This is a genomic window from Acetatifactor muris (genome assembly GCF_024623325.1).
Taxonomy (GTDB): domain Bacteria; phylum Bacillota; class Clostridia; order Lachnospirales; family Lachnospiraceae; genus Acetatifactor; species Acetatifactor muris.
The window spans coordinates 115,343-230,685 of record NZ_JANJZD010000006.1 but is presented as its reverse complement, the minus strand read 5'-3'; the positions used below and the strand labels follow the sequence as shown (position 1 = coordinate 230,685).

At 47.8% G+C, this 115,343-nt stretch carries 104 protein-coding genes and 3 tRNA genes (2 of these 107 running past the window's edge); 62 read left to right on the top strand and 45 right to left on the bottom strand.

Annotated features, from left to right (window positions below):
• From essC to NSB25_RS07890, 15 genes are all read left to right on the top strand, one after another.
• Window positions 1-4,583 carry the 3' portion of a type VII secretion protein EssC gene (essC, locus tag NSB25_RS07960; RefSeq protein ID WP_103238884.1) on the top strand. It extends 19 nt beyond the left edge of the window, so 4,583 of the gene's 4,602 nt are visible here — the last part of the coding sequence; its start codon lies beyond the left edge, outside the window; its stop codon occupies window positions 4,581-4,583.
• Between the two features lies 1 nt (window position 4,584).
• Window positions 4,585-4,881 carry a WXG100 family type VII secretion target gene (locus NSB25_RS07955; protein WP_103238883.1) on the top strand — a complete coding sequence of 99 codons (297 nt, stop codon included), beginning with the start codon at window positions 4,585-4,587 and terminating at the stop codon, window positions 4,879-4,881.
• 16 nt (window positions 4,882-4,897) lie between these two features.
• Window positions 4,898-5,413, top strand: coding sequence for a hypothetical protein (locus tag NSB25_RS07950; RefSeq protein ID WP_103238882.1), 516 nt, complete (start codon window positions 4,898-4,900; stop codon window positions 5,411-5,413).
• A gap of 90 nt (window positions 5,414-5,503) precedes the next feature.
• A complete protein-coding gene (locus NSB25_RS07945) occupies window positions 5,504-7,201 on the top strand; it encodes a hypothetical protein (RefSeq protein WP_146039996.1) in 1,698 nt (565 codons plus the stop codon).
• Complete coding sequence (locus NSB25_RS07940; protein ID WP_103238880.1) at window positions 7,191-7,697, top strand: hypothetical protein; 507 nt, start codon at window positions 7,191-7,193, stop codon at window positions 7,695-7,697. Before NSB25_RS07945 ends, NSB25_RS07940 begins: the two co-directional genes overlap by 11 nt.
• Window positions 7,698-7,845: 148 nt before the next feature.
• Window positions 7,846-9,180: a tetratricopeptide repeat protein gene (locus NSB25_RS07935; RefSeq protein ID WP_103238879.1), complete on the top strand. Its 1,335-nt coding sequence runs from the start codon at window positions 7,846-7,848 to the stop codon at window positions 9,178-9,180.
• A 16-nt stretch (window positions 9,181-9,196) separates the two neighbouring features.
• On the top strand, window positions 9,197-9,493 hold the full coding sequence (locus NSB25_RS07930) for a WXG100 family type VII secretion target (RefSeq protein WP_172455013.1): 297 nt from the start codon (window positions 9,197-9,199) through the stop codon (window positions 9,491-9,493).
• A gap of 35 nt (window positions 9,494-9,528) precedes the next feature.
• Window positions 9,529-9,828, top strand: a complete 300-nt coding sequence (locus tag NSB25_RS07925; protein WP_103238877.1) for a WXG100 family type VII secretion target — start codon at window positions 9,529-9,531, stop codon at window positions 9,826-9,828.
• 22 nt (window positions 9,829-9,850) lie between these two features.
• Complete coding sequence (locus tag NSB25_RS07920) at window positions 9,851-11,581, top strand: FHA domain-containing protein (RefSeq protein WP_172455012.1); 1,731 nt, start codon at window positions 9,851-9,853, stop codon at window positions 11,579-11,581.
• A gap of 169 nt (window positions 11,582-11,750) precedes the next feature.
• Window positions 11,751-13,964, top strand: a complete 2,214-nt coding sequence (locus NSB25_RS07915; protein WP_172455011.1) for a serine/threonine-protein kinase — start codon at window positions 11,751-11,753, stop codon at window positions 13,962-13,964.
• A 17-nt stretch (window positions 13,965-13,981) separates the two neighbouring features.
• Window positions 13,982-14,146: a hypothetical protein gene (locus NSB25_RS07910; protein WP_172455010.1), complete on the top strand. Its 165-nt coding sequence runs from the start codon at window positions 13,982-13,984 to the stop codon at window positions 14,144-14,146.
• 71 nt (window positions 14,147-14,217) lie between these two features.
• Entirely contained in the window at window positions 14,218-15,063 is an 846-nt protein-coding gene (locus tag NSB25_RS07905; protein ID WP_103238874.1) for a leucine-rich repeat domain-containing protein, read from the top strand.
• Between the two features lie 80 nt (window positions 15,064-15,143).
• Window positions 15,144-19,034: a VWA domain-containing protein gene (locus NSB25_RS07900; protein ID WP_146039995.1), complete on the top strand. Its 3,891-nt coding sequence runs from the start codon at window positions 15,144-15,146 to the stop codon at window positions 19,032-19,034.
• Window positions 19,031-20,527 carry an Ig-like domain-containing protein gene (locus tag NSB25_RS07895; protein WP_103238872.1) on the top strand — a complete coding sequence of 499 codons (1,497 nt, stop codon included), beginning with the start codon at window positions 19,031-19,033 and terminating at the stop codon, window positions 20,525-20,527. Before NSB25_RS07900 ends, NSB25_RS07895 begins: the two co-directional genes overlap by 4 nt.
• Window positions 20,524-21,198, top strand: a complete 675-nt coding sequence (locus NSB25_RS07890) for a zinc-ribbon domain-containing protein (protein ID WP_103238871.1) — start codon at window positions 20,524-20,526, stop codon at window positions 21,196-21,198. Before NSB25_RS07895 ends, NSB25_RS07890 begins: the two co-directional genes overlap by 4 nt.
• A gap of 241 nt (window positions 21,199-21,439) precedes the next feature.
• On the opposite strand, the gene NSB25_RS07885 is transcribed toward NSB25_RS07890, so the two are convergent.
• The 4 genes from NSB25_RS07885 to NSB25_RS07870 form a co-directional block, all read right to left on the bottom strand.
• Window positions 21,440-21,586 carry a hypothetical protein gene (locus NSB25_RS07885; protein ID WP_242982351.1) on the bottom strand — a complete coding sequence of 49 codons (147 nt, stop codon included), beginning with the start codon at window positions 21,584-21,586 and terminating at the stop codon, window positions 21,440-21,442.
• A gap of 732 nt (window positions 21,587-22,318) precedes the next feature.
• Window positions 22,319-22,777, bottom strand: a complete 459-nt coding sequence (locus tag NSB25_RS07880; protein ID WP_103238870.1) for a hypothetical protein — start codon at window positions 22,775-22,777, stop codon at window positions 22,319-22,321.
• Window positions 22,778-22,917: 140 nt separating this feature from the next.
• Window positions 22,918-22,990, bottom strand: a tRNA-Ala gene (locus tag NSB25_RS07875).
• Window positions 22,991-23,086: 96 nt separating this feature from the next.
• The gene (locus NSB25_RS07870; RefSeq protein WP_103238869.1) at window positions 23,087-23,578 is read right to left on the bottom strand and encodes an MmcQ/YjbR family DNA-binding protein; all 492 of its coding nucleotides are present in this window, start codon (window positions 23,576-23,578) and stop codon (window positions 23,087-23,089) included.
• A 358-nt stretch (window positions 23,579-23,936) separates the two neighbouring features.
• Here NSB25_RS07870 and NSB25_RS07865 point away from each other — a divergent pair, with 358 nt between their 5' ends.
• The gene (locus NSB25_RS07865) at window positions 23,937-25,130 is read left to right on the top strand and encodes a DUF3048 domain-containing protein (protein ID WP_103238868.1); all 1,194 of its coding nucleotides are present in this window, start codon (window positions 23,937-23,939) and stop codon (window positions 25,128-25,130) included.
• 84 nt (window positions 25,131-25,214) lie between these two features.
• Window positions 25,215-26,474: a DUF3810 domain-containing protein gene (locus NSB25_RS07860; protein ID WP_103238867.1), complete on the top strand. Its 1,260-nt coding sequence runs from the start codon at window positions 25,215-25,217 to the stop codon at window positions 26,472-26,474.
• A gap of 67 nt (window positions 26,475-26,541) precedes the next feature.
• On the opposite strand, the gene NSB25_RS07855 is transcribed toward NSB25_RS07860, so the two are convergent.
• Window positions 26,542-26,612, bottom strand: a tRNA-Gly gene (locus NSB25_RS07855).
• Window positions 26,613-27,270: 658 nt separating this feature from the next.
• Between NSB25_RS07855 and NSB25_RS07850 the strand changes: the two genes are divergently transcribed.
• Together NSB25_RS07850 and NSB25_RS07845 are read left to right on the top strand one after the other, a co-directional pair.
• Entirely contained in the window at window positions 27,271-27,831 is a 561-nt protein-coding gene (locus tag NSB25_RS07850) for a hypothetical protein (RefSeq protein WP_103238866.1), read from the top strand.
• A 55-nt stretch (window positions 27,832-27,886) separates the two neighbouring features.
• Window positions 27,887-27,959 (top strand) — tRNA-Gly (locus tag NSB25_RS07845).
• Between the two features lie 105 nt (window positions 27,960-28,064).
• Here the strand turns inward: NSB25_RS07845 and NSB25_RS07840 are convergent.
• The 4 genes from NSB25_RS07840 to NSB25_RS07825 form a co-directional block, all read right to left on the bottom strand.
• The gene (locus NSB25_RS07840; RefSeq protein WP_242982350.1) at window positions 28,065-29,195 is read right to left on the bottom strand and encodes a tyrosine-type recombinase/integrase; all 1,131 of its coding nucleotides are present in this window, start codon (window positions 29,193-29,195) and stop codon (window positions 28,065-28,067) included.
• Between the two features lie 316 nt (window positions 29,196-29,511).
• On the bottom strand, window positions 29,512-30,192 hold the full coding sequence (locus NSB25_RS07835) for a hypothetical protein (protein ID WP_103238865.1): 681 nt from the start codon (window positions 30,190-30,192) through the stop codon (window positions 29,512-29,514).
• 17 nt (window positions 30,193-30,209) lie between these two features.
• Entirely contained in the window at window positions 30,210-30,521 is a 312-nt protein-coding gene (locus NSB25_RS07830; protein ID WP_103238864.1) for a hypothetical protein, read from the bottom strand.
• A gap of 1 nt (window position 30,522) precedes the next feature.
• Complete coding sequence (locus NSB25_RS07825; protein WP_103238863.1) at window positions 30,523-32,466, bottom strand: hypothetical protein; 1,944 nt, start codon at window positions 32,464-32,466, stop codon at window positions 30,523-30,525.
• A gap of 211 nt (window positions 32,467-32,677) precedes the next feature.
• On the opposite strand from NSB25_RS07825, the gene NSB25_RS07820 reads away from it, so the two are divergent.
• Together NSB25_RS07820 and NSB25_RS07815 are read left to right on the top strand one after the other, a co-directional pair.
• Window positions 32,678-33,418 carry a hypothetical protein gene (locus NSB25_RS07820; RefSeq protein WP_103238862.1) on the top strand — a complete coding sequence of 247 codons (741 nt, stop codon included), beginning with the start codon at window positions 32,678-32,680 and terminating at the stop codon, window positions 33,416-33,418.
• A gap of 664 nt (window positions 33,419-34,082) precedes the next feature.
• Window positions 34,083-35,270, top strand: coding sequence for a hypothetical protein (locus NSB25_RS07815; RefSeq protein WP_103238861.1), 1,188 nt, complete (start codon window positions 34,083-34,085; stop codon window positions 35,268-35,270).
• Window positions 35,271-35,524: 254 nt separating this feature from the next.
• Here the strand turns inward: NSB25_RS07815 and NSB25_RS07810 are convergent, their stop codons facing one another.
• The 20 genes from NSB25_RS07810 to NSB25_RS07715 all read right to left on the bottom strand — a co-directional run bounded on the left by NSB25_RS07810 (window position 35,525) and on the right by NSB25_RS07715 (window position 48,325).
• Window positions 35,525-36,211 (bottom strand): recombinase family protein, encoded by a 687-nt coding sequence (locus NSB25_RS07810; protein ID WP_103238860.1) that lies wholly within the window; start codon window positions 36,209-36,211, stop codon window positions 35,525-35,527.
• Complete coding sequence (locus NSB25_RS07805) at window positions 36,208-36,552, bottom strand: LPD28 domain-containing protein (RefSeq protein WP_103238859.1); 345 nt, start codon at window positions 36,550-36,552, stop codon at window positions 36,208-36,210. The genes NSB25_RS07810 and NSB25_RS07805 overlap by 4 nt, the downstream gene beginning before the upstream one ends.
• Before the next feature lie 14 nt (window positions 36,553-36,566).
• Window positions 36,567-37,247 (bottom strand): hypothetical protein, encoded by a 681-nt coding sequence (locus NSB25_RS07800; protein WP_146039994.1) that lies wholly within the window; start codon window positions 37,245-37,247, stop codon window positions 36,567-36,569.
• Between the two features lie 343 nt (window positions 37,248-37,590).
• The gene (locus NSB25_RS07795; RefSeq protein WP_103238857.1) at window positions 37,591-38,091 is read right to left on the bottom strand and encodes a JAB domain-containing protein; all 501 of its coding nucleotides are present in this window, start codon (window positions 38,089-38,091) and stop codon (window positions 37,591-37,593) included.
• Window positions 38,091-38,243 carry a hypothetical protein gene (locus NSB25_RS07790; RefSeq protein WP_172455009.1) on the bottom strand — a complete coding sequence of 51 codons (153 nt, stop codon included), beginning with the start codon at window positions 38,241-38,243 and terminating at the stop codon, window positions 38,091-38,093. Before NSB25_RS07790 ends, NSB25_RS07795 begins: the two co-directional genes overlap by 1 nt.
• Window positions 38,244-38,281: 38 nt before the next feature.
• Window positions 38,282-38,929, bottom strand: coding sequence for a single-stranded DNA-binding protein (locus tag NSB25_RS07785; RefSeq protein WP_103238855.1), 648 nt, complete (start codon window positions 38,927-38,929; stop codon window positions 38,282-38,284).
• 136 nt (window positions 38,930-39,065) lie between these two features.
• The gene (locus tag NSB25_RS07780) at window positions 39,066-39,212 is read right to left on the bottom strand and encodes a hypothetical protein (RefSeq protein ID WP_172455008.1); all 147 of its coding nucleotides are present in this window, start codon (window positions 39,210-39,212) and stop codon (window positions 39,066-39,068) included.
• Window positions 39,213-39,219: 7 nt separating this feature from the next.
• Window positions 39,220-40,125: a DUF5688 family protein gene (locus NSB25_RS07775; RefSeq protein WP_103238854.1), complete on the bottom strand. Its 906-nt coding sequence runs from the start codon at window positions 40,123-40,125 to the stop codon at window positions 39,220-39,222.
• A gap of 132 nt (window positions 40,126-40,257) precedes the next feature.
• Window positions 40,258-41,166, bottom strand: a complete 909-nt coding sequence (locus NSB25_RS07770; protein ID WP_242982349.1) for a hypothetical protein — start codon at window positions 41,164-41,166, stop codon at window positions 40,258-40,260.
• A complete protein-coding gene (locus tag NSB25_RS07765) occupies window positions 41,138-41,518 on the bottom strand; it encodes a DUF3848 domain-containing protein (protein WP_103238911.1) in 381 nt (126 codons plus the stop codon). Before NSB25_RS07765 ends, NSB25_RS07770 begins: the two co-directional genes overlap by 29 nt.
• 11 nt (window positions 41,519-41,529) lie before the next feature.
• Window positions 41,530-42,459, bottom strand: a complete 930-nt coding sequence (locus tag NSB25_RS07760; protein WP_103238853.1) for a YqaJ viral recombinase family nuclease — start codon at window positions 42,457-42,459, stop codon at window positions 41,530-41,532.
• Window positions 42,460-42,639: 180 nt separating this feature from the next.
• Window positions 42,640-43,572 carry a DUF932 domain-containing protein gene (locus NSB25_RS07755; protein WP_103238910.1) on the bottom strand — a complete coding sequence of 311 codons (933 nt, stop codon included), beginning with the start codon at window positions 43,570-43,572 and terminating at the stop codon, window positions 42,640-42,642.
• Window positions 43,573-43,668: 96 nt separating this feature from the next.
• Complete coding sequence (locus NSB25_RS07750) at window positions 43,669-43,794, bottom strand: hypothetical protein (RefSeq protein WP_257479240.1); 126 nt, start codon at window positions 43,792-43,794, stop codon at window positions 43,669-43,671.
• A gap of 123 nt (window positions 43,795-43,917) precedes the next feature.
• A complete protein-coding gene (locus tag NSB25_RS07745; RefSeq protein ID WP_172455007.1) occupies window positions 43,918-44,094 on the bottom strand; it encodes a hypothetical protein in 177 nt (58 codons plus the stop codon).
• Between the two features lie 449 nt (window positions 44,095-44,543).
• Window positions 44,544-44,981: a hypothetical protein gene (locus tag NSB25_RS07740; RefSeq protein ID WP_103238852.1), complete on the bottom strand. Its 438-nt coding sequence runs from the start codon at window positions 44,979-44,981 to the stop codon at window positions 44,544-44,546.
• Window positions 44,982-45,680: 699 nt separating this feature from the next.
• Window positions 45,681-46,010, bottom strand: coding sequence for a hypothetical protein (locus NSB25_RS07735; RefSeq protein ID WP_103238851.1), 330 nt, complete (start codon window positions 46,008-46,010; stop codon window positions 45,681-45,683).
• Between the two features lie 165 nt (window positions 46,011-46,175).
• Window positions 46,176-46,325, bottom strand: a complete 150-nt coding sequence (locus NSB25_RS07730) for a hypothetical protein (RefSeq protein WP_257479239.1) — start codon at window positions 46,323-46,325, stop codon at window positions 46,176-46,178.
• 151 nt (window positions 46,326-46,476) lie between these two features.
• Complete coding sequence (locus tag NSB25_RS07725; protein ID WP_103238850.1) at window positions 46,477-46,857, bottom strand: hypothetical protein; 381 nt, start codon at window positions 46,855-46,857, stop codon at window positions 46,477-46,479.
• Window positions 46,854-47,780 (bottom strand): ParM/StbA family protein, encoded by a 927-nt coding sequence (locus NSB25_RS07720; protein WP_103238849.1) that lies wholly within the window; start codon window positions 47,778-47,780, stop codon window positions 46,854-46,856. Before NSB25_RS07720 ends, NSB25_RS07725 begins: the two co-directional genes overlap by 4 nt.
• Window positions 47,777-48,325, bottom strand: a complete 549-nt coding sequence (locus NSB25_RS07715) for a hypothetical protein (RefSeq protein ID WP_103238848.1) — start codon at window positions 48,323-48,325, stop codon at window positions 47,777-47,779. Before NSB25_RS07715 ends, NSB25_RS07720 begins: the two co-directional genes overlap by 4 nt.
• A gap of 511 nt (window positions 48,326-48,836) precedes the next feature.
• Here NSB25_RS07715 and NSB25_RS07710 point away from each other — a divergent pair.
• Window positions 48,837-50,087, top strand: a complete 1,251-nt coding sequence (locus NSB25_RS07710) for an ankyrin repeat domain-containing protein (RefSeq protein ID WP_103238847.1) — start codon at window positions 48,837-48,839, stop codon at window positions 50,085-50,087.
• A 707-nt stretch (window positions 50,088-50,794) separates the two neighbouring features.
• A complete protein-coding gene (locus NSB25_RS07705) occupies window positions 50,795-52,114 on the top strand; it encodes an SH3 domain-containing protein (RefSeq protein ID WP_103238846.1) in 1,320 nt (439 codons plus the stop codon).
• A 114-nt stretch (window positions 52,115-52,228) separates the two neighbouring features.
• On the opposite strand, the gene NSB25_RS07700 is transcribed toward NSB25_RS07705, so the two are convergent.
• On the bottom strand, window positions 52,229-53,674 hold the full coding sequence (locus NSB25_RS07700) for a spore germination protein (RefSeq protein WP_103238845.1): 1,446 nt from the start codon (window positions 53,672-53,674) through the stop codon (window positions 52,229-52,231).
• Window positions 53,675-53,963: 289 nt separating this feature from the next.
• Here NSB25_RS07700 and NSB25_RS07695 point away from each other — a divergent pair, with 289 nt between their 5' ends.
• Both NSB25_RS07695 and NSB25_RS07690 read left to right on the top strand, forming a co-directional pair.
• Window positions 53,964-54,524: an RNA polymerase sigma factor gene (locus NSB25_RS07695; protein WP_103238844.1), complete on the top strand. Its 561-nt coding sequence runs from the start codon at window positions 53,964-53,966 to the stop codon at window positions 54,522-54,524.
• Between the two features lie 36 nt (window positions 54,525-54,560).
• Window positions 54,561-55,493, top strand: a complete 933-nt coding sequence (locus NSB25_RS07690) for an RsiV family protein (protein WP_103238909.1) — start codon at window positions 54,561-54,563, stop codon at window positions 55,491-55,493.
• A 162-nt stretch (window positions 55,494-55,655) separates the two neighbouring features.
• Here NSB25_RS07690 and NSB25_RS07685 read toward each other — a convergent pair whose 3' ends face one another.
• Window positions 55,656-56,261, bottom strand: coding sequence for a manganese efflux pump (locus NSB25_RS07685; RefSeq protein ID WP_172455006.1), 606 nt, complete (start codon window positions 56,259-56,261; stop codon window positions 55,656-55,658).
• 155 nt (window positions 56,262-56,416) lie between these two features.
• Here NSB25_RS07685 and NSB25_RS07680 point away from each other — a divergent pair, with 155 nt between their 5' ends.
• Window positions 56,417-56,992, top strand: coding sequence for a TIGR01440 family protein (locus tag NSB25_RS07680; RefSeq protein WP_103238842.1), 576 nt, complete (start codon window positions 56,417-56,419; stop codon window positions 56,990-56,992).
• Here the strand turns inward: NSB25_RS07680 and NSB25_RS07675 are convergent.
• Complete coding sequence (locus NSB25_RS07675; RefSeq protein ID WP_103238841.1) at window positions 56,989-58,464, bottom strand: DUF1846 domain-containing protein; 1,476 nt, start codon at window positions 58,462-58,464, stop codon at window positions 56,989-56,991. The genes NSB25_RS07680 and NSB25_RS07675 overlap by 4 nt on opposite strands.
• A gap of 292 nt (window positions 58,465-58,756) precedes the next feature.
• Between NSB25_RS07675 and ftsH the strand changes: the two genes are divergently transcribed.
• From ftsH to fba, 11 genes are all read left to right on the top strand, one after another.
• On the top strand, window positions 58,757-61,060 hold the full coding sequence (gene ftsH / locus NSB25_RS07670; protein ID WP_242982354.1) for an ATP-dependent zinc metalloprotease FtsH: 2,304 nt from the start codon (window positions 58,757-58,759) through the stop codon (window positions 61,058-61,060).
• Between the two features lie 58 nt (window positions 61,061-61,118).
• The gene (locus tag NSB25_RS07665) at window positions 61,119-62,150 is read left to right on the top strand and encodes an N-acetylmuramoyl-L-alanine amidase (RefSeq protein ID WP_242982348.1); all 1,032 of its coding nucleotides are present in this window, start codon (window positions 61,119-61,121) and stop codon (window positions 62,148-62,150) included.
• 83 nt (window positions 62,151-62,233) lie between these two features.
• Window positions 62,234-64,108 carry an excinuclease ABC subunit UvrC gene (uvrC, locus tag NSB25_RS07660; protein ID WP_103238839.1) on the top strand — a complete coding sequence of 625 codons (1,875 nt, stop codon included), beginning with the start codon at window positions 62,234-62,236 and terminating at the stop codon, window positions 64,106-64,108.
• A 148-nt stretch (window positions 64,109-64,256) separates the two neighbouring features.
• Window positions 64,257-65,189, top strand: a complete 933-nt coding sequence (gene hprK, locus NSB25_RS07655) for an HPr(Ser) kinase/phosphatase (RefSeq protein WP_103238838.1) — start codon at window positions 64,257-64,259, stop codon at window positions 65,187-65,189.
• Window positions 65,190-65,201: 12 nt separating this feature from the next.
• Window positions 65,202-66,140: an ROK family glucokinase gene (locus tag NSB25_RS07650; protein ID WP_103238837.1), complete on the top strand. Its 939-nt coding sequence runs from the start codon at window positions 65,202-65,204 to the stop codon at window positions 66,138-66,140.
• A 22-nt stretch (window positions 66,141-66,162) separates the two neighbouring features.
• Window positions 66,163-67,074 (top strand): UDP-N-acetylmuramate dehydrogenase, encoded by a 912-nt coding sequence (gene murB / locus NSB25_RS07645; protein ID WP_103238836.1) that lies wholly within the window; start codon window positions 66,163-66,165, stop codon window positions 67,072-67,074.
• An 11-nt stretch (window positions 67,075-67,085) separates the two neighbouring features.
• The gene (gene rapZ / locus NSB25_RS07640) at window positions 67,086-67,952 is read left to right on the top strand and encodes an RNase adapter RapZ (protein WP_103238835.1); all 867 of its coding nucleotides are present in this window, start codon (window positions 67,086-67,088) and stop codon (window positions 67,950-67,952) included.
• Between the two features lies 1 nt (window position 67,953).
• Window positions 67,954-68,838, top strand: a complete 885-nt coding sequence (gene whiA / locus NSB25_RS07635; protein WP_242982347.1) for a DNA-binding protein WhiA — start codon at window positions 67,954-67,956, stop codon at window positions 68,836-68,838.
• Between the two features lie 220 nt (window positions 68,839-69,058).
• Window positions 69,059-69,319, top strand: coding sequence for an HPr family phosphocarrier protein (locus NSB25_RS07630; protein WP_103238907.1), 261 nt, complete (start codon window positions 69,059-69,061; stop codon window positions 69,317-69,319).
• A gap of 9 nt (window positions 69,320-69,328) precedes the next feature.
• A complete protein-coding gene (locus NSB25_RS07625) occupies window positions 69,329-70,240 on the top strand; it encodes a diacylglycerol/lipid kinase family protein (protein WP_103238833.1) in 912 nt (303 codons plus the stop codon).
• 66 nt (window positions 70,241-70,306) lie between these two features.
• Window positions 70,307-71,170: a class II fructose-1,6-bisphosphate aldolase gene (gene fba, locus NSB25_RS07620; protein WP_103238832.1), complete on the top strand. Its 864-nt coding sequence runs from the start codon at window positions 70,307-70,309 to the stop codon at window positions 71,168-71,170.
• A 452-nt stretch (window positions 71,171-71,622) separates the two neighbouring features.
• Here the strand turns inward: fba and NSB25_RS07615 are convergent, their stop codons facing one another.
• A complete protein-coding gene (locus NSB25_RS07615; protein WP_103238831.1) occupies window positions 71,623-73,968 on the bottom strand; it encodes a helix-turn-helix transcriptional regulator in 2,346 nt (781 codons plus the stop codon).
• Window positions 73,969-74,094: 126 nt separating this feature from the next.
• Between NSB25_RS07615 and NSB25_RS07610 the strand changes: the two genes are divergently transcribed.
• The 8 genes from NSB25_RS07610 (at window position 74,095) to NSB25_RS07575 (ending at window position 87,704) form a co-directional block, all read left to right on the top strand.
• Window positions 74,095-75,564 carry an extracellular solute-binding protein gene (locus NSB25_RS07610; protein ID WP_172455005.1) on the top strand — a complete coding sequence of 490 codons (1,470 nt, stop codon included), beginning with the start codon at window positions 74,095-74,097 and terminating at the stop codon, window positions 75,562-75,564.
• A 431-nt stretch (window positions 75,565-75,995) separates the two neighbouring features.
• Entirely contained in the window at window positions 75,996-76,967 is a 972-nt protein-coding gene (locus NSB25_RS07605; protein WP_103238829.1) for an ABC transporter permease, read from the top strand.
• Complete coding sequence (locus tag NSB25_RS07600) at window positions 76,967-77,854, top strand: carbohydrate ABC transporter permease (RefSeq protein WP_103238828.1); 888 nt, start codon at window positions 76,967-76,969, stop codon at window positions 77,852-77,854. The genes NSB25_RS07605 and NSB25_RS07600 overlap by 1 nt, the downstream gene beginning before the upstream one ends.
• Window positions 77,855-77,902: 48 nt before the next feature.
• On the top strand, window positions 77,903-79,519 hold the full coding sequence (locus NSB25_RS07595; protein WP_103238827.1) for an extracellular solute-binding protein: 1,617 nt from the start codon (window positions 77,903-77,905) through the stop codon (window positions 79,517-79,519).
• A 127-nt stretch (window positions 79,520-79,646) separates the two neighbouring features.
• Entirely contained in the window at window positions 79,647-82,088 is a 2,442-nt protein-coding gene (locus NSB25_RS07590; RefSeq protein WP_103238826.1) for a glycosyl hydrolase family 28 protein, read from the top strand.
• A complete protein-coding gene (locus NSB25_RS07585; protein ID WP_242982346.1) occupies window positions 82,069-85,230 on the top strand; it encodes an alpha-mannosidase in 3,162 nt (1,053 codons plus the stop codon). Before NSB25_RS07590 ends, NSB25_RS07585 begins: the two co-directional genes overlap by 20 nt.
• A 134-nt stretch (window positions 85,231-85,364) precedes the next feature.
• Window positions 85,365-86,756, top strand: a complete 1,392-nt coding sequence (locus tag NSB25_RS07580) for an MATE family efflux transporter (RefSeq protein ID WP_103238825.1) — start codon at window positions 85,365-85,367, stop codon at window positions 86,754-86,756.
• Between the two features lie 9 nt (window positions 86,757-86,765).
• Entirely contained in the window at window positions 86,766-87,704 is a 939-nt protein-coding gene (locus NSB25_RS07575; RefSeq protein ID WP_103238824.1) for an AEC family transporter, read from the top strand.
• Between the two features lie 18 nt (window positions 87,705-87,722).
• On the opposite strand, the gene NSB25_RS07570 is transcribed toward NSB25_RS07575, so the two are convergent.
• Window positions 87,723-88,280: a Fic family protein gene (locus NSB25_RS07570; protein ID WP_103238823.1), complete on the bottom strand. Its 558-nt coding sequence runs from the start codon at window positions 88,278-88,280 to the stop codon at window positions 87,723-87,725.
• Window positions 88,277-88,972 carry a GTP pyrophosphokinase gene (locus NSB25_RS07565; RefSeq protein ID WP_103238822.1) on the bottom strand — a complete coding sequence of 232 codons (696 nt, stop codon included), beginning with the start codon at window positions 88,970-88,972 and terminating at the stop codon, window positions 88,277-88,279. Before NSB25_RS07565 ends, NSB25_RS07570 begins: the two co-directional genes overlap by 4 nt.
• Window positions 88,973-89,327: 355 nt before the next feature.
• Between NSB25_RS07565 and NSB25_RS07560 the strand changes: the two genes are divergently transcribed.
• The 6 genes from NSB25_RS07560 to NSB25_RS07535 all read left to right on the top strand — a co-directional run bounded on the left by NSB25_RS07560 (window position 89,328) and on the right by NSB25_RS07535 (window position 96,833).
• Window positions 89,328-89,924 carry an HD domain-containing protein gene (locus tag NSB25_RS07560; RefSeq protein WP_103238821.1) on the top strand — a complete coding sequence of 199 codons (597 nt, stop codon included), beginning with the start codon at window positions 89,328-89,330 and terminating at the stop codon, window positions 89,922-89,924.
• A gap of 34 nt (window positions 89,925-89,958) precedes the next feature.
• Window positions 89,959-90,222, top strand: coding sequence for a TfoX/Sxy family DNA transformation protein (locus NSB25_RS07555; RefSeq protein ID WP_103238820.1), 264 nt, complete (start codon window positions 89,959-89,961; stop codon window positions 90,220-90,222).
• 160 nt (window positions 90,223-90,382) lie between these two features.
• Window positions 90,383-92,095, top strand: coding sequence for an ABC transporter ATP-binding protein (locus NSB25_RS07550; protein WP_103238819.1), 1,713 nt, complete (start codon window positions 90,383-90,385; stop codon window positions 92,093-92,095).
• A gap of 44 nt (window positions 92,096-92,139) precedes the next feature.
• The gene (locus NSB25_RS07545; RefSeq protein ID WP_103238818.1) at window positions 92,140-93,072 is read left to right on the top strand and encodes an alpha/beta hydrolase; all 933 of its coding nucleotides are present in this window, start codon (window positions 92,140-92,142) and stop codon (window positions 93,070-93,072) included.
• 15 nt (window positions 93,073-93,087) lie between these two features.
• On the top strand, window positions 93,088-94,080 hold the full coding sequence (locus tag NSB25_RS07540) for a virulence RhuM family protein (protein WP_103238817.1): 993 nt from the start codon (window positions 93,088-93,090) through the stop codon (window positions 94,078-94,080).
• Between the two features lie 608 nt (window positions 94,081-94,688).
• The gene (locus tag NSB25_RS07535; RefSeq protein ID WP_242982345.1) at window positions 94,689-96,833 is read left to right on the top strand and encodes an endonuclease MutS2; all 2,145 of its coding nucleotides are present in this window, start codon (window positions 94,689-94,691) and stop codon (window positions 96,831-96,833) included.
• 116 nt (window positions 96,834-96,949) lie between these two features.
• Here the strand turns inward: NSB25_RS07535 and NSB25_RS07530 are convergent, their stop codons facing one another.
• Entirely contained in the window at window positions 96,950-97,282 is a 333-nt protein-coding gene (locus NSB25_RS07530) for a hypothetical protein (RefSeq protein ID WP_103238816.1), read from the bottom strand.
• Between the two features lie 492 nt (window positions 97,283-97,774).
• Between NSB25_RS07530 and NSB25_RS07525 the strand changes: the two genes are divergently transcribed.
• From NSB25_RS07525 to NSB25_RS07510, 4 genes are all read left to right on the top strand, one after another.
• A complete protein-coding gene (locus NSB25_RS07525) occupies window positions 97,775-98,347 on the top strand; it encodes a TetR/AcrR family transcriptional regulator (protein WP_103238815.1) in 573 nt (190 codons plus the stop codon).
• Complete coding sequence (locus NSB25_RS07520) at window positions 98,344-99,036, top strand: ABC transporter ATP-binding protein (protein ID WP_103238814.1); 693 nt, start codon at window positions 98,344-98,346, stop codon at window positions 99,034-99,036. Before NSB25_RS07525 ends, NSB25_RS07520 begins: the two co-directional genes overlap by 4 nt.
• Window positions 99,037-99,041: 5 nt before the next feature.
• Entirely contained in the window at window positions 99,042-99,737 is a 696-nt protein-coding gene (locus NSB25_RS07515; protein WP_103238813.1) for an FtsX-like permease family protein, read from the top strand.
• Window positions 99,738-99,895: 158 nt separating this feature from the next.
• A complete protein-coding gene (locus tag NSB25_RS07510) occupies window positions 99,896-100,309 on the top strand; it encodes an FtsX-like permease family protein (RefSeq protein WP_172455004.1) in 414 nt (137 codons plus the stop codon).
• A gap of 19 nt (window positions 100,310-100,328) precedes the next feature.
• Here the strand turns inward: NSB25_RS07510 and NSB25_RS07505 are convergent, their stop codons facing one another.
• The gene (locus NSB25_RS07505; protein WP_103238811.1) at window positions 100,329-100,853 is read right to left on the bottom strand and encodes a peptidylprolyl isomerase; all 525 of its coding nucleotides are present in this window, start codon (window positions 100,851-100,853) and stop codon (window positions 100,329-100,331) included.
• A gap of 17 nt (window positions 100,854-100,870) precedes the next feature.
• Between NSB25_RS07505 and NSB25_RS07500 the strand changes: the two genes are divergently transcribed.
• Window positions 100,871-101,713 carry a GNAT family N-acetyltransferase gene (locus tag NSB25_RS07500; protein ID WP_172455003.1) on the top strand — a complete coding sequence of 281 codons (843 nt, stop codon included), beginning with the start codon at window positions 100,871-100,873 and terminating at the stop codon, window positions 101,711-101,713.
• A gap of 75 nt (window positions 101,714-101,788) precedes the next feature.
• Here NSB25_RS07500 and hflC read toward each other — a convergent pair whose 3' ends face one another.
• Window positions 101,789-102,661 carry a protease modulator HflC gene (hflC, locus tag NSB25_RS07495; RefSeq protein ID WP_103238809.1) on the bottom strand — a complete coding sequence of 291 codons (873 nt, stop codon included), beginning with the start codon at window positions 102,659-102,661 and terminating at the stop codon, window positions 101,789-101,791.
• A gap of 65 nt (window positions 102,662-102,726) precedes the next feature.
• Window positions 102,727-103,785, bottom strand: a complete 1,059-nt coding sequence (gene hflK, locus NSB25_RS07490) for an FtsH protease activity modulator HflK (protein WP_242982344.1) — start codon at window positions 103,783-103,785, stop codon at window positions 102,727-102,729.
• A gap of 524 nt (window positions 103,786-104,309) precedes the next feature.
• Here hflK and NSB25_RS07485 point away from each other — a divergent pair.
• On the top strand, window positions 104,310-105,593 hold the full coding sequence (locus NSB25_RS07485; protein WP_103238808.1) for a lysophospholipid acyltransferase family protein: 1,284 nt from the start codon (window positions 104,310-104,312) through the stop codon (window positions 105,591-105,593).
• 89 nt (window positions 105,594-105,682) lie between these two features.
• Here NSB25_RS07485 and NSB25_RS07480 read toward each other — a convergent pair whose 3' ends face one another.
• From NSB25_RS07480 to tadA, 6 genes are all read right to left on the bottom strand, one after another.
• Window positions 105,683-106,666, bottom strand: a complete 984-nt coding sequence (locus NSB25_RS07480) for a hypothetical protein (protein ID WP_103238807.1) — start codon at window positions 106,664-106,666, stop codon at window positions 105,683-105,685.
• On the bottom strand, window positions 106,656-106,892 hold the full coding sequence (locus NSB25_RS07475) for a helix-turn-helix domain-containing protein (RefSeq protein ID WP_103238806.1): 237 nt from the start codon (window positions 106,890-106,892) through the stop codon (window positions 106,656-106,658). The genes NSB25_RS07480 and NSB25_RS07475 overlap by 11 nt, the downstream gene beginning before the upstream one ends.
• A 56-nt stretch (window positions 106,893-106,948) precedes the next feature.
• Complete coding sequence (locus NSB25_RS07470; protein ID WP_103238805.1) at window positions 106,949-107,827, bottom strand: hypothetical protein; 879 nt, start codon at window positions 107,825-107,827, stop codon at window positions 106,949-106,951.
• Window positions 107,828-108,473: 646 nt separating this feature from the next.
• Window positions 108,474-108,671, bottom strand: coding sequence for a type II toxin-antitoxin system antitoxin (locus NSB25_RS07465; RefSeq protein ID WP_103238804.1), 198 nt, complete (start codon window positions 108,669-108,671; stop codon window positions 108,474-108,476).
• A 2-nt stretch (window positions 108,672-108,673) separates the two neighbouring features.
• A complete protein-coding gene (locus tag NSB25_RS07460) occupies window positions 108,674-109,705 on the bottom strand; it encodes an SPFH domain-containing protein (protein WP_103238803.1) in 1,032 nt (343 codons plus the stop codon).
• Between the two features lie 87 nt (window positions 109,706-109,792).
• Entirely contained in the window at window positions 109,793-110,305 is a 513-nt protein-coding gene (gene tadA, locus NSB25_RS07455; protein ID WP_103238802.1) for a tRNA adenosine(34) deaminase TadA, read from the bottom strand.
• A gap of 377 nt (window positions 110,306-110,682) precedes the next feature.
• On the opposite strand from tadA, the gene NSB25_RS07450 reads away from it, so the two are divergent.
• The 5 genes from NSB25_RS07450 to NSB25_RS07430 all read left to right on the top strand — a co-directional run.
• On the top strand, window positions 110,683-111,291 hold the full coding sequence (locus NSB25_RS07450; RefSeq protein WP_103238801.1) for a GNAT family N-acetyltransferase: 609 nt from the start codon (window positions 110,683-110,685) through the stop codon (window positions 111,289-111,291).
• Between the two features lie 186 nt (window positions 111,292-111,477).
• Window positions 111,478-111,789: an L-rhamnose mutarotase gene (gene rhaM, locus NSB25_RS07445; protein WP_103238800.1), complete on the top strand. Its 312-nt coding sequence runs from the start codon at window positions 111,478-111,480 to the stop codon at window positions 111,787-111,789.
• Window positions 111,790-112,185: 396 nt separating this feature from the next.
• Complete coding sequence (locus NSB25_RS07440) at window positions 112,186-113,124, top strand: ABC transporter permease (RefSeq protein ID WP_103238799.1); 939 nt, start codon at window positions 112,186-112,188, stop codon at window positions 113,122-113,124.
• A 47-nt stretch (window positions 113,125-113,171) separates the two neighbouring features.
• Window positions 113,172-114,041 carry a carbohydrate ABC transporter permease gene (locus NSB25_RS07435; RefSeq protein WP_103238798.1) on the top strand — a complete coding sequence of 290 codons (870 nt, stop codon included), beginning with the start codon at window positions 113,172-113,174 and terminating at the stop codon, window positions 114,039-114,041.
• A gap of 90 nt (window positions 114,042-114,131) precedes the next feature.
• On the top strand, window positions 114,132-115,343 hold the 5' portion of the coding sequence (locus tag NSB25_RS07430; RefSeq protein WP_242982343.1) for a type 2 periplasmic-binding domain-containing protein. Its footprint extends 450 nt past the window's final position; the window shows 1,212 of its 1,662 coding nt (coding positions 1-1,212); it begins with the start codon at window positions 114,132-114,134; its stop codon lies beyond the right edge, outside the window.

Genomic DNA, 115,343 nt, shown 5'->3' with positions numbered 1-115,343 from the left:
TACTGACCATTCTAAACAGCAGTATTTTCAGAGAGGTGGATGTGTACCCGGACACCTCTCCTCTTAAAATTGGAACATTGCAGGACTGTGATGTGAGGCTGAAGCGGGAATTATTTGCAGAACCGGTATGTGTTACACTCCTGTATGGGGAGGGAGAGTGGCGCGCCGCCTGTGCGGAGGGACTGTGTATTCATTCTCCCAGTGTGAAGGACTCAAAGGAAACGGTAATCCGTCATGGAGATATCATTGAAATACACAGTGCCGGCAGCGGTGCAGTGCTGTTCAGCATGTCTTTTTCCTATGATTTTACTCTGAATTCTACAGACTTCGATACGATTGTTGATGTGCGTAACATCAGCCGTCTTGTCATCGGCAATTCGCCGGATGCTCAGATAAAACTTGAGAGTGCGTATATAGGCAGCGAATATATTACGCTGGACCGCAGGCCGGACGGCGGGTACGATGTGGATGCCGGCCATGCGCCTGCTAGCGCAACGCTGAACGGGATCCGTCTGTTCGGGAAAGCGCAGGCAGGAGAGTATGATTTTATCGGGATTGCCGACTATAGTTTTTACTTTAAGAATCAGGTTTTGTATACGGCGAAGCGTGAAGACATGCGCATGTCCGGAATTTCTTCTCAGCCTTTGCGGGAGGAGACGCCGGCCTTTGACTATCCGAAGCTGAACCGCAGTCCCCGTATGCTCTATGATTTTGACACGAGGCCGGTGGAGATTTTAAATCCGCCGCAGAAGCCGGACAAACCCCGGGATAATCTTGTGCTGCAGCTGTCTCCGGCGCTGCTGATGATGGCTGTGACGGTGCTGACCCGAAGCGGTCTCATCGGCGGAACGGCTTCCGGCAATCCGACCTTTCTGATTTTCAGTGTTGCCACTATGGCCGTGGGAATTGTCACTTCTGTGATCAGCTTTATCCATAACAGGAAGCGATATGAGAAGGACCTGGCGGAATGGAATCAGGATTATGCCGCTTATGTAAGTGCCAAACGGCAGGAGATCGAGGCCGGGCAGGACAGGGAGCGTTCCGCGCTGAACGATATCTATCCGGGGCCGGAGAAAGAGCGGGATTTCGTGAAAACGTTTTCCGGGCGGCTGTTTGAGCGCTCTTTGGGAGATGCCGATTTTCTCCATGTGAGAGCAGGTCTGGGGGCGGTTCCTGCGAAGCGTGAAATAACATATCAGCAGGAAGAGCATGTCAAGGTGGAAAATGAACTGATGTCAGTTCCCGTCCAGCTTCACGAAGAATATTCGATGATTAAGGACGCTCCTGTGCTGCTGCATCTGAGGGAAGCGGGAGCTGTGGGCGTAATCGGTTCGACCGGAGAGCAGTATGCTTTTTTCAAAAGTATGCTTCTGGATATCTGCGTCCTGCACAGTTATGAGGAGGTACAGATTATTGTCCTGCTGCCCCGGGAGGAGCAGAAAAGGTATGAATGGATAAAATGGTTTCCGCATATTAAGGAGTCCGGCGGCGGAATGCGGGGGATTGTCTGTGATGACGAGAGCCGGGATAATGTGTTCGAGTACCTCTATGCGCTGATGGCGGAACGGAAAGCGGCGGCCGAGGGAGCCGAGAGGTCTGTGCCTCTGCCGCATGTGGTGGTTTTTGTGCTGGAGGAATATGCCATAAAGACGCACCCGCTGTCAAAATATGCGGATCAGTCCGCAGAGTGTGGGGTAAGCTTTGTCTATTTTAAGGAATATAAGGAAAATCTGCCCCAGTACTGCGGTGAAATCGTGGAACTGACGCAGACAGGCGGAACGCTGCGCCTGAGAAATGACAAGGAATTCGCCTGTCCCTTTGTGCGGGAGGAGGTCAGTGACGACAGCATCCGTTTTGCGGCGGAGCGGCTGGCACCGGTATACTGTGAGAAGATTGCGCTTTCTTCCAGGCTGACATCCAATATCACACTGTTTGAGCTGCTCAACATTCTGTCGCCGGAGGATTTGAACCTGTCGGAACGCTGGAGCAGAGCCAATGTGCAGAAGTCCCTTGCCGCACCGCTGGGCGTGGATGTGAAAGGGAGCAGGATTTTCCTGGATCTTCATGAGAAGGCTCACGGTCCCCATGGTCTGGTGGCAGGTACCACAGGCTCAGGAAAAAGTGAGATCATGCAGTCCTACATACTTTCAGCGGCGGTGAATTTTCATCCCTATGAAGTATCCTTTGTCCTCATAGACTTTAAGGGCGGCGGCATGGCGAATCAGTTCGAGAACCTGCCCCATCTGATCGGGAAGATCACGGATATAGACAGCCATGAAATGAACCGCTCTCTGCTGTCCATTCGGGCGGAGCTGGAAAAGAGAAAGCGGTTATTTGCCGAGTATGAAGTAAATCATATCGATCAGTATATTGCGAAGTTCCGGTCGGGAGAAACCAAAACGGCGCTGCCGCATCTGATTCTGATTGTGGATGAGTTCGCGGAGCTGAAGGCGGAACAGCCGGAATTCATGAAAGAGCTGATCAGTACGGCCCGGGTGGGGCGCAGTCTGGGAATTCATCTTATATTGGCAACCCAGAAGCCGGCAGGCCAGGTAAATGAGCAGATATGGAGCAATTCGAAATTCAAGCTGTGTCTGAAGGTGGCCACGAAGGAAGACAGCAACGAAGTGCTGCGTTCCCCTCTTGCGGCGGAAATCAGAGAACCGGGCCGGGCCTATCTGCAGGTGGGCAATAATGAGATTTTTACATTGTTTCAGTCAGCTTACAGCGGTGCGTCCGCAATCAGTGACAAGAACGGTAATATGCGGGAATTCTCCGTCTCGGAAGTATCCTTTACCGGGAAACGGACGGTGGTCTATGAGCGGAAGGCACAGCAGTCCGGTGACGGAAGCCGGATTACCCAGCTGAAAGCAATGATCCAGTATATGGACCAGTACTGCAGGGATGCCTGCATTCCCAGGCTTCCCAGCATTTGTCTGCCGCCTTTGCCGGAGGTGATTGATTATCCGGAGGGCGGGGAGAATGCCTGTACAGGGATCTGTGTACCTGTGGGCGTGTACGACGATCCGGCCAATCAGATACAGCCTCCCGTAAGTCTCAATCTGTCTCAGGGGAATATCATGATTGTGGGCTCGGCGCAGACGGGCAAGACATTGCTGCTGCAGACCATATTGCGCGGGATTGCGGAAAATTACGACCCCGGTCAGGTGGCGGTATACGTTCTTGACTTTGCCTCCAAGGTGATGAAAATCTATGAGGGGCTGAACCATGTGGGCGGTGTGCTGACAGATGCCGACGACGAGAAACTGAAGAATTTCTTCAAAATGATACGGGAGGAAATCGCCGACCGCAAGGAGACATTTTCCCAGCTGGGCATCGGCTCCTATGAGACGTATCTGGAACAGACACCTTCGCCGGATAAGCCGCAGATAGTGATTATGATAGACAACCTGGCTGCCTTCAAGGAGCTTTTCCAGGAGTACGAGGATGCCATGCTGAATATCTGCCGGGAAGGGCTGGCCCTGGGCGTCACTGTCATTGCCACCGCGAAGCAGATGATGGGACTCAGCTATAAATATCTGAGTAATTTTGCCACAAGGCTTGCCTTTAACTGTACGGAAAGCAGTGAGTATAATAACATTTTTGACCGTTGTCCGATCCGGCCGGGGAATGTCCAGGGCCGGGGGCTGGTTTCCATTGAGAAGACAGTGTATGAATATCAGGTATACCTGCCTTTTGACGGCATTGTGGAGACAGGAGGCGAACAGAGGCGGACGGAAGGCCGGCGTATTGAGCAGGCGAAAGAATTTGTGAACAGGATATCGGCCAGATACGGCAAACGGCGGGCCAGAGCCATTCCGGCCATTCCGCCTGTGCTGACGGCAGAGTATTGGGAGGGAGAGGAATTTGCGCCTTATGTGATTCCTGTGGCTCTGACCTACAGCGAGATAGAGCCGGTGACGGTGGATCTGGCCCATGTGGGTACCCTTGGAATCTATGGAAGAGAGGGATTCGGCAAGAGCAATCTGCTGCGGTCTGTCCTGACTTATCTGCAGAGGCATGTGTTTGACCTGCCCTGCGAAGCTTATCTGATAGACGGATATGACAGACAGCTGGCGGAGTTCGAGACCTGTGGTTTTGTGGAGCAGTTTACTGTGGACTGCGCGGACTTTGAAGAGATTGTTCTGAGATTCGCTGACAGGGCGAAGGAGCGTATGGAGATTCTCCGCATGGGCGGAAGCCTGGAAGAAGAACCGCTGCTGCTCTGTGTGGTTCAGAATCCACAGATTTTCACGGCGGGGACAATTCCGAAGCCGGTGTGCGAGCAGTTCCGGAAGCTGCTGCCGGAAGCAAAACAGTTGAAGATATGTTTTATCTTCTCCAATGTGGATAACAACGGAGAATTTACGCCTCCGGATATGATGAAAATTGTCCGTGATTTCCAGCAGTTCTTCTTTTTGGACGATATGGCGAATGTCAAACTTTTCGGTGCAAATAAATTCTCGTCAACCGATCTGAAGCCATACAAAAAGCCCATTTCTCTGGGAGACGGGTACTGGTATGAAGCCCGGAACGGAATTGAGAAGGTTAAAATGGTAAAGTGTGAGGAAGGGAGTCTGTGACATGGCAGGAAATGTGACACATCTTGATACGGCCCATTTCAATGAGACAATGACCGCCTATGCCAATTATATCAGACAGTTCGAGGGAATTGTCCGGGATGTGAAGTCTGCCACGGATACCATGGCGGAGAACTGGAAGGGCAAAGGGCGCAATGCTTTTGTGAAGGACTGCAAACAGGTACAGCTGAATCTGAAGGATATTTCGGACATCATGTATGATCTGCGTGACGCGCTTGTGGACGCGGAGGCCACATATGTGAAGACAGATGCGGCGCTGTCGAAGAATTTTGAATCGTGAAGGCGGGTGAGGGAAAATGGCGAGTCTGGGAGCGCTCCGCAGTGAGCTTAACTATTGGAACAGTCAGGTAAATGAGCTGAATGGGAAGATCAGAAAGCTGAACAGAAGGAAGGCAGATGTAAATTCGGTAAAGACAGCGCTGAATTCCAATGTCAACAGGAATTCCAGCGATGTGAACGGCAAAATCCGTAACACGTCAAATAAGCTGGATAAAGGAATCGATTATTCAGGTAAAGACGGTCAGTTGAACGGTATTTTATCCGGGAAGAACGAGCAGTCCGTGGGAGGTGACGGGAGTCTGGCCTCTGCGGACAGTGAAATCCAGCGTGAGATCAATGAGGTGGAACGGCAGCTGAACGATGCCAGAGGAGACCTGTCCAGAGCCCAGGATAAAGTTCAAAGCACCAGGCAGGCCATCGCAGATGAAGAGAGACGACAGCGGGAAGAGGAAAGAAGACGCCGGGAAGAGGAAAGGCGGCAGCGGGAGGAGGAAGCCCGCAGGGCGGCGGAGGCCAGAGCCAATTCCCGGTAATGAGCCGGAAATCTGAGCAGTGATAAGAAGAGCCGCGCAGGAAATGAACGACGGTTTCCGGAAATGAGCTGTCCTGCAGGAGCGGGAAGCATGGAGCTGCGTCAAAGCTTTCAGGCGCGGTGGGGAAAGAGACAGGGATACATAGAAATTGCAACAGGGGGTAGAAAAGTGGTTCTCTCATTAAGATATGGGGACTTATCAGGTGCGGCAACCGAGGCGAATCGGCTGGCCGACGAACTGAATCAGTACTGTGAGGATCTGAGCCGGAAGGTTCAGCAGAAAATGTATTCGGTGGAAGGCGGAATGTCGTCCGCGCTGAGCAATGCGGATTACTATGTCAACCAGAAGATTACACAGCTGCGGAACCGGGAAGACAGTGCCCGCACCCTTTCCGGGAAGATACAGGAGCTGGTCGACACGGCGAAGCGGGTGGACGAAGATGTGGAAAGGATGATTCAGGACAATCAGGAATCCTTTTTCCAGAAGAATCCGGAGCTTAAGGCCCCCTGGTACAAGCAGGCCTGGACTACCTTTATCTGTGATATGAAGAATGTGCCGGTTCTGGGCTGGCTGATTCAGGGCGGAGAGGATGCGTTAAATGCAATCGATGCGCTGGGGAGAGAGATTAAGCACTGGTGGAAATGCGGCGGCGGGAAAGAGCTGATTATGAACTGCCTGGACATTGTGATTAAAATCGGCGCAGCTGTGGCGGCTGTGCTTACCGCAGTTGCTGCCGTTGTGGCCCTGGCCACAGCCACGGTGATTACGGGAGGGGCGATTCTATTTGCTGTGGCGGCCTGTGTCACTGCAGTGATTGCCGCGGTCAATGCGGTGACGAATATCGTTACCTCTGTACAGGCCATTACCGCCAGTCAGGGGGGTGACCCTGCAATGGCCAAAATATACGGGGAGCGGGATACCCTGGCCCAGGTGCTGCGGGAGCATAATTTCCATAACAGAGAGTTGAACAGGGCCTCCTATACCGCGGCAAGCGCCATTGAGATTACGGATACCATAGCGGGCGTCATTACCCTGGTACATTCCATCGGGAAGATTGCGGGAAGCTTCCTTAGCAAGAACGGGGTAGGATTTGCCTTCAAAGAGCTGGCCCGGGGTTCCGACGGTAAGCCGATCAAGAAAGTGACGCTGAAATCCATCTGGAAGGGGACGAAGGCTCTGGTGCTGAACCAGAAGCTGACCACCAGCACTTCCACAGGTCTGCGCACCACTTTATTTACCAATATCAAGCAGTCTTTCAACTATCAGGTGACATTGTTCAAGATGGCCGTGAGAGACCCGGGTAACTGGTTCCGGACCCGGCAGACGGGAGATATGGGCTTTTTCAGGAACATGATGGAAAAAATGCGCCATAGTTTTTCGCAGTTTAAGAATACCGCATTCCAGTTCAGGCAGGGAGATATGCAGTATAATCTGGACAAGATTTCCAATCTTGTATCTGTTGCAAACGACGGGCTGGAATTTACGAAGGATTTTCTTGAAGGCCTGGACCAGACAGATAATAAGGGACTGGCCAGAAGGGCGCTGGAGAAATTCTCTCAGGATAAGCTGTTTGGCAATGATTTCTTTGACCTGATGAATAAGACGGGTCTGGGCGGCGTGATTGTGGATTTTGACAAATCCGGCTTCCTGAAAGATTTTACCGGTATGGGAGACGGCATATATCAGAATATTCGGGATATCGGAAAGTCGGCGAAGCTTGCGGCACCGCCTTTCGAGGAGTTTTTTCCTTATTTCGAATATGTGAGAGGAGAGGAAGATGAACAGTGATTTTGTTGTTCTGCTGAGCATTCCTCTGTCGCTGGGTATCTCCGGAATTATTTTTCTGCTCATTGCTGTATTTCTCTGGCACAGGTTCAGCTATCATGGCGGTGTGCAGACGGTGGGGATTCTGACAGGTTTCCGGGGGAACGGCCCGGATTATGAGCTGGCGGCGAAAGACCGGATATTGGGCCAGGGGATGTACCCTGTCTATGACTACAATGCGGCTAACAGCAAACCGATTTTCCGATTTCGGGCAAATGGAAGAACGATGGAGCTGCCTTCCGAATGGTCTGTGGCTGATCTGGGACGGAAAGATATCGGGAGAGAGCTGCGCATCCGGTATTTTACCGCAAAGGACGGCAGCGCCTGCAGGGTGATTCCGGAGGGGCGGCAATATGAGAATCAGAGGGAGACTGGACGCAGGATTATGTTCTGGATATTTGCGGGCATGGGGATTCTGCTGTGTATTCTGGGGGGAGTGACGGCATTTCTGTTCTTCTGAGAGCCCGGAAAGAGGACTTTGGCGACGAAAGGTGCCGGCAGAGGAACAGGGAGCGACTTCCAGGAGAATGTAAAAAGGACAACAGATAAAATGCAATGATAAAGAGGTAACAGGAAAGAAAGAGCGGCGAAAGGCAGGAAGCCGGAACGTGCAGCGGAAAGGAACGGTCAGGAAAATGGATCATTTACAGGTACAGGAATATCTCACCCAGGGGGCAGTGCTGGCGGGACAGGGCAGACACCAGGAGGCGCTGGTCTATTATGACAGGGCCGAGAAGGAAAATCCCATGGATATCGACATCTATCTGTCGAAAGGCATCGCTTATGCGAATCTTGACAGACTGGATGAGGCGAAGACGCAGTTTGAGAAGGCATTGAAAATAAACCGTACATCCGGTCTGGCATATTTCCATCTGGGAAGTATTGCCCTGCTGCAGGGGGATGTGGCCCTTGGGTTTGAGAATTACAACAAAGCAGTGGCAAACGGCTATGATGATGCACAGCTGTACTACAGTATCGGCCTGCTTCACGAGGAAAAGGGAGAGGCGGATATGGCAATCCGCAATTATTCGAAGGCGATACAGCGGGACGCGCTGCGGCCGGATATCCGTATCCGCAAGGCCAGACTGCTTTTGCAGGGGAATCATTACCCTGAAGCGCTTCAGACGCTGGACGAGACGATTCTGACGAATCCGGATGTATTTGAAGGATATCATCTTAAGTTCTGCGTTTTAATGCAGCTGAAACAATACGCGAAGGCAGAGACGGTGCTGGCAGATGCCATCGCGATGTTCCCGAAGGATCCCGGGTTTGTGATGGACAGGGTGACGCTGCTCATCGAACAGAAGAAGGTGGACGAGGCCCTTGCCGTGTTGACCGATCTGGAGCAGGCGGAGGAAACAGACGACGGTATCCGCCGGAGAATCTGCAGGGAAAGAGCGCAGATTTATGCCGGGCAGGAAGAGATTGCCTCGGCCATAGCGTCGTTGAACGAGGCGAAGGCGCTGGCGGAGAAGGCGGGAGAGTTCGATGCGGATGTGATTTTCCTGCTGACCAACTGTTACCTGTCTGCGGGGGAATATGATAAAGTACTGGACTATTCCCGTCAGCTGCTGGAAAAGTCGCAGGATGTATACAGCAGAGAAACTGCCCGCTATTATATTCCGCTTGCCCTGAAACTGTCCGGCCGCATGGAGGAAGCGCTTCCCCTGTATAGAGATGCGGTCAATGAATTCCGCGGCCAGTCTCTGGCTTCCCCGGGGAATCTCGATGCATACCTGCTGAGAGTACTGTGCCTGCGGGATATGGAGCAGTATGAGAAAGCTTTGGAACTGCTGGACTATGTCATTACGCTTCAGCCGGAGAAGGCTGAACCCAGATTGGTGCGGGTGACGCTTCTGGAGGCGCTGGGACGTAACGAAGAGGCGCTGGAGGAGACGAAAACAGTGAATGCCATGTTGCCGGAGGAGTTGCGCAGGAAATAAAGACAGGGGTATCAGAATGGATTTCATGATTGACAGTGATGCGTTTGCCCAGGCCAGCAGTGCGCTGACGGCAAAATGCGAGGAGCTGGAGAATCTTCGCTCCAATATTGAGGCGTCCTTTGAACAGCTGAAAAAGGACTGGGATTCAGATGCCGGCAGGCAGTTTTTTGCCAGATTTGAAAATGACCTGCTGAAAAATCTGGAGAATTACGCTAAGGTATTTGAACATATGAGTACGAATCTAACAGCCGCTTCGCAGAAATACGAAGAGGTTTTTAGAGCCGCCGATGCTGTGTCAGACGTACAGTATTGACGGAAAATAGAATAATAAAAAGGAGGATTTTGGAAATGGCCGAGAGAATTATGATGACCCCCCAGGAACTGAACGACGGCGCTGTGTTCTTACGTGAGCGTATGGAAGCGATGAACGAGGAAGTGGCTTCGCTGCGGAATAGGATTGAGGATGTGGCCTCCCGCTGGGAAGGTGCCGCTCAGGAATCTTTTATTGAGCAGTTCATGGGGGATATGTATCCGATTCTCAGCGAGACATTGCCCCAGATTATTGAGGGACTTGCAAGTGAGCTGGATGCGGCGGCTAATGCCATCCGTGAGACGGATGAGAGCCTGGCAAGCGCATTCAGAGGCTGAGATCAAGGAGGCAGATTACACTATGTTCGTCAGGAGATTCAGGATACTGTTAAGCGTATTTGTATTGTTGCTGTTCCCGGGGATGGTCTGTCACGGGGAGGAAAGTACTGCTTTGGCCCAGGCTTATACATGGGAGCAAAATGTCGACATGTACATAGCCGGAGAGATAAAGCCGGACAGCCTTGGCTGTAAGTGTTCCAATCAGGGACTGGAAATCGTGGACAGCGGTCTCCTGGCGGACAGAGGCGTAACTGTCCGCACCACGATTCTTCTCGATATCTCTGCGTCTGTACCTAAGGATATGCGGGATAACGTTAAAATATATCTGGACAGACTGATTCAGGATATTCCGGAGAATGAACAGTATAAACTGGTAACATTCGATGAAGAACTGACAGTTCTGCAGGATTTTACCAACGATCGATATGATCTGTCCAATGCGGCGGAGGGAATTGATTTCGACGGTCAGGAGAGCAGGATTTACGATGCGATTTATAATACCATGCCCAGTGCGGAGCCTGTGGAAGGGAATCCCTGCTACTATCGGACGATTGTAATTACAGACGGAATCGACGATACTGCCAGCGGTATTACGAAAGAGGAACTGTACCTGAAGCTTCAGGCGGATACCTATCCGGTGGAAGTGGTTGCAGTCAGTTCGGCGGAACAGTCGGAAGCGGAGAAGGAACTGTCTGCACTGACCAGAATCAGCGGAGGCAGGTATGTAAATTTACATGCGGACGGGGATCTGGAGACAGTGCTTTCCGGTCTTGCCGTGGACAGTATCTACTGGGTGCGGGCAAAACTTCCGGCTGAGTTGCTGGACGGTTCTCTGCGTCCGTTTGTACTTACGGATGGAACTGTATCACTGCAGTTTGACGTGAGAGTATCAGCTGTGGATCTGCCGGCAGGAGAAGGGAGCGGCTCTTCTGCGGGAGGAGCGGAAACCGGCGGAGAGAATGCAGAGGGTTCGTCCGGCGCTTCAGAGGCGCCGGAAAGCAGCCGGGAAAACGGGACTTCAGGAGAAGCTTCCGAAAGTACGGAGAGCACAGATAACGGACTTTCCGAAAGCAATGATTCCGGGGATAACACAGGCAGCAAAACTGAGAACGGAGAAAGCGGTTCTGCCGGGGCAGGCAGTGTGCCGGAAGGAACGGAAACCGGCGGAATCATCGGCACGGTGAAAGGTATTGTGGAAAAGTATCCTTTTGTCCTGGCCGCCGTTGCGGCTGCGGTAATTCTGCTGATTGGTATCATTGTGTTTATTGCAGTGGGCGGAAAGAAGAAAAAGGGAAAAACGGCCGGGAAGGCAGATGAGACGAAAACAGGTGTTTCCACAGGGGGCAATTATGGAGATACGGAAATCCTGGGCGGTAATGTGCCCAAAGGAACGGACGGCTCGGCCTGTATCAGAATCCGCGATGCCAGTCATCCGGAACAGGTGTGGAGCCTGTCACTTTCCGATACGATTGCCGTAGGACGTGTGACAGATTGTCAGATCTGCGTTGCAGATGAAAGTGTGTCCCGGAAGCAGTGTCTGATTTATCTGGTAGACAATATTCCTACCATAGAAAATAAGAGCAATTCGAATATTACAAGGCTGAACGGGGAGCAGCTGAATGTCCCGCGCCCGCTGAAGGCAGGAGATAAAATCAAATGCGGAAGGGTGACTTTGATTGTAGATTCTTTTTACCGGGGAACAGGCGGAGAAAAGGGTCCTCTGAATAAGGACACCAGATTTGTGAATGTCTGAGACCTGTCTGAGGAACAGACTCGGTTACAGGCAGAAGTGAGCGGGAAGCAATTTCAAAAAATGTTTTTGTACAGCAGTTCGGAGGTGACAGTTGAGAGTGGTCCGGACTGCTGTGATTATGTGGAAACTGTGCGGACAGCAAAATATATCAGGAAGGGTGCGGTATAAAATGCAGACAAATGAACCATCGGTTCTATATGAACTTCCGGTTTTGCGGGATGGGACCTATCGAATAGAGCAGGAACTGGGTTCCGGCGGCGGTGGCGTGGTATACAAAGCGTGGTATACAAATCTGAACAAATATGTTGTCATCAAGGAGTTGAAAGATGCTTCCGGTGCGGACGTGGAGACACAGCGCAATGAAGTGGAAGCGCTCAAGGATGTCAAAAGCGCCTATCTGCCGCAGGTCTATGATTTCATTACTGTGCCGGTGATGGACAGGGATGGTAAAGAAGTCAGAAATTCGGATGGCAGTACCGTGAACCGGGTGTTCACTGTCATGGAATTTGTGGAAGGGGAGAGTCTCGACAGAGCCCTTGACCGGGGAAGGAGATTCAGCCAGGCCCAGGTGATGAAGTGGTATGGACAGATTGCATCTGCGCTTGAAGTGATACACCGGCACAATGTGGCTCATCGGGATATCAAACCGGGCAATATTATGCTGACGCCGGAAGGAGACGTATGCCTGATTGATTTTAACGCGGCGCTTGTGGGCGGCAATAATGTGCGTCTCATCAGCCGGAGTCTGGGTTATGCCTCGCCGGAGCAGTATGAAATATACGAGCGCAATAAAAGTGCTGCCGCATCTCCCATTCACCTGGGCGGTACAAATGCGGAGGCCCGGGAACCGGAGGGGACTGCCACAGAGCTGGTGAGAGAAGACAGTCAGCTGACGGAGATAGTGGCGGAGGATGTTACTGACACACTGAGGACAGAGCTGATTGCACCGTCGCCGGTGGATGGCATTGACTGGAAGCGCTCCGACATATACAGTCTGGGGGCTACAATGTACCATTTGCTTTCCGGGCAGTATCCCCCTGAGAGGGCGAAAGACATAATCCCCCTTTCGCGCCTGGGAGAATTTGGTGAGGGCGTTCTCTTTGTGATTGAGCAGTCCATGCGCCTTGCCCCGGAAGAGAGATTTGCCTCGGCAGGCAGCCTTCTGGAGGCCATCAAAAATATTCACAGATATGACTCACGATGGAGGGCGTCCCAGGCCAGGAAAACAGCGGCTGCCATTGCCTTTCCGGTACTTTTCGCACTGTGTGCCGGGACGACTCTGTTGGGCAGAAGCATGATGGCGCAGGAGAAGGAAGAGCGTTTTTTTGCCGCCATCTATGAGACTTTGAACGGAAGTGAACCACAGACTTCCTATGAAGCGGCTCTCCACATGTACAGTGACAGAATCGAGCCGTACAGAGCCATGGCGCAGCGCCTCTGGGAGGATGGAGATACGGAAGGCTGTCGCGTCTATATAGAGGAAAATCTGGGGAATATAGCGAAATTTCAGACGATCCCGGATGAGGAGCAGGGCTTTGGAGACATTTATTACATTCTGGGGAACTGTTATTATTACGGGTCGGGCGGAAACGATTATCAGAGGGCAAGAGAATGCTTTGAGACGGCGGTGGCTTTTGTAAAGGATAATCCTGCATATTATCGGGATTATGCCATAACGTTGGCCAGGACGGGAGAAATCGGGGAGGCGGAGCGTGCTCTGGAAAAAGCGCAGGTGCTGAACCTGGAGACAGACTCTCTGAATCTGCTCAGGGGAGAGATTGCCTTTGCACGAGAGGAATATGAGGAGGCCGGCTCCTGTCTGGACGAAGTGATTTCTTCTACGGCGGATGACTATATAAGGTACCGGGCTTATCATACCGCCGATGAAATCCATAAGAAACTGGGCAATCCGGAACAATCCGTGGAGCTGCTTGCGGGTTCGCTGAACCGAATTCCGATAAACTGTGTACCGGAGATGACAGAACGCCTGGCAGACGCTTATGTACAGTGCGGCGATTACACTCAGGCGATTGTGCTTCTGGAGGAGCTGACAGAAAAAGGAATGCCGCAGTTTCATCTCATGCAGAATCTGGCCATATTGTATGAAAATACCGGTGACTTTGATGCGGCCGAGGCTTTGCTGGAGAAGATGGCGGATTTATTCCCCGGTGATTACCGCGTTCCCATGCGTCGGGCTTTTCTGGAAGCGGACAGGCAGAGCAACATTGAGAATGAATCGCGGGATTACGCGCTGACGAAGGAGTATTACGAACAGGCAGCCGCAATGTATCAGGAAACTGTAAAGCCGGGCGAGACGGATGCGCAGATGCAGCAGCTGGAATCCATTATGGAGCAGCTTCGCGCCAACCGGTGGATAGAGTAAAAGGAGACGGGAAAGTCATGAATATTACAACAGGTGAGCTGCTTTTTTACGGGGGAATCAGCGGAATGATCCTGGTGGCAGCGGCGGCGTCTGTCACAGTGATAATCCTCACGGGAAGCAGGAAACGACTGCGCCGTAAGCTCAGGGAGGAGTATGGGGATTTCACGGACAGTCCGGGGTGAGACAGGTGTCCCTGTAATGCAGAGACAGGATGCGAAAGGGAATAAGGTAAGAAACGGGAGGAGAGATCCTGATGAAGAAGAAAACAATTGCCGTGGTGCTGGCGGCGGCTATAGTCGTATCGGCGGCCGGTGTGGGGATTGCGGCATACAGACTGCGGGGCGGTCCTGTTCAGGCAATCAAAATGACGGACCTGAGTCTGGGAGAAAAGTATCTGGCAGAGCTGGATTATGAGAAAGCCACTGCGACACTGGAAAATGTCATAACGGTGGAGCCGAACAACACAGAGGCGTATCTGGCACTGGCACAGGCATATCAGTATATGGGGGATCTGGATGCGGCAAAAGAGACGCTGGAAAGCGGATATGGCAATACGGGCAGTGAGCTGATTGACAGAGCGCTTCTGGCCTGGACGGAAGAACCTGAAGGCGGGGACAGTCTGCAGACGGAAAGAGCAGAGGCCGCCACAGTGGAAATCGCCGGCCGGATTTATGCCGCAGATGTGAAAGAGCTTGTGCTGAGGGATTGCGGGCTTCAGGATGCGGATTTACAGAAGCTGGCGGAATTCACTGCCCTGGAGCGGCTTGACATTTCCGGAAACGGAATCACGGATATCAGCGCGGTGGGAAATCTCACCACATTGAAGAAATTCTATGCCGCAAACAATGGGATTTCGGATATATCTGTTCTGGCACAGCTGCCGTCTCTGGAATATGTGGGACTGAGAAATAATCAAATCGAAAATGTGGATGTGCTGTCTGGTATGAGCAGTCTGAGATACCTGCATCTGTCAGGGAATCAGATTTCCAACGTACCGGAACCGGGGAGCAGCCTGCAGCTGCTCTATCTGTCGGGCAATCCGGTTGACGCGGCGGCTGTTCCGGCAGGGCAGGGACTTTTGTACTGTGACATCATGTGACGGATATCACAGGAGATACTGACACAGCGGTTCGGAGAGCTGTCTGAACGGTTGTGACATCAAAGGATGAGGTGAAGAACGTGAATGTTTTTTTATTGCTGGCGATAGTTTCTGCTCTCTTTATTCCGGTGGACTTTCTCACGGCAAAGCTGCTGAAGCGGAAGCGTACCATGATCAGGAATGTGACGCTTATCATGCTTTGCATTCTGACAGTGGTATGCGGGTTCTGGGGGGTGAAAAACATTTTCCGGGACAGAGATACCACGAACAGGACATTGTATATCGCATATAATTATCTGCTGGAAGGAAACTCTGACGCTGCGAGACAGCATGCGGAACAGGTGCGCAGTCCCCATGCGGACATTATTTCCGCGCTGGCAGACTGTATGGAGGATAATTACGCAAGTGCGTTCATCAATATGGATGATTTGATGGCGGGGGAAGGGCTGAACCAGGAGCTTTCGGAGCAGGCGGAGAGAATATACGCGCTGTCCAGAGAGATGACAGGGCTGGAAGGGTTTCCGCGCACCGACGAAGAGGCACGTGAGGAGCTGGATGACATTGTGGGAGCCTGCTTTGCACTGCTGGAAATCAGCGAGAAGAAAGAGGTTGAGTTCCTTTCAGGATTCCAGTATGACAGTATGCTCACAGGAGATAATTTCTATGCGGTGGATGCACAGACGCTGAGCGAAATGCTGCTGGAGACACCGAAAGACAGTGAGCTGCTGCGCTATTCCGTAAAATATTATAATGCATACGGCAATCTGGAGGAGGCGGAGGAAAACGCAAGAAAACTGCTGAACGCGGATAAATCTGTTGAGAACATCGTGCTTTACACGGATGTAATCGCCCAGAAACTGTTAAATGACATGAGCATTGTAGAGGAGGATGAGGAAGATAAGGAAATCGCCTCCCTTCTGAAACAGGCGGAGAAGGCCGAAGAGATGGCCGGAAATTATGAAGAGGGAAATCCGCGCAGGGAGGAGAATCTGGCGAAGGCTGAGGATTATCGCAGGCAGGCCAACGGCGTAAAGGCAAAAAGAATTATCAACTGGCTGCTTGCGCAGGCGCCGCTGTTCGGAGATAAGAGCGGTGTGATCGACCTGCAGCTGTCAAAGCTGTATATTGCATCCGGGGATGACGAAAAGGCCCGGGAGCTTCTGGTGGAGCTGATGCGGGACAGCGACGAGCTGCATGAGGATTCTCCTGTGAAAACGGGGCTGGAACGGCTCAAAAGAGTCTATTATGACAACACAGCTTCAGAGGAGGACATCTCCACGGCAATCCGTTCTCTGCTGAATGGAGGAGCCTTTCTTCCGGAGTCGGTTCTCAGCCGGGGCTATTCTGAGTTCCTGAATAATTTCCTGAGATATGAGAGGGTATCCGTCTTCATCAGCCGGGTAGACGCTGAGGATTATCCTACCGTCAGGGCATATCTTAATGTGAATGGTAAGCATGATGGTGTGGAAGAGCTGGCAAATGATTTCCGGACGGAAGATTTTACCTTTTCCGATAATGGATTTACTATTAACGCGAGGGATGTAAAGCGGATAGAGGATGACAGTAATAATTTCATTTCCATTGCCCTGGTCATTGACGGAAGCGGAAGTATGGAAGGGGAGAGAATTGAAAATGCCCGCAGGGCCGTTGAGGCCTGCATTGAAAATCTGACACCGGAGACCCAGGAATTGTCTGTTGTTCTGTATGAGAATGCGGCAGCTGTCCTGTCTCCTCTGACAAGTGACGTATCCGAACTGCGGGCGGCGGCAGCGGGAATCAACGCCAGCGGCGGTACCAATATCCCGGCCGGTCTGCGGGAGGGAATCGCGTCGCTGGAGGATGCTGCGGGAACGAAAGCCATCATACTGATGACGGACGGAGAAGACGGAAATCCCGGTGAAATGCCCGCTGCCATAGAGGCTGCCCGGGCGGAGAATATTGCCGTGTTTACCGTGAGTACCGGCGGTGGAAACAGGGAGTATATGGAAAATATTGCCCGTCAGACAGGCGGCTTCTATATGGAGGCCTTTACGGACGCGGAGCTGGTGAATGTCTATACGGCTCTCCAGAATTTTATTGTGAACAATTACTGCTTTGAATACACGGTTTCTGAGGACCGGGAATCGAATCCACGGGTATTGACCATAGGACTGGCGGACTATGAAGTCTCCAGCTCCAGAACCTATGCCTATGGCGGCGTGGTCCTGGCCAGAGACGGAAGCTTCATTGTCAGGGGAGATTCAGGCTCGCTGCGGCTGCTGTATGCGGAGCCGTCGGTGGTCTCCGCGAAAGATGCGCAGCTGGGTGTTCCTGTATTTCTGAATGTCGACGGCGCTACTGAGGGAGCGCAGGTATACATAAACGGGGATGAAGTGAAGAATGTCAGCACTGTGGGGGATTCGGTGATTGCATTTTTGCTGGAGGGAGAATATCCTCAGGGAGCGCTGCAGGTCAATGTCCGTCTGAAGGACGGGACTTCCAGGAGCTCGGACAGTCTTCTGGCTATCGACGGAGGAAGTGATTCCGGGCTCACCGGACAGACGATTCTGCTGGGGAACGGCAACACACTGTATGCGGATGTGGTGGAACAGAAGGATGATTACACCCTGAGCCTAAGCGGAAATGTGATTCTGAACGGACTGGTCAGAACGGATTCCAGGGTGACACTGCAGGCCAATACACCGGTCAGCCTGAGCGGCGGACGTATTTCGATCAGTGCAGGGAGTGTAATGGGAAGCGGTCCGGCATATGTGGATTTTGCTGCTCCTAAGGACCAGCCGGCCAATTACGGACAGATGGCTTTCGGAGGAAGCAGTGCCAGGGTGATGGATGTCTTCGGATTTTATTTTGACGGGAATTCCCTTAATTTCTCTTATTCCGGTGCCACTCTGCGTCTGCCGGGCTTTGGCGAGGTATACGGGGACATGAAGCTTGACGGTTCGGAAATCACCTGCACCGTCAACGGAGGCTACGAGCTGGGGGATCTGCAGAATAATCTGAACTATGCGCTGAACGGAGTGGCTGTGGGACAAAATAAGGTGAGCGGTGCCATGCAGACAATCACCGGATACCAACCCCAGTATCAGAGCAGCAGTTACAACGGAAGTGGCCTGTATGCCCGTTCCGAAATGCTTACCATAGTTATTCGGAAGGATTTCATGGAGATCACCGGAAGTGGTTTTGTAAATGGTTATCTGGGGGCGCTGGAAGTGAACGAAGCCAGAGTGGCCATTGATACCAGTCGGGTGGATTCCATGTTCGAAATAAAGGGAAACCTGATATTTCAAAACCTTTCCCGGACCTTAAATATAGAAGGGCAGTTCCCTTTTACCATACAGGCGGCAGGATATTATCCCGATACGCTTAGCTTTGATGCCGGGAGATTATCGGTTCAGGGGGGAAACATGCATCAATACTTTACGGAGGGTGTGACGCCGGAGGGACTGGAGGGTTCCATAGACGTACAATATCCTTTGGAACTGGAAAATGAGCTGTATCAGGGACAAATCGGAGGATTCCTGACGGATGTGTCACTTTCCTGCGACAGGGTGACTTTTGTCAACAGCGGCGAATGGAATAAAAACGGTATTAAAGTGTACAATTCCGAGAACCCGGATTTCTATGTAATGTTCACGACTGAGGGAATCGAGATACCGGTGATGGATATGGATGAATTATCTTTGTTTGGAAGCAGGCTGGGAGGCGAGATCAGCGGAACGGCGCTGATAGCGGAACGGCAGATTGCGCTGAACCTGAATGTGGATGGACATCTTGACAACGGGTATTATGGGATTGAACATGACGGCAGGGCCGGTTTCAGCGCTGTTCTGCAGAGAGGTGCATCGGCGGGAAGCCACGTCACGGTTACGCTCAGCTATGATGGGAAAACGGTAAACTATGAGGCCACGGCCGGCGGGAATATCAGCATTCAGAACGGCTTCAGCACATATGCGGAGGATTACGGAGAATGAAAAAATATACATGGAATGCACTGATTGTCTTGGCTTTTTTCTTCCTGCTGCCAATGAAAGCCTCCGCGGCAGTGCGGGAGGTGGAAGTATATCTGTATCAGGAGTATGCTGACTGCGTATTCTTTGTGAGCTGGCAGAATGCACAACAGCCGGCTTCCGTCACAATTACGGCTCCGGACGGCACGGAGATTGCCGCCACGGAAGAGAACAGTGAATTCGGCAGAGGCCGGGTTGATGTCAATGTGGGGAATGCCGGTTCCGGTTACTGGCGGGTGCTGGTGGAAGGAGATGCGCTGGGGATTATCAGTGTAAACGGCGGAAACAGGAAAGATACGTCTGTGCAGTATAATGCTGTTCAGAGCTTTACGGCCGAGATGGCGGAGGACGGAAGTATCCGTCTGGGATGGGATGTGGCTGTGGATCAGGACACGGTGAATTTGTCCGTTGCGGCAGTGCAGGGTGTTTCTAACGGCAGTCGCACAGTTTATCAGGATTATTCTGTGTCCAAAACGGGAACGGTGGCAGTTTCGGCAGATAATCTGCCCACGGGACTGTATCGCTTTAACATTCAGGTGTATGATGGCAGCGGACAGTATACACTGACCACCGAAGAGCCGCTGTATATCAGGCAGACAGACGCGCCCGGGAGACTGGAGAATGTCAAAGCCGGCAGCATAGACGGGGAAATGTATATCACATGGGATCCTGGAAGGACCAGCAATTATGTGGTGACACTGTATGATGAAGCACTTTCGGTTCTCAGATGGGAATATGTATACGAAAATTTTTATTCCATTACATCTGAAGACGACCTGGACAGGATAAAGGTATCTGTGGCAGCTGTGGACGGGAATATCTGGGGAGAGTTTGATGTGTATGAGGTGGCCAGAACCATTCCCTCCGGTGTGATTTCCTTTCCGAAGGAAGAAGTGACGAAGGAAAACGTGATTCCGGTTCATATCGAATGTTCTTCGGAGGCCACAGCAGGTGTATACCTTGACGGAAAGCTTCTTCTGGAGAATGCGACTTCCGGGGACTATGAGCTCAATCTGGCCGAGGGAATGCATGAAGTGGTGGCTTACATAGAGGACACCAACGGAAATATGAGTACCTTTTCCAAATCCATTACGGTGGATCGGACGCCTCCTGCTGTGAAGCTGAACAGTGAGGATGTACTGAAAACTGCGTCTGACAGTATTGTCATTGAGGGAAGCACCGAGCCGAATGCCACTGTAATGATCAATGGTGTGGAGCAGGAGATGGGATCCGGCAGTTTCATGGTAAAACTGGCTCTGGAAAAAGGAGTCAATCCTGTCACTGTCTCGGCATATGACGTGGCCGGCAATAAGAGTGTCAAAACGATTACTGTGGAGCGGATGGGCAGTATCGCCGGGAACTGGACAAATTTTATCCTGCCGGGAGTACTGTTCCTGGTACTTGCAGGCTGGTATGGCCGGCTGAATAAGAAACCGAAGGAGGGGCTGTCAGAATGAAGAAGACCAGGACGATGAATATAATTTTACTGACGGCAGCCGCGCTGACAGTTGTATTGTTTATCATGGCTGTTGTTATGCTGAAAGCAGTGAGAGGAGATGCGTTGTTCTATATGGATTCCGGTAAGGGACATTTCTATGCTGTGAGTTACCGATGGGTATGCCTTGCGGAAGGACTGCTGCTTCTGTTCTGGATTGTATTGGGGTTCAGAAAGAGAAAGGCCATCCTGGAAAAGCTGCCCAGGGTGGAGCTGAAGAAAAAACAACCGAAGCCGGCTGCGGAAGCAAAGGCAGGTTCAGAGGAGAAAGCAATTGCGGAAGTAAAGGCAGATTCAGGGGAGAAAGCAATTGCGGAAGTAAAGACAGGTTCAGGGGAGAAAGCAATTGCGGAAGTAAAGGCAGGCTCAGAGGAGAAAGTAACTGCGGAAAGCGGCATGGTTGCGGATGTGAAAGAGGCTGTGCAAAGGGAGGAAGATGCAGGCACGGAGACAGGTACGGAACCAAATGTGACTGCGGACGGGAAGCCGGCGGATACAGAGATAGAGACAGGGACCGCAGCTGGTGAGATGAGGGATGAAAAGAGATTCTGCACAAGCTGTAGGAAGCAGATTTCCACAGTGGCAAGGTTTTGCCCTTCCTGTGGGGCGGCAGTAGGGCAGAAGAAATTGTGAAATTTACAGCATAAGTGAATCAGGCATTTATAAAGGGCTGCAAATCAGAGATTTTCCAGTAAAATCAATGATTTGCGGCTATTTATATACGCGACATGACGATATTTAACAAAATTGGGGTATAGAGACTTAAGCTTTATTCTGGCATCACCTGTTCTAAAATGCCAGTCAACCTTTGCTGCTGTTGTATTACGCTCTGTTTCCCATACAGACAGCTTGCTGCGCAGCAGCTCAATGTCAGCTATACGGCATGCGACTCGTCCAGGTCAAGGATTATCTGGCATCTGCAGCGTATTGTTTTTGAAGTTGCTTTCTTACGGATTATGGATTTAAGCTCCTTGTATTCATCTTCCGTAAGCTTGATTACATATTTTCTGGGTCTTGCCATAGGAATCACCGCCGTTTTTTTCTTAGTATATACCAAAACGGCTGTATTTACCAGCATAATTTGTCTATATATCAACATGTCACTACACTAGAGTTATTGAAGACCACGAAACATGCAAAGAGTAATTGCATTGTATGTACCCAAAAGCAAACAGCATTTAAGCAATTTAAAGGAAGCATTACTACAGAATACATAAGAGAATCATTAGGGAAAACCACCAACAATAAGTTTCTGGTTATGATGTTCTTGCTGGATATTCCCGATAGAAATTTAGTATATATTTCTGGTGACGAGTTAGACCCATATACTACAGCATATGATTCTAAAAAGGATACAAGATATCCATTTAACCTTCAAAAATTTAAGAACGCCGACATCCTTAGTGTTGAATCTTGGCATTTTTATCCTGGAAAAACAAGATTGAAATGTTAAAAAACTTTAACTCTTTGTTAATTTAAGTTATCGGTTATTAGCATATATGTATCAAAAAAGTAGCCGTCCATTCATGGAATGGACGGCTTAACTTAAATTTTAATATATTTCAGTAATACTGAAATTTACCAATGTACCAAATCACCAAACAAATGAGTTAAGCTATTTTTCATATTTTGAAGAACTGTATGATTATCACTAGAAACCATAATATTCTCCCTTTTCGGAAAAGTGTTCCCATTGCTTATTATCATGAAATTTTGATAAACAGTGTATTTCTCAACTTTTGTAATTTCATTACTAATAAAGGCATATTTGTTTTTTAGCCGGACTAAAAGGTAATTCTGTTATCTCAAATAATTCATTATAAATCATTCGTGGAATCCCTTGTTTAAATTGTATTAAACTGAGCTCATGATGTCCTCGCATTGCATGTTCAGAAGGTTGCATCTTAGGATCGCAAGTAAAAAAGCATATAACCTCTGAATGGCAGGTTTGAATTGAGTTTTGCAATATTTTATAGTTATCCATCAATGCTATTTTTGTGTAGTTCTGTCCTATCGGTATGTCGCTTTCCGCATAGGAATGATGAAAATATAAACTATTCAGGACATATTTATTTTTTTGAAATTTTTTATAGGCAATTGGAGATCTCACTCCATATTGCAAAATATTTTTTTCCATATCCGGTATTAGTTTATTTTTAACAATTTCCAAACTGAACCATCCCCATAAAATCAGCCTGTTTCGTTCTGCCATTTTCTTACTCTCACTTAGTTCTTAAATAAAGTCAACATACAGGTACACAATTTTGAAAAGGGAGTAAAACAAAGCATGAAAAAGGCCGCAAACCCTTGATTTCACTGGAAAATCTCTGATTTGCGGCCTCTTGTCAAGCATGGAGCATACGGGATTCGAACCCGTGACCTCCACACTGCCAGTGTGGCACGCTCCCAACTGCGCTAATGCCCCATGGACACATATGAAACAAATCGCTTTCTGTCCTGAACAAAAACATTATAACACATTCTGAAGAAAATGCAACAAAAATTTCAGCTGGATTTTTTATCACATTTTGAATGAGGAGCCCGGCAGCCGCTTCATCCGTTCCTGAATGGAGCTGTCGAAGGTTTCCTGAGACAGGTTCGGATCTTTTGTGGCCAGCCAGACTTTGGTTGCGCATTCTGTGCCACAGCAGGTTATGCCCAGAATTTCGCGCTGCTTCTTCTTGCCGAAGCCGGCCAGAACCAGATGATAGGACTTATCCAGAAGATCCATCAGCAGTTCATCCGGCACTTCGCCGTCCGGGTTCACGGAATTCCAATGTGCTTTGTCAGAATAATATCCCGGAATAATATCGGGATACTGACTTCTTAGGAATTCTCCCTCTGCGGGTTCCAGCTTCAGGTTGATGTAATAAGGTCTGTCGTTCTGATCCAGACAAATTGCGGCAAACATTTTTCCGCCGATTTGGTAGCGGATCCAGTTCCATTCTTTTTTCAGGTCTTTTGTGACAGCTCTTTTCTGCAGCAGATAATCGTCAATCCATGTATAACGCATAGCCTGTACCTCTTTTCTGTGGATTTTATGTGCCGTTTTATGTAAGTTGGAGAGTTTTCCGTGGCAGCCCGCATTTCAGGCAAAACTGTCACCCATCGTGGAATTACATGAAAATTATAACAAAACAAACATGACATCTGTGTGTCGTGTTCTGAAAACTTGTCGGAAATTTTGGCAGGGAATAGCTGAGAGAGAGATATGTGGAAGGTGAGAGACCGGCAGAACGACCAAATTAAGAAGTTTTGGGCAAGATGATAAAAAATTGCATAAAATTTCTACATTTTTTTAGCCGGAATAAATGGACAAATCAGGACAGTGAGGATAAAATAGAAGAAAAAGCATAAGGAAAGGAATTCCCATGAAAAAGAAAGTATTAGCAGTAATTATAGCGGCGATGGCTGTTCTGGCCGGGTGCGGAGGTGAGGGAGGAGAACCCCAGTCTCCGGTTCAGACCGTGAAACCGGTGGTTATTGTGGACGAACCGGAAGTAACATCGGAACCGACAGAAGAGCTGACGACAACTCCGGAGCCGGAAGAAGATCGCGAGGGAATGTACCGCAGCGAGCTGACAAATGAATGGATTGATGAGAGCCTGCAGAATCAGCGTCCGATTGCAGTCATGGTGGACAATGAGAAGACTGCGCTTCCCCACTATGGACTTACACAGGCTGATGTTGTTTACGAGATTATGAACAGCACGGCAAACGGCAGGGTTACACGGTTTATGGCAATTGTGAAGGATTGGGGCAGCCTTACGCAGTTCGGCAGCATAAGGAGTACCAGAGAGACCAATATTTACCTTGTTGGAGAGTGGAATGCCATACTCTGCCACGATGGAGGCCCGTACTTTGTAATGGGAAATTCAGCAGCAAATTATAAGGGTCTGATTGCGCAGAAGGATTATTGCGACAACCTCAGCGGCATATTTCCCCGTGTAGAAAATGGCAAGCCGTCGGAATTTACAGAATATATCGTACAGGATGACCGTAGTGTAAAAAAATCGGGGAAAACGGTTGCGGAAGGAATCAGCAGTAAAGGATACAGTGTGGAGTACAATGAATATTACATAGGGCCGCATTTTAAATTTTCCAGTCAGGAATATGACTTATCCGGTGAGTCCGGTTCATTTGGCTGTAACGAGATTCAGCTCAAACCTTTTGAACATAATAATTCCAGGCTTGAATACAATGAGGCCACAGGAACTTATGATTATTACGAGTACGGAGAGGCCCACCTTGATCCTGAAAATGGGAATGCACAGCTTACTTTTGAGAATCTCATTATTCAAAAGTGCAGTTTTAGCGTACATGAGCCGGCAAAGGAGGGATATTTTATCTATAACTGCCTCGGCAGCGGTGAGGGATATTTTATTACAAACGGAACAGCTATTGACATAACATGGGAAAAGGGCGGAGAGGCTGAAAACGGCAGCGGCGCTTCCCTTACTGTTTTCCGGAACAAGGCTACAGGCGAAGAGATAGTGCTTAATACAGGTAAGACATACATTGCACTGGTACCGGATGACACATGGAATACCATCGTTATTAAATAAGATAGTATATAGTTTTCTTAAAGGATGGGCATGTCGGCGTGCCCATCTTTTTGTTACTGCGGATGATGAGACTGGGTGGCATAAATGGATAAAAGGAATTTCTTCCGGAAGAGCCGGATTCTTTATTTCTGTATTGCAGTTTTGGTAATTTTACTGAATGCGGCAGCATGGAACAGTACCGTTTTTGCGGATTGGTATATTGCGTATATTTTTCCTGTCTGGGTAAATCTCTACGGTCGTGTGACAGGGCTTTTTGCTTTTTCCGTGGGAGAATGGATGCTTGTGGCAGGTGTTGTGCTTGCGGCGATGGCGATAGCAATTGGCGTGATATGGGCAGGTATCGGTGTGACCATGGCACTCCGTTTTTGCCTGTACCGAACCGTATATGGGACGAAGAGAATGACAGTAAAAGCTGACAGTGTTTTTCGGAGATTCAGCCGGAAGTTTTACAGCTTTTTTTGGTGGGTGCTGCTCATTGTAAGCCTGGTTATGACGCTGAACTGTTTTATTCTTTATCATGCATCTACTTTTTCAGAGCATTATTTTGGAGAAGATACGGAAGCGTATACCCTGGTGGAACTGATTGAGATATATAACATGGTGGCAGAGCAGTGCAATCATTTTGCCCGGGTGATGGAGCGGGATGAGAGCGGTATGGTGTTGTATAGAGGAAGCGCGGGGGCAGACGGAGAGACTCTGGATATGGAGGATACGGCGAGGATGCTGATGAGACAGCTGGGGGAGACATATCCGCAGTTGGATGGATTTTACCCCCGTCCGAAGGCGCTTCTATCCTCGGATTTCATGTGCCAGCAGCATATGCAGGGGTACTATTTTCCTTTTTCCATGGAGGCAAATTACAATGATGTCATGCACATTTTGAACTTTCCGTCCACAATGTGCCATGAGCTTGCACATCTGAGAGGATATATCTATGAGGATGAGGCAAACTTTATCGGTTATCTGGCCTGTGTGCAGTCTGAGGATGCTTTTTTTCAGTATGCGGGATATCTCAGTGTACTGACTTATCTGAACAATGATTTGTACAAAGTGTGGGAAAACAACCGCATTGCCTACGAAGAAGCCGTGGAGATACTCCGGCCTGTGACAGTGGACAGGCAGGTCTGGGAGGACAATGTCTTCGTAGTGCAGGAAGAATGGGACCGCATCAACAGAAAAGCATGGATTGATACAGAAGTCGTGGATAAGGCGGCTGATGTGTTCATTGACACGAATCTGAAAGTGAACGGTGTGTCGGATGGCGCGGCCAGTTATAGTCGGGTGGTTCGGCTGCTGCTGCAGTATTATCGAAGCGGTCCGGGTAGCGGGAAGGCAGCCGAATAAATTCCGGCTGATCGTAAATCCTTGATTTTATTGAAAAGAACATGGATTTAAAGCACTGCGGCAAAAAAGCAGGTGATGGGAATCGAACCCACATATCCAGCTTGGAAGGCTGGTGTTCTACCACTGAACTACACCTGCAAATAAAACAACTATTCAACTTTTCTTCTGCCCTAACAACATTGATTATTTTACACGAAAATGATATCGCTGTCAAGAGTTTATTTTAATTTTTTGGATTTTTCCCAATTTTGTCTGCAATCCTGTGTGATAAAGATAAATGCCATTTCTGTATTCCTCCCGACTCCTGTTCAGGCTTTGGATAAAATTTTCACTGATGCGGGAAATGTCAGACTGTTATATTGTTAATTACCGGATTTGTGATAAAAGATATTTGCCACTTGTATAAATAAGGCAGATATGTTAAAATATAGGTAGGGAAATCAAGATAAATTTAAATTGTCGGTGTACCACCACAAGAGGTTGCCGCCTCTTGTGGCAGGGTATGGTAAGAACACTACCACACGATACAGAACAAGTCTGCGATACACACATGATTATTATAAAGCATTTTGAATAAAATTACAATGCTTTTTGTGCTGTTGGCAGAACCTTGTATCTGGCCTTAAAATACGTAAGAGGTGTAAAGTGTGGACGCATACTTTGCACCTCTTTCTTGGTTCCCCTTTGCTACCCGCGGCGGCAGTGTAATCTGCCGCCGTGTGGTGTTTCAGTACAAACGCAGACCCTATATTGAAAGAAAATTTCAGGGCTGAGAGAACAGGGAGATGCGGGAGCCATGAATGATGTATACAGTTTATTTGTGGATGAGGATGAGGAAATGGTTGCCGTGTTCGGGGAAAAGTATCTTCATAATTTCCTGGAATATGGAGCTTCCGGGAAGGGGTTTGGCGTGTTGAGTGACAAAAGGCTGTATTGCTGCGGAAAATGTTATTATAAAATATGCGGGGTGTATGTGGCACATAACTGCCGCTATATTATCAATGTGGGGGATGTGTCCTGCACCGGAACGCGTTCGGCCGGGATGGCGGTTATGATTCTGCTGGATCTTGTCTTTGCGGCAGTATGGCTTTTGCTTGTTACATTAAGTGTGGCGGCGGTAAATGCAGGAATGGGATATGCGCTGTTTTCATTTTGCGATATGGCAGTAATCAGCGGCTTACTTCTTATTTTCGCGCTGGCAGCCGGCATACTGTATTTTTGCAGAAAAAAGACGGAGATATTTGTGATTCAATATGCGGGAAATGAAATCGCTTTTTTGACACTGTATTACCCTCAGGGCGAGATACTGGATTTTGAAAGAAAAATACATAAGGTAAAAAATAAAATTTTGGCTTGACAGAAAGGGAAATTTCCCGTATACTGTTTTAAGTAAACAACAGATAATTAATTTTGCGATAGTGGCTCAGTTGGTAGAGCGCCACCTTGCCAAGGTGGAAATCGCGGGTTCGAGTCCCGTCTATCGCTCTTCAAGACCTCATGAATACTGAATTTGCGAGGTTCAGTAATCAGTGAGTAATCAAAAGGTAATCAAGCGCATTGGGGTGTGATGATTACCTTTTATTTTTTGCATCAGTGGGACTGAAATTCCGGGATACTGTTCAGCAGAACTGTTTTTGCTGCTATATCCTTACGGTTGCGGTGGTAATACTGCTCGGTACATGATATATCCGTATGCCCCATCAGACTGATTACAATTGATGTATCCACGCCGGCTGACAACAATATACTTGCATATGTCTTTCTGGCTTTGTGTGTAGATTTATCATGTACTTCTGTTTCCTTGCAGACACGGTGTAAGCGAAGTCTTACGGTATAAGCACGGATTCTTGAACCATCTCTCATAAACAGGAATTCACCTGATGGATTCATCTGCTTTATCTTGTGCAGTATCCAGATATAATCAGTAGGGACAATGACATTCCTGATTCCGGCAGCCGTTTTCGGTGTATCTTTTATGGCATATACATCCTTTCCGGTCTCCTTATCCTTATAATGTGATTCTGTACGGCATATATGGATAACATTGCCTTCTACATCCTCAGGTTTAATAGCCACAAGTTCACCCACCCGTACCCCGGTGACAAACATCAGCAGGAGTCCAAGGTTTACGATATCAAGGTTATCCTTGAGATAATCAAGCACGACCGGCAGTTCATCCTGCATAAACACTTCGCTGCATTCATCTTTCTTGACTTTAGTGAATGCATTCCGGGAGATTTCCAGATCATTGACTACCTCCGTTATGCTGAAAGATATGAGCTTCTTCTTTTTTGCCCTCTTGAATATCCCGTACACCAGAATCCGCAGATTCCCGAAAGACTTAGCTGTCAGAGAAAAATCAGAAATTGATTTCAGCATGAATTCTTCAACATCCAGTTCCGTGATGCCTTTAATTTCCCTCTCTCCAAAAACGGAAAAGAATCTTCGGAAATCAACAGAATATCTGTCAAAACTCGCCTTGGAGATCTCCTTTGTTTCCAAACGGCTGTCTATCCACTCATGGAATATATCGGCAACCGTTGGATTGTCAGCCTGTTGAGATAGGCACTTAACGATGTCATTCTCCAAATCCGTTTTCAACTTGCGCTTCTTAAGGATTCTCCCTCCTTTGCCATCCGGAAGATATGTATACCAACAGCCATTTTTCCCCTCCCATATCTTGCAGGGATGTTTCTCTAATAATTCCTTTCTCTTGCTCATCTCTATTTTTTCTTGCACGTATGATAAATCAATCATACCATTGTCAACAGCATATTTCAATACTTCGTTTTCGCTCATTCTGTTCCAAGGAGCCGGTACGTACCTTGTGCTGGCCAGCGGCTCTCCAGCTCCTTTCCATTCTTAGATTCTCCTTCAATTGGGAAATTTGTCCTTAGTTCCTTCGATATCCAGATGACCAGAATCATTTATGCTTTCCTGATTTGTATGAAACGATTCTGCTATTTGCATGACCAAGATACAAATATAAACCTTGAAATCATGCGGTTTATAGCCTTATTTGTATATTTGCATACGTTTATAGGTCGAACAAAATATGTTCCTGTATATAGGTCTCAGACATACGCGAAGCTGTGTCCATGGTCGCTCCACTGTAATCAATTATTTCATTCCAGAATCGGATAGCCACTGGATGACCCTTTTGACAGGGAGGTTCCAAAAGCCGCAACACTCTCATTGGTAGATTTGCATCATCCATCTGCCTTTCATTCAGGAACTGATAAAAGCTGATTTTTGCCAACACTATCCTTGAAAACAAATCTCCTCTACCAGCCCACTGTCGTAGAATATCAATACTTTCAACATTCCTGTCACTTTTAGCAGGTTCATCACTCTTCAACAACTGTATGAAAGCCAGTCTGGCTTTAGCTTTGGGTACACGATGAACAATCTTATCAAAACAATGATTTGCAGTTCCCAAGTCCCTGCTGATAAGAGTTGACAGATCACCGATGCAAATCATTCCCCAGTAGTATAAAAATTCAGTACAATATTTTTCTTCTGAGTCCTTATCAATTTCCACTGAAGTTATGCATTCCTGTAATTGGGTAATTGTTTTTATCAGGGCAGGATGTTCTTTCCATGTAGTACGGTACAGCGCTTTTATGGCATCAACATCTCCGTCAAGAACCCGTTTACCCAAAAAGCTACACAGTAGACCAACTTGCGGGCCTGTGTACATAATGGCATTCTGAAACATATTAATGTCCCCTTTCCTTATTTAAAGTGCTTTACCGCCCGTTTAAAATTTTCAACTGCTTCTTTCTGATTCTGCGGTTTTCGATCTCTCTTTTCCCACTTTTTCTGCGCTCGCTGTTCCTTTTTTATGCTTTCGTCTATCAAATCCCAAATTTTTTGAGACTTCTGCCAATCTTCTCTACTATAGTTACCATGGCTATATGTCTCTTCCGATTGAAGAATTGCATTCATGATATCTGCAACCGGGAGATCATTAAGCAGTTTTCCCTCCCAGAATGTTGTTGAAAAATCCTGATAAATGTCGATATCATAAGCAATTCCGTCAATCAATTTAAATTCCTCCTCCAAGGAAATTTTCTGCATTACGGTACAAGCTCCTATTATCCGGAATTTCTCGATTTCCCACGGTTCCATCATTTTTACCCCCACTTATAACCTCTTCAAATTTTGCATCATTAAACTTGATACACTGATAAGTTTCATGATTTACATACAGCCTGTGAATGAAAGACTTTGCGCCACTAGGCAGAATGCAACCATTATCTGCAAGCTTCTTTCGTATTGCCGACTCGCTGGCAGCGAATTCTCTTCCGTTGCGTCGATAATATGCAGCCACTTGTTGGAATGCCGTATTGTTCTTCAGGTACACATAGCCTTGCTTGGTAAAACCAATTGCCGTCTGACTGTTGGGTGTAGCATAAGAATTATTTCTTGCCTGCAGTTTTTCGATATGAACCTCCTTTGTCTCCAACAGTACCTGCAGCGCTTTGAAGAATCTTTTTGTCTCGTCCAATTCAGATACACGTTCAGCTTGCTGTTCCAGAAGATTCAGAAAAATCTCTTTGGACTCAGCGGAAAGACTGTCGAATTTCTCCTCGTCGATTCCTTTTATGCTCAATGCCCAATCCAGAAATTCGGAAAATGATATATATAGCCAAGTACACATGTCACTGCTCCGATTATCCACCCAGACATCTTTCGCATTGAGTTTCTCTCTCAAGGTATTTCTTGCCTGGAGAAATTTCTGCACAAGCCTTTTACAATAGCAAGCCACACCCTGTTTGCCTATATACAAGATATAGTCGTTTACAAATGCTCGATACCTATCATGGTGTGCTTGAAGCCAAGTCAGTTTTTCCACATCAATACTTCTTTTGTCTAATTCTAAAACCAACAATCTTGCTTGTGTGGACTGAACATTAAGCTGTATCTGTTCAGCAGTTACCACGGCAATGCCATGGGCTATATTTGTGACAGTGGAGTTGTCAATTCCAGCTTTTTTAATACCACCAGAATCATCGCTGCACATCCGTACAATCTTGCTAAGTTTCTGGATCATATCATTATTCTCTGCCCGAGTAGCGCCAGGTTTATAATCATCAACAATAACCACTGAATCACGTACACTTCCGACAGTTCTGACAAGTGCTGCTGTTGTTGCCTCAAAATTTATGTCTGCTTCAACACCGTGATCATAGTCAAAAAACAAAGAAGCCAATGTAGTTTTAAATGACTGCGTAGGGGCAACCAGACAGCAGACCCCTTTAAAATAAACATCGCCCTCTATCATCCAGCTATGAACTAATGACAGAATTTCGATTGCAATCAGAGGAATCGTTACCGATGGTGGGGCAACATCCAACATCTTCAAGGCATGCTCACAAGATTCCCTCTCTGTGTCTTTCTTCCAACAACCTTTATCGCAAAGCGGATGTCCATCTACGATATAGACATTGCCGCTGTCCAATTTCCACCCAGAGTACTGATAATATTCCTCCAATGGGGCATACTTGGCCATTATTTGAATCAATGTTTTAAGATTCCAAAGTTTATTTCTTTCAAAGAGATAAGCTACTCCGAGGCTCTCAATCCATCGGCTTGAAGCCAGTTTTGAAGCATCAACTTTGATTTTCTGAGTTGGCAGGTCCTTTCCCATGATAAGGATTTCAATTTCATATAACGTATTTTCTACACTATTTATACGTAGTACTTTTAAAGGAATCGCACCAAAATTCGTAAATGGCTTTCCACATTGTGAAAAGTAAACATTTCTTCCACCATTTATAACGGTTAATTCGCCCTTATCCACTGCATACTCTTGAGTAGCCTCCTGAATCACTTGTTGAAATTTCGTTATTTCAGTGGGATTGTCTCGAATAGCTTCAATCATTTTTTGATACCGTAAGTGTAAGCTGGGAGAAGATGGTCTATCCCTACTCCTATTATTTCGTACAACCTTAAGTGTATCATCTTTCCTTTGCTCCATTCCTTCCATTGTCTTGCACCTTTCCAGTTATTTTAAGCCGAAGAAATGCTGAAAACCCAAGAATCTTTTTTCTTTTCTTACAATTCATGATATAATCCTTTTAGGGTTCTCATCCTCATTGGCTTCATGATATAAATATATCAAGATACATGGGTGCAAAGAACTAGACATATGGGTGCATTTAAGGTGCAACAAACATGGAAAGGAGAGCAATCATTTAATGACATTCCGTTCTTACATAAATGCTATAAACCGCATTATTAAAATCAGTCAATCCAAAATTGTTATGGAGCTTTTTAAAGAGGCCGGAGCTTCCGCGTATGTTTTAAAGGAAACCGCTAAATCTTGGCTTAAACCTGATGGCAAAGGACATAGGAATTGTAGAATTCATGATTATTTTCCAGAAGATAAATTAGATGAAACTCATTTTATTAAATATCTACAGATCAGAGTAAATACATCATGGAAAGCGCTGCAAGAGATCTTTCGTTCAATAAACGATGATGGTATCATTGATGTTAATACGGATAACCCAGATGTGTTTTATTGGAGTTTGCTGAACCAATTCCAAAAGATATATAATCTTCCTTTATCTGAACCAGATAAAAGTAATGATATGGATACAAAACACCATTATCAAGAAAGCATCATAAGTACAGACACATCGCCTGTTGTTTTAAATACTACAGGCATAACTGAAATTGCCATACCTCAAGAATGCAAATTATGCCTTTATTGCGAAAACTGGAAAGGCAATACACATGATTCATGCCAAAATGCCACTGGTACATTTGGGAGGTGCATCAAGTACAGCAAGGATATGTTGTCTACAGCCGGAACCAACTGTATTGAATTCATCCCAGAGTATAATCGAATTGCAATGAATACCTTGTTGAGAAATACCTCTATCGGCATTGGTTCCACATTCGCTATGCCTGATAAGAAAGGTATAAGTAGATAAATTTATATGCCCTAAATTTGTGTGTGTTAAAATTCGACATATCTATCAATCCAGATATCCTATATCAGAAATTCATACGCTTCACTTCGTAAAGAACATTTAATTGACGTGGGGTGTCATTACCCCACGTCAATGATTATCGCATCATCTCATTTTCACATAATATATGTATTATTACTTATATAATTTATATCATATACATACTTGATTCATAATCAATATTTATAGTACTAATCACATACTATAGAGATAAAATATCCAGTATTATGATTCATTGATTTACTACCAATATTGCGTAAATAAATTATTACTAATGATATCGGCGCCATCAAAAGAACACTTATCACATGGGAACTTATCAGGCAGACCGCCACCTCCTGATTGCTTATCTGTATCAGAATACCATGGTCACTGACATACAACACATTTATCACATAAGATGTTCTGAGGTCATACGTATCAATGTATGCACATATTATCAATAAGATGATACTGTTGAAGTAAGGATCGAAAAGTGATCTTACTTTCTTTTTTGTCTCTCTCTTATGGCTGATTGAGGGAGATAGAGACCTTAACAAATGTACTTTTGATGTTTTTATTATTATTGCGAGTAATCTATCTTAGTATCTTATTTCAAATGAAAATGTAAGGAGAAATGAATTATATGCGTTCGTCATTAGGTTTTCACACAATGAAACTATCCATGTATCTAATAAAAACAGATCAACTACTCGAAGATTTCAAGAAGTACAGTAAACAGACAAGATCTATCCAAATATATCCAGACAAAAATGGAGATACAATAATCAGGTTCTTTCCTAAAGACAACGGAATAAAATGGTCAATATGTCATAATGTATGGATAAATAAAATGAATGGCAGTGTTGATATCATAAATGTGACTATAAATCCCAAAATATTGTCTGGTACTACCGATTACATCACAGCTGCGACATACCATGATCTGAATGTTGCAATTACAAATTTTAACAGTATATCAAAACAAATATCACCATTGTTAAACACCTTTGATTTCTATACGTTAAATCGGATTGACTATTGCATCAACTTTGACTTGAACGAACTAATAGGTGAATATGATCCTGAACTGATCATGAACCTCATTGGGCGAAGTGACATACCTCGTTATTATAAAAAATGGTCTAAATATGATAATATTGCGCACAGGCAGAAAAGCAAGCCGGGTAGCTTTTATCTGATAAACGAGTCCGTGAATGTTAATTGCTATAGTAAATATATGCAGCTGCAAGCACGTTCACAAGAAAATATGGAAAGAGGATATCCACCAATTTCACAAGAAATAATGGATGGCGCAAGGAGTATCATCCGTTTCGAGATCCAGTGCAAATACCATAAAACTTACGCACTATCTAACATGGCCCAAAAATCCGGGAACCTAGACTGCAACAAGTATAAATCTCTGCTTGCCCCTGATAAATGTAATCAAATAATTGAATATTATTTTAACCGGATAATCGGAAAAGGAGACTGGTACACACTACACGAGGCCATCCAAATAATAAAAAGCCATGGATATAACAGTCAGCATAAAAAACGATTGATTGATGCCCTACAGTTAGTGAGCCAATGTCGCAGTGTGGCCAAAGCAAAAACATTTTATCAGGGCAATGAACTGGAGTCTTTCAAACGAACCTTGAAAGAATTATCCATACTCGAAATTAACCCTGTGACCATCCCGAGAGAATGGGACACCAAGCATATCCCCAACCTTTTGCGTGTATACAATAGCAAAATGTATGATGAATGGTCTATGAGCTTCTGCCAGCTCCTTACATCTAAGGAACTCCGCCAACTGTATAAAAAACCATAATGTCCCCTACTTTTCATTATAATACTGTAGCATATAGACAGAATATAATGTATTAGGAGTCCCACTTTGGCGGCATGAAATTACTATATTATATTTCATTGTAACCAGTATAAATATGACAAGTATGCCCAACGAGTACATAAAAAACAGGATATCTTATATACATGAAGTATCCTGTTTTTAAGTACTGGCGAGGATTTTTTACCATTCCTACGATATTCTAACCTTTGCCTGCATTTTTGCTCCAGATTGATCTATTCCATATTGTCCCACAATTCTTTTTTGTACTTATAAAAGCTCTTCCTCGAAATCCCCGCCTGTCTCATGGTCTCTGCATCTGTCAGGGAACCTCCGAAAGATCTGTTGTGCCTAAGGATAATCTCTTTCGCCGCCTTTGATTTTTTCGTCTCATAAGTCGCTCCTCTGGGATGCCCAATCTGTTTTCCGTTGAGCCTTGCCGTCTCAATACCCTCCCTGGTTCTCTGGTGCAGGTCGGATACCTCCTTCTGTGCCTGCTCAAAGGCAATGCGTATCTGTTCCCTCGCAAGCTCCATCAGATAATGGTTCACTCCATCCAGTATCAGGTCAACCTTGTCCCCGGTAAGTGCTACCTGATTCGTCATTGCTCTTCTATAGGTCTCCGTATTGATGTGCGGCTCCTTCAGGAACACGAGAGATACATCCTTATGGAACAACTCTTCATAGAGCTGGAACCCCTCTTCCGAATCCCTGCTCATACGGCTGACGGAGTCAAAGATGATGGTATCCCCCGGATGCACCTTCTCCAGAAGCTTCTCCAGTTCCTTCCTCCCCTGAAATTTAGTACCTGTATAGGTCTCCCTGACAATAATGGATTCCGGATATGCCGTCTGTATGTTCCGTACCTGACGCTCGATGTTCTGTTTCCCCGTACTGATTCTGCAGTATCCATACTGCCTCATTTCACCTTTTCCATCCTTTCCGCCTCGTTCCTCACCATTTCCTCAAAAGAAAGGCTTCTCTCACCTGTGAATCCCCATTCTCCATCGGAATCAATGAACCCCTCCGTCCATTCCGGATAATCAACCGGGAGTTCCCCAGTGGTCAGGAATGTTCCATAGAAATTGACAAGGATTCCCGGCTTGTACCTACAGGGTATTCCGTCACTGTCCCCATCTGCCAGTTCCCAGAAACGGAACCACTCAGGGACAGAGGCACGGTCAATCCTCAGATCATTGAAATATCCTGACACACCCCTGATCTCCATGGGCGTCCACATCTCCGTTCTTGCATCATGCCTCATACTTTCAACTCCTCCTACTGTTTTAAACTGTAATGCTCATCCATCTCCAGAACGTCATCCAGACAGTACCCGGTTTCCTTCAGCAGAATATCCAATGCCACAGCAATCCCATCGTCATATCCCTTTGCATATTCATCCTCAGCATCACATCCCCCTGCACCATGGATTCTTCCTATGGCTCTTTTTACAACGAACCCAGATATGCAGCTATCTTTGGAATCTCCATTTTCAGTATTCCTACAATGGCTCACGGCACATGATCTTGTACATTTTTCAACATCCTGCCCACAAGAATCTGAATCACCCTTTGCCCCTGCCTCATCCTCTGCAAAGTGGAAAGTGGGATTCCTTTTCCTTGCCTCACATCCAGCAAGCCATTCCCGAACTGCCCTTGTACAGTGTTTCTGTCCTGCAGTAAACGTACCATCAGAGAACACAATCCCCATGTCACTGTCCTCAATCAGCTTAATCCAGTACACATAGCCGCCATACTCCGGCCTGACTGAAATCTCATATATCCAGTATTCCGTATCACACTTGGGAAACGAAAGCAGGTTCCTCCCATGTTCAGAACTGTAGTCCACACGCATCTGCCCGAAAATCCAGTCCTCCAGTTCCTTCAAATCCCTGAACTGCTCCCTCAGTTCTTTTTTGTGGTAATCGTTCCAATACTGTATCATCCTAACTGTGATCATCTTATACATCCTCCGCTTCGAGTCTTCATCCTATTTCACATCCGCCATCACACCATTTAATCAGATTACAAATCTTCATTTCCTATATCGACGCTGAATCCAACACCAATCTCTTGCAGACCTTTGTTCATTACAGTCTCTTAGATGTTATGGGTCTTTGCACTTGGGTTGAAAACCTATCTTCATTACTACATTGAAACAAAAGAAACATGATAACACACTCCATCCTGTCACTGATTCCATCATGGAGCACGGCAAGAGGTGGCAACTCTGACGTTCGCCAGAACTGCCACCCTGTATCTGCTGTTTTTACCCCCTAAAACACAATGCTTTTACTACTTTTTCAGCTAACATCAGAACTGCCACCAATTCCATTGTTCTCCATAAAACTATAATAAGCCCCATTCCTACCGATTATGATGTGGTCCAACAGCCCTATATCCAATAGCTCCCCCACTTCCCTGACCTTCTTTGTTGTCTCTTCATCTTTCCGGGATGGTGTCGGGTCACCACTGGGATGGTTGTGGAACAGGATGATATTTACAGCATTGCTGATGATTGCCACCTTGAATATCTCCACTACAGAGGCAGGGCAGCAGTTCACAGTACCCCTTGCCACCACATCAATGTTCGTTGCCCGGCCACCTGAATCACAACAGACGACCACGACATGCTCCCTGTTGGAGTGCCTGATGATGTTCCTTTCTACCCATTCTGCAGCTTTCCGGGATGTAATAAGGTCTTCACGGAGATATTCCAAATATTCATCCACCACTACCTGCAGGCTTACAATGGGTATCCTGGTATGTCCATCTATCTTCTCTGTTGTCTCAAATGCTCCCATCACGTTCCTTCCAATGCCTCCACCTCAGATCTTTTCTCATCAATCAGCTTCAGTATGAAACCTTCTGTGACAAACCCGGCTATGAACCCATTGCTGCGCAGGACCCTTTCCTCCATGTCATCTAACATCTCCAGTACTTCCTTTTTCGTCATGATTCCCGTTCCTCCTCCAATCTCTGCGACTGTCTCCATCAGCCAGTATAAGAAGACTGGATCTCTGTCTCCAGTCTATTGACAGATACCTCATACGCCACCCGCTTCTCCGTTTCCGTCTCCGAAAGTTTCTTACTATACTCCCGGCTCTGGATTCTCCCCGTCACATTTACTGCAGAACCCACATCCAGTCCGGATGCCAGTACCGCATCCTTTCCCCATACGATACAGGGGATATAGTCGGATTTTCCGCAGGGCCTATTCACCGCCAGGAGGAGATCACAGATTTTTCGTCCCAAAGGCGTCTTCCGGTAGGATGGGGGCTTGCACAGGAATCCTTTCAGAAAGACACGGTTGTTGCTCCCATAATCCGTACATTCCCCCTCCAGAAAGCGGATTTCCTGTACGAATACGGAAAGTTCCAGATGGCTCTCCCCACCCTCTTTCTTGTTATAAGAACGGAACTGCCCCGTGATCTCCACGATACTGTCCGAATAATCCCTTTCCCCATCTACAAGCTCCTCAGGAAACATCAGGGGAACGGCATCCATGATGCCGCTGGCACGGCAGACAAGGATATCTGTCCGGAAGAACCTCTCCCCAAACATCTCATGGCTATAGCTGAATCCTGACATGATCTCACCGATTACGCATACCCCGTTGTTCTCCATTCTCTCATCCTTCATTGTATCTTTCCTCTCTTCCTAATCTCTTGTAATTACCGGAGTCTCTGCCTCTACAGAGCCATCAGACATCCACATCTCCGTACACTCAAAGGAATACATGTTCTCATCACATTCCGGGCAGTAGTACGGATATTCTTTACGCAGCCGCCTTTCCCTTTCCCTCTGTACCTCTGAACCACATCTCCTGCAGACAACCTTTCTGCAGGTTTTCCGTTCCGTTCTTTTCCGCCCCCACTTCTGAAACGGTATGATGATGCTCCATAATATAAAATGAGATACACATCCACCCCTCATACAATCACAACCCTCTTTTCTGCCCTGTCATAACGGTAAAGGGTATCTGACAGCACCTCCTCCGGGGCCACCTGGGTACTGTTCACATCTCTGATCATCTTTTTCAGCGCTTCACTATCCTCATTTCCCATATCCGGGATAATGATTGTCTCATGGATAGAACTGGGGAGGATATAGAAGTCACTTCCCATCTCTTCCGCCATCTTATCTAATACACCCGGATAGAGGATGCAGACGGCTCCACGGGTTCTCTTATTGTTGGTCAGCACTTTCAGTGGAATCCCGCAAGGCATCTCCATAGGATTTTCTATACCCGCATCCTCCCCTGACCCTATCATTTCCTCCAGTATCTCTCCTAATCCTCTACATTCCCACGGAAAGAGCCTCTGTGTGTTGCGCTCCGCCAGAGCGGACAGTTCCATTATGTTGCTCCTCCACATTTCCATATGGGAGTCATAAATCAGGATTATCCCATCACCCATTTTCTCATCATGGTAGGCATAATAGAAACAGATAGCCAGATCCAGAAACTCAACATGGGGGATACCCTTCAACATCTCCTCGTTCCCCTTCCTCCCGATCAGGCAGTAGCATATCCTGTCACGCACATTTACAAAGGATTTGAAAAAATCCATTTTAATCTCATCCGGCAAGGTGTCCCTCCGGTAAACAGCCAGCAGCTTCCTGACAACCTCTTCAAACGGAAGGCCCGACTCATATGCCTCCAGGAAATGCTCCAGATAAATGGTCGGAACCACTGTCTGCCCTTTTGACAGAATCAGCAGCCCATGTAAGAGGATGCCGTTATTCTTCCTCACTTCCCTGACCTCTGTACGGAACCCTTCACCCAGTTCCCTCTCCACTTCAGCGCATACTTTCTTCGCAAAAACTTCCATATCCATTTTCACTCACTTTTCATCCTTTCATCAAATACAGAAAAGGAGCCGATGGTAAGATGATTCTCCTCTCCATAGCTCCCTTTCCGAAATTACTGTATCATTGTTGTACTACTTCCATTACATCTTCCACACACCCTATGCCGCACTCCCTGATGTCCTGTTCTTGGGCTTGGTCTGTTTCAATGCGGCAATGGACTTATTGTATATCTCAGGTGTCATCTGGCTCATGTCCTCAATCCCATAACGCTTCAGTACTTCGTCCAGAGTTACACCAGTCCTGTTCAGCTCCGCCATCAGTACGATTTCCTGTGGCCCGCTGATACCCGATTTTCTATTGCTACTATCTCTGGAATCTGTACTGCGCCTTCCCTTTTGCCCATTCATGGGTTCCTGATTCTGGCTTCCCGCCAGTGACCTTTCCTGTTCCTCAACAGAATCCTTATCCTGTATTTTCCTCTGACCGGCTCCGTTTTTCTGCTCCGTCTTCTGTTGGTTCCGCTTCTGTGGTTTGTCTCCCTGACAGGTACTGCCGCACTGTCCCAATGTATATACTGTCTGGCCATGGGAATCCTTGATTTCAAGAGCCACAATCTCCCTATTGTCATTGAAAGAGATTGTACTTACCGAGAACCGCTCATTGGAAAAGTATTTATCCCCTTTCTTCTGGATGTTTGTCTTTGCTGCCGGAATCCAGATGAACGGTGCCGAATACAGTTCCCTGCCAATGCCCCAGTTGAAGCAAGCCCTCTTGAAACTGTCCGATGCCTGGGTTTTCTCCTTCTCCGTATATCCAGTGGTGCCCACATCCTGTTTGGATATCCACTGGCCGGATTCACGGTCAAGAACTTCCACCGTACAGTAGAGGTTCCCGTCTATGCACTGGTGGCTCCGTTTCCATCCGAATGCCCCGAATGTCTCGTCAAGGATGCGCTGGTCAACCCTTGCATCCTTATAGAGCAACAAGCTTAATCCTTTTTCATTAATTACAGATATACGGCACTCAATCTCTTCCGCCTTAAGCAGCCTTATCAATCCCTGTTCCATGTTTCACTTTCACCTCCTCCTTGTGCTCCGGATTCCCCATCTCCGAAAGAGCCTCCAGTTCTCCACACGCATACTCCCTTAGTTCATCGAAGAAGCCATCCTCCCGTGAGAGCCATTCCTGATAGATATGTTCCAGTATCCAGAAAGAAAGGCTCAGGAGCTTTCGCATGGTATCGGAATCCAGATTTTCAACGTGCATCATGAAGATTTCATAGAGGTTCACATAAATCTCAATCTCATAAGAGGACTTGAAGATATCCTCTTTCCCTTTCTGGAGCATGGAATCCCTGAAAAGCTGCAGCTCGATATACAGCCTCTTTGATAGCAAGTCCCTCAATCCATTTTCATCCATACCGATATCCCCTATGCCGCCCTCACTTCAAACCGTCTGGAATGGGAGACCTTCGCATAATCCGAATAGATCTCCGGACGTTCTGCTTTAATCCTCTTCGTATCGAGCCTTGTGGAATCCACGTTCCCCCATGACACACGGTAACATTGGCTGCTTGCGGATTCGTTGTCCCCCATGAAGAGCTTCACTTCCTGCTCAATCTGTTTCTGTTCCTCCTGCAGTTCGGAGATGAACCCCAGGATTTCCTCCCTCCGTCTCAGCTTCTCGTCAAATCCCACAAGCTCAATCCTACTCTCTTTCCTTGCCGTATGGAAATACTGCTCCAGGACTTCATCACAGGCTTTACTTCCATCCGGCGACGGGATGACCCTCGGAACCACATGATCACTCCAGAAGTTCTCTTCCAGTTCGATCAGCCTGCCAATCAGGTTGTCATCCCACTCCAGTTTCCGGTAGGTGAACTCTTTCCCTAAGATCACGGCTGCGATATACCATGTACGTCTCCCGGTGACCGCCATGTAATGGCAGCACTGCATCACATAATGGAGAGGGATGTTCCCGTCCTCCCATTTGTCCGCATTATAGATGCTCGCCGTCTTACATTCCAGCCCTGCATCCTCACCTACTACCAGACGGTCAACATCCGCAATCATGAAAGGATGCTCCGAACTCCTGTACATGAAGTTGGATTTCCTGACCTTCAGACCGGTGGCCTCCATGAACCTCTGCGCCACATAATCCTCAAGGTCATGGCCAATCCTGACTGCTTCATTGTCAAGTTCCTCCACTTCCTCACTGGTCTTGTCCCGGAACACCTTCATAGCGCTGCTGTAGGGGTTGACACCACAGATGGCCCCTGCATCGGAACCACCGATTCCCGACTTCCTCAGACGGAGCCATTCTATGTTGCTGACTCCTGACAACGGTATTTTTTCAAACATAAGATTTCTCCTCGCTGTTGTTTTTATTTTTTACATCCTGAAAAACTAGGGTGACCCAGAGCAGAACAATCCCGGCCACCCTCTGTTTCCTGACCCTCTATTTCTTAATCGAGATCACCAAACTAACCTTACCTTTCCACAACCAATACTGTATCTGATGGAGATACCCTCTATCTCTGTTCAGGCTGCCCTTACCATCTGATATGCCTTGTCGATAAGGGGGTTCCCGTCAACGGTGCGGGCAAACAGGTTCTCATTATAATTGGCTGTCCTACGGAGCGGGTCCGCATGGGTGGCGAAATCGGACACCGCATTGACAAACCGGTAGGCATTGTTCCCCACCTTCTGCAGGTCAGGGGCATCGTAGTAACGTCTCATCATATCCTCACGGAGACGGATGATGTTCTTGCTCTGGATGGGGGTAGGTTCTTTCTCCATGGGTAAAAGCTGCTCGATATATTCCTTCACCTGTGCATCCGTTATCTTCTGTCTCCTGAGTTGCTCGAACTCCACCCCGAGGCAGTCCATGTACTCCTCCGCCATGAAGAGTGTGTCCTTCGCCTCCTGTATCTTGTCCTGGATGTTGCCCGTGTGGATCATGCTGAAGCTCCTCTTTGCTGTGTTCAGTGCCAGGTTCAGGGTATTGTTGCACACGACCCTCACCGGGGTAATCGCCACCTTCACGGAACCGGAGCCGTCATGGGTGTTGCTGAACACCAGATAGGGGCTGATCCTCTCCCCTGCGATGATGTACTCTCTGGGGAGCCTTGCAAGGAGCCATACCTTCTTACCCTCCTGCAGGGAGCCTGCAGTCTCATACTGTACACCCCTGCCCAGCAGTTCATCTGTGAAACTGAACGCATCCACGTTCTGGACTACCTTGTAACGGTCTGACACCACACCCAGTACTTTCCTGTCGGAGCTTCTTACGTTGGCCCTGTAACCCTCCACCACCTTGCTGAAGTTCGTGTAGATGGGTTCCTGTACCACTGTCCAGTCAAGGCCCGCAAGCCTGATGGCGTCCGCTGATGTGGGTGCCTCCTTCACGATGATTCCCAGTCCATGCCAGGGTTTCTCCCTTACCGAAAACATTGTCTCTACATTTGCTGACATTTCTTTCATCTCCTTTTCTTATGATTTTTGAATTCTAACCAACATCCATTGTTGATGGGCATAGAGAAAGGACTCCCTCTATAGGAAGCCCTTCCCTTAGTCCTTACTTTTTGTTCTGCCGTCCGATTGGTTCTGTTTTCCCATCTTTTCAATGGTCTTTGCCGCCGAAAACAGTACCGACAATGCCGCAAGCACTGCCTTTAAGATCTTCTTTTTTGACATCTGTATCACCCCCATTCCTGTCTGATACTTGTAGAATATATATCCAGGATGGGGTGAGATACGGTATGGAACCAGAGTATGATTCGGCTTTTGGTTTGATGGGAACATAGAATTGTCACGGTTTTATTTCATCTCGTTTTTGGGAACAGCGCCATTTCCTGACCGTTCCCTTTTAAACCGTTCATATGTCTTGTAGCCGTTTGCCTTACACTGGGGACATGGGTTTGTTGCTGTATGTACCAGCCCTAATGTGTACGGACATTTGGGGCATGGCGGTTTTATCCTGTAAATCAGGTTCATCTTACTGCCTCCTACAGAGTGGTATAGACCAATGCCTCCATGAACAAAGAGCCATTATGACATACTTATCTCAATCATCGACCATAGCTTTTCTTATGACCTATGCAATCAAAAGAATGGCAACAATTGGATTCAAATAATCCAGATCTTTATTCATCACATCATCTGAAATGTTTAATACCAACAATGCTTTTCCTATGTGTCACTATATTAATATATAAGAGACATGCAATGATAAATTAATGTACAATTTGGAACTGATCTTATGACGACCCCTCTATTTTATCGATACGATACATCAAAATCCTTCACCTTGTGTCAACAGCGAACGATAAGATCTTAATTGTTGTCTCCACTGTTATTTTCCATACTGTCTGCCAGTTTTTTGCAGTGGTACCAATCACTGTCACCACTTCTAAGGCTTTCTCAAGTTCCTTATCACCCATATGCTAGTTTATAAAAAAGGCAATAAATATTCTTATCAGAAACCCTATTGCTGCCAATATTAATGTCAAACTGCCAAGCCCAGCGAACAACGCACAGACAATAGTCACAACACCACTCACAGTACTTTCCGTATTCCCACAATACGGCATCAACATTCCGCTCACAATCAAGGCTTCTATACCTACAAATAGGCTCATCAGCCAAAATTTGGTTACAGGATGTTCGACCCCACAAAGAAATGCAGAAAGTATTTTAGCCACAATAGCTATAGGGATTCCGAAGAAGAAGAACCTGCTCACAACGTTCAATCCTACTAATGAAAGTGTAATACCTGCAATTGCATCAAACAACGCTATACGAATAAACGGCAATTTTGACAATCTTTCTACAAAACAATCGAACCTATAGGATTTGTTTAAACTGGGATCAATGTATGCCATAATATATAATCTCCTCTCATATAAGCTGTTTTTAGTTTCGCTTCTTTGACAACTATATACTTACGAACTCATTAAATAGTTAAATGATATCCATCACCTATTAATTCAGTAAAATTATAAATGTATAGAGTTTTTCCCTATCTCTTTACATACTTGCTGGCTTCATTGCTCATTTGAAATCTTGAACATGCCGAATAATTTGCAGGCTTTGGCACGCCTCCTATTGATAGGCAGCGCCCTTTTGTACGTTCATTAAACTCTACTTGGTAGAAACCATGACTGTGTAATTGTGCGTTCCCCTCCCAATAGTGACAGAATGCACAGACATTACAGCCATAATTATCTGCTCTAGGTAAACCATGTAGCATTTATGTACCCCTCCCTTTGTACATTATCAATTTCATTTACTCCAGACAGAATACTCACTGTCATTTTATCGTACTCAAATTTCTCTTGTTCTAAGTATGTCAGCAGCAGACATTTCCATTCCGCTCCATACTGGATAATTTCATTGGTTTCCTTTCTGGAACTTGTCCGTCAGTATATTGATACTCCTGCGGAATATTGAATTGTGAATTTTTAAATTTAACTTGACATTTGTTTACAATCTTCTGTGCTGCAATGCCATTACATTTAACGTTTATATCATGCAAATCCGATACACTTATTGACAGTATCTAGCCTATATTGGTATAATAATTACTCATCTTCATTTTCTTTCCGACGCTTGCTCAACAACCCTTCAATCACTCTCGCCGAATATCCCCCTGCCCTCGCAATCTTGGCACGCTCCCGTCTATCCGGCTCATTTTTCGCAAGATCAGCAATGAATTCTGGACGATATAGCCTCATTGGGCAGTCAATCTTATCTCCGTGATAATGTGTATATAGTTTCAGCATGGCATCACGTCCGAGTAACTCAAAAAGTTCCAGATAACTATCATTCAGAGCCTCAGCCTCATTACCAGAGACCTCAAATATATCATATATAATCTCATCATTTATATTGTTAAAATCAATCTTTTGCATCGTATCACCTCCCATCTCATTGAATCATAGCATCATTTAATGACATAAATCCAATCATAAAATGAGTTTTTATATGCTACATAAACAGAGAATATTTTTGATAACATAAAATGCAACATTTTATGTAAAATACATATTCTATCTTTATATTGTTGAATTCGCATTTCACACCGCATAGCCACATATACTTACTTTTGAGAACATTTCTTTTCCATGATTCAGCCTGGCCACCATTCCCCTTTCATCTGCTGATAATTGTAGCTGTTTGTCGAGCCGAACAACAGTTGCGCATCCGCAATATCTGATTGCAGACATGCAATTTTACCCTCATATCAATCACTTCAGATACCATATCTGCAACACTTTACTTGCAATGAGCAACACAAATGCAACAGGCACCCCTATCAGGAGCGCCCATCACATATGAATCATTTTTCATTTTGACTGAGCCATCATCCCTGAAGCTTCAGCCAATGAAATCCAGAACCCCCTGAAGCTCACTTGGCAATGAATCACACACATCTGGCAGATCTGTCCCATTTGACATAGTTCCTGACGATATGGATGAAGTACTTACTGTACCAATTCCTGCCACAAGGGCACCCACCAGTTTCATTCCCTGCACCTGCATCTCCTCCCGGATGGCTGCAAGCATCTGGTTATGGAACTCCTGTCTGTCAGCGATTTTGATGTTCAGGCTGAAATACTCATCCAACACCCTCTTCACATAAGCCGTCAGGGAGGACGCACTTCCAGATTCCTCCACTAGTTTCTCATACAGCTCCCTGTCAGCCTTGTCATCCATGTTGAAACGGATGAATACAGATTTCTGGTTCTCCGCCATCATGCCACCTGCTTCCCCTCTATCTGCCCTGCAAGGAACTCATACCCCTTTGCATTGGCACACAGATCACAGTCATATGCCGTATGGCTCCGGTATTTTCCGGCATAGTCACGGAACAGCAGCGCACCTCCACCCACATAGATGATGTTGATATAATCCATGCTGTATCCCCTCTCCGCAAGCTCCAGTTCCAGAGAACACATCTTTTCCCGCAGCATACCACGGATAAGCTCCGAATAGGCACCCGGGAGATTGCTGTCCTCTTTCAGGGCAATCTTCATGATCTCATGCTCTGGCATATCCTTTCCGGTCTGGACCTTCATCTCCCGTTGGATTTCCTTTATCCATTTCACCATGGCCTTTTCAATAGTGATAGACTTGCTCTCTATGGGGAGACCGTTCTGTACATACACCACATCTGTGGTCTTACTGCCGATATCCACAATCAGATAGTCGCCTTTCATGTTCCCGAGCCTTGCGGCAATGGCAGAATAACATTGGGGACAGACAATCACCTTCCCTATCTCAACGGAATAGTCTTCTCTTTCATATGAGAATTCCAGTCTGTTCTGTCGGTTGTAATAGTCGATCAGTTTCGGCTTGTCCCGACCGTAGTTTGAAAAGGGTAAGCCAACTGCAAGAATCACCTCTGCCTTACAAATTCCTGTATCCCTAAGTTCCATGGCAACAGCTACCATGGTTCGTAGCCGTGCATCATCATCCGAAATCTTATCCTCCGTAATGGCTGCCCGTCCTTCCCCCACCTTGAAGTATTCCCCATCATAGAACAGGGAATTTTCTTTCAATGTAGGTTCTGTGGTTCCCAACATATGTATGCCATTGTCGAATACATGGTTTGCTGTTTTACAGAGCTGATATCCGTCATCAAATCCAATGATGTACTTCCCTTCCTTTAATCTGATCATTGTGTCTCCTCACTTTCTTCCTCTCTGCTGAAGTGTTTTTCCTCTCGTGTGGCATTGTCCCTGATAACTACCTTTGGATATTCCTTCAACAGATCATCCTTTCGATTTAGGGCATCCTCCATGTCGTTACACGAATAGCACCAGTTGAGTGGTTTCCCATTTTCATCAAATGCCCTGACATCTGCCCCTTCCCATGTGAAATCATCCCGATTCTTGTTGACATATGATGCTTCCTCGATAATGAAGTCCGCCAAAAGATCTGCCATGATGTGCATTGCATCATTGCTGCTATCCAGTGTTTTGAAAGTCCCGAGATCATGTGTTGATCTTTCCCCATCCGAAAAATACACAATCCACAAGTCCAGATAGATTCCTTCGCTACTGCCATAGTCAAGATTGTTCTTCAAATCAAATTCATAGTTCCTGATAGGAATCGGCTTGTCTGTTGCCAAACCGTAATCCAGAATATCCGGCAATTTGCCTTTTTCCTTTAAGATATCCCGAATTTTCTCAAATAGTTCCTTTGTTGTCATTGGTCTTTTCATAGTCTGCAATCCTCCTGAATAAAAAATCCCCATGCCACAACTGGCACAGGGACTATATATAGTATCACGATAAGAATATATATTTGAGCCGATCACTCATACGACATATATTTACTGATGTTCGTAAGAAGTGTTCAACTACGACAAATGCCATTGGATATTTTTGAATACAGTGCATAGCACACAAATAATTCTCAACCATATCCTTGATAAGTGCTCCGTTCCTTAATTCTTCCTCCATTCAAATGTTGAACAGTTCCAAAACATGATGTTATCTGCATTTACAATAAATTCTTTGTTTTTATAATCTTCTGTATCTTGCTTTTATAGATTTTTGTCTGTAGTTGTATAGTCATAGTAGGTTTAGAAGATAATCAGGAAAGCTAAAATATATGCAAAAAGCATATACTATTAACAATTTGCAAATTATATATCCTTTTCATGTATGCAAATGCGTGATATACTTTGTCCAGAAAATGCGATATAATGCCAATCGGAAGGAGTGGTAAAAATGTCTTATCAAATTGACAATCAAAAAATAGGAACTTATATTTCCGGATTAATTGAACGAGAATTTGAGTCCGCACGACAATTCTGCAGCGTATATCTTCAAACACGCGATGGAAATAATCCAACAAGAGAAGCTATACAAAACATGGCGAACCGTCTATCCCAAATAAAAAAAGGCACAAAAGCAATCCAAATTGAAGATTTGCCAATCTTTTCAGAATTACTTCATGTTTCTTTTGAACAGATATTGAGTGCCGGAGAACATGGCGAACCTAAAAACAATAGAATGACAAATTATATCATAGCTCAGTCACATAAAAAGTCTGAATGGGTTGCCTACATTGAAGAGAAAGATAAGCCTATCCTTAACCCAGACGAATACGGAAAAACCATATTGGACTATGCAATCACATTTGGAAATTATGATTTGCTGAAGTTTTTAGTAAACGAAAAATATATATGGTTTGACAGCAGAAAAGATAATGATTATGTTATGACATTTGGTGCAGGGACGAGTATCCAGCGCATTAAATTTGAGGAGCGTGATAACGGTGTTTTTATACGTAAACCTGATATGGATGATTTACAGTATAAGCTTGCAACAGAAGATCAGCTAAGAATGTATATTATCTCGTTTGCTGCAGACTACAATGACTTATCTATGCTGGAAAAACTGAGGGCAAGGGAAATCCCTGAGTTGTATTATAAAGCACATTATCTGTCTTGTGCCTGCCCAGATTTTGATGCGCATTATGATAAAAAAATGGTTAATCATATAGCGAAATCTAGTGACAAGATATTGGATTATTTCACAGATCCTTTTGAAATACGAGATCGCATTCGATATAAGAACGGAAGCAACCGTAAGCATATATTTGTGTTTCCGTATATTTCCCAACTGTTAGATATGTTGATTGAAAACAATAGCCCTTTTTTAAAAACAGCATTGGAAAAAGCCATTGGACACAATGATAATACATGGGAGAAGCTGAAAGTATTAATAAAGGAATCTGTTAATAATGGCTGCTATTATGGCGATTATTGGAAAAAAGAAGTTTATTTCCATGAAAACGGAAATATTGTTCATTTTAGAGATACGCTTGCAGTTATAGGGATTATCACCAATATCGCTAAAACAACAAAAAAATCTACAAATAGCCAGATAAGCAAGCTTATTAACAAATTAAATGATTTGTATAATAGAATTAGGTATATTACAGAGGAAGATACAGTATTGCTGCAGAACAAGTGAGAAAGCCTCTGCCAAATAAAAAGCTGAAACCGTTTGACATTGTTGAAGGTAAAAACATTTTTTAGAAGCAACTGCTCGTTTATGGAAAGTAGGAAGATTTTTTAAGAATGGCTATGGAATATCATACGTGCAAGAATCTCCTTCCTTATATATTCTCGATAACGAGTAATCAAGAGTAATCAGATACAATGCCCGAAAACCATTGATCTTGTTCTGTTTACTCAATTACATGTGGAGTTCGAGTCCCGTCTATCGCTCTTCTTTTTATGTAGCGGAATCCCATAGAATGTGGGATTCCGCTGTTTCTTGTGTACACGTGTTCTGATTACGCTTTCGAGCTTTTGAGGATTAGCCGCTTCCCTTTCTTCTTCGCCGCATTTGGCAGACAGGTGTACCAGCGTCTGTTACTTTCACCCTGTCATATCGTACTGAATTCCTTGATGTGCTTTTGGATAATCTCTTTCCTGTCCATATCTTCCTTTACCTTATCCGGCATATTCCCTAGATCATTAAGATTATATACATCCTGCAGAAATTGCAAGAGGCAGTTTTCGATTTTAAGTATTTGCGTTCCGCAATGCGCGTCTCTTTTTATCAGATTGATGATGAGGTTCCTATTGACAAAAGAACCTGGGGGGGTACTCTATAGGTGGATAAATCCCTGAACGGATTTCCGGAGAAAGAAGCTCAACAAGGAGGAGACGGACATGAAGAAGAAAATCGTGATGGCATTGCTGATAACAGCAATGACGGCCAGTGCTTTTGCCGGCTGCGGAAACAGGATGGAGGGGGACGGCAGGGTGCAGGCCATGGCGGATACAGAAAGCAGCCAGGACGGGAATGCTGACAGTCAGGAAAGCGGGGCAGAGGGAACAGGGGCTATGGAATCCGAACCGGAGGAAACGGCGGAACCCACAGAAGAACCATCGGCAGAAGAAACACCGGAGCCCACAGCGGAGCCTGAAACCGGGGTGGAGGCACCCTCTGACGGGAATGACGATGAAAGCGGCAGCGTGACGCAGACCGGGCAGTCCGGCAGCGCAGACCAGACAGACGAGGCAAACCAGACGGACGAGGCAGACCAGACCGGGACAACCACAGGGGAAGAAACAGCAGATTCTCCCTATACCATCAACGAGATGGAAAACACAATGTATGCCAAATCAGTGGTAAATGTAAGAAACCAGCCGTCAACGGATGGAGAAAAGGTCGGGCGGTTGTCATATGGCCAGGAAGTCACCGTGACGGGGCAGTGCAAGGAGACCGGATGGTATCAGATTGAGCTGAATGGCGAGAAAGCGTTCGTAAGCAACAGCTACATCATAGCCGAGAAGCCCGCAACCACGACAACAACGCGGACAGCAGGTAATACGAACAGTCAGGGTTCAGGCTCCGGTCAGACAGCCAACCAGAGTTCCGATTCCAACCAGACAACGGCTAAAACTGATGATGCATCAACAGATGCCCAGCTGGTCAACAGTGAGTTTGCTGCCTTACTGAATGCGGACAGACAGGTAATGGGCCTTTCAACTGTCAGCGCGGATGGAACACTTGATTCCAATGCCCTTGAGAGCGCCAAAGCGATTGTGTCTAACTTTTCTCATGATGCGACTGCGCCGACAAGGGGTGGAGCTAATGTGGAGAACATTGCAAGTGGTTACAATACAGTAGCAGACGTGTATGCGGCATGGAAAGCCAGCCCCGGACACTGGGCGGCGATGATTGATCCAGGACTCCAGTACATTTCTGTAGCCAGGTGCGGAAACTATTGGGTATATCTTGGGTACGCTAAAGACATCATAGAGGACAAATACATGGATGAAAACGGCAATATCGACATCGACGCGGCAGTAAACAATGGTGACATGCATGAGATTAGCTCAGTCACCGACCCTGAAACAGGCAAGAGTCAGACAGTCTATGGCACAGACGGGGTGATGTCTTTAGAAGAGGCAATCGAAAAGGGGGAAATAACGCAAGAAGAGGCTGATGCCATTCAAGATATATTCGACAATTGGTACGATTAGTTTTTAGAAAGGAAGAGCAACCCCTCATCGGGTTGCTTTTTTGATACGCTGTTGTGCGCCTGACGTGGTGTTTTCTCCGGAGATTATGATTGCCTGGTGACGGAAGATGCATATTCATTTTACCTTCCCCCGATCCCATATGGTCACAGGCTGTGCGCTGGGTGTAGGGCTGCGGAACAACAGCCTCCCAAGCGCTTTGGCGTTAAAGGGAAACAGGGGCCAGAAATAGCTGAAGCCGCCGAAAGTGGGAGTAGTTGCAGCGGAAAGGAGCACCAGCGCCAGACTGATGAGAAATCCCGGCAAACCGAAAAAGCCGGTAGCCAGAATCATCAGAATCCGGTACAGCCGAATGGCATCGCTGAATTCTATATCTGTGATGGCCAGAGAAGCCAGCAGCGTAACGGCGGCATAGAACAGTACTTCCACAGAGGCCCAGTTCAGACTGACAGCCACATCTCCGATAATCAGACCACCTACCATGGACAGGGAGCCGGAGAACTTGCCGGAGCTTAAGGCGGAAGAATATTTGAACAGATCCAGCAGAAATTCTACTGCCAGAACATAGAAAAACAGTCGCTGAGGCGTCTGCACACCCTCGGAAAGCAGCCCCCACTGCTGCGCAAACCCGGGGAAGTAAGCCGTTATCAGCAGGAACAGGGGCATCAGAGCCAGGCTGACAGGGATGCAGAGAAAGCGCACCATGCGGAAATAGGTGCCTACGGAAGGACTTTTGTAATAGTCTTCCGGATTCTGGGTGAATTGAAAAATCGTGCAGGGAAGAACCAGCACCAGGGGGGAGTTGTCCACAAGAACGAGAATATGGCCTTCCAGTAGGTAGCTGCATGCCACGTCGGGACGCTCGGTCATCTGGACACTGGGCAGAGGATTCCACCAGCGTTTGTGCAGGAGCAGTTCCTCCAGACTCTTGGTGCCCATGGTCAGCGCCGTGGTCCGAAGGGAGTCAAGGCTGTCTTCCAGTTTTTTCAGCAGTTCCTGATTTACGGTATCTTTCAGATAAGCAACGGCCACATCGGTTCTGCTGTCCGTACCCACGGAATGTATGGCAAAGACAAGCCCGGGAGAACGGACGCGCCGTCTGATCAGATTGGCGTTGAACAGCATGGTTTCCACGAAACCGTCTCTGGACCCTCTGGTGACCCGTTCCAGATCCGGCTCCGCGATACCCCTGGCAGGGTAGGTCCGCACATCAATGAGGATGGCCTGAGCAAAGCCGTCGATAAAGAGGACGGCCGGTCCGCTGAGCACATTGCGGATAATCTCGTCCCAGGAGTCTGTGAGAGAAGTCTGGGCATATCCGATCTTCGCATCCATATATCTTACAATGTTTTCTACAGAGTCATTGGAAACGAACATCGGGTTCTGCAGGTCGGAAAAAATCTGCTGGAGTATTTCCGTTTTACAGAATCCGTTGACACCCAGAAAAAAGGCCGGAGTCCGGCCCAGGTACAGATGCCTTGTCATCAGATCAAAGCTGGTGCGGACAGGGAGTATGGTGTCAATATAATTTATATTTTCTTCTAAGACGGAAGATAAAGTCATAGTCTGCCTCGATATTCTGAAATATTGATTTTGCTTATGATATAATGTCTGTCATGGAAATCCGATTACGGAAGGTTATATTACTTTCCATAATATATCCAGATTCTCTGCCTTTATTCAGAACGCTTGTTTTGGATGAGGCATTTTTGCGTTGAAGTTTTGGCACAGAGGCAATGGCGTGAATGCCGCGTATATTTTTTCTGAAAAAATTTGAGACCGTGAAACTTTTTTCACATGCAGGACATCTAATGTTATGTAAAGGCAAGCAGCAAAGAGGAGGTGAAACACCTTGCTTTTTTTCCCGGGGAAAAAGAATCAGACAAACAGAAAGCTGATAGAACGTATTATTCTGGAAAAATATAATCAATATTACCGTCTGGCGTACAGCTATGTTCACAATGAGGCAGATGCCTGTGACATAGTGCAGAACGGCGCATACAAGGCCATGCGGGGCAGTGATACCCTGAAGAATCCTGAGTACGCGGAGACCTGGGTGTACCGCATTATGCTGAACGAGTGCTTTGGATATCTGAAGAAGCCGGGATTTCTCTCCTATGAAGCGATGCAGGAGGAAAACGGAATGGAAGCGGGCGCCGTGGAGGATACCTATACAAACGTGGATTTGCAGAGAGCACTTGAGACGCTTCCGGAGCGTGACAGGGCGGTGGTCATCCTGAAATATTTCGAAGATCGCAAGCTTGAGGAAATCGCGGACATTCTGGAAGAGAATGTGAGCACTGTGAAGAGCAGGCTTTACCGCAGCATAAAAAAGCTTCGGGGGATACTCTCCGACGAATCAAACAGGAACAGATATGAACAGATGTGTGATTCCAAAGTGCATTTGTCTTAGCGGATGACCTGCATAGTGCGGGAGATGGGAGCGAATATGATTTATAATTTTTCCGAAGTAAAGGAGTGGAACGAACAACTGGAAGAGGAACTTCAGAACCTGAAAAGGGAATATCTGAAACCGCAGATGTCAGAGAAGCAGCTGAGGAAGCTGCAGAAGAAAATGGAGGAAGCAAAAATGAGGAGCAGAGCAGAGCGCAATAAAAAGAGAATAATCAGACTGGCGGCAACAGCTGCCGCACTGGCAGGAATTTTTGTCATACTGCCGAATACTTCAGCAGGAATCGCCCATGCAATGGAACAGATACCGGTCATCGGATCGCTGGTGGAGGTTGTTACCTTCCGGGATTATTCCTATGAAACAGACAGGAATGTGGCAGATATCGAGGTACCGGAAGTAAAAGTGGCAGATCAGCCCGAAGACAGCCAGGTACAGGAGAATCTGAATCGAACAGCCGAAGAAATCAATGCGGAAATCCAGGAAATTACAGATAAGCTGATAGAAGAGTTCGAAGCCAATCTGGACGAAGAGATGGGTCATCAGGATATTATGGTAAAAAGCGAAGTGCTGACAACCACAGAAGAGTATTTTACATTGAAGCTTATCTGCTATCAGGGAGCGGGAAGCGGCTATGAATGGAATGTTTATTATACCATTGATTTGAAGACCGGGGAGAGACTGGCACTGAAGGATCTGTTCCGGGAGGGAGAGGACTATATTACCGCTGTCAGCGAGAATATCAAGGAACAGATGCAGGCACAGATGGATGCGGATGAAAATGTCTATTACTGGCTGCACGATGAAATCGAAGAGTGGAATTTCAAAGCCATTACGGATGAGACTTCTTTTTACCTGAATGAGAAGGGGAATGTGGTAATCGGCTTCAATGAAGGCGAGGTGGCACCTATGTATATGGGGACGGTGGAATTTGAGATTCCTGCGGAGGTGCTGGAGGGAATGTGGAAGTAAGCGCTTCCATAGACGGGATGCATGAAAGCTGTGCATGAAATTACGGGACTGCGGTCCTCCGGGATGGCTGTGCGTGAAATCGCAGGATAAGCGGTTTCCGCACAGAAAATTCCGGTTCGACAGAGAAGAGTAACATAATTCTCACTTTTCGGGAGTATACTATTACAGGAAAAACTGTACCAGACCCAGACCGATGAGAAGAATGCCGGAGAGCGGGTCTGCGGCATTTCCCGCCAGACGCAGCATGGGATTGTCTCCCAGGCGATTGCCGGAGTACAGGAAAAGCACGGAGCAGACAATGGTTGCCACAGCAGTGGGAAAAAGTGCCAGGCCTGCCAGACTCGCGCTTAAGCCGGCACTCAGGTTGTTCAGAGTCAGAGTCAGGCTTAAGGTGAATACTTCCGGCAGTTTCAGGTTTGGCGTGTAAGTTCCCGCATTGTTTTCCGAAGCGTGAAGTGCTGTCTGCGGCTGCGGAGTCGGCGGCTTTTGCGACCTGCCTTTCAGCAAAGGTATCATCCATTTTATGATTACGTACAGCCCCAGAAGGATGAGAATCAGGCTTCCGGCGCAGCTGCTGACACCCTGAGGAAGAAAAGCGGCCAGCCGGTGCCCCAGGCCCACGGAGAGACAGGTCCCCAGAAGCGTAATCACACTGATAATCATATTCTGCCAGAATCGGATACGGATTCCACGAATCCCATAACTGATTCCTACCAGCAGTGCGTCCAGACTGGCTGATATCCCAAACAGGAGAGATGCGGTATACATGAGAATTCTCCTGTGTCTTTGTTTTCTTTTTACTATATTCCTGACAGAGAGAAAATGTGTTGCTTTTTTGTGCCGGTATGCTAGAATGGTGGTGGTTCCCGAAAGAACTGTCATCTGAAAGGGCAGGGGAAAAGGGGAGCCGGTGAGGTGGAAAAATGACGAAAGAAATGACTGTAATCGGGGAAGAGGCTTACCGCGCGGCCAGAGAGCTTCTGGAGGTGGCCGGGCCGGAGAAGGGGGACATTTTTGTAGTGGGATGTTCCACAAGCGAGGTGGCAGGAGCCGGGATCGGGACGTTCTCCAGTCCGGAACTGGCAGAGGCGGTGTTTGGAGGTATCTACCAGGCCACACAGGAAGCGGGGGTCTGGCTTGCCGCGCAGTGCTGTGAGCATCTGAACCGGGCGATTGTGCTGGAGAAGGAGGCGGCAGTCCGCTATGGATGTGAGATTGTAAATGTGGTTCCGCAGCCCAAAGCCGGCGGTTCCTTTGCCGCGGCAGCTTACAAGGCCTTTGAACACCCGGCGGTGGTGGAACACATCAAGGCCCATCTGGGAATGGACATCGGGGATACTCTGATCGGAATGCATCTGAGAGATGTGGCGGTTCCGGTACGGCTGCGGATTCGGGAGATTGGAGATGCCCGCCTTGTCTGTGCCCGGACAAGGCCTAAATTTATAGGCGGCAGCAGGGCCATATACGAGGATGAGGGGAACAGGCCCTCTTCGTCTTAATACTTTTTTCTGCCGGTCTGAACCGGTTCGCTGGTCAGATCCATTCCCAGCTTTTTGTATATTTTGATATCCACTTCCGACAGCATCACTGAAGTGTGAACCTGGCAGCCTTTCAGATTGGGAAGCTGTTCCAGGGCCCGACGGGCATTTTCGTCGTGACAGGCGGCAAGAGCCAGCGCAATCAGAACTTCATCTGTGTGAAGGCGGGGATTGCGGCCGCCCAGATAGCGTACTTTCAGATCCTGAATGGGTTCGATGGCTTCCGGCTTAATCAGCCTGGTATCATGATCCACGTGTGCCAGATATTTCAGAGCGTTCAGAAGCAGGGCTGCGGAAGCACCCAGGAAATCTGATGTTTTGGAAGTGATGATATGGCCGTCTGCCAGTTCGATGGCGGCAGTGGGAACGCCAAGGACTTCGGCCCGCTCTCTGGCGGCAGCGGTGACACGCCTGTCAGAAGTGGTTATTTTGGCCTGTTTCATCAAAAGTTCAATTTTATATACTTCTGTATCGGAAGTCTCATCCCGGACTACCTTGTTCAACGCAGTGTAATACCGGCGGATAATCTCCATTTTGGAAGCTTCACAGCAGGCTTCGTCATCAATGATGCAGTTCCCGGCCATGTTGACACCCATGTCAGTAGGCGATTTATAGGGATTGCTGCCATAAATTCCTTCAAAAATAGCGTTCAGTACGGGGAAGATTTCAATATCCCGGTTATAATTGACAGTGGTCTCCCCATAGGCTTCCAGATGGAAAGGATCAATCATATTCACGTCGTTTAAATCGGCAGTTGCCGCTTCGTAAGCCAGATTGATAGGATGCTTCAGCGGTATATTCCAGATGGGAAAGGTCTCGAATTTGGCATAGCCGGCTTTCATTCCCCTCAGATTGTCATGATAGAGCTGCGAGAGGCAGGTTGCCATTTTCCCGCTGCCCGGGCCGGGTGCCGTAATGACAACCAGGGGTCTGGCAGTTTCTATATAATCATTTTTCCCATATCCGTTTTCACTGACAATCAGAGGAACATTGGCGGGATAACCCTCAATGGTATAATGCAGGTATACGGTTATGTTCTTTTTCTCCAGTTTGGCCTTGAACTGCTCCGCGCTGAGCTGGCCGGAATAATGTGTGATGACCACGCTGCCCACATACAACCCTCTGTTCTGGAACTCATCCCGCAGTCGTAAGACATCCACATCATAGGTAATTCCCAGATCTCCGCGGACTTTGTTCTTCTCGATGTCAGCGGCGCTGATGACGATGACAATCTCCGCATAGTCCGAAAGCTGCATCAGCATCTGCAGCTTTGCGTCGGGTGCGAAGCCCGGCAGAACTCTGGAGGCATGATAGTCGTCAAAAAGCTTTCCTCCAAATTCGAGATACAGCTTGTCCCCAAACTGAGTAATGCGCTCCTTAATGTGTTCCGACTGCATTTTCAGGTATTTGTTGTTGTCAAATCCGATTTTCATTGTCATCCTCATTTTCGCTTTTTTGGTATAGGTGGCCGTACCTGTCTATTTTACCACAGATTCAGTTACATTGGAATGGTAAAAAGTTTAGAAATCTTTAAGAGATAATTTGTATTTTTCACATTTATGCTATTGATTTATGAATGGGTAATCTCTATAATAAAATGGATTTATTGACTTTCAAACTTATTGTTGAGATAAAAGACTCAAAAACGGAAACGGAGTTACTATGGATAATCAAATGAATCAATATGATAACGGAGGCGGATACAATAACGGCGGCCGCGGTAATATGCCGGGCAACAATGGCGGCAACGGAAATCAGCCTCCCCGGAAACCGAACATCATGATGGTGCTTCTGGCAGGCTTAAGCACGGTACTTCTGGTATTTATGCTGTGGAATCTGCTGTTCGGAACCTCCGGCAATACCCAGGAAGTCAGCTATACAAAATTTCTGGAGTATGTCAATGGGGACGAGGTGGACGAGGTGGAAGTCCAGAGTACCGGACAGATCCTGTTTACTCTGAAGAAGGATGAGGCGTCTCAGGATACGCCCTCGATTCCCCAGGGGTATGCCTCTCTGTACGGAAATGTAAAGGTGACTTATTCCACCATCATCATGGAAGACCTGGATACGCTTACATCGCGTCTGGAGAAGCACGGGATTGACGGAAGCCGTATTCTCAGCGACAATTCCGGCCGCATTCTGGACATTTTCCTGTATGTGGTGCTTCCTGTTCTGCTTATGTGGATACTGCTGGGCGTGGTGTTCCGGAAAATGGGCGGTTCCGGCGGTCCCATGGGTGTGGGCAAGAGCAATGCAAAGGTTTATGTGCAGAAGGAGACAGGTGTCACATTCAAGGATGTGGCCGGCGAGGATGAGGCCAAGGAATCACTGGTAGAAGTGGTGGACTTCCTGCATAACCCCGGGAAATATTCCAAAATCGGCGCCAGGCTGCCGAAGGGGGCGCTGCTGGTGGGCCCTCCCGGAACCGGTAAAACACTGCTGGCCAAAGCGGTGGCCGGGGAGGCGCATGTTCCCTTTTTCTCTCTGACCGGCTCTGATTTCATTGAATTATATGTGGGTGTGGGTGCCAGCCGTGTGCGCGACCTGTTCAAGGAGGCCACGAAGAATGCTCCCTGTATTATCTTTATTGACGAGATTGATGCCATCGGCCGGAGCCGTGATTCCAAGTACGGCGGCGGTAACGAGGAGCGGGAGCAGACGCTGAATCAGCTGCTCTCGGAGATGGATGGCTTTGACAGTTCCAAGGGAATCCTGATTCTGGGGGCCACCAACCGTCCCGAGATTCTGGATAAGGCACTTCTGCGTCCCGGACGTTTTGACAGGCGGATTATCGTGGATAAGCCGGATTTGAAGGGGCGTGTGGAGATACTGAAGGTACATGCCAAAGACGTGAAGATGGACGAAACCGTTGATCTGGATGCCATTGCCCTGGCTACCAGCGGCGCGGTGGGGTCCGACCTGGCGAATATGATCAACGAGGCGGCTATCAATGCTGTGAAGGAAGGCAGAGATTATGTGTGCCAGAAGGATTTGTTTAATTCTGTGGAAGTAGTGCTGGTAGGTAAAGAGAAAAAGGACCGTATTATGAGCAGGGAGGAGCGCAGAATTGTCTCCTATCATGAGGTGGGCCATGCATTGATCAGCGCCCTGCAGAAGAATTCCGAGCCGGTGCAGAAGATTACCATTGTGCCCCGTACTATGGGGGCGCTGGGCTATGTCATGCATGTGCCGGAGGAAGAGAAGTACCTGAACACAGAAGCGGAACTGCGCGACATGCTGGTCAGCCTGGTAGGCGGCCGGGCGGCGGAGGAGATTGTATTTGAGACGGTGACCACAGGCGCGGCCAATGATATTGAGAAGGCCACGGACATTGCACGGAATATGGTGACCCGTTATGGTATGAGCAAACGTTTTGGACTGATGGGGCTGGCCACTATTGAGAGTCAGTATCTGGAGGGCAGATCGGCGCTGAACTGCAGCGACTCCACGGCGGCGGAGATTGATGCGGAAGTGGTGGAGATTCTGAAGGAGAGCTATGATAAGGCACTGAACCTGCTGCGGGATAACAGAGATGTCATGGATAAGCTGGCGGAATTCCTGATTGAAAAGGAAACCATAACCGGAAAAGAATTCATGGAAATCTTCCGTAAAGAGAAGGGACTGCCGGAGCCGGAAGAAAAGGACGAGGCTTCGGAGGAAGCCGGTTCGAAAGCGATTCCGGAAGCAGAGCACGTACAGACGGCGGGAGACCATACAGAGTCGGAAAGTGCGCCGGAAGTGCAGGCCGGTGAAGCGGATTCCGGAAGGGGGACGGCATGGGACAACGGGCCGGAACAGGGAAGCGCGTCTCAGGAGGAAAGCGGTACAGCCCGGGAAAGTCTGCAGGAACCGGAAAGCAATTTGGTGCAGAGCGGCATGACAGAGCCGGAAAACACACCGGAGTCAGAGCGTAATGCAGAACAGAAGCCGGAGGCGGGAAGCGATGAGGAAGCAAATGAACCGGAACAGGACAGGACGGAAACGGACAGTCGCCCGGTAGGCAGATTTTCCAACGGCAGAATAGATTGACGGTGCAGGCCTTTCCATTTGGGAAGGCCTGTCGAATTTGAGGAGAGTGTGGGGAACGATGAACAATGATAAAAAGTCTGTAATAGCGTTTTGGCTGTGTCTGATGCTGATGGCTGCGGTATTCATGGGCGGCTGCGGCAGGAAAGAGGAGGAGGTACCGGCTTCCGCAGTCAGACTGGAGGACATCGCCGAAGAGATGGAACCTGAGTCCCGGGAGATGCAGAAGGAAACGAATGAGGAAGAAGGTGAGGAAGAAGCAGCAGGACAGGACTCTTCAGCAGCTTCGGAGAATAACACGGGCGGGATGAGGCCGGGGACAGACGATTCTCCGGCCGGGGAGACCGAACCTGCCGAAGTTCTGGATGGGGAATCCCCGAAAGAGCCGGAGGAGGAAGCGGAATCGGAACAGGAATCTTCCGCACCGGCAGAGCCTGGGGAAGCTTTGGCAGAGCAAAACGGCTATATTGTAGCCATCGACGCGGGGCATCAGCAGAAGGGGAACAGTGAGAAGGAGCCTGTGGGGCCGGGGGCGACCGAAACAAAAGCAAAGGTTGCCGGCGGCACCTCCGGGGCTACCAGCGGGCTGAAAGAATACGAACTGACTCTGATGGTGGCGGAGAAGCTGGAGGATGAGCTGACAGAACGGGGCTATCAGGTGGTGATGATAAGGACCACTCACGACGTGAATATGAGCAACAGCGAGCGGGCCCAGGTGGCAAACGACGCCGGGGCGCACGCTTTTATCCGTGTACATGCCAACGGGTCGGAGAACACTTCTGTCAGCGGCGCCATGACAATCTGTCAGACGGCTTCCAATCCCTATAACGGCAATCTCTATCAGGAGAGCAGAGACTTGTCGGATGATGTACTGGACGAACTGGTGGCCGCCACCGGCTGTAAGAAGCAGTATGTCTGGGAGACGGATACCATGAGCGGCATCAACTGGTGTACGGTTCCGGTGACCATTGTGGAGATGGGCTATATGACCAATCCGGAGGAAGATACCCTCATGGCCACGGAGGAATATCAGGAGAAAATTGCAGACGGAATTGCCAATGGGATTGATAAATTTCTGAGAAGTACCGACTAATAAAGAAGCCGGAAACAGCGATTCTTCTCAGGGATTGTCAGTCTGACGGCAGGGGGAGAAGCACAATAAATGAGGAGCGCACTATGTTCAATTTTGAAGAGGAACTGAAAAAGCTTCCCAAAGAGCCGGGAGTCTATATTATGCGGGATGACAGGAATGTCATTTTATACGTGGGCAAGGCGGTTAACCTTCATAACCGCGTGCGCTCTTATTTTCGGGAAAATATCGGCAGAGGCCCCATGATTGACAAAATGGTGTCTCTGATTGCCCGGTTTGAATATATTGTCACAGACTCGGAGCTGGAGGCGCTGGTGCTGGAGAATAATCTGATTAAGGAAAACGCTCCAAAGTACAATACGCTGCTGAAGGACGACAAGACTTATCCTTATATCAAAGTGACTTTGGGAGAAGAGTATCCCAGGATTCTCTTTTCCAGGGTGATGAAAAAGGACAAATCGAAATACTTCGGCCCCTATACCAGTGCGGCAGCGGTGAAGGATACCATTGAACTGCTGAACAAGCTCTATCATCTGCGCACCTGCAACCGCAGCCTGCCCAGAGATATCGGGGCGGAACGTCCCTGCCTGAACTACCATATCAGGCAGTGCCTTGCCCCATGCCAGGGGTACATTGACAGAGACCAGTACAGAGAGCAGGTAAACCAGGCGCTGGAATTTCTGAATGGAAATTACAATATAATTCTGAAGGATCTGGAATCCAAAATGCAGGCGGCGGCAGAGGAACTGGATTTTGAGACAGCGGCGGGCTTCCGGGATCTGTACAACAGCGTGAAGCAGGTTGCCCAGAAGCAGAAGATCACTGACAGTGCGGGAGAGGACAAGGATGTCATCGCCATGTATCAGGACGACAGAGAGGCGGTGGTCCAGGTGTTCTTCGTCCGGGACGGCAAGCTGATCGGGCGGGAACATTACTATATGACAAATGTGTCATCTGACAGCAAGGCTGAAATTCTGGAGAATTTTGTAAAGCAGTTTTATGCGGGGACACCCTTTATCCCCAGGGAGCTGATGATTCAGCGGGAAATCGGAGACCGTGACCTGATTGAAAAGTGGCTGACCGGCCGCAAAGGAGGAAGAGTGTATATCCGGGTGCCGAAAATCGGTTCCAAGGAAAAGCTTGTGGAACTGGCAGCTCAGAATGCGAAGCACATTCTGGAACAGGACCGGGAGCGCCTGAAACGGGAAGAGGGGCGCACCATCGGGGCGGTGAAAGAGATTGCGGGACTTCTGGGCCTGGAACATATCGACCGGATGGAGGCCTTCGACATTTCCAATATCAACGGCTTCGAAAACGTGGGCTCCATGATTGTCTTTGAGAAGGGGAAGCCCAAAACCAGCGATTACCGCAAATTCCGGATTAAAACGGTATCCGGCCCGGACGATTACGCCTGTATGCGGGAGGTGCTGACCAGGCGCTTCCGGCATGGACTGGAGGAGAGCAAAGAGCTGGAGGGCAAGGCGCTGGAGAAAGAATACGGCAGCTTTACCAGATTCCCGGACCTGCTGATGATGGATGGCGGCAGAGGCCAGGTGAACATTGCACTGGCCGTACTGGAGGAGCTGAATATTGCCATTCCTGTCTGCGGCATGGTGAAAGATGACAATCACCGTACCCGGGGACTGTATTTTAACAATGTGGAACTGCCAATCGACACACATTCCGAGGGCTTTAAACTGATTACCCGGGTACAGGATGAGGCACACCGTTTTGCCATTGAGTACCATCGCTCACTGAGAAGCAAGAGTCAGGTGAAGTCTGTTCTGGATGAGATCCCCGGTGTAGGTCCTGCCAGGAGAAAGGCGCTGATGCGTCATTTTAAGTCCATTGAGGAAATCAAAGCGGCCGATGTGGAGACCCTGGCCGCGCTGCCGGAGATTAACCGCCGGGCAGCGGAGGAAATCCATGGATTTTTCCACAAAGCACAGGGGGAGGCATAAGGACTTAACGCTGCCTGAACCGTTGCCTTTGAATTGCCTGTGGTGAAAAATCTTTTGCCTTATTACTTCACTTTATAAATATAATGTGTTACAATAGGAACAATGTTTAAACAAAAGCGACGGCTGTGAAGATGACAAGGAGTGGAACATGGAAAGTGTGAAACTGACCCGATTAATAGAGAAGATGAAGCTGGAAAACCTGACACCGGAGATTGATGTGACAGATATTCATATCACGCAGCCGGATATCAATCGGCCGGCTCTGCAGCTGACAGGATATTTTGAGCACTTTGATGCCACGAGACTTCAGATTGTAGGGTTTGTGGAATACACTTACATGCAGGGGCTGTCGGAAGAGAGAAAGCGGGAAGTGTACGACGAGTTCATGAGTTATGACGTGGTGGCCGTAGTATTTTGCCGGGAACTGAAGCCGGACCCTGTATTTATGGCAGCGGCGCTGACACACAGAATTCCGCTTCTCTCCACAAGTAAATCGACTTCCGCATTTATGGCCGAGGCAATCAGGTGGCTGAACGTAAAGCTTGCCCCCTGTATATCCGTACACGGCGTGCTGGTGGATGTATATGGAGAGGGTGTGCTGATAACGGGCGAGAGCGGCATAGGGAAGTCCGAGGCGGCTCTGGAACTGATTCGCCGGGGGCATCGTCTGGTTACGGACGATGTGGTGGAAATCAGAAAGGTAAGCGATGACACACTGGTGGGATCGGCGCCTGATATGCTGAAGCATCTGATTGAGCTGCGGGGAATCGGTGTGGTGGATGTGAAGGCGCTGTTCGGTACTTCTTCCGTCATGGACACACAGAACATTGATCTCGTGATTCGGCTGGAGGACTGGGACAGAGATAAGGAATACGACAGGCTGGGGCTGGAAGAGAATTATACGGAGTACATGGGAAATAAAATTGTCTGCTATAATATCCCCATCCGTCCGGGCAGAAATCTGGCGGTGATCTGTGAGTCTGCGGCCGTAAACCACAGACAGAAGAAAATGGGATATAATGCGGCGCAGGAGCTCTATGCCCGCGTGCAGAGTTCTTTTGCAAGAAAACGGGAAGAGTGAGAGGAGACGGAAATGGGCAGATATGCATTTGGGGTCGACGTAGGCGGAACGTCAGTAAAAATGGGATTGTTCGACGAAACAGGCACGATTCTTGACAAGTGGGAGATTCCCACCAGAAAAGAGAATAAAGGCGCTTCTGTTCTGCCGGATGTGGCCCGGAGTCTTCTGGCGAAGATGGCGGAAAAAGGAATTCAGGAGAAAGACCTGGTGGGAATCGGAGTGGGAGCGCCGGGACCGGTGGATGATGAAGGAACGCTGGTGAGCGGCGCTGTCAATATCGGCTGGGAACCTTTTAACATACCGAAGGCAATGCACGCATATATTAATGTACCGATAAAAGCAGCCAACGACGCCAACGCGGCGGCGTACGGAGAAATGTGGCAGGGCGGCGGCAAGGGATTCAACAGCATTGTGGCCGTGACACTGGGAACGGGAGTAGGCGGCGGAATCATCATAAACGGAGAGCTTCTGGCCGGGGCCACAGGAGCGGGCGGCGAGATTGGACATATGCACATGGTGGACGACGAGACGGAGAGCTGCAACTGTGGGAACAGGGGCTGTATGGAGCAGTATGCCTCGGCCACGGGAATTGCACGCCTTGCCCGCAGACGGCTTGAAAAGGATGATGAGCCCAGTGTTCTGCGGGAAGGGAAAGTGTCTGCCAAGACAGTCTTTGACGGAGTGAAGGCCGGAGATAAAGTGGCTGTGGAGATAGCGGAGGAGTTTGGTGAATACCTGGGAAAGGGACTTGCGATGATTGCGTCCGTGCTGAATCCGGAGGCGTTCATCATCAGCGGAGGCGTGTCCAAAGCCGGGGAAATCCTGTTTTCCTTTATTGAACCGCCTTTCCACAAGTATGTTTTCCGGCATTGCGGGAATGCGAAGTTCGTTCTGGCCACTCTGGGGAACGATGCGGGCATTTATGGTGCCGCCGGTCTGGTTTTGCGGTAATGTGAAAAGGGAAGTCAGATAAATGATTAGTAAAGCAGTGCTTGAAGCGTTACAGAAATTTGTACCTTGTGAAAATATCCGTCTGCAGGAGCCTATGGCGGACCATACTACCTTTCGGATAGGAGGCCCGGCAGATTGCTTTGTGCAGCTTGAAAATGAAAAACAGCTGAAGGATGTGCGAAGATATCTGGAGCTGGCGGGAGTGCCGTTTTTTGTCATTGGAAATGGCAGCAATCTTCTGGTAAGCGATTCCGGATATCAGGGAGTCGTGCTGCAGATCGGCTCCGAAATGAGTGACATCAGAGTGGAAGGGTGTCGTATGGTGGCGAAAGCGGGGGCTTCGCTGGCCCAGACGGCGCGCATGGCGTTGAAGCATGGCCTGACGGGACTGGAATTTGCTTCCGGAATCCCGGGCACTGTAGGGGGCGGCGTGGTGATGAACGCCGGGGCCTACGGAGGAGAAATGTGCCAGGTGGTGACGCAGGTAACGGTGGTGAATCGGGATGGAGAAACCATGGAGCTGGACAACGAAACCATGGAATTTGGATATCGAACCAGCGTGATCAGACACAGCGCATTTATCGTTACGGAGGTTGCATTCAGCCTGGCCCACGGAGACAGGGACACGATTCAGGCCAGAATGGAAGAACTTGCCGGACGGCGCAGGGAAAAGCAGCCTCTGGAGTATCCAAGCGCGGGCAGCACGTTCAAACGCCCGGAGGGACATTTTGCAGGTCAGCTGATCATGGAAGCCGGGTTTCGCGGATTTCAGAAGGGCGGCGCCAGAGTGTCCGACAAGCACTGCGGCTTTATTATTAATACGGGAAATGCCACTGCCAGGGACGTGCTGGATGTCATTGCCAGTGTTCAGGCAGGGGTGAAAGATAAATTCCATGTGGACCTTGAGACAGAAATCGTTTGTTTGGGAGTCTGAGATAGAAGAACATGAGATTTGTAGTAGTGACCGGAATGAGTGGGGGCGGCAAGAGTACCGCCCTGAAAATGTTGGAGGATGCGGGATTCTACTGTGTGGACAACCTGCCGGTTTCTCTGGTTGAGAAATTTGCGGAGCTGGTATCCATGCCCGGAAGCGAGGTGAGTAAGGTCGCTCTGGGGCTGGATGTCCGTTCCGACCAGTCCTTTGAAGATGCAACGAAGATTCTGGAGAGCCTGAAAGCCACAGGCTACGCCCTTGAAATTCTGTTTATGGACGCAGATGAAAATGTCCTGATAAAACGGTATAAAGAGACCCGACGTGTTCATCCTCTGGCGTTGGACGGAAGGGTGGAGGATGGTGTCAGAGCAGAGCGGAGGGTACTGGAAAACATTCGGAAAAATGCCGATTATGTAATTGACACCACGGATTTGCTTACCAGGGAGCTGAAGGAGGAGCTGGATCGCATTTTTGTGGAAAATGCGGAGTATAACAGCCTTATGGTGACCATACTGTCCTTTGGTTTCAAGCATGGGATTCCGTCGGATGCGGACCTGGTGCTGGATGTCCGTTTTCTGCCCAATCCTTTTTATATAGAGGACTTAAAGCACAAAACGGGGCTTGACAAAGAAGTGCAGGATTATGTGATGGGCTTTCCGGAGGCGGTGGAATTCATGGAAAAGCTCACTGATATGATACAGTTCCTGGTTCCGAACTATGTGAAAGAGGGAAAATATCGTCTGGTTATTGCCATTGGATGCACCGGAGGCAAGCACAGGAGCGTTACGCTTGCCGGCGAATTATATAAAAGGATGAAGGACAGGGGAAAGTACGGAATAAAGCTGCATCATCGTGACGTGAATAAACAGGGTAAATAATGTGGGAAAATATAAATCATTCTCCAGCCAGGTAAAAGAAGAGCTGGCAAAGCGCATCAGTCCGGCGAGACATTGCCAGATAGCGGAGCTGGCGGCAATTATGAATTTCTGTGGACAGTACGGACGGGATGCCGGAGGCGGCTATACTGTCGGTTTTCAGACAGAAAATGAAGCTGTTGTGAGAAAAGGCTTTACATTATTGAAAAAAACGTATAATATAGATACGGATATTGCATTAAATGAAATCGAAATGCAGGGTATATTACAGAAAATCGGAAGCCTGAACAAACCGGTCAGCGCTCTCCTGCTTAAAAATTCCTGTTGTCAGCGGGCTTTTCTGCGGGGAGCTTTTTTGAGTGTCGGTTCTATGAGCGACCCTGCAAAAAGCTATCATCTGGAATTCGACTGCTGTGACGCGGAGAAGGCGGAACAGCTGCGGGAGCTGATGAAGGGGTTTGAAATTGAGTCAAAAATCATTCTGCGCAAAAAATACCATGTTGTATACCTGAAAGAAGGTTCCGGTATTGTCGACTTACTGAATGTATGCGAGGCGCCGGTATCGCTGATGAATGTGGAAAATCTCCGCATTCTGAAGGAAATGCGGAACTCTGTGAACAGACGTGTAAACTGTGAGACAGCCAACATTGCGAGAACTGTCAGCGCGGCGGCCAGGCAGGTGGAAGATATCCAATACCTTCAGCTGCATTATGGCTTTCAGAATCTGCCGGACAACCTGCGCGAGATGGCGGAGATACGTCTGGAGAATCCGGATACCCCTTTAAAGGAGCTGGGGGAATATTTCCAGCCGCCCCTGGGGAAATCGGGTGTAAACCACAGACTGCGCAAACTCAGCGAACTGGCCGATACTATAAGGGAGAGGAACTAAAACAGCAGAGCCCCCACAAGGGCCCAGATAAATTTACAGACGTTTTTTACGGCTGAAAATTTATCTCAGGCGAAGGGCTCTTGAGGGTCTCTGCGGAACTAAAATCAGTAATCGTCCAAACGGCGCCCAGAACAGTTACTGGCCGAACTGAGGACAGGAACTGTTCTGCGGGAAGTGGCGCCGAAAGGACGATTACGGAACTAAAATGGAGGAGTTAAAAATGAAAAAGAAAAGTATTCACATCAGCCTGGAAGACGAGCAGATGGCGAGACATATAGCTTTGCTGGTGCAGAAGGCCAGTAAGTTTGAAAGCGCCATTTATATTCAGTCCGGCGATAAGAAGGTGAATGCCAAAAGTATTATGGGTATGATGACTTTGGGAATTGACATCAGTGAAGAACTGGAAGTCTCTGCGGACGGTTCTGACGAGGAGGCGGCACTGGAAGGTATTACCTGTTTTTTGAGTGGAATGGATAAGTAAGATAGGAATATGGACAAGAAACTGCTTTTTGTATACAATCCGAAGGCCGGGAAAGCTTTGATCAGGAATAAACTGGCTGAAATTTTGAATATCTTTGCAAAAGCAGGGTACGAAATGACTGTGGTGCCGACACAGAAGCACGACGACGCCAGAGCGGTGGTGGCCGGCCGCAGAGACGAGTATGATCTTGTGGTATGCAGCGGCGGTGACGGTACGCTGGACGAAGTGGTGACAGGAATGATTCAGAGTGGATTCCGCACGCCAATCGGCTATATTCCTGCGGGCAGTACCAATGATTTCGGTGGGAGTCTCTCTTTGCCGAAGAATATGCTGCGTGCCGCTGAAGTGGTCGTTGGGGGGACAGATTTCCCCTGCGATATCGGATATTTCAAGTATGATGATGTGGAGGATGTGTTCGTTTACATTGCGGCATTCGGACTTTTTACGGATGTGTCTTATGAGACTGCCCAGGACATGAAAAATGTACTGGGACATATGGCATATCTGCTGGAGGGAATGAAGAGATTATCTTCTATTCGCTCCTACCGGATGAAAGTAAGCTGGGCGGGAAATGAGATAGAAGATGACTTTATCTTCGGAATGATCACCAACTCCCTGTCTGTGGGAGGGTTTAAGAATATTACGGGTAAAAATGTGAAGCTGGATGACGGCGTTTTTGAGGTGACATTGATTAAGCAGCCCCGAAATCCCATAGAGCTGAACAATATCATGTTGTCCCTGCTGAATCGAAATATTGATACGGATGCGATGCTCTGTTTCCGGACGGAGGAACTGACGCTGGAATCAGAGGAGCCTGTGTCATGGACGCTGGACGGTGAGAACGGTGGCAGCCACAGAAAGGTAACCATACGAAATATCTGCAGGGGAATGGACATCAGGGTGAAAAAGGAAGAAACATAAGCTATTTATTGCATTGTCAGGGTAAAACCGCGGCAGTGCTAAATATAAAAATGGAGGTATAAGGAAATGTTAGTATCTGCAACAGAAATGCTGAAAAAGGCAAAAGCAGGCCACTATGCAGTAGGACAGTTTAACATCAACAATCTGGAGTGGACGAAGTCCATCCTGCTGACGGCTAAGGAGTGCAAGTCTCCTGTCATTCTCGGCGTATCCGAGGGAGCAGGAAAGTACATGGGAGGCTACGATGTGGTGGTTGGTATGGTGAATGGTCTGTTAAAGGATCTGGATATCGATGTGCCGGTAGCACTTCATCTGGACCATGGTTCCTATGAGCATTGCTACAAGTGTATTGAGGCGGGATTCTCTTCCGTTATGTTTGATGGCTCCCACTATCCCATTGATGAGAACGTGGCGAAGACTACAGAGCTGGTTGCCGCGGCTCACGGCAAGGGAATTTCCATTGAAGCAGAAGTAGGCTCTATCGGCGGTGAGGAAGACGGCGTAGTTGGAATGGGCGAGTGTGCTGATCCCAAAGAGTGCAAGGCAATTGCGGATCTGGGTGTGGATTTCCTGGCGGCAGGTATTGGTAATATTCACGGAAAATATCCTGCAAACTGGCAGGGGCTCAGCTTTGAGACATTGGATGCCGTACAGCAGCTGACCGGTGAGATGCCTCTGGTACTTCACGGCGGGACAGGCATACCTGCGGATATGATTAAGAAGGCTATCAGCCTGGGCGTGGCGAAGATTAATGTGAATACGGAATGTCAGCTGGCTTTTGCCGATGCTACCCGTAAGTACATCGAAGCAGGCAAGGACCTGGAAGGCAAGGGATTTGACCCCCGTAAGCTTCTGGCACCCGGTGTGGAAGCCATCAAGGCTACTGTTAAGGAGAAAATGGAGCTGTTCGGCTCTGTGGGAAAAGCGTAAAGTAAACAGAAAAAGAACGGTTGCCCGGGTTCATAATTTGTTTACAAATCATTCAATGAATCTTCGAATTATGATCATGATTTATCCATTTCTGCTGTTTATACTATAAACATAAACAACAGAGGCAGCCACAGTTTACTAAATAACTTTTTCATAATAATTGCCAGGGGACCCGGTCTCCTGGCATCCTCCCTTTTCAGGGGGGAGAAAGAAACGGCTGTTCATAATTTGTTTACAAATCATTCAATGATTTTTAAATTTAGTATCATGTTTTATCCATTTCTTCTGCTTATACTAAATTCATACACAACACAGCAACATGAATAAGCCAGCCACAGTTTACTAAATAACTTTTTCATAATAATTGCCAGGAAACGCAGGTTTCCTGGCATCCTCCCTTTTCAGGGAACTTTTCAGTTAAAAATCCAAATTCAATAACTTGTTGTCCGTTTTCAGTGAGAACCGCTCATTTTTAACTGTCCGGGGGTGACACCTTCATATTTCCGCACCCAGCGGTTGAGGGTGGCGATACTGCTGTAGCCCACGGCAGCGGCGGCATCCTGGATGGTCATATTACTTTCGCAGATCAGCTCCTTAAATTTTTCGATTCTGCGCTTGTGTATGGTATCCATAATGCTGACGCCGTTGGCCTCAAAATAGATGGAGGACAGATATTTGGAGCTGAGTCCCAGCTTGTGGGAAAGGAACATTACATTCAGATTCTCATCGTACAGCCAGGTATTGATCTGCTCTTCTATTTTGGGGAGCCAGATGCTCTGGGGGGTAGGCTTTTCTTTGATTTGCTTATATTCCCCGGTTATCAGGGCGGAAGCTTCCAGGATACGCTGCTGCAGTGCCTTGTAAGAAGCTGCCTGCATGAAATTTCCGAGAATGGAATAATACTGATTCTGCAGTCGCTGCCGGCTGCTGTCCGGCAGATGGGAGAAAGCTTTTGTAATGCTGCACATGATATCCGCGGCATTACATTTGGCAGCTTCGAATACAGGGAAATGTCTGGCATTTTCTTCCAGAAGCACATGTATCTGTCCGGTGACATTTTCCGTCTGCCCGATCTGAATAAGATTAATCAAAGTCTGTTCCGATTTGGCGGAATAAGTATAGCCAACCGCGGCGGTGAAGTCCATATCTTTGTAGAAGACAGGTGATTTTTCCCGGTTCATGACACACAGAGAAATAGCGGAGGACGCCTCATCCCAGGCCAGAGACAGCTCGGAAATATTCTGATGCAGATTGCTGAAGGAAAAATAATACTGAATATTCAGCTCTTTATAGAGGTCCTGAGCGATGCTTTCCAGAGCGGAGGCAAGTTTGTCCTGCCAGGTATCCGTTTCCTGCGCCTCCACACCGATGACACAGGCAGTATAGTCATAGACTTCTGTAAAAGTGATGGAGAAGGACTGCCCCAGCAGATTCTGAAGTCTCTGGGCGATATGCGTATCAAAGAAAGACAGATACGCATCCTGAATCAACTCGGCGTGGTCGGCGGGCCAGCTTTCTCTGACGTCTGACAGGGAAGCCAGCACCACAAAGCGGGAGAGCCCGAATCTGGTCTCCATATCGGACAAAATGGATTCTTCCATATTTTCGATTCCCATATGTCCGGTTAACATCCGGGACAGATAATAGGAATAGAGAATATGATTCTGGTTGTGGAACACTTCCTCGATGGTTGCTTTTTCCTGATAGGAGCTCACAAGGGCATTGAGGATAATCTGATATTCATTTGTACCGCTCTGGGCGGAAGAAGTGGAAAATTTCCTGACTGTATTCAGCAGGTTCTGCCATGGACCGTAATTGTACCGGGTCAGCAAGGCGATGAGGAGAACGCCTCCCGCCAGGCAGAAGAGCAGGCTGATCAGGAGGGATTGCCGCATGTAAATCAAATCCGCCGTGGCCACTGATTCGGGCAGCGTACAGATATAATGGAGAGGCAGGACCTGAGAGGGAACGGAGTACATGAGAAAATCACCGGTTTCACCGGGCAGCTTTCCCAGAACGGAACTTTGGGAAAAATCACAGTCAGCGAAGACTTCCGGGTCCGGCAGGGCGGCAGAGCTGTTCAGGGAGGAAAAGGATGCGTCAGTCAGATAGATTCTGCTGTCAGGCTCGGAATAGAGGCTTTCCATGGCAGCGGAGAGCACAGAATGCTCCAGCAGCAGTACAATATACCCCTTTGGAAGCCAGGAGTAGGGAAGCGGGTACATCAGAGCCAGGAAGGAGGTATCGGTATCCGGAGTAAAGACAAACAGATTCGTGGCCTGCGGATCCAGGGTCTGACATTTCGCATAGAGAGATTCCGTGTAATTATTGGGGAGCGATCCGTACTGTGCGATATCGTTCACACCGGAATTGTGCAGCACAAGAGAATTTCCGGTGGAGAAGACATAGGTATCGGAAATCAGCCCATCCCCAGGAAGACTCAGACGAAGGGACTCGCTGAGATGATAAACCCTGGAGGCGGTGGTGTAATTCTGCTCAAAGCTTTCCATACCTGTGGCATCCAGAAAATAGTTCATGTTTACATCATAGGAGATCACAGAGACAGCCTCTTCCATACGGGAAAATTCGTTGTCCATCTTCAGACGAAACCGTTCCAGCGCTGATTTCTGGGCTTCCTGTGCCTGAAGCTTGATGGTGTCATATGCATTCAGATAGACGAATGAGTTGATGACGAGAGGGAGCAGCAGGATAATCACATAGGACAGGATCCAGGAACGTCGTATGTTGGCAGATGTGTATTTGGCTGGAAAACGAAGAAAAGAAACCCCTTTCCGCATTTTGCAATCTCCTTTTTCTTTGATATATTTTATAGTATAATAAATGAAATGGCATTGCAATAGGAATGTGACTGTGAGATTTGTGAGGCGGCTTCTGTAATCATGAAAATTCTGAGTGGAGAAAAAATGCGGAAAATGACAGAGAAACTGAGGAAGAGTATCGGAATCGGCCTGGCGGGAACCTTTCTGGCCATATTGAGCGGCTGCGGAGAGAAAGAGGAGCCCCTGACCATCACTGTGATGACAGAACAATTTCCCGTCTATGCGCCGGGAAACTGGGAGGCATGGCTGGACGCCATAGAACAGGAAACGGGTGTAAATCTGCAGATTACAATGACACCCACACTGGAGTATGCGGCCACAGTGGAGAGCGCAATTCGCGGCAGCAAACTGCCCATGGTCTTCACTGCCAACGAATCAATACTGAGCAAAGAGAGTTTTTTCGCATACCTGAATGCCGGAGGCTTCTGGGAGCTGGAAGAATATCTGGATGATTATCCGAATCTGAAGGAATTTACAGGGGAGGAGATCTGGGAAAATTCTGAAATACAGGGACACATCTACGGCATCCCAAGACTGCGTATCCGACCACGATATGCGGCGTATTACCGGAAGGACTGGGCAGAAGCACTGGGGATAGCGCCGCCGCAGAATCTGGAAGAGCTCTATGACATGCTGAAAGCCTTTACTCTGGAGGACCCGGACGGAAATGGGGTAAACGATACGGTGGGGCTGGTGAACAGCTGGCAGAGCCATGGAGCGCGGCAATGGAATGGAGTTCAGATGCTTACAACCGTTTTGGGGGGGCCCGACAGCTGGAGGTATGAGACGACAGAAGGGAAGATGGTCCCCGATTTTTCCACGGATAGTTATCTGGAAATGCTTCGATGGTTCCGAACTTTGTATCAGGAGGGGATTTTAGACCATAGCTTTGCATTTCTCACATCGGTGCAGCGGCAGGAACTGTTTATACAGGGATATGCAGGCATGATTTTCAGCGTGATTGACGATGGACCGGAACTGGAGGCACAGATGCGCCAGATGAATCCGCAGGCCGAAATTGCCGTGCTGCCATTGCTGGAAGGGCCGGACGGTGAATACAGGTTAAACGGGAATGCGGGGTATAACGGTCTGATTGTATTCAACCGACTGGGAGAGGGGGCTGTGAGAGACGAAGAGCAGCTGAGAGAGATATTGGATTTTTACAATACCATGTGTGGTGAACAGGGACAGGAGATTCTGAATTCCGAAAAAGAAGAGGGCAATTCCTATGTGCAGTTTATGCCGATGCCGGCATATGTCAGAAGAGAGGATGATTCTGAGCTGCAGTCGACGGTGTATGACTGTGTGGAGGAGAGGGAACAGTATGTGGTGACGGATGATTCGACAGGATTGTATTCCGAGACTTATGTGAGACTGAGGAATGTGCTGAATGAGAAAATTCAGAAGGCAAGTATTCGATTTATCATGGGAGAGATTCAGGAAAAGGACTATTGGGAAGAGTACCGGATGTGGTATGAAAGCGGAGGAAAGAATGTAATAGAGGAATATACGAAAGCCTATGAACAGAAATTGCGCAGTACCCATTTGGAATGAAACCATTTGGGGACTGACAGCCTGTGATAAATGAAAGGGTCCGGGATCGGAATAACACAGAGGTGAAGAAAGGCCGGTGCAGATTGCCATTGCAGCGCAGAAAGGTTGCGCGGATGGGAATCTGCACCGGCTTTTTCTGTCCCCATTTCAGAGAATGAAAAGCAGCAGAATGCACAAAAGCATAATGCCGAAATTGTGAAATTAACACAAAAGTGGAGAAAATGACAATAGCGCTTCTGATTTTGATAAGTCAAAATGTATAGAAAAAGGAAATTTTGAGGGCGGGAAAGGACATATTGGAGATGGAAAATGCGGAAGCCTGTTGACTATAATAAGCGTGAACGGGAGCTGTCGGTGTCATCCTTCATCAGATATGACAAAAGACAGAGAACGAAGATGAAAAAGAAAAGTTGAGGAAGGAGGAGTCCCATATGAGCAGTGTGGGAAAAAAAGAAACCCGTAAAACGAAGAATACGGGGGTGACCAGAAGGGAGGGGACATCGAAAACCCTTGCCAGGCTGAAAAAGGACAGGCTTCTCTACATAATGCTGATACCCGGATGTCTGTATTTTCTGATTTTCAAGTACGGCCCCATGCTGGGGCTGATTACAGCGTTTCAGGATTACAACGCCATGTTGGGATGGTTTGGAAGCAAATTTGCAGGATTCAAGCATTTCAGCCGTTTCTTTTCAGATCCAAAGTTCTTCCAGATTTTCAGGAATACTCTGGTTCTGGCATTTTGCAACATTATAGTATATTTTCCGCTGCCGATTATTCTTGCTCTGTTAATTAATGAGGTGAAAAACGGAAAATATAAAAACGTGATTCAATCCGTGCTTTATCTGCCCCATTTCGTTTCCTGGGTGGTGGTAGCCGGTATCTGCATGACGATGTTTTCCGCGGAGAGCGGCGCGCTGACAGGGGCGGTGAGCGGACTGTTCGGCCGGGAGGTACGGGTGCTGTCGGAACCGGCATTTTTTCCGGCTTTGATTACAGGGCAGGTCATATGGAAGGAATGCGGCTGGGGAACTATCATTTTCCTGGCGGCATTGACGGGAGTGGATATGCAGCTCTATGAAGCGGCGAGAGTGGACGGCGCCAATCGCTGGCGGCAGATGTGGCATATTACGCTGCCGGCCATCAAATCTACCATTATTACCATGCTGATTCTGAGAATGGGCAATTTCCTGAACACAGGATTTGAGCAGATTTTCCTGATGCTGAACTCCATGAACCGGGAGGTGGGAGAAGTATTTGACACCTATGTGTACCAGACAGCCATGACCAACGGTAAAATCAGCTACGGAAGTGCCGTGGGTATGTTCAAATCGGTAGTGTGTCTGATTCTTGTCATGATTTCCAACAAGATCGCACAGAAAGCCGGAGAGGAGGGCGTGTACTGATGAAAGCAAAAAAGGTAAAAGAATCTGCAGGAAGCAGAATCTTCGATGTAATAAATATCATTTTGCTGGCAGGAGTGGCGTTTATCTGTATGGTTCCTTTTCTGTTTGTCATTTCGGCATCCGTATCTCCGCTGGGGGATGTGCTGAGCCGCAGATTTTTCATCTATCCAAAGCATATTGATCTGAGCTCTTATCAGTATCTTTTTTCCAGCAATACGCTGATCAGGGCTATGGGGAATTCTTTCGTGATTACATTTGTGGGGACGGTTCTGAGCATGACCGTGACGGTAATGACCGCCTATGTGCTTTCCAAACCGCAGCTGCTTGGAAGAAAGGTATTGAATGCCATGGTGGTATTCACCATGCTGTTCTCCGGCGGTATGATTCCCACCTATCTGGTGACATCAGGTCTGCATCTGAATGATACCTGGTGGGCGCTGTGGCTTCCGGGCTGTGTCAGCGCCTACAATATGATTCTGATCCGAACCAGTATCAGCGCACTGCCCTCGGAGCTGGAGGAGGCAGCGGAAATGGATGGCTGTAATTATTTTCAGAGCTTTGTGCGGATTGTGCTGCCGCTGATCAGACCTACCCTGGCGACATTTTCTCTGTTCTATGCGGTGGGATACTGGAATGACTATTTTAATTCCGTGCTGTACATCAATGACTCCAGTAAATATCCGATCCAGATATGGCTGCGGAATATTGTAATGCTGTCCTCGGGCGGATTTGCGGATACCACTTCGGTCAGTGATCTGGGGTATGTGCCTCCGCAGAATATAAGCTATGCCGTTATTGTATTTGCCACCCTTCCCATACTTTGTATCTATCCATTTGTACAGAAATTCTTTACGAAAGGTATGATGGTAGGTTCTGTGAAAGGGTAGCAGACATAATAAATGTAATCAAAAATTTAACCAAAAAGGAGAGAAAAAATGAAAAAGAAAAGACTGTTGCCATTGTTGCTGGCGGGAACTCTGCTGCTGACTGCCTGCGGAAACGGGGACTCGGGATCCTCAGAAGCATCCGTGGATAATTCCGGTTCTGCCGCTGTGTCCGGAGAAAGCGGAAATGGGTCAGGCGAAACCTCCGGGGCAGGAGAGGAAAATGGGTCAGGCGAAAGTTTTACCATCACAATGATGCAGGAACTGTTTACTGATCAGGCTCCGGATACCACAAATCAGTGGTATCAGAAGATGGAGGAGATGACAGGTGTCAAAATGGAAGTCAATTTTGTGCCCACACTGAGCTATGTGGATAAGATTACAGCCTTTATCGCGTCTAAGAGTCTGCCCATGGTATTTACGGCCAACGGAAATGTGCTGAGAAATAATAACCTTCTGATGGCTCTGGACAGCGACGGCTTCTGGGCGCTGGACGATTACATTAAGGATTATCCGGAGCTGTATAATTTCGTAGGTGAGCAGGTGTGGGAGAACAGCAAGGTTCACGGCAAGATTTACGGAATTCCCCGTCTCCGCATTCTGCCCAGGAACGGCCTGATCATCCGGCAGGACTGGCTGGACGCTCTGAACCTGGAAATGCCGGAGACTTTTGACGAGCTGTACGAAGTGGCAAAAGCTTTTACAGAAAATGATCCGGATGGAAACGGCCAGAATGACACGGTGGGAATCGTCACGGCCTATCAGGGAGTAGGAAACAGGGGATGGAACGGATTCCAGACGCTGGCAACCGCATTCGGCGCTCCCAACGGCTGGGCTTATCAGGATGGGACCATGGTACCGGATTTCGGAACCCAGGAGTATATGACGGCGCTGAAGTATATCAAGAAGCTGTATGACGACGGCTACATGAACAAAGATTTCGCGGAAATCAACGCCCAGGCACGTTACGAGAACTTTGACAAAGGAACTTACGGAATGGTATTCGGTGTAATCGACGATGTGAATGCCAGAAATGTCAACCTTCCTCAGGTTGTGGAGGGAGCAGTGGCTACAGTGGTACCGGCTCTCCATGAGGAAGGAAAAGAGCCGCGGTGTAATGCCACAGCGGGATATAACGGTATCATTATGTTCACAAAGTTCGGCGATGAAGCCATCAAGACAGAAGAAGATCTGCGGAAGATCCTTTCTTACTATAATACATTGGCCACACAGGAAATCCAGGATATGACATTATATGGTATCGAAGGGGTACATTATGAAGTGAAGGACGGCAAGAGAGAGCTTATTATGAACGAGAGCAGCAATTCTGCTCAGCTTACTGTGGATATGGGAGATATCGGACAGATTCTCATGTCGGCGGCCTATATGAGAAAGGACAGCGACACAGAAATACAGACAGCACTTTATGACACCATTGAGGAGCGGGAGGCTTATTGCGTCACAGATGCCTCCATTGGTCTTGAGTCCGAAACATATGACGATGTGGGAAGCGACCTGGATGCCATTATGATGGACGCGGCAGTGAAATTTGTCATCGGCTCCATTGACGAGGACGGTTACTGGAAAGAATACGACAACTGGCTGAAGCGCGGCGGTGAAGATGTCATCAAAGAATTCACGGCACAGTACGAGGAGTACAAGAAATAAGAGAGTACAGGAACTGTTTCAGCTGTTAAACAGACAGTAAAGTTACAAAGGCGCGGGAGAAGGATTCACGGATATATTTCCGAATGAATCCTTCTCCTGTGAAAGGGCAGAAGGAGTTCTGCCTGGAATGACTATATTAGGAGAGACGAAGATGAATCTGGCGAAGATAAAGGGACCTGTGGTCCTGGCACAGACAGAAAAAAGAGGGTACCGGGACCCTGCCGCTTTCTATCACGAGGGCACCTGCTATCTGTATTTCACCATGGTGGAGCAGGAGGGGACGGAGCAGTATTTTACCATTGGATTGAGTAAAAGCAGGGATTTCATACATTGGAGCGAGCCGGTGAGCCTGACAGAGCGGGCAAAGGAGAAGGAGTATTCCAGCCCGGGGAATCTGTTTGCATTTCAGGGGAAATATTATCTCTGCATGCAGACCTACTGCAGGGAAAACGGAGAAGTGTACGGCAATGAGAAAAGCCGAATCTATACCATGGAGACGGAAGATTTCGAGCACTTTGAGGAGCCGGTGCTTCTGAAAGTAAAGGGCGATAATGTCCGGGAGGAGGACATGGGGAGAATGATTGACCCCTGTCTGCTGCGGGATAAGGATGACCCGGATAAAATCTGGTGCTTTTATAAGCAGAACGGTGTGTCTTATTCCTGGTCTTATGATATGGTGCACTGGACGTACGCAGGGCGTACGGATTGCGGGGAAAATGTATGCGCGCTGACGATAGACGATACTTATTATCTGATGCATTCTCCGGAAAACGGAATCGGTCTGCTGAAATCTGAAGATCTCAGGCATTTTGAGGAAGCGGGACCGGTGAATTTCCTGTCTCAGAGCAGGTGGCCCTGGGCGAAAGACCGGATTACAGCAGGATTCCTGCTGGACATGACGAAAGAGGCCGGGGCGGGGTTCTATATGCTGTTCTATCATGGGGACAATGAAAGAAACGGAACGTTTCCGTTCGGGGCCAGCATCGGCATGGCTGTGACTAAGGATTTGAAGAATTACATAACCTTTGAACCGGAGGAGCCCACCTATCCGAATCTGGGGAATGTATATGAGGGAGATTATTACAGGGGGATTCCCAGGGAAGAATATATAGACAAGTCACAGGTAATTCCTCAGGCGTCGCCGGAAAGGCCCGTGTTTGACATCCGCGATTTCGGCGCCGCGGCGATACCGGGACGGGTGAATACGGCGGCTTTCCAGGCCGCGGCGGACGCCTGCGAGGCTGCGGGAGGAGGTGTCATTCTGGTACAGGATGGCAGTTATGTGACAGGAACCTTTTACCTGTATGACAATACCACACTTTTTGTGGCTTCCAATGGGGAGATAGAGGCAACCAGGGAAAACGGGCGAATAAAAACGGCACTTCTCGTGGCGGAGGGAACGGAGAATCTGGTTATTACCGGGGGTGGGTGCATCTGCGGAAACGGTGAATGGTATGTCTATGAGCCGAAGCTGAAGCCCGCACTGCTTCGTGACGACAGGCCACATCCGCCAACTCATCTGGCTCCCAGGGGAACGGCGGACAGAATGCTGCCGGAGACTGCGCTGCGCTACAATTACCGCCGCCGGATCCGTTTCTCAGAGGATAAATACGATGAAAATGTGGGAAGCACACAGCGCCCGGAATTTATGGTATATCTGAAGAACTGCCGCAATGTGAGAATGGAGAACATTGTGCTGAAGGATGCCATGGCATGGACCCTGAACCTTTTTGCCTGTGAAGATGTGCTGGTAAAGGATGTGGTGATCGACAACAACCGGCATGTGGCCAACACGGACGGGATTGATATCACCGGGAGCAGCAGAGTGGAAATTGATCACTGCTTTATATCTACAGCCGATGACGGAATTGTGGTGAAAAATCCGGAGAATACGGGAACAGACATGTCGGAAATCCATGTGCACGACTGTCAGGTGATTACGGTGATGAACGCTTTTAAAATCGGGACGGAGACAAGATGGAATATTTCCGACATCCTTGTGGAGCGGTGCAGATTCTTCATGCCGGATCTGTTCCCGGGAACCACTTCCGGGATTGCCATAGAGTCGGCGGACGGGAGCCATATTCAGAATGTGACGGTCCGGGATATTGAGATGAAACATGTGACCTGTCCGATTTTCATCTGCCTGAATATGCGGAACCGCTATGGTGTCCCTTATAGCTGTGACAGCAGCAGTCCTTATTGGGGCGGAAGAATACAGAATATTCTGCTGGAGCGGATCCATGCCGAAGACATGGAGGTCCCCTGTATTTTGTCAGGCTTTCAGGCGGCAGGAAAAGGGGGAGAGACAGTCAGAAAAGGGATAGAGGACATTACGATTCGAGGTTTTAGGGCAGTGTATCTGGACAATGAAGAGATTGTAAATGTGCCGGAAGTCATAGAAGAGTACCTGGACGGATATCCGGAGAATAACCTTTTCGGGGATGTGGATGCTTATGGAATCTGGGTCCGCCACTGTGACCGGCTTGCGCTGGAGGATGTGGACATTGTTCCCAGAAGTGCCAATACCAGGGAGAGGATAAAGCTGTATGATGTCCACAAAGAGTGAAAGGGAATCGAGGTATATGATGAATACGAATTTTCTGGACGACAGAAATCTAAAGTTAATTCGACTTGTGAAGGAACTGATTTATTCGGACAAGAAAGATATCGATCCTATCCGGATGGCCAGAACGGGAAGGCGCATTCAAAGCCCGGAGGAGCTGAGCGAACAGGAGTGGACCGTGTCGGACGGGGAACCTGTCTGGGGCGGAAATAATGAATACTATTGGTTCCGGTTCGAGGCGGTCATTCCGGACAGCTGTCAGGGGAAGACCGTTGTACTGGAGATTACCACCGGCAGGGAAGGACAGTGGGATGCCACAAATCCGCAGTTTCTGGCCTATGTGAACGGAAAGGTCAGACAGGGGCTGGATGTGAATCACAGGGAAATTCTCCTGACCGAAAGTGCGGAGGCAGGGGAAAGGTTCAGAATCGATTTGTCTGCCTTTACGGGGACGCAGAATTTCAGGCTGCATCTGCATGTGGAGCTGAGGGTTTTCCATCGTGACATTGAAAAGTATTATTATGATTTGTGGGTTCCTTATCAGGTGGGATATCTTCTGGAGCGGGAGCAGACGGAAGCCCTTGAAATTTCGGAATGCATTACGGAGTCTCTGAATCTGCTGGATCTGCGGCGGGAATATTCGGCTTCTTTTTATGAAAGTCTGAGACGGGCACAGGATTATCTGCAGCAGGAATTCTATGAGAAAAAATGTGGAAAGTCCAAAGAAATCATTTATGCGGTGGGACATACGCACATTGATATCGCATGGCTGTGGACGCTGGCGGTGACGGCGGATAAGTCCGTCAGAAGCTTTGCCACCGCTTTGGAGCTGATGCGCCAGTATCCGGAATTTATCTTCATGTCCAGCCAGCCCCAGCTGTATCTGTATGTGAAGGAGAACGCTCCCGAAGTGTACGAAGAGATAAAGAGCAGGGTAAAGCAGGGACGCTGGGAGGCGGAGGGCGGTATGTTCGTGGAGGCCGACTGCAATCTGGCGTCAGGGGAATCGCTGGTCCGTCAGTTCCTGTATGGGAAGAGGTTCTTCCGGGAGGAATTCGGCGTGGAGAATGAGATTCTATGGCTGCCGGATGTGTTCGGCTATTCCGCCGCGCTCCCGCAGATAATGAGAAAATGTGGAATCCGCTATTTTATGACCACCAAAATCAGCTGGAACGAAACCAACAAGATACCCTATGATACCTTTCTGTGGCAGGGGATAGACGGCACCCGGATTCTGACCCATTTTATCTGTGCTAAGGACTATTATCATTATCCCGTGGCTTTCGAGGAGAAGAAAAGGCCGGAGCATTTTACCACCTATAACGGGTATCTGAATCCCTCTCAGATCAAGGGGACCTGGAAACGCTACAGCCAGAAGAGATTGAATGACAGCGCGTTGATATGCTATGGACATGGGGACGGAGGCGGCGGAACCACGCGGGATATGCTGGAAAACCAGAGGCGTATTGCAAAAGGAATTCCCGGCTGTCCCCGGACGAAGGTGAGTACGGCCCTGGAGTTTTTCCGACATCTGGAAGAGGAAACAGACGGAAAGGAAACGCTGCCACTGTGGGCTGGAGAGCTGTACCTGGAGTATCACCGGGGCACCTATACATCCATGGCGCGAAATAAGCGATATAACCGGCAGGCAGAATTCCTGCTGCACAATTTGGAAGCACTGCATACCATCGGTCTTTTGAACCGAAAGACAGCATACCCGGGACAGAAGCTGGAGGAGCTGTGGAAGATTGTGCTGAAGAATCAGTTCCACGATATCCTGCCGGGCTCCGGTATCCGCGAGATATACGAAGACTCAAAAAGGGAATACGAACAGGTTCTGAGAGAAGGATATGCCCTGGAGGCCCGGGCTATGGGACTGTTGACAGAGGCGGTGGAGGCCGGAGAAGGAGAGTTGGTCGTCTTTAACCGGAATGGGTTTGCCGCATCCGACTATGTGTATGTGGAGGATCCGGAAACGGTTCCCCTGAACCTGGAGCGGACCTGGGACGGAAAAGGAATTCTGTACGTAAAGGATGTTCCGGCGCTGGGGTACAGGACAATATCAGACGCCGGAGAAAGCGGTGCGCGCGGATTCCTGCAGGTGGCCACAGATACGGTGGAGACAGAGGACTTGAAAGTGACACTGAACAGAGCCGGTCAGTTTACCTCTGTCTATGACAAAAAGGAACAGCGGGAGCTGCTTTCTCCAGGGCAGTGCGGCAACCGACTGGTGACATACGAGGACCGTCCTCACAATTATGACGCCTGGGATATCAATGACTATTATACATTAAAGGCATGGCCCCTGGATGAAGAGGCGGAAATCAGCATTCTGGAGCAGAATGCAATGCGGGCGGTGCTGCGTGTACACAGAAAGTATCTCGATTCCACCATTGTACAGGACCTGATTTTTTATCACGAGGGAACGCGCATTGATGTGGTAAATCATGTGGACTGGAAGGAGAAAAATATCCTGCTTCGGAGCCTTATTCCGGTTGACATTCATGCGGAACAGGCTTCTTATGAAATCCAGTATGGAAATGTGCAGCGGTCCACCTATTACAATACCTCCTGGGAGCAGGCGAAATTCGAGGTCTGTGCCCATAAGTGGATTGATCTGTCCGAGGATGGGTATGGCGTGAGTGTGCTGAATGACTGTAAATACGGATATGACATACATGACGGAGTGATAGGCCTGACCATGCTGAAATCAGCAGTGTATCCCAATCCGGATGCGGATAAGGAGCAGCATGAGTTTGCATATTCCATTGTGCCGCACAGAGGGGGATGGCGGGAAAATGAAACCATACAGAAGGCTTATCTGTTCAATAATCCGCTGACAGCCCGGAAGAAGGAACAGGCCGGAGGAACGCTGCCCGGGAGATTTTCATTTGCGGAAATCGACCGGAAGAATGTGGTGATCGAGGTGTTGAAAATGGCCGAGGACGGGGATAGAATGATTCTCAGACTGTACGAGGCCTTCAACAGGAGGACCCATGCGGCATTGCGGCTTGCGGAGCCGGTTCGGAAAGCGGCGGAATGTGACATGCTGGAACAGGAAGAGAAAATCCTGCAGGCAGAGGGAAGCGTATTGCGTCTGATTTTTGAGCCTTATGAGATTAAAACTTTGAAAATCCACTTTTGAGGTGTGGGGTAATGATACAAATTCCGGCAGAAATGATTCCGGCTTGTTTCAGGCCGGAAAACTGCCGGTAAAGTTATAAGCATTGAGGCAAAGTTCTGGTTCTTACCGGGGGAGGATAGGAAAAAGGTGAGATCATGTTAAAAAAAATTCGGTTATATGACAGAGATAAAGTAGACTTCGGCACATTGCTGTACCCACCCCCGCAAATGTCCGCCTTACTGTTTCCGATTATTGTGGAACAGCTGTTGAACTCTCTGATGGGTATGGTGGATACCATAATGGTCAGCAATGTGGGAAGCGAGGCCATTTCAGCCGTATCGCTGGTAGACTCTCTCAACAGTATGATTATTCTGATATTCTCGGCCATGGCTTCCGGCGCAGTCATTTTATGCTCTCAGTATATTGGGCACGGGGATTACAAGACTGGAAATGAGATGGCGAGGCAGGTGGTATTGACAGTTTTGACCTGTGCTGTTACAGTAACAGTAATGGGCCTGCTTTTTCGAGCGGGCCTGCTTCGCCTGATATTTGGGAAGATTGAGCCGGTGGTGATGGAGAATGCGCTGTGCTACTTTTCCATAACGGCCCTTTCCTATCCCTTTCTGGCATTGTTCCAGGCGGGTTCGGCATTCTTGAGGGCGGGCGGGAATTCCGCATGTCCGATGAAGATATCTGTGTGTTCCAACGGGCTGAATGCGGTGGGAAATCTGATTTTCATCTTCGGCCTTGACATGGGCGTGTCAGGGGCGGCCCTTGGCACACTGCTTTCCCGCATTTTCGGCGTGATAGCGGTTATGATTTTTCTGAGAAGGCCGGGACAGGCCATTGTGCTCAGGGACTACCTTTCCATCCGCCCGGATTTTCCCCTGATTGCCCGGGTGCTGAAGATAGGGGTGCCGACGGGGATAGAGAACGGTATGTTTCAGTTCGGAAAGCTGATCATTCAATCCACCGTTTCCGCCATGGGAACAATGGCCATTGCGGCCCAGGCTGTGACGAATATTCTGGAATATATCAGCGGGATTTTCGGGATTGGTGTGGGTATCGGACTGATGACCATGGTGGCGCAGGCGCTGGGGGCCGGACGGAAGGAGGAAGCCAGGTACTACATAGTGAAATGTACGAAGCTGGGGTTCGCCGGGACGCTGCTTTCCTGCATTCTGATGTTCGCATTGGCAGGGCCGATACTCCGGCTGGCGGGAACGGAGGAGGCCAGTGCGGCCTTATGCATGGAAATGATGGTGATGATTACCCTTGTAAAACCTCTGCTGTGGCCCTTGTCTTTTGTCCCTGATTATGGCCTGCAGGCAGGGGGAGACGTGCGGTTTTCCATGATTATGTCCACGCTCTCCATGTGGGGAGCAAGGGTGGCGCTGTGCGTGTTCCTGGTGAAAACATTTCAGATGGGTCCTCAGGCGGTATGGTACGGAATGTTTTTGGACTGGGGTGTGAGAAGCATTATTTTTACGCTGAGGTTCCTCAGTGGAAAATGGATTCATGTAGAATACAGAGAGAGGAAGGTATGACAGGCGGATATGACTCATTTTCTGACGGCGGTAAACGCGGTAATTCCATTTTTGATTTATATTACATTCGGGTATGGTGTAAAGGCTTCGGGTATGATGGACGAAGCCTTTGCACGGCGGCTTAACAAGCTGATTTTTCAGGCTTTTTTCCCGATTATGATGTTCTACAATCTGTATCAGACCCAGGAGACGCCCATGCGGATGGGCAGACTGGTGGTTGTGGGCATTGCGGGGGAAGTGGTACTGATTGCGCTGCTTCTGGCGGTTGTCCCACGGCTGGTAAAGGAAAATGACCGGAGGGGCGTACTGATTCAGGCGGTCTACAGAAGCAATTTTGTGCTTTTTGCCGTTCCGCTGACGGAGAGCATTTTCGGACCATCCGGACTCACCGTCGCCTCCATGATGGTGGCGATTGTGGTTCCCTTTTACGGTGCAACGGCAGTGATTATACTGGAACACTTCCGGGGCGGCAGCTTCCACTTCGGGAAATTGTTGATCAAGGTGCTGACCAATCCCATGATTGTGGGCGCCATCGTGGGAGGAATCTTCCTGCTGCTGGGGATCCGGCTTCCGGCCTGTGTTGAAAAACCGGTGTCCCAGTTCTCCGCCGCCACCACTCCGCTGGCACTGTTCATCCTGGGCGGGACGCTGCAGTTCTCTTCCCTGAAAAGCAATCTGCGATTTATCATACCTGCAGTTTTCATGAAGCTTGTATTGATACCCACCGTCATGATAGCGGTATCCATAGCGGTGGGCATGGAACCGTTGGAGCGCTTTGTGCTGCTGACCATGTTCGCCACGCCTACCGCGGCAGCCTCCTTCCCCATGGCACAGAACATGGGCGGGGATGGCAAACTGGCCGGGGAGCTGGTGGTGTGCAGTACCCTTGTGTCCGTTGTGACCATTTTCCTCTGGGTGTTCGGGCTGAAGTCTGCGGGGTTGATTTGAGTGTATTTTGTATTCCTTTTATATTTTCATATATTTTTGATTCGGACTATTTGGCCTGTCAGGTATGGTACGCCTGATTAGCCCTATAGTCAGCATGGGATTAAGGATTTTTTCTCTGAAATACTTTTCTGTCTTGATGCCACAGAAATCTTGTAATTCCGCTCTGGTACGCGGAACTGTACAAAATTCCAGGAGAGAATTCAGGCGCCCGGTATCCAGTTTTATTTTCTCGTATAATTCGGCACCAGCTTCGGTACCAGGCAGAAATTGGATTGGTCCTACGGTAGCCGTGGCCGCCTCGCTTAAGGGTATGGTAGTTCGAAATACATTTCCTTCAACAAACTGTGGTTCCGCACCGGAATAAAGCAGGGTATATTTATAAGTGTTACGCATACCGGATCCCAATTCATCAGCCAGTCCAATTTCTCGGAATACCTTTGAGATTGGCGGATTCTTTGGGAATGGGTCGAAATTGGCAAGACTTAGACTGCCAAAGCTGTGGGCACGGTTGGCATTTTCTGTGTATAGCTGAGGCATATCAAGCGATGAAATAATTCTTTTGGGTTTTCCTGTCATTCCTCCTTCTCAATCGTATCCTTAATATCCTGCATATGGGAATCCAGCAGGGCGCTCAGTTCCGCGCATTCGTAAAGTCTGGCCCCGGTTTTGGCCAGGATTTCAGGGGAGAGATTCTTCTTGTAGCGCAGCTGATGCTCCAGGTTGGCCCAGAACTCCATTGCGATGGTGCGCAGCTGTACTTCCACTTTCATGAATCTTTTCTCATCCTGGAGAAAAATAGGCACCTCCACAATCAGATGGAGACTCCGGTAACCATTTTCCTTCGGATTCTGAATATAGTCTTTTCTCTTGATGAGGGTGATATCATCCTGCTGCAGGAGACAGTCCGCAAGCATATAAATGTCGTCCACAAAGGAGCAGATGACACGCACGCCGGCCACATCAAAAATATTGTCTTCGATGGCCTCCATGGTATAGGGCAGATTTTTCCGAATCAGTTTATTGCGGAGGCTTTCCGGAGATTTCAGGCGATTCTGGATAGTGTCTATGGGATTTCGGTCATGATAGATGGAGAAACGCTCGTTCAGGACACGGAATTTGGTCTCTACTTCCATAATGGCACAGCGATAGCAGGACATTAAATCCTTCGCGGAATCAAAAAAATCCTGGAATAGCCGGATGGATTCTTCGTCGAAGACATCTGTCAGTTTATCGCGAAGCAGCTGGGTGGGTTCGGTGTTGTTGTTCATGGAATAGGTCCTTTCTATGGGTTATCTTTTGCCTGGACCACATCTTTGGCAGGCGGTTTTCAGGGTAAGGAATTTACAGTCTTTTCGCTCATTACTTCTTTGGCCATTGTACCATATTATTTATTGATTCAGGTCAACTTAATTGAATTTTAATTTATTCAGGGGCTGTTGGGAAATAACTAATACACAGATCCTCAATACAGTATAGATCATAATGCTTGACAATTTATACCTTGTCCTGTACAATCATCTTTCAACTGGAATTCGCACTGTGAATTTATACTGCTTAAGAGTTAAGATTTCATTGTAAGTGCCGTAGGGAATTCACAGGTTATGGAAAGGAATGACTATTGGTATGGATGAGCGTATAGAAAAGCAAATTGCATTTGCCCTGGAGATAGATAAGGTGAAAAATGTATTCAGGCAGACCCATTTATCTTCTCATGGAAGAAACGAAAACGACGCGGAACATTCCTGGCATATGGCTGTTATGGCATATCTGCTGAAAGAGTATGCAAATGAAGAGGTGGATATCTCAAAAGTAATGCTGATGTGTCTGATTCATGATATTGTTGAAATCGATGCGGGAGATACTTATGCGTACGATGCAGAGGGCCTGAAAACACAAAGGGCCAGGGAAGATGCCGCTAAGGAACGTATATTTTCAATTCTTCCGGAAGAGCAGAAAAAAGAATTTATCACATTATTTGACGAATTTGAGGCCTGCGAAACCGCAGAATCTAAATTTGCACACGCGATGGACAATTTCCAGCCTCTTATGCTGAATAACAGCAATCATGGCGGCGACTGGAAAGAGCATACTGTCACTGCAGAACAAGTCTATAAAAGGCAGGGAAAAACAAAGCTGGGGTCGGAAAAGCTGTTCGAGGTAACAGACCGGATGATTCAGGATAATATACGAAAAGGGAATTTGAAGAGTTCTCCGGAATAATTCTGAATTTAGAAGAAAGTTGTGGGAGAAAAATATGACAGAGCTGACATCTATGATAAATATTGGCAGGGAACTGGCAAAGAAGCTGGGTTCCGTGGGGATTGGTTCGGCGGAGGAACTGACCCGCTCCGGCGCCGAAGGGGCTTTTTTGAAATTAAAAGAAAAGTATCCAAATGTCTGTCTGGTACATTTGTATGCCTTAGAGGGAGCGATCTGTAATTTGGAATTCAACAGTCTTCCGGAGGGCAGGAAGAAAGAGCTGAAAGAGTTTAGTGATTTTCTGAAGAATTTTAACTGAAAAAGAAAGGGGTGAAATTGTCCATGAAATATATCCGAGATAACTTCTCAGTACAGTTGACATGACTGTCGGCAGATTGTGCTGAGGAGAAGAAAACCTGCTGACAGCCGCAACTGTACTGGTCCGATGATACTATCAACATTGGAAAAGGAGTACAGCGATGCGCTATATGAAAGATATTTTGAAAAATAACAGAAATTTGGTTATTGTATACCTGTTAATCAGCTTTTTTAATGCTTTTATGGCAAACTATAAGGCAGATTATTTTCAGAAGATTGTGGACGGGCTGACGGACAGGACGATAACTGTTGGTGGGATCCTGCTTTATGGGATTGTGCTTTTTGTTCATTATGGAATGAACTATCTGGATAATTATCCGTCTGCTAAGCTTGAAAATGAGATTTATTTGGATTTCAAGCTGGCGGCGTTGCAGAAAATCGGCAGACTGGATTATGTGAAATACCAGAAGCTGGGGACAGGAAAGTTGGTACAGCAGATTGAAAATGGTGCCGCCGCAGGGAAAGGTGTCCTCTATGACTTCTGGTTCTGCGTTGTCAGAAATCTGGTTCCCACAATCCTTTTCAGTCTGTACTTTATCTGGAGAATAGACAAAAATATCACCTGTTTTCTCGTGGCAGGATATATTGTGGTATTTTTCGTCACAAATTTACTGCTGAAGGGATTGTATCAGATCAAGGAAAAGATATTGACCAACGAGGAAGAACTGAATCATTTCCTTGTGCGCGGTTTTATGGAAATGCCGCTTTTTCGGTTGAAAGGCCAATCCTCCAATGAAATAAAAAAGGTATTGGGGGCGAAGCGGATTATCGTGTCATCCAAAGTGAAAATGACCATGATACACGAGGCATTTTTTACTATATTTGCGTTTTTGGTTGCCTGTCTGGATATTGGAATTCTGGTCTATGCATGGAAAAACAGCCGTTTATCTGTTGGCGCGGTGGTGGCTTTAATCACATTGATCGATAATGCGTACACTCCTATTGCCATTTTTAACGTGATTTATGTTCAGTATAAGCTGAATTTAACGGCATGGAGCCGTTTTACGGGACTACTGGATTTGAAGGAGGATACGCAGCTAAAACAGGGAACGGATTTTGCCACGCTTTCAAAGGAGATTCGGATTGAGAATTTATCCTATTCCTATGAGGAGAACTCCGATGGGAATAAGAAAGTACTGAAAGATGTGAGCCTGACCATTAAAAAGGGTGAAAAAGCAGCCTTTGTGGGGGAATCTGGTTCGGGGAAATCGACGTTGACCAAAATACTGGCAGGCTTGCTCAAGTATGAGGAGGGAGAGGTCCTTTTTGACGGTGAACCGTTAAAAAATATCTCATTGGAATCCCTGTACGGAAAGTTGTCTTATTTCTCACAGGACACTCCCGTTTTTGACGGTACAATCAGAGAGAACCTGACGTTCGACAATCCGGCCTCGGAGGCCGATATCCGGGTGTGCCTGGAGCGGATACAGCTTCTGCCAATGCTTGAGGCATCAGAGGAGGGACTGGATACCAGAATCGGCGAAAAAGGAACCTTGCTGTCGGGCGGAGAAAAGCAGAGACTTGCGCTGGCCCGGCTTTGGTTCGAGACGCCCGACATCGTTATCCTGGATGAGGCCACATCTGCTTTGGATCATGTGACGGAAAGCATTGTCATGAAGCATGTTTTGGAGCAGGTGAATCATGCCACAGTGGTTGCCGTCGCTCACCGGCTGACTTCCATCAGCGGATTTGACAAAATTTTCGTATTTCGAGACGGAAGGATTGTGGAGAGAGGAACATTTGAGGAATTGCTGGCTAATAATGGCTACTTTGGGGAGCTGTACAGGAAAGAAAAAGAACGGATCTGTTCCTGAGAATCTTGAAGAACGGATGCCAGCAGGAAAAGGCAGGATTGTAAATGAATTATAAAAAGCTTGTTCATTCTGAACTGCGGCACATAGCCAGAAAGGTGCCATATAACAAGGCAGTCATATGGTTTGCCAATATTTTTCAGGTGATATCTTTTCGATTCACAAGGATACCTGAGAAAATTATGCATAGAAATATTCTTCTGGAAGGATATAAGGGACTGAAATTTAGAGTGGAAATATTTGAGCCGTCCGATGGCAGAGAAAAACTTCCCTGTCTGATTTACGTGCATGGAGGGGCATTTAGTTACAAGGCTTCCGCCTATCATAAGAAACTTGCCTGCATATATGCACAGAAAGCAAACTGCAAGGTGTTTTTGCCGGATTATCATCTGACACCCGGGCATCCATATCCGGCGGCCTATGAGGATGTTCTGGCATTGTGTCGATATGTGATGAAAAATGGGGAAGTATTAGGAATCGATTCGGAGAAGATTGGACTGGCAGGAGACAGTGCCGGTGCGGCAATTGCCGCGTTGATTTGCAATCGTTATGAACAGGAAAATCTGATACGGCCATGTATTCAGATGCTGGTATATCCACTGACGGATATAGATATGCGGACAGAGACCATGAAGAAATTTTCAGATACCCCATTATGGAACTCGAAAAATAACAGACGGATGTGGTCGTATTATTGCGGGAATTTGAAAAAGGAGGATGCATACGGCGCGTCTCCGATGCATAGCGCTTTGCCGCGAAGCATTCCGGATACCTATGTCGAAACTGTGGAATATGATTGCTTACATGATGAAGGGATTCTGTATGGAAAGAGATTGCGGGAAGCCGGGGCGAATGTTGAGATAAACGAGACCAGAGGAACCATACATGGCTATGATTCCGCGATAAATACGAAAATCGCAATCAGAAATATCAAAAGGCGTATTTCCTTTTTGAAGAAAGGGTATATAATAAATATCTAATATTCGGAGGGTATAATGATGCAATCAAATATCATCATGTACACTACAGAAGATGGAATCACAAAAATAGAAGTTACATTTGACTATGACACGGTTTGGCTTTCTATAGATCAGATGGCTGAATTATTTCAGCGTGATAAAAGTGTAATTGGTAAACATGTAAGGAATATTTTTAAAGAGGGCGAATTAGTAAAAGAAGCAGTATGGGCAAAATTTGCCCATACTGCTTCTGACGGTAAGAACTATCAGGTGGATTTCTATAATTTGGATGTTATTATTTCTGTTGGTTATCGGGTAAAATCCCTTAGAGGAACGCAATTCAGAATATGGGCGACTTCTATTTTGAAGGAATATATGAAAAAAGGATTCGTACTGGATGATGATAGACTTAAAAATCTTGGAGGCGGAAACTATTTCGATGAATTATTGGATCGTATCCGTGATATCCGTTCTTCTGAAAAAGTATTTTGGAGAAAAGTATTGGAAATATATGCAACCAGCATTGATTATGATCCGAAGGCAGAGAGTTCAATTTTATTTTTCAAGCAGGTACAAAATAAAATGCACTGGGCGGCTCATCAGCATACAGCGGCAGAAGTAATTTATCAACGGGCAGATGCGGATAAAGACAATATGGGATTAACATCGTGGGCTGGAAGAGAGATTAAACGTTCTGATATAGAGATTGCAAAGAATTACTTAAATGAAAAAGAAATAGATGCGTTAAATAAAATCGTTACGGCGTATTTGGATATTGCAGAAGTCCATGCCCTGAATCAAGAACCGATGTATATGAAAGACTGGCTGGAAACTATTGATGACTATCTGAAAATGACAAGAAGGGATATTTTAACTGCAAAAGGAAGAGTTACACATAAACAGGCTCTTGAAAAGGCACATGGAGAATATGAGAAATATCGAAAAAAGCAGGAGGATATCCTTTCTCCGGTGGAATGCCATTTCCTTGAAAGTATAGAGGAATTAAAGGAGTTGGAAGATAAAAAATAATTTTTTGTCGTGGGACTGACATACGAGTGTCGGAGCCAATATCAGCCAGAAAAAGGGGCTTGACAGCAATCCGTTTCAGCCCGTATAATGAATACATTCGTTGTTGACTATGGCAGCGATAAAAAAGAAAGAGAAAATTCAGGAGGATTTTGCATGTTAAGTGTGGCTGTAAGGATGGAAAGAGCAAATTAAATATTGCGGGTTGATTTCCTGTGAGAAGGCAGGGGTCTGCCCATTTGCCGGCGGCGGAGCCGCAGGCGCTTTCACCTTACAATCGCTTCATATTGTGGTATCTATCCGGATATTATAAGCATGGCTGTATGGTCATGCTGTTTTTTTGCACAGACCTTGTGTACAAATGGTGCGGCATTTAAATGTGTCATTGGCATGACATATGGACTGTGCGGCGAGTAGCGGAGAAGATGTTTTCTGCTCGATTATTGTGGGAAAACTGCTTTGCAATAAAAAGTCCGGTTATATATACAGGAAAACCATGGTATCTTTGCGCGCAGGGAGACCATGGTTTTTTGTGTGATTGTTTTGTGAATGTTCTGCGGACGGAAACCAATCCTGTGAGGGCGGAACTTAGATAATGAAAGGATGAAAAAATGAACATCGAAAAGCAGATAGAATTTGACAAAATAAAAGAAATATGGACAGCTCTGGCGGTGACGGACCAGGCGAAGGAGAACATCAGAAATACGACATTTTACCTGTCGGAAAGCGAGCTGAGAAAGCAGCTGCGAGACACCATGGACAGCAGAAAGCTGATTGAGAAGCTGGGCACGCCGCCATTGCAGAATGTGGAGGAAGCGAAGGAGATCCTGATGATTGCGGAAAAGGGGGACTGCCTGACGCCTTATCAGCTGGAGCGGGTGGAAAGGGTACTGGCGGCCATAGGGAGGATGAAGAGATACCTGGAGAAAGGAAAGGAAGACGATAATCCTCTGGCCTATTACGAAGAAAATCTGGACGCCGTGGAGGAGCTGCGGGAAGAAATCGGCAGACAGATCAGAGGCGGCGAGGTAGATGATTATGCGTCCAGGGAGCTGTCGCAGATCAGAATCCGGATGGCCGGTTGTGAGGAGCAGATGAAGCAGAAGGCGGAACAGGCCATGCGTTCCCAGAAAGAATGCATGGCTGACCTCTACTGTACCACACGAAACGGAAGAATCTGTGTGCCTGTGAAAAAGGAATATAAATTCAGGATTTCGGGGACAGTGGTGGATAAATCTGCCAGCGGAAGCACCCTGTTCATAGAACCCACAGCCGCGGCCAGATACTATGAAGAGCTGCAGCAGCTGAAAATCAGCGAGGAAAATGAGGTATACCGTATTCTGTATACACTGACAGCTATGCTGGGGGCGTCTGCGGAGGCAATGAAAGAGAATATCAGAGTAATGGAAGTGCTGGATTTCATCCTGTCAAAGGGAAAGCTCAGCATCGACCTGGGTGCGACAGAGCCTTGTATCAATACGGAGCGCAGGATTGTGTTAAAGGACGCCAGGCACCCGCTGATGGACAGGGAGAGGAACGTACCACTGCAATTTGAAATCGGGGACACTGCCAGAGGCGTTGTGATTACCGGGCCCAATACGGGAGGGAAGACGGTGGCCATCAAGACTGTCATGCTGAACTGCATAATGGCCCAGTGCGGCCTTCATGTTACCTGCAGGGAAGCGGATATCTGCATGAACAGCGCCTACCTGTGTGATATCGGAGACGGGCAGAATATTGCGGAGAACCTGTCTACCTTTTCGGCACATATCAAAAATGTGCTGGAAGTACTCCGCGAAGTGGACGCGGAAAGCCTGGTTATTATGGATGAGCTGGGGTCCGGTACCGACCCGGCGGAGGGCATGGGAATCGCGGTGGCCATACTGGAAGAGCTGCGCAAAAGCGGTGCCCTGTTTCTTGTCACAACCCATTATCCTGAGATAAAGGAGTATGCGGACAGGACGGAAGGACTTGTCAATGCCCGTATGACCTTCGACAGGGAGACTTTGAGCCCTACTTATCAGATGGTAATCGGGGAAGCGGGAGAGAGCTGCGCTTTCCATATTGCGGACAGACTGGGAATGCCCCGGGAAATGCTGGAAACGGCAGTCCGCGCGGCTTACGGGGATGCCGCCGTGGCAGGATATTTTGGCAGGAGAAACCGGGAAGATATGGAGAGGAGCAGGACTGATGCGAAAAGAAGCATGCCGGAAAAAGGGAGGCCAGCAGAAAGCAGGGGAGCCACAGAAAATAAGAATATGCCAGGGACCGAAAAGACAATAGAAAAGAGGAATATGGCAGAGCACGAGAAGGCCGCAGAAAGAACGGATACGGCGGAAAAGGAAAGAACAGCAGAAAAAAAGGGTATATCAGGGAAAGAGAAAGCAGGAAAAGTGAAAGCAGGAAAGGAGAGAACAGAGAAAACCAGCCCTGGAAAAATTATCAAAATCAAAAAGGCAAAACCCAGGGAGGACCTGAGCACAAAATACAGACTGGGTGACAGCGTCATGGTTTACCCGGACAAAAAGATTGGCATTGTATGCAAAACCATCAATGAGAAAGGGGTACTGCGGGTACAGCTGCCGGACCGGAAGATATGGATTAATCACAAGCGGGTCAGGCTCCATGTGGCGGCAGAAGAACTGTACCCGGAGGATTATGACTTTAACATTCTCTTCGAGACGGTGGCCAACCGGAAAATCCTGCATGATATGGACAGGAAGTATACGGAGGAGATTGTCCGGCGCGGGGAATAACAAGGTAAAGTGGTTTTGAAGCCGGCAAAGACGAAGCTGAAGGTAGTGGGGGATTAGGAGAAAGCAATAATCAAAAATGGGATGCGTTTCCATTTAGGCACGCATCCCATTCCTTTTTACCAATATTGCTTTACTGTCTCATTAGATTCACTTTCAGATAAATGGAACATCTCTGCAATCTGTTTTATTGTGTCTGTAAAAGACACTCCCAGATTTTTGCACACTAAAACGGCCCCTTTGATCTGACCAACTAATTCGCTTTCTTCCCTCGTCTGCTGAATTGCCAAACACATATTCACCGCTTCTTTCCCTTCGGGATATTCCAACTTGGATCCCGTAACAATATTTATTACTTCAGCCGCCTGTCTTTCCATGCTTTGAAATTTTATGTCTTCCTCTACGATCTTATTTAGAGTCTGCTTGTCTTTAGAATACTTAATATATAGCATTAAGGGTTGATCTTCTGATCCCCATGGTATAAAAGCTGGTTAAACGCATCTGCAAAGACTATCGGATTCCCTATATATTCCTTTGTTATAGTATCTATCTTTCCCGTGATGAAAATTCCTTTCTTCCATGGGAAGATATTTCCCATTGGGAGGGGTTTTTCCCATTGATAACAGTATACGCTGAAAAAGGTTTTTTCTCAATAGTCTTTTTAAAATCGTTTAAAGGATTTCAGCAGAATTAAAGTTGAACTATTTGACCTTACACCCTCTTATTTTGAACTCCCAAACAACCCCCATGCGCCTAATTTACGGTATTCTCAGCAAATTCCCCATCTTGTCCAGTACCCAATCTGGGGAATGGCAATGCAACAGAGGAGAGGAACTTTCTATGGGACAAAAAGACTACGAGAAAAGGGTTGACAAAATGGAAAATCTGCCCCATAATAAAACGTATGTTGCAAAACGAATGTTTTAAATAAAGGAGAACCTGCCATGCCCCCAAAAGCAAAATTTACCAAAGAGCAAATCATGGAAGCGGCGTTGCAGCTTGTGAGACAAAATGGTGTGGATGCCCTCACGGCCAGGGCATTGGGAGATAAGCTTGGGAGCTCTGCGAGGCCGATTTTTACCGTATTTCAAAGCATGGAGGAAGTGCGGCAGGGTGTTGAGACGGCTGCCAGGCGGCTCTACGACAGATATGTGGCGGCCGGACTGGAACAGACCGGTATGCCGGCGTTCAAGGGAGTAGGGATGCAGTATATTAAATTTGCCCGCAGTGAGCCAAAGCTGTTTCAGCTGCTCTTTATGACGGAGCAGGCGCGGAAGCCGGACGTAACGGAGGTCCTTCCCGTAATCGACGACAATTATCTGCAGATTCTGGCATCCATCCGGAATTGTTATCCGCTGAATCAGGAGGATTCCGAATGGATGTATCGGCATTTGTGGATTTATACTCACGGAATTGCGGTGCTTTGTGCCACCGGACTGTGTGCTTTCACCGAGGAAGAAATCGGCAGGATGCTGACGGAGGTCTTCACAGCGCTGCTGAAGGAGGTCGGAAAATGATAGAGGTAAATGAAATAACCAAAAGCTATGGAACCCACGAGAATCGGTTTCAGGTACTGAAAGGGATCAGTACAAAAATAGAAAGTGGAGACTTCCTTGTGATACTGGGAGCCTCAGGATCCGGTAAATCCACTCTGCTGAACATCATTTCGGGCCTTGAGCGTCCGGATGGGGGCAGCGTGGAGTATGACGGCAGAGACATTACGGAACTGTCGGACAATGAACTGACGGCGTTTCGCAGGGAAAAAGTCGGCTTTATATTCCAGCAGTACTATCTCCTGCCCAACCTGACGGTGGAAAAGAATGTCCGGATGGGAGCGGATCTGGCGGGGAATACCGACTATCCGGATATTATAAAGGCCGTGGGGCTGGAAGAAAAGAGGAAAAAATATCCGGGTGAACTTTCCGGAGGAGAACAGCAGCGAGTGGCTGTTGCAAGAGCGCTTGCCAAAAGGCCGGAGGTGCTGTTCCTGGATGAGCCTACCGGCGCCCTGGACGAACAGACTGGCAGGCAGGTGCTGGATTATATCTGCAGATTGCAGGAGGAATACCGATTCACTATCGTGATGGTGACACATAATCTGAATATCGCGGAGATGGCCAATACCGTTATCCAGATGAACAGCGGGCGGATAGTGGATATCCGGTGCAATGCATCGCGGAAGAACGCATATGAGATAGGGTGGTGAGTAAAATGGTAGTAGGAATCAAGGACGGCGCAAAACTGATAGGAATTTCCATTATTACCTGCTGTGCGGTGCTGGTCTGCACCATGTTCCTGAATTTCTATTTTGATGTCCTTCTGATAGAGAATAAAATTTCATCAGAACCGGCAGTGCTTTTCTACCAGGCCCAGGTATCCACGGCAAAGGTAGTCTGTCTGGTCAGCGGCGGCTGCCTCCTTATGACTTCTGTGGTGATGCTGTTTTTTTACTGCAAGCATTACATAGATATCCATAAAAAGGAGCTGGGCATTCTGAAAGCGCTGGGATACTCCAATCTGAAGATAGCAAAGGGCTTTCGGATATTCGGAATCAGCGTCCTCATGGGAGCGCTGCCGGGCTTTTGTGGTGCGTTTCTTCTGATGCCTTTGTTTTATGAATTACAGAATAAAGATAGGATTTTGCCCGAGATTGTCATTCAATTCCATCCCATCATTCTGCTGTATTTTGTGGCATTGCCTACGATTGGGTTTGCGGTTCTTGCGGTGGCTTATGCATTTTTCCAGCTGAGAGCGCCCGTGCTGCTGCTTTTGAAGGATGGACAACAGCTCCGGGTCAAAGCGGGAAAACCCAAAACAGGAAAAGCCCAGACAGGAAAAATCCAAACAGGAAGGGCCCAAATAGAAAAAAACCAGCAGGAAAGTCTAAAACAGAAAAACTCAAAATAGGGAAAGTAAAAGCGGGAAAGGTCAAAACAGACAGGGACGAAGACCTGCCCTTTCTGACAGATCTGAGAAAACATACACTGCGAGAAAAGAAAATCCTGCTCTTTTTTATCATTTTCGCTTCCTTTTGTTTTTCCTCCATGACGCAGATGTCCGCCGGCATGAAGGAACTGGCCAGCGTGATGATGGGGGCCATGATGCTGATCATCGGAATGATTCTGGCATGCACCACGCTGTTCCTGGCCATCGCCACAGTAATCAAGGGCAATACAAAAACCATTGCCATGATGCGTGTATTCGGCTATTCCCGGAAGGAATGCAGCAGGGCGCTTCTGGGTGTATATCGTCCCCTGGCGTATGTGGGGTTTGCACTGGGAACGGGGTACCAATATGGGCTTCTGAGGCTGATGGTGGATGTTGTGTTTCGGGATATAGAGGGCGTGCCGGTATATGAATTTGACTTTCCGATGATGCTGCTTTCACTTGCCCTTTTTACGATATTTTATGAAACTGTGATGTATTGTTTTTCCGATAAAATCAGGAAAATATCCGTGAAGGAAATCATGCTGGAGTGAGAAGGAAAAGAGCGATGCGTCAGCATCGCTCCGGTTCCGGATAATCCATCCCAAAGGTCTCCACGGTTACACTCTTCATGACCTGATTCTCATAAGGCCTGTCGGAATAGCTGTCGGTGGGCGTCTCGGCAATCTTATTTACCACATCCATTCCTTCGATCACTTTCCCGAATGCGGCATACGATCCGTCCAGATGGGGCGCATTCTTATGCATGATGAAGAACTGTGAACCGGCGGAGTCGGGAGCCATGGACCGGGCCATGGACAGCACGCCTGCGGTATGTTTCAAGTCGTTAGCAACGCCATTCTGGGAGAATTCCCCTTTGATACTGTAGCCGGGGCCGCCCATGCCGGAGCCTTCCGGACAGCCGCCCTGAATCATGAAGCCCCTGATGACACGGTGGAAAATCAGGCCGTCATAGAACTTTTTATTAATGAGGCTGATGAAATTGTTCACGGAAATGGGGGCTACATCGGGATACAGTTCCAGGCGAATGACACTGTCGTCATTCATGGTAATGGTTACAATCGGATTTTTTGCCATAATAGATATCCTTTCTGGTGAAAATAGTTTATAATGTAATTCATGTCATAGTGATTGTAACCGAAAAAAGCGGTATCGTAAAGGGGGAAGTGAATGGGATGTACTTAAAAAAGAAAAAAGTTCTTATAGACGGTACGGAGCGGATCCTATATATAACAGATCATAAAGATACCGCAGAGCAGCTGCGGGCGGCAGGAGAGGCCGTACTGATTTATCTTCACGCCGATAATCGGGATCAGGATTTTTCGGGGTATCTGTTTGCCGTGGAGGATCCGGAAGATCTGGAACCGGAATATGTGGAGCGGGTCTACAGGAGACTGAAAGGACTGCCCTGGAATATTCTGGAGACGGCAAGCTGTCTCGTTCGAGAGACGACGCCGGAGGATGTGGATGTTTTCTATCGGATTTACAGCAATCCTGCCATTACCAGATATATGGAAACACTATATCCGGAGGTGGAGCAGGAGAAGCAATATGTCCGGGAGTATATTGAAAAGGTGTATACTTTTTATGGCTTTGGCGTCTGGACGGTGGTGGAAAGGGAGAGCGGAGCGGTGATCGGCAGGGCCGGTATTTCCTACAGAGAGGGCTTTGAAGAGCCTGAGCTGGGATTTATTATAGGTGTTCCCTGGCAGGGAAAGGGATATGCATATGAGGTCTGCGAAGCGATTCTGGGCTATGCCTCCGCGGCGCTGGGATTTACCAGGATTCAGGCGCTGGTGGAGACAGAAAATCTTCCTTCCCTTCGATTATGCCGGAAGCTGGGATTTGACTATGATTCAAAAATTGCATTGAGAGAGAGGGAGTATTATCGCCTGATAATCACAGAGCTCCCTCCGTGGAGGAGAGAGCTTCTGTGAAAAGAATTGCGGAGAGCGACATCACGGTCTGGGAAAGCATCTTGACTGACGCTTTCCACAGGCTCCGGACGGGTGTCATTGTCCGCCATAGAAAATCTGCGCAATGGGAGAATCCGGAGACAGGATGACAGTTTTGTTCTTCCCCTGCATGGATACTTTCAAAGCGTCCAGGCTTCTGACGAAAGAGTAGAATGCCTGTTTTGTCTCATCATTGTAGGCTTCGGAAAGAATCCGCATGTATTCGGCCTCCCCTTCGGCGACTAAAATGGCCGCTTCCTTTTCCGCTTCGGAGAGCAGAACGGTTACTTCCTTGTCGGTGGTATTTCTGATAATCTGAGCCTCGGAACTTCCTTCTGCAGTGTAGGTGGCGGCAATGTTGTCACGTTCGGAAATCATACGCTCATATACGGCGGCTTTGTTGTCGCCGGGCAGGTCAAGCTTCTTGGTCTCGAAGGCCAGCAACTCGATACCGTACTGATCCAGAGAAGTACCGATATTGGCGATAATAGCTGCGGACAGCTCCCCATCACGGCCGGAGATCACATCATCCTGGGTGGTGCTGCTGATGACATTTTTCGTAGAGTTGTATACGATGGCATCAAGCCTGCTCTCGGCATTCATGATGGAAGAGTTCAGTGTCTGGGCGAATTTCAGCGGATCGGAAATATGCCACAGGATGTAACTGTCACAGATCATGGTTTTCTTATCGCTGGTGATGACATCGGAGGAGGGCAGATCATACAGCAGGACCTGCCGGGGCAGTTTATCCACGCTCTGCAAGAAAGGAATTTTGAAGCTGACGCCGGCCTCGGTCACCACATGATCAATTCTTCCGAACTGACGTACCAGGCTGTATTCATTTTCTCTGGTGATGACGATGCTGGATGCACCTGTTATCAGAACCAAAAACACTACAACAATCAGTATTATTTTTTTCATTGTCTTCATCATTTTTCTCCTATTAAAATCGCTGCGGGACAGCACTAAAAAATAAAGCTCATCTGGCGCATGGCTTATGGATTTTGTGTATCGTCTGCGGCGTTGCCTGTAGTCTGAGCAGGCTGTGAAGTATCATCATCATTGCTTCCCGTAAAGGACTCCAGGGGATAAATGGTCTGCATATTGCCATCGGAGCTTTCGATGATAACCTTTAAATCCGGAAGTACATTTTCCATTGCCTCATAAAACATACGCTGTCTGGTGACCACTGGATTCTTGATATATTCTTCGTACATGGCGTTGAATCGTGCCACCTGGGCGGTAGCTTCGTTGATGCGCTCTGTCTTCTGGGCTTCTGCGTCCTTGATGATACCATCTGCCCGGGCCTGAGCGGATGGCAGCTGCTCGTTGCGGTATTTGTTGGCATTGTTCAGAGCGGTTTCCTTGCCCTGTTTGGCTGTTTCCACAGCCTTAAAGGCTTCCATGACTTCGGTGGTAGGGGGCTCGGAATCCTGAATTGTGATATTGACCAGCTGAATGCCGATATCCTGATCTGCCAGCCGTTTCAAAATCATTTCCTTGATGGACGACTGAATTTCATTCTTACCTGTGGTCAGGACATCATCTACCGGATAGCTTCCGATCACTGTTCGAATACAGCTCTGGCTGATGTTCCGCAGAATATCCATAGGATTCTGGGAGGCATACAGTGCTTTTACGGGGTCGCTGTAGCGATACTCCACATAAAAATCCACATCGATGAAGTTGAAATCGGATGTAATCATCAGAGACTCTTCTTCGTTGACTTCGTTGTGCTCGGTGTTATAACCGATGGCAAATCCCTGAATGGTGGTATTCACCTTACGGACCTGCTGGATAAAGGGTATCTTGAAGTGCAGACCGGGTTCGGTGACCGCCTGTGCTTTACCAAGAGTAATCAGCACAGCCTGTTCCTGCTCCTTGATTTCATAAGTGGAATTCAGTCCCAGAATCAGCAGGACGAGAACCAGTGCGGCAATGCCGAAAATCTTGCCGAAAGGCGTCTTTTTTCCGGGAGTGTGTTCTCCGTTGCTTCTGCCTCCGTCCATGGTTTCGAAACCGTTTTTCCAGTTGCGGAAAGAATCATTTCTCATTTTTGCCTCATTTCTGTGCCGCTTTACTGTACAAATCCTTACGTGGATTACGAGTCTGTGAAAAGCAGCGCGGAAACACATAACTCGCGTTGGTAACTACTAATTGTTAAAACCTATCATACGCCTTTATTGGAAAAAAGCAATAAAAACTGACGCACAATAGAAAAGGATAACGTGCTTCCGGTCGCGTTTATCGGGATATTGTACGATAACTTCGTAACAGTTCAGACAGGGCACTGAACTGTTACGCTGATGCACCATACAATAGAATGCAGGAAAAGCATTCTATTGTCAAGAAACGCAAAGGAAATGCGTTTTGGCGCCCGAAAGTCTCGCAAAATTGCACAGGAATGTGTCCCATGGACACATTGCAATTATTGACTTCGCGGTAGGGGGTGTCTGAACTGTTACATAACTTCAGACGATATGTCAAGATACACTGATAATTCAGTTTCTTTTTGATCAAAATAATGCTATAATAGCCGTGGACAAGCGATTGTCATAAAATTGGGGGGCGGACTTACATGAAGATAAAAGTGAAGGAAATGGCTTATGAACAGGTTCTGGCGCGGCCGGTGGGACGGCACAGGAGCCCTGTGCGGCCGCTGTGGATATTTCGGCTGCTGTTGAAGGTATTGTCCAGGTCTGATTTACGGGCAACTCATTTTACTCATCGAGAGATTGGCATGGAAAGACTGGGGAATAGAGAGCCCTGCCTGATTCTGATGAATCACTCCAGCTTTATAGATTTGAAAATAGCCGCGACGATACTGTATCCCCGTCCTTTTAATATTGTGTGCACATCGGACGGCTTCGTGGGGAAGAGCCGGCTTATGCGCGCAGCGGGCTGTATTCCCACGAAGAAATTTATCACGGACATGACGCTGGTGCGGGACATGCTGCATGCGTTGAAGAAGGCGAACAGCTCCGTGCTTATGTTCCCGGAGGCCAGCTACAGCTTCGACGGCACAGCCACACCTCTGCCGGACAGCATGGGGAAATGTCTGAAAATTCTGGGGGTCCCCGTGGTGATGATTCGCACTTACGGCGCTTTTGCCAGGGACCCGCTCTACAATAACCTGAAGCTGCGTCAGGTGGATGTGTCCGCGGATATGGAATATCTGCTGTCTCCGGAAGATATCCGGGAGAAAACGGCGGAAGAGCTGAACGAGATTCTGCGGGAGCAGTTTTCCTTTGATAACTTCCGCTGGCAGCAGGAAAATAATATCCGGATAGCGGAGGCTTTCCGAGCTGATTGTCTGAACCGGGTTCTGTACAAATATCCTCACTGCGGGACGGAGGGGAAAATGCTGGGAGAAGGCACGGAACTTTCCTGTGGCGCATGTGGGAAGAAATATGAACTGACGGAATACGGTTTCCTGGAGGCGAAGGAGGGGGAGACGGAGTTTAAGCATATTCCGGACTGGTACCGCTGGGAGCGGGAGAGTGTGCGGAAGGAGCTGGAAGACGGCGTCTATCGTCTGGATGTGCCTGTCACGATCTGCATAATGGTGAATACCAAATGTATTTACCGGGTGGGCAGCGGACGACTGGTGCACACGGCGGAAGGGTTCCATCTCACCGGCTGTGACGGCAGGCTGGATTATACCCAGAAGCCCGGGGCTTCCTACAGTCTGTATTCCGACTATTACTGGTATGAAGTGGGTGATATGATCTGTATTGGGAGCGGGGATGTGCTTTACTATTGCTTTCCAACGGAGGGCGGAGATGTGGTGGCAAAGACGAGACTGGCCACGGAGGAGCTTTATAAAATCACATGCCGGCGCCGCAGGGAGCGCCGGGGGTGATGATACAGAGCTCGCAGGCTCAGGAACTGTGCGGAAACAGCTATGCAGAAACAGCTACGCAGAAACAGGTAGAATGACTTATTTCCCGCTTACTGAGCGGCGTCCTGCCAGGTCAGGTAAATCTGGAGTTCACGGAGCATATGATTTTCCGCGGGCACCATGTAGGTCAGGATTTCTGAGCCGCGGTCAAAAAGCTGGTGAGTGCTTTCCACGCCGTCCTTCGTTTTCTGTTGCAGAATCAGGTAGGCCACATCTGCGGGAAGCTCCAGCTCCGGAACTTCCTTTTCAAAGAAGGCATCCAGCTGAGCTGCACTCAGAGACTTGAGCAGCTGATGGTTTTCGCCCATGAAGAGCAGCTCTGTGTCCACTGGAGGGGCGGCCGACACGATACTGACTTTAAAGCGATAGCTTTTGGTCTTTTCCCTGCCGTCCATATTCCGGCTTATGGACTGTGCAGTGTCATGGCTGTACTGCTGGCCGTCCACGAAATAGTCTGTGGAAATGCCGGTACCGGGCAGCAGGTACACCTGGCCGTCTTCCTGCTGGTATACCGGATTAAAAAAGTAATTAAAAGCGGTATCCGCACTGACATACAGGGAACCTTCGGCGCCTTCCTCCTGGTCTGTGGAGGAAAAGTGTAAATCCGTAAAGAAGTCATCGCCGGTATAATAACTGACCATGCGCTCTTCGCCGTCATTGATTGTAATGCCGGTGCCGTCAAAATCTTTTTCCGGGAATTCCAGACAGTACAGGCCATATCCCTCCAGTCCGGGGAAAACGATGGGAGGTTGTGAGCTGTCATTTTCCCTGTTGAGAGTTCCATAAATTTTCTCGTTCGTCTCTTTGAAGGTGATTTCTCCCCGGCTGTTCATTTCGATTTCCGGCGTGCCCTGGCGGATATACTCCCTGGTCACAAAGACGCCGGCCAGTCTGTCCTGTCCGGGCTGGGACGGGGCTTCCTCCAGCGCCAGACTGCAGCCGCTCAGTGAGAGAACTGCCGCCAGACAAAGGGATGTGGCAGTTCCGCTTTTTAGTGCATGAAATTTAGTCTTGTTCGCTCGATTATTGTTCATCGTCAGAATCCTCCTCGTCCAGATTGCCGTCGAATTTCAGAATGTCGCCTATGTCACATTGCAGATAATAGCATATCTTATTGATGGTGCCGAAGCGGACCCCCTTTGCCTTGCCGCTGCGCAGGATAGAGAGATTCGCTTCGGTGATATTTACCAGCCTGCACAGCTCTTTGGAAGTCATGCGGCGTTCTTTTAATATTTCATCCAGATAGATTCGTATTGCCATGGCGGTTCCTCTATAAAGTCTGGTAATCATTCAGTGTTTTGTCCGGAATCTTATCGTCATATAATCATATCATTGTCTTCTTTCAGCCGTTTGCCGTCCAGGTAGAGCAGAGTCAGCAGTCGGATGCCCAGAACCACGATGATTTCCGTCAGCGGGAACAGAAGCAGGTAGGAGCTGCTCAAAATGTAGCCGGAGAAAAGCAGCTGCAGGAGGGTAAGGCCCAGGTTGGTGAGCAGAATCAGGATCAGAAACTGTCCGCTGGCTTTTTTCAGCTTTTCCAGCAGGGAAAAGGTTCCCGCGCCGAAGGGGGCTTTCGCAAAGCTTCCGATGAAAGCTGCGGTCAGAATCAGCAGAATCGCTTCCGCTATAGCCGGAAAGAGATCGGTGAGGGCCTGGAGCATCAGAAAGACGGTGCTGATATTCAGCTGCATTCGGTCCGCGGCGGTGTTCATTTCTTCCATTTTCTGCCGGGCGGCAATGAATGCGGTACCATTCTGCCACAGACTGCCGGCGGCCAGAATCAACGCATACAGAGACAGCAGAATCTGCAGGCCGGTCAGAAGCCTTCGGCGTTCCGGCTTTTCCGTATTATGCAGGAAACGCAGCAGAAGCCAGGTGAGGAAGGTGCAGTCAATTGCCGCCGCCAGGGAATATCTTGAGAATCCTTCCGTGGGGATGGGGGAGAGATACAGATCCATATAGCTGGGGTTCGTGTAGAACCAGAGGGCGGCGTAGAGCACAACTGCCAGGACAGGCAGAAGCACGTCCGCACGGCGGATTTTATGCCGGACTGCCAGAACGGCGCAGAGTGCCAGAGGCAGAGCGCCGGTGACGATGAACAGAATCCATGCGGCAATGTTGCCGGCAGAGCCGGACAGAGACAGGCTGCGCAGGAATCCTCCCAGCTGTTCCCAGGGGAATGTGATATATTTCATGTTGGCCTCCTGATTAAGTCGCCAGACAACAACATAATTACTGCTGGCGGCACTAAACTGAAAATTATTGTTTTACAATAATTCTGGTATTAGGGTATCATGAAAATTATTGTTTGTCAATAATTTAGACAAAGTTCGTCTGCTGTATTGAAAATGTCGGTAACAGTTCAGACACCCCCTACCGCGAAGTCAATAATTGCAATGTGTCCATGGGACACATTCCTGTGCAATTTTGCAAGACTTTCGGGCGCCAAAACGCATTTCCTTTGCGTTTTGTGTGCATCAGCGTAACAGTTCAGTGCCCTGTCTGAACTGTTACAAATGTCGATGTGGGTCCCGGTAAAAGTGGAAAAGGCGTCCTGGCGAAAAACAAAGTTAGGAATTGACAGAACCGGAGAAATGGCTTACTATTAATAACAAGAAATGGGTTTTCACCGTACATCCTGTTACGGCCTGCTCGTTTCTTTTTTTATTGACAGAATGTCATATAGATATTTTCTGCCATTTTCAGCATGATTAACCAGAAGACGGGCATGGAAAATGCCTGCACTTCAAAATGAAATGCAGGCATCATCATATCATGTGCAGGGACAGCACATGATGGATGGCCATCCGGCCGTTTCCTAACAAGAATAAGGTCGTTATATCATATATCCAATTCCGGGGGGACATCCAGTTCTTCCGGAGCATATTTTCCGTTCTTTTTGCGCTGTCTGACACATTCCGTCAACAGATATTCAATCTGCCCGTTTACGGAGCGGAAGTCATCTTCCGCCCAGGCGGCAATCGCGTCGTATAATTTGGGCGATAATCTGAGCGGAACCTGCTTCTTGCTGTCCGCCATAATCAGTACAGACTCCCGGAGTTCACAACCGGCTGGGCATCATGATTGCCGCACAGCACCACCAGAAGATTGGAGACCATTGCCGCCTTGCGCTCCTCATCCAGCTGTACCACATCCTTTTCATTCAGGCGCTCCAGAGCCATTTCCACCATGCCCACGGCGCCGTCCACGATCATTTTGCGAGCGTCGATGATGGCTGAAGCCTGCTGGCGCTGCAGCATGACGGCTGCGATTTCGGGGGCATAGGCCAGGTAAGTGATTCGAGCTTCCACAATTTCGATACCGGCTTCCGCCACACGTTTCTGAATTTCATCCCGTATTCTGTCAGCAACGATTTCGCTGGAACCGCGCAGGCTTCCCTCGTCGGCCACACCGTCTCCGGTGGTATCCACATTGGGGGCCACATCGTAAGGATAAATGCGGACTACATGGCGAAGGGCGCTGTCACATTGCAGAGACAGGAATTCCTTGTAGTTGTCCACATTGAATACCGCTTTGGCTGTGTCCACAATCTTCCAGGTGACAGCAATGCCGATTTCGATGGGATTCCCCAGGCAGTCGTTGATCTTCTGACGACTGTTGTTGAGGGTCATGATTTTCAGGGAAAGCTTCTTGCTGCTATAGTCGCCGGTGAGATTCATATTCTGAGTACCATTTACAATGGCGGTCAGGCCGCCGGCGTCCGACACATCTCCGCTCTGGCTGAGCTTTGTCCGGGAAGCCGGATTCACACCCACACAGAAGGGATTGACATAATAGAAACCGTTTTCCTTCAAAGTGCCGACGTATTTGCCGAACAGGGTGAGAACCAGCGCTTCCTGGGGCTTCAGCACCTTGAGACCCAGCAGGGAAATCCATCCCAGACTGACCACCGCTATGCTGACCACAAGCCCGGTGACATTCAGGGCGGTGGCGCCCTGCTCCAGGCTGATTGCGGAGAAAACCAACGCCGCGATGGCGGCGGCATACACCAGAATGATGAGCAGCAAAACACTCATTCCGTTTTTCTTTCCTTTAAAAATTCTTTCTTCCATAGGTGATACCTCCTCTTTACAGATATCTTCCGTAATATATCTTTGTGATATTAAAATGATATCATAAAGGAGAAGGAATTGCAAGTGTTATTTTGGGAAGTCCGCCGTCTTCCTTTGTTCCTTTTCCAGTTTATTGCGCTCCCGAAGCTCTGCGAAAAATAACGTCAACAATCCGCTGCATTCTTCTTCCAGAATTCCGCGGGTCACTGCCGCCTGGTGATTGAACTGGGGATTTTCCAGAATATTCAGAACGGAACCGCCGCATCCGGCCTTCGGATTCATGCAGCCCATGACCACCTCAGGGATGCGGGCCTGGATGATGGCGCCCGCGCACATCTGGCAGGGCTCCAGGGTGATATAAATAGTACATTCCTCCAGCCTCCAGTCACCGATGACTTTGCTGGCTTTTCTGATGGCGGTAATCTCCGCGTGGGCCAGAGTGCTTTTATCCGTGTTGCGCCGGTTATAACCACGGCCGATGATTTTTCCTTCATGGACAATGACACAGCCGATGGGCACTTCCCCGAGGGAATAGGCCTTTTTGGCCTGCTTTAACGCCTCTTTCATATATTTTTCCTGGATGCTTTTGATGATTGCCATGATATCTTATAGCTAACCTTTCTTTTTGCTCCTGATTTTTTGAGATTCGATTGACAGGGCACTGGACTGTTACTCAGTAACGTAACAGTTCAGACAGGGCACTGAACTGTTACGCTGATGCACACATACAATAGAATGCAAGAAAAGCATTCTATTGTCAAGAAGCGCAAAGAAAATGCGTTTTGGCGCTCGAAAGTCTCGCAAAATTGCATAGGAGTGTGTCCCATGGACACATTGCAATTATTGACTTCGCGGTAGGGGGTGTCTGAACTGTTACTCAGTAACAGTATAATTCGGAAAAAGAAATCCGTCAATTGTTGACTGGGACCGGAAGCCGAAGTATAATTTTAATAACGGTTTGGCAGGAGGGGTATCCATTGGAAACACTTTTACAGAAAGAGGACAGGAGAATCAGGATTGCGGGGGCTGAAGACGCCCGGGTTCTGCTGGAAATATACGCACCTTATGTGAGAGAGACTGCGGTTACATTTGAATATGACGTACCTTCGGAAGCGGAATTCCGGGGAAGGATTCTGCACACTCTGAAAAAATATCCCTATCTGGTGGCGGAACAGGACGGCGAGCCTGTGGGATATGCTTATGCGGGGGCATTTCATTCAAGGGCGGCATATGAGAGAGGTGTGGAGACCACGGTTTATATCCGAAAGGACAGGAGACGAGGGGGCCTGGGAAGGGAACTGTATGAAGCGCTGGAGAAAATACTGGTCTGCCAGAATATCCTGAATCTCAATGCCTGTATCGGGTATCCGGAGATGGAAGACGAGTATCTGACAAGGGACAGCGCCCGGTTCCATGAGAGACAGGGATTCCGGCCGGCGGGAAGGTTTCACAAATGTGGTTATAAATTCGACCGCTGGTACGACATGATATGGATGGAGAAGCATATCGGAGAGCACAGGGTCAACCCTGCGGCAGTCAGGTGGTTCCCGGAAATCAGGGAGGAAGTTTCCGCTATTTTTTTGTAAAACGGAGAAGAAGGACAGAAAAGAAAGAAACAGGGGCACTTTTCTTAAAAAAGAGAGAGGTTCAGTTTTAAAAGGCAGTAAGGCGATAAAAGAGCAACGCAAAAACATCGGCAATAAAGCGAAATAACTCAAAATAGAATAAGAAATAAAACATAAAAATAAGCAATAGAACAGGAGGTATCTACAATGATCAAAGGATTTAAGATGAAGCTGTATCCCGGTCAGGAGGCAGAGTACGAGAAGAGGCACAATGAGCTGTGGCCGGAGATGCAGGACATGATTCATGAGCACGGCGGGAAAAATTATACGATTTTCCTGGACAGGGAGACGCTGACACTTTTCGGTTATATAGAGATTGAAGACGAGGAACTGTGGGCGAAGGGAGCGGATACCGCCATCAACAGGAAATGGTGGGACTTCATGGCGGATATCATGGAGACGAACCCGGACAACAGCCCTGTGAGCATTGATTTGAAGACAGTATTTCATCTGGATTAATCGTTCGATAATTCCGCCTGCATTCTGACTGACAGCACAGAATGCAGGCGGAGTTTTTATGCACAGGCCCGCATATGGAAAACTATCGTTTTCCGGCAATATTTATAATCTCAGCACATCAGGAAGATAATTCTATTCACACTGCTGTAATGACAAACTCCCATTTGGTGAAAACAACTAAAAAGACAGGATTTCATTGAGAATGAGACAGCATCCGGCTGTCTCTTGAGATTGCCAACGGGCAAAATGGCGGAAAAAATATTAATATTTTCAGTTTTTGGGGCAAATTATCTTTAAAATGGGTACCCAATCTTAAAATTGGGGTGTAGTTGACCAGAGAATGAATACTGTATAATTTTTTCGTAAACAAAATATAAAAATGAGGTGATTGGAAGCATGAAGAGACAAAACAAAGTAACATCTGTTGTGGTCCGAAGAACCTGGAAACAGGAGATTCAGCATAGCTGGCCTTTATATGTGCTGATTCTGCCAAGCTTCGTTCTGGCAATTATTTTCTGCTACATACCCATGGGCGGTCTGGTGATGGCATTTCAGAATTACAAGCCATGGCTGGGCATTACAGGTTCCGAATTTGTGGGATGGAGTAATTTCCGTCAGATTTTTGAATTCAAGGAATCTTATCAGGCGATTATCAACACAGTAATCATTGCGGTGAGCAAGATTATCCTGGGATTGGTGGTGCCCATCATTATGGCGTTGCTGCTGAATGAGGTGCGCAACGCAGGATTGAAGAAAGGAATTCAGACACTGGTTTATCTGCCTCATTTCCTGTCCTGGGTTACCGTGGCCGGTATGCTGCGTGACATTCTGGGACTGGACGGAATTGTGAATTCCTTTTTGAAGCTGTTTGGCGTGGAGCCCATCTTCTTCCTGGGAGAAGCCGGCATGTTCCGACAGATTGTGGTCGCCTCTGATCTGTGGAAGGGCTTCGGATTCGGAATGATTGTCTATCTTGCCGCGATTTCCAATATCGACCAGAGCCTGTATGAGGCGGCGGAAATGGATGGTGCGAACCGCTGGCAGCAGACTTTACATATTACATTGCCCGGAATCATGCCCATGATCATCGTTATGGCAACCCTTAGCCTGGGCAACGTACTGAACGCCGGATTCGATCAGATATTCAACCTGTATTCCCCGCTGACCTACAGCACCGGTGATATCATTGACACCTATGTCTATCGCCAGTCGCTTGTGAACGGCCAGTACAGCTTCGGTACGGCAGTGGGCTTGTTTAAATCAGGTATCGGATTGGCGCTGACAGCCATTTCCTACAAAATTGCCTATAACGTGGCAGGCTACAGAATCTTTTAATGGGGCACTTACGGAACTGACGGAACTAAAATCAGGAGGAAAAAATAATGCGGCGAACATCTGTAAGTCGGAAAATATTTATCATATGCAATACTGTGTTTCTGGTGGCAGTCGCACTTTTGTGCGTGCTTCCGCTGCTGAACCTGCTTGCCATTTCTCTGAGCGGCAAAAGTGCCGCCAACAGTGGGGTGGTTACTTTCTGGCCGGTGGATTTTACCATGATGGCATACGAGAAGACATTTCACAATAATAACTTTATCCGTTCCATGGGGATTGCGGTGCTTCGTACCGTCCTGGGAACAGGTTTGAGCATGGCGGTGATCACCACTGCGGGATATGCCCTGTCCAAGGATTTCAGAGGCAGAACCCCGCTGATGTGGTTTTTCGTATTCACCATGTTGTTCGGAGGCGGATTGATTCCGTCCTATATCGTAAATACCACGCTGGGATTGAAGAATAATTTCCTTGTCTATATCATTCCGGGTGCGTTCAGCTGTTACAATCTGATTCTGATTATGAACTTTTTCAGGTCGATTCCAAAGGCGCTGGAGGAAGCGGCGCTCATAGACGGAGCCAGCTTTTTCAAGGTGCTGTGGAAGATTTTCCTGCCGCTGTCAAAGGCGGGACTGGCAACAGTGGCTCTGTTTATCATGGTAGGAAACTGGAATGAATGGTTTACCGGAATCCTGTACATGTCCGATACGAAGAACTATCCGCTGGCCTCTTTCCTGCAGGTCATCGTGGTGCAGGGAAATCAGCAGGATCTGGCTCTGGATCCCACTTCCGCGGCGGCCATGTCGGAACGTACCATCAAGGCGGCACAGGTATTCATCGGTGCACTGCCCATCCTGCTGGTATATCCTTTCCTGCAGAAATACTTTGTCAAAGGTATGGTTGTGGGCGCTGTGAAGGAATAGGTATATATTGAAAAACTTATGGTTCAGAAAATGAGAATCACCAGCTTCAAAAGCTGATGAGAATAAAAGAATTTTGGAGGAGGAATAGAAATGAGAATGAAACAGGTAAAAGCATTGGCTCTGGTTGCAGTGGCATCAGCCATGGTGCTGAGCGGCTGTGGAAAGAGCGGAGGCGGCGGAGGTGCTGCAGCGGCAACGAGAAACGCAGACGGAAAGTATGACCCGGTGCTGACCATCCACATTGCAAAGCAGCTGGATGAGAACACGGGACGTTATGGGGACGGTGAGGATATCAACAAAAACCCCATGACACAGATGGCAGAGGAGAAGCTGGGTATTAAGATGGAGACCACTCTGCTGGGCGGTGACGCAGGTAACTATGACACAAAGCTGCGTCTGGCTCTGACAGGTTCTGAGGAACTGCCGGATGTATTCCCGGTATATGGCACACAGATGATTGCGGATATGATTGAGTCCGGACGTGTAAAAGAGCTGAATGAGGACATTGAGAAATATATGCCTCAGCGTCTGAAAGAGGTATATGAGCAGTATCCTTCTACCTACTATCCGGTGACAAAGGATGGCAAAATCTACGGTATTGCCTGTTCTCCCCATCTGACGGAAGGCCAGGTCATGATTATCCGTCAGGACTGGCTGGATAACCTGGGACTGCAGGCGCCTACCAACATCGAAGAGTTTGAGCAGGTCATCAAGGCATTTACCGAGGATGACCCGAACAAGAGCGGCAAGCAGGATACTTATGGATTTGCCTATTCCGGAAATGACCTGTACAATACCGGATGGGTAGCGGATCCTGTCACGATCTTCTCTGCCTATAGCGGGACACATTATCCCGGAAGCTGGCAGGAAGATGAAAATGGAGAACTGTTCTATGGTTCTATCCATGAAGGAAACAAGAAGGCTCTGGAGAAAATGGCTGAGTGGCATGCCAACAAGTGGATTTTCCAGGAAGCAGCGGCTACCGGCGCATGGGATGCCATGGGACAGTTTACAGAGGGCAAGGCCGGTATCTTCATCGGACGTCCCTGGGCTATCGACTCTGTGCGTGACGTGACCACAGCAGATCCCAATGCGGTAATCAGAGCATATCCCACGCTTCGTCAGGACAATGGAGATCCTACCTACCAGGCGGCTGAGGTGAATGACGGCTGGCTGATGTTCAATAAAGACTTCAACAATATGGAGGCATTCTTTGTATACCTTGACTGGCTGTATGATGCGGCCTTCGGAACCGGAGACTTCCAGTACGGTTTCCTGCAGGATTATGACTATGATATTGTA

Coding starts and splice junctions, on each gene's coding strand:
- NSB25_RS07955 (WP_103238883.1), top strand. CDS start 4,585: ATGGCAGGAAATGTGACACATCTTGATACGGCCCATTTCAATGAGACA.
- NSB25_RS07950 (WP_103238882.1), top strand. CDS start 4,898: ATGGCGAGTCTGGGAGCGCTCCGCAGTGAGCTTAACTATTGGAACAGT.
- NSB25_RS07945 (WP_146039996.1), top strand. CDS start 5,504: ATGGAGCTGCGTCAAAGCTTTCAGGCGCGGTGGGGAAAGAGACAGGGA.
- NSB25_RS07940 (WP_103238880.1), top strand. CDS start 7,191: ATGAACAGTGATTTTGTTGTTCTGCTGAGCATTCCTCTGTCGCTGGGT.
- NSB25_RS07930 (WP_172455013.1), top strand. CDS start 9,197: ATGGATTTCATGATTGACAGTGATGCGTTTGCCCAGGCCAGCAGTGCG.
- NSB25_RS07925 (WP_103238877.1), top strand. CDS start 9,529: ATGGCCGAGAGAATTATGATGACCCCCCAGGAACTGAACGACGGCGCT.
- NSB25_RS07920 (WP_172455012.1), top strand. CDS start 9,851: ATGTTCGTCAGGAGATTCAGGATACTGTTAAGCGTATTTGTATTGTTG.
- NSB25_RS07915 (WP_172455011.1), top strand. CDS start 11,751: ATGCAGACAAATGAACCATCGGTTCTATATGAACTTCCGGTTTTGCGG.
- NSB25_RS07910 (WP_172455010.1), top strand. CDS start 13,982: ATGAATATTACAACAGGTGAGCTGCTTTTTTACGGGGGAATCAGCGGA.
- NSB25_RS07905 (WP_103238874.1), top strand. CDS start 14,218: ATGAAGAAGAAAACAATTGCCGTGGTGCTGGCGGCGGCTATAGTCGTA.
- NSB25_RS07895 (WP_103238872.1), top strand. CDS start 19,031: ATGAAAAAATATACATGGAATGCACTGATTGTCTTGGCTTTTTTCTTC.
- NSB25_RS07890 (WP_103238871.1), top strand. CDS start 20,524: ATGAAGAAGACCAGGACGATGAATATAATTTTACTGACGGCAGCCGCG.
- NSB25_RS07885 (WP_242982351.1), bottom strand. CDS start 21,586: ATGGCAAGACCCAGAAAATATGTAATCAAGCTTACGGAAGATGAATAC.
- NSB25_RS07880 (WP_103238870.1), bottom strand. CDS start 22,777: ATGGCAGAACGAAACAGGCTGATTTTATGGGGATGGTTCAGTTTGGAA.
- NSB25_RS07870 (WP_103238869.1), bottom strand. CDS start 23,578: ATGCGTTATACATGGATTGACGATTATCTGCTGCAGAAAAGAGCTGTC.
- NSB25_RS07865 (WP_103238868.1), top strand. CDS start 23,937: ATGAAAAAGAAAGTATTAGCAGTAATTATAGCGGCGATGGCTGTTCTG.
- NSB25_RS07860 (WP_103238867.1), top strand. CDS start 25,215: ATGGATAAAAGGAATTTCTTCCGGAAGAGCCGGATTCTTTATTTCTGT.
- NSB25_RS07850 (WP_103238866.1), top strand. CDS start 27,271: ATGAATGATGTATACAGTTTATTTGTGGATGAGGATGAGGAAATGGTT.
- NSB25_RS07840 (WP_242982350.1), bottom strand. CDS start 29,195: ATGAGCAAGAGAAAGGAATTATTAGAGAAACATCCCTGCAAGATATGG.
- NSB25_RS07835 (WP_103238865.1), bottom strand. CDS start 30,192: ATGTTTCAGAATGCCATTATGTACACAGGCCCGCAAGTTGGTCTACTG.
- NSB25_RS07825 (WP_103238863.1), bottom strand. CDS start 32,466: ATGGAAGGAATGGAGCAAAGGAAAGATGATACACTTAAGGTTGTACGA.
- NSB25_RS07820 (WP_103238862.1), top strand. CDS start 32,678: ATGACATTCCGTTCTTACATAAATGCTATAAACCGCATTATTAAAATC.
- NSB25_RS07815 (WP_103238861.1), top strand. CDS start 34,083: ATGCGTTCGTCATTAGGTTTTCACACAATGAAACTATCCATGTATCTA.
- NSB25_RS07810 (WP_103238860.1), bottom strand. CDS start 36,211: ATGAGGCAGTATGGATACTGCAGAATCAGTACGGGGAAACAGAACATC.
- NSB25_RS07805 (WP_103238859.1), bottom strand. CDS start 36,552: ATGAGGCATGATGCAAGAACGGAGATGTGGACGCCCATGGAGATCAGG.
- NSB25_RS07800 (WP_146039994.1), bottom strand. CDS start 37,247: ATGATCACAGTTAGGATGATACAGTATTGGAACGATTACCACAAAAAA.
- NSB25_RS07795 (WP_103238857.1), bottom strand. CDS start 38,091: ATGGGAGCATTTGAGACAACAGAGAAGATAGATGGACATACCAGGATA.
- NSB25_RS07790 (WP_172455009.1), bottom strand. CDS start 38,243: ATGACGAAAAAGGAAGTACTGGAGATGTTAGATGACATGGAGGAAAGG.
- NSB25_RS07785 (WP_103238855.1), bottom strand. CDS start 38,929: ATGAAGGATGAGAGAATGGAGAACAACGGGGTATGCGTAATCGGTGAG.
- NSB25_RS07780 (WP_172455008.1), bottom strand. CDS start 39,212: ATGTGTATCTCATTTTATATTATGGAGCATCATCATACCGTTTCAGAA.
- NSB25_RS07775 (WP_103238854.1), bottom strand. CDS start 40,125: ATGGATATGGAAGTTTTTGCGAAGAAAGTATGCGCTGAAGTGGAGAGG.
- NSB25_RS07770 (WP_242982349.1), bottom strand. CDS start 41,166: ATGGAACAGGGATTGATAAGGCTGCTTAAGGCGGAAGAGATTGAGTGC.
- NSB25_RS07765 (WP_103238911.1), bottom strand. CDS start 41,518: ATGGATGAAAATGGATTGAGGGACTTGCTATCAAAGAGGCTGTATATC.
- NSB25_RS07760 (WP_103238853.1), bottom strand. CDS start 42,459: ATGTTTGAAAAAATACCGTTGTCAGGAGTCAGCAACATAGAATGGCTC.
- NSB25_RS07755 (WP_103238910.1), bottom strand. CDS start 43,572: ATGTCAGCAAATGTAGAGACAATGTTTTCGGTAAGGGAGAAACCCTGG.
- NSB25_RS07750 (WP_257479240.1), bottom strand. CDS start 43,794: ATGTCAAAAAAGAAGATCTTAAAGGCAGTGCTTGCGGCATTGTCGGTA.
- NSB25_RS07745 (WP_172455007.1), bottom strand. CDS start 44,094: ATGAACCTGATTTACAGGATAAAACCGCCATGCCCCAAATGTCCGTAC.
- NSB25_RS07740 (WP_103238852.1), bottom strand. CDS start 44,981: ATGGCATACATTGATCCCAGTTTAAACAAATCCTATAGGTTCGATTGT.
- NSB25_RS07735 (WP_103238851.1), bottom strand. CDS start 46,010: ATGCAAAAGATTGATTTTAACAATATAAATGATGAGATTATATATGAT.
- NSB25_RS07730 (WP_257479239.1), bottom strand. CDS start 46,325: ATGTCTGCAATCAGATATTGCGGATGCGCAACTGTTGTTCGGCTCGAC.
- NSB25_RS07725 (WP_103238850.1), bottom strand. CDS start 46,857: ATGATGGCGGAGAACCAGAAATCTGTATTCATCCGTTTCAACATGGAT.
- NSB25_RS07720 (WP_103238849.1), bottom strand. CDS start 47,780: ATGATCAGATTAAAGGAAGGGAAGTACATCATTGGATTTGATGACGGA.
- NSB25_RS07715 (WP_103238848.1), bottom strand. CDS start 48,325: ATGAAAAGACCAATGACAACAAAGGAACTATTTGAGAAAATTCGGGAT.
- NSB25_RS07710 (WP_103238847.1), top strand. CDS start 48,837: ATGTCTTATCAAATTGACAATCAAAAAATAGGAACTTATATTTCCGGA.
- NSB25_RS07705 (WP_103238846.1), top strand. CDS start 50,795: ATGAAGAAGAAAATCGTGATGGCATTGCTGATAACAGCAATGACGGCC.
- NSB25_RS07700 (WP_103238845.1), bottom strand. CDS start 53,674: ATGACTTTATCTTCCGTCTTAGAAGAAAATATAAATTATATTGACACC.
- NSB25_RS07690 (WP_103238909.1), top strand. CDS start 54,561: ATGATTTATAATTTTTCCGAAGTAAAGGAGTGGAACGAACAACTGGAA.
- NSB25_RS07685 (WP_172455006.1), bottom strand. CDS start 56,261: ATGTATACCGCATCTCTCCTGTTTGGGATATCAGCCAGTCTGGACGCA.
- NSB25_RS07680 (WP_103238842.1), top strand. CDS start 56,417: ATGACGAAAGAAATGACTGTAATCGGGGAAGAGGCTTACCGCGCGGCC.
- NSB25_RS07675 (WP_103238841.1), bottom strand. CDS start 58,464: ATGAAAATCGGATTTGACAACAACAAATACCTGAAAATGCAGTCGGAA.
- ftsH (WP_242982354.1), top strand. CDS start 58,757: ATGCCGGGCAACAATGGCGGCAACGGAAATCAGCCTCCCCGGAAACCG.
- NSB25_RS07665 (WP_242982348.1), top strand. CDS start 61,119: ATGAACAATGATAAAAAGTCTGTAATAGCGTTTTGGCTGTGTCTGATG.
- uvrC (WP_103238839.1), top strand. CDS start 62,234: ATGTTCAATTTTGAAGAGGAACTGAAAAAGCTTCCCAAAGAGCCGGGA.
- hprK (WP_103238838.1), top strand. CDS start 64,257: ATGGAAAGTGTGAAACTGACCCGATTAATAGAGAAGATGAAGCTGGAA.
- NSB25_RS07650 (WP_103238837.1), top strand. CDS start 65,202: ATGGGCAGATATGCATTTGGGGTCGACGTAGGCGGAACGTCAGTAAAA.
- murB (WP_103238836.1), top strand. CDS start 66,163: ATGATTAGTAAAGCAGTGCTTGAAGCGTTACAGAAATTTGTACCTTGT.
- rapZ (WP_103238835.1), top strand. CDS start 67,086: ATGAGATTTGTAGTAGTGACCGGAATGAGTGGGGGCGGCAAGAGTACC.
- NSB25_RS07630 (WP_103238907.1), top strand. CDS start 69,059: ATGAAAAAGAAAAGTATTCACATCAGCCTGGAAGACGAGCAGATGGCG.
- NSB25_RS07625 (WP_103238833.1), top strand. CDS start 69,329: ATGGACAAGAAACTGCTTTTTGTATACAATCCGAAGGCCGGGAAAGCT.
- fba (WP_103238832.1), top strand. CDS start 70,307: ATGTTAGTATCTGCAACAGAAATGCTGAAAAAGGCAAAAGCAGGCCAC.
- NSB25_RS07615 (WP_103238831.1), bottom strand. CDS start 73,968: ATGCGGAAAGGGGTTTCTTTTCTTCGTTTTCCAGCCAAATACACATCT.
- NSB25_RS07610 (WP_172455005.1), top strand. CDS start 74,095: ATGCGGAAAATGACAGAGAAACTGAGGAAGAGTATCGGAATCGGCCTG.
- NSB25_RS07605 (WP_103238829.1), top strand. CDS start 75,996: ATGAGCAGTGTGGGAAAAAAAGAAACCCGTAAAACGAAGAATACGGGG.
- NSB25_RS07600 (WP_103238828.1), top strand. CDS start 76,967: ATGAAAGCAAAAAAGGTAAAAGAATCTGCAGGAAGCAGAATCTTCGAT.
- NSB25_RS07595 (WP_103238827.1), top strand. CDS start 77,903: ATGAAAAAGAAAAGACTGTTGCCATTGTTGCTGGCGGGAACTCTGCTG.
- NSB25_RS07590 (WP_103238826.1), top strand. CDS start 79,647: ATGACTATATTAGGAGAGACGAAGATGAATCTGGCGAAGATAAAGGGA.
- NSB25_RS07585 (WP_242982346.1), top strand. CDS start 82,069: ATGATGTCCACAAAGAGTGAAAGGGAATCGAGGTATATGATGAATACG.
- NSB25_RS07580 (WP_103238825.1), top strand. CDS start 85,365: ATGTTAAAAAAAATTCGGTTATATGACAGAGATAAAGTAGACTTCGGC.
- NSB25_RS07575 (WP_103238824.1), top strand. CDS start 86,766: ATGACTCATTTTCTGACGGCGGTAAACGCGGTAATTCCATTTTTGATT.
- NSB25_RS07570 (WP_103238823.1), bottom strand. CDS start 88,280: ATGACAGGAAAACCCAAAAGAATTATTTCATCGCTTGATATGCCTCAG.
- NSB25_RS07565 (WP_103238822.1), bottom strand. CDS start 88,972: ATGAACAACAACACCGAACCCACCCAGCTGCTTCGCGATAAACTGACA.
- NSB25_RS07560 (WP_103238821.1), top strand. CDS start 89,328: ATGGATGAGCGTATAGAAAAGCAAATTGCATTTGCCCTGGAGATAGAT.
- NSB25_RS07555 (WP_103238820.1), top strand. CDS start 89,959: ATGACAGAGCTGACATCTATGATAAATATTGGCAGGGAACTGGCAAAG.
- NSB25_RS07550 (WP_103238819.1), top strand. CDS start 90,383: ATGCGCTATATGAAAGATATTTTGAAAAATAACAGAAATTTGGTTATT.
- NSB25_RS07545 (WP_103238818.1), top strand. CDS start 92,140: ATGAATTATAAAAAGCTTGTTCATTCTGAACTGCGGCACATAGCCAGA.
- NSB25_RS07540 (WP_103238817.1), top strand. CDS start 93,088: ATGATGCAATCAAATATCATCATGTACACTACAGAAGATGGAATCACA.
- NSB25_RS07535 (WP_242982345.1), top strand. CDS start 94,689: ATGAACATCGAAAAGCAGATAGAATTTGACAAAATAAAAGAAATATGG.
- NSB25_RS07530 (WP_103238816.1), bottom strand. CDS start 97,282: ATGCTATATATTAAGTATTCTAAAGACAAGCAGACTCTAAATAAGATC.
- NSB25_RS07525 (WP_103238815.1), top strand. CDS start 97,775: ATGCCCCCAAAAGCAAAATTTACCAAAGAGCAAATCATGGAAGCGGCG.
- NSB25_RS07520 (WP_103238814.1), top strand. CDS start 98,344: ATGATAGAGGTAAATGAAATAACCAAAAGCTATGGAACCCACGAGAAT.
- NSB25_RS07515 (WP_103238813.1), top strand. CDS start 99,042: ATGGTAGTAGGAATCAAGGACGGCGCAAAACTGATAGGAATTTCCATT.
- NSB25_RS07510 (WP_172455004.1), top strand. CDS start 99,896: ATGAAGGAACTGGCCAGCGTGATGATGGGGGCCATGATGCTGATCATC.
- NSB25_RS07505 (WP_103238811.1), bottom strand. CDS start 100,853: ATGGCAAAAAATCCGATTGTAACCATTACCATGAATGACGACAGTGTC.
- hflC (WP_103238809.1), bottom strand. CDS start 102,661: ATGAAGACAATGAAAAAAATAATACTGATTGTTGTAGTGTTTTTGGTT.
- hflK (WP_242982344.1), bottom strand. CDS start 103,785: ATGAGAAATGATTCTTTCCGCAACTGGAAAAACGGTTTCGAAACCATG.
- NSB25_RS07485 (WP_103238808.1), top strand. CDS start 104,310: ATGAAGATAAAAGTGAAGGAAATGGCTTATGAACAGGTTCTGGCGCGG.
- NSB25_RS07480 (WP_103238807.1), bottom strand. CDS start 106,666: ATGAACAATAATCGAGCGAACAAGACTAAATTTCATGCACTAAAAAGC.
- NSB25_RS07475 (WP_103238806.1), bottom strand. CDS start 106,892: ATGGCAATACGAATCTATCTGGATGAAATATTAAAAGAACGCCGCATG.
- NSB25_RS07470 (WP_103238805.1), bottom strand. CDS start 107,827: ATGAAATATATCACATTCCCCTGGGAACAGCTGGGAGGATTCCTGCGC.
- NSB25_RS07465 (WP_103238804.1), bottom strand. CDS start 108,671: ATGGCGGACAGCAAGAAGCAGGTTCCGCTCAGATTATCGCCCAAATTA.
- NSB25_RS07460 (WP_103238803.1), bottom strand. CDS start 109,705: ATGGAAGAAAGAATTTTTAAAGGAAAGAAAAACGGAATGAGTGTTTTG.
- tadA (WP_103238802.1), bottom strand. CDS start 110,305: ATGGCAATCATCAAAAGCATCCAGGAAAAATATATGAAAGAGGCGTTA.
- rhaM (WP_103238800.1), top strand. CDS start 111,478: ATGATCAAAGGATTTAAGATGAAGCTGTATCCCGGTCAGGAGGCAGAG.
- NSB25_RS07440 (WP_103238799.1), top strand. CDS start 112,186: ATGAAGAGACAAAACAAAGTAACATCTGTTGTGGTCCGAAGAACCTGG.
- NSB25_RS07435 (WP_103238798.1), top strand. CDS start 113,172: ATGCGGCGAACATCTGTAAGTCGGAAAATATTTATCATATGCAATACT.